The organism is Magnetospirillum aberrantis SpK (assembly GCF_011022235.1).
Classification (GTDB): Bacteria; Pseudomonadota; Alphaproteobacteria; order Rhodospirillales; family Magnetospirillaceae; genus Magnetospirillum; species Magnetospirillum aberrantis.
In genome coordinates, this window is record NZ_JAAIYP010000027.1 from 1 (window position 1) to 106079 (window position 106079).

The 106079-nt window shown below is 64.1% G+C and carries 95 protein-coding genes, 2 tRNA genes and 2 riboswitches; of the genes, 27 read left to right on the plus strand and 70 right to left on the minus strand.

Annotation, left to right across the window (positions count from 1 at the left end; genetic code table 11):
* The 5 genes from G4223_RS04430 to G4223_RS04450 all read right to left on the minus strand — a co-directional run.
* Window positions 1-1097, minus strand: a 1097-nt coding sequence (locus tag G4223_RS04430) for an MCP four helix bundle domain-containing protein (RefSeq protein ID WP_163675595.1), incomplete at its 3' end; no start/stop codon positions are given.
* A 24-nt stretch (window positions 1098-1121) separates the two neighbouring features.
* Window positions 1122-1625 (minus strand): chemotaxis protein CheW, encoded by a 504-nt coding sequence (locus tag G4223_RS04435; RefSeq protein ID WP_163675598.1) that lies wholly within the window; start codon window positions 1623-1625, stop codon window positions 1122-1124.
* An 11-nt stretch (window positions 1626-1636) separates the two neighbouring features.
* Entirely contained in the window at window positions 1637-3742 is a 2106-nt protein-coding gene (locus tag G4223_RS04440; RefSeq protein WP_241003949.1) for a chemotaxis protein CheA, read from the minus strand.
* Entirely contained in the window at window positions 3742-4107 is a 366-nt protein-coding gene (locus G4223_RS04445) for a response regulator (protein WP_163675600.1), read from the minus strand. The genes G4223_RS04440 and G4223_RS04445 overlap by 1 nt, the downstream gene beginning before the upstream one ends.
* Window positions 4104-4586 (minus strand): STAS domain-containing protein, encoded by a 483-nt coding sequence (locus tag G4223_RS04450; RefSeq protein ID WP_338086812.1) that lies wholly within the window; start codon window positions 4584-4586, stop codon window positions 4104-4106. Before G4223_RS04450 ends, G4223_RS04445 begins: the two co-directional genes overlap by 4 nt.
* A gap of 96 nt (window positions 4587-4682) precedes the next feature.
* Between G4223_RS04450 and G4223_RS04455 the strand changes: the two genes are divergently transcribed.
* From G4223_RS04455 to G4223_RS04465, 3 genes are all read left to right on the plus strand, one after another.
* The gene (locus tag G4223_RS04455) at window positions 4683-5789 is read left to right on the plus strand and encodes an HD domain-containing phosphohydrolase (protein ID WP_163675606.1); all 1107 of its coding nucleotides are present in this window, start codon (window positions 4683-4685) and stop codon (window positions 5787-5789) included.
* Window positions 5790-5987: 198 nt separating this feature from the next.
* Window positions 5988-6047, plus strand: a riboswitch (Fluoride riboswitch).
* Between the two features lie 92 nt (window positions 6048-6139).
* Window positions 6140-6523 carry a fluoride efflux transporter CrcB gene (crcB, locus tag G4223_RS04460; protein WP_163675609.1) on the plus strand — a complete coding sequence of 128 codons (384 nt, stop codon included), beginning with the start codon at window positions 6140-6142 and terminating at the stop codon, window positions 6521-6523.
* Between the two features lie 10 nt (window positions 6524-6533).
* A complete protein-coding gene (locus tag G4223_RS04465; protein ID WP_163675612.1) occupies window positions 6534-6884 on the plus strand; it encodes a DUF190 domain-containing protein in 351 nt (116 codons plus the stop codon).
* Window positions 6885-6935: 51 nt separating this feature from the next.
* Here the strand turns inward: G4223_RS04465 and G4223_RS04470 are convergent, their stop codons facing one another.
* Both G4223_RS04470 and G4223_RS04475 read right to left on the minus strand, forming a co-directional pair.
* The gene (locus G4223_RS04470; protein WP_163675615.1) at window positions 6936-8555 is read right to left on the minus strand and encodes an ABC-F family ATP-binding cassette domain-containing protein; all 1620 of its coding nucleotides are present in this window, start codon (window positions 8553-8555) and stop codon (window positions 6936-6938) included.
* Between the two features lie 119 nt (window positions 8556-8674).
* Window positions 8675-9391: a cysteine hydrolase family protein gene (locus G4223_RS04475; RefSeq protein ID WP_163675618.1), complete on the minus strand. Its 717-nt coding sequence runs from the start codon at window positions 9389-9391 to the stop codon at window positions 8675-8677.
* Window positions 9392-9566: 175 nt separating this feature from the next.
* Here G4223_RS04475 and G4223_RS04480 point away from each other — a divergent pair, with 175 nt between their 5' ends.
* Window positions 9567-10886: a cytochrome-c peroxidase gene (locus G4223_RS04480; RefSeq protein WP_163675620.1), complete on the plus strand. Its 1320-nt coding sequence runs from the start codon at window positions 9567-9569 to the stop codon at window positions 10884-10886.
* Window positions 10883-11545, plus strand: coding sequence for a Crp/Fnr family transcriptional regulator (locus G4223_RS04485; RefSeq protein ID WP_163675623.1), 663 nt, complete (start codon window positions 10883-10885; stop codon window positions 11543-11545). The genes G4223_RS04480 and G4223_RS04485 overlap by 4 nt, the downstream gene beginning before the upstream one ends.
* Window positions 11546-11549: 4 nt before the next feature.
* Here the strand turns inward: G4223_RS04485 and G4223_RS04490 are convergent, their stop codons facing one another.
* The 22 genes from G4223_RS04490 to G4223_RS04595 form a co-directional block, all read right to left on the minus strand.
* The gene (locus G4223_RS04490) at window positions 11550-15368 is read right to left on the minus strand and encodes a CHAT domain-containing tetratricopeptide repeat protein (protein ID WP_241003951.1); all 3819 of its coding nucleotides are present in this window, start codon (window positions 15366-15368) and stop codon (window positions 11550-11552) included.
* 10 nt (window positions 15369-15378) lie between these two features.
* Entirely contained in the window at window positions 15379-17436 is a 2058-nt protein-coding gene (locus G4223_RS04495; RefSeq protein WP_163675628.1) for an adenylate/guanylate cyclase domain-containing protein, read from the minus strand.
* 75 nt (window positions 17437-17511) lie between these two features.
* Window positions 17512-18444, minus strand: coding sequence for a DUF7354 domain-containing protein (locus G4223_RS04500; RefSeq protein WP_205762385.1), 933 nt, complete (start codon window positions 18442-18444; stop codon window positions 17512-17514).
* Window positions 18445-18556: 112 nt separating this feature from the next.
* Complete coding sequence (locus G4223_RS04505) at window positions 18557-23557, minus strand: cadherin-like domain-containing protein (protein ID WP_163675631.1); 5001 nt, start codon at window positions 23555-23557, stop codon at window positions 18557-18559.
* A gap of 25 nt (window positions 23558-23582) precedes the next feature.
* The gene (locus G4223_RS04510; RefSeq protein WP_163675633.1) at window positions 23583-24941 is read right to left on the minus strand and encodes an HlyD family type I secretion periplasmic adaptor subunit; all 1359 of its coding nucleotides are present in this window, start codon (window positions 24939-24941) and stop codon (window positions 23583-23585) included.
* 2 nt (window positions 24942-24943) lie between these two features.
* Window positions 24944-26962 (minus strand): peptidase domain-containing ABC transporter, encoded by a 2019-nt coding sequence (locus G4223_RS04515; RefSeq protein WP_163675636.1) that lies wholly within the window; start codon window positions 26960-26962, stop codon window positions 24944-24946.
* Complete coding sequence (locus G4223_RS04520; protein ID WP_338086813.1) at window positions 26940-28373, minus strand: TolC family protein; 1434 nt, start codon at window positions 28371-28373, stop codon at window positions 26940-26942. The genes G4223_RS04515 and G4223_RS04520 overlap by 23 nt, the downstream gene beginning before the upstream one ends.
* A 96-nt stretch (window positions 28374-28469) precedes the next feature.
* The gene (locus tag G4223_RS04525) at window positions 28470-29624 is read right to left on the minus strand and encodes an ATP-grasp domain-containing protein (RefSeq protein ID WP_163675638.1); all 1155 of its coding nucleotides are present in this window, start codon (window positions 29622-29624) and stop codon (window positions 28470-28472) included.
* Window positions 29621-30112, minus strand: coding sequence for a nitrous oxide reductase accessory protein NosL (locus G4223_RS04530; RefSeq protein WP_163675640.1), 492 nt, complete (start codon window positions 30110-30112; stop codon window positions 29621-29623). The genes G4223_RS04525 and G4223_RS04530 overlap by 4 nt, the downstream gene beginning before the upstream one ends.
* Before the next feature lie 17 nt (window positions 30113-30129).
* Window positions 30130-30819, minus strand: coding sequence for an urease accessory protein UreH domain-containing protein (locus G4223_RS04535; protein ID WP_163675642.1), 690 nt, complete (start codon window positions 30817-30819; stop codon window positions 30130-30132).
* A 4-nt stretch (window positions 30820-30823) separates the two neighbouring features.
* Window positions 30824-33250 carry a heavy metal translocating P-type ATPase gene (locus G4223_RS04540; protein ID WP_163675644.1) on the minus strand — a complete coding sequence of 809 codons (2427 nt, stop codon included), beginning with the start codon at window positions 33248-33250 and terminating at the stop codon, window positions 30824-30826.
* Window positions 33247-33924, minus strand: a complete 678-nt coding sequence (locus G4223_RS04545; RefSeq protein ID WP_205762386.1) for a hypothetical protein — start codon at window positions 33922-33924, stop codon at window positions 33247-33249. Before G4223_RS04545 ends, G4223_RS04540 begins: the two co-directional genes overlap by 4 nt.
* 21 nt (window positions 33925-33945) lie before the next feature.
* Entirely contained in the window at window positions 33946-34191 is a 246-nt protein-coding gene (locus tag G4223_RS04550; protein ID WP_241003952.1) for a hypothetical protein, read from the minus strand.
* A 256-nt stretch (window positions 34192-34447) separates the two neighbouring features.
* Entirely contained in the window at window positions 34448-34945 is a 498-nt protein-coding gene (locus tag G4223_RS04555; RefSeq protein ID WP_163675646.1) for a TlpA disulfide reductase family protein, read from the minus strand.
* Entirely contained in the window at window positions 34942-35952 is a 1011-nt protein-coding gene (locus G4223_RS04560) for a hypothetical protein (RefSeq protein WP_163675649.1), read from the minus strand. Before G4223_RS04560 ends, G4223_RS04555 begins: the two co-directional genes overlap by 4 nt.
* Window positions 35952-36629, minus strand: a complete 678-nt coding sequence (locus G4223_RS04565; RefSeq protein WP_163675651.1) for an ABC transporter ATP-binding protein — start codon at window positions 36627-36629, stop codon at window positions 35952-35954. Before G4223_RS04565 ends, G4223_RS04560 begins: the two co-directional genes overlap by 1 nt.
* Complete coding sequence (locus G4223_RS04570) at window positions 36626-37759, minus strand: ABC transporter permease (protein ID WP_163675653.1); 1134 nt, start codon at window positions 37757-37759, stop codon at window positions 36626-36628. Before G4223_RS04570 ends, G4223_RS04565 begins: the two co-directional genes overlap by 4 nt.
* On the minus strand, window positions 37760-38056 hold the full coding sequence (locus tag G4223_RS04575; RefSeq protein ID WP_163675656.1) for a hypothetical protein: 297 nt from the start codon (window positions 38054-38056) through the stop codon (window positions 37760-37762).
* Window positions 38057-38061: 5 nt separating this feature from the next.
* The gene (locus G4223_RS04580) at window positions 38062-38244 is read right to left on the minus strand and encodes a hypothetical protein (protein WP_163675659.1); all 183 of its coding nucleotides are present in this window, start codon (window positions 38242-38244) and stop codon (window positions 38062-38064) included.
* Window positions 38245-38297: 53 nt separating this feature from the next.
* Window positions 38298-38702 (minus strand): hypothetical protein, encoded by a 405-nt coding sequence (locus G4223_RS04585; protein WP_163675662.1) that lies wholly within the window; start codon window positions 38700-38702, stop codon window positions 38298-38300.
* 85 nt (window positions 38703-38787) lie between these two features.
* Window positions 38788-39015, minus strand: a complete 228-nt coding sequence (locus G4223_RS04590; RefSeq protein WP_163675665.1) for a hypothetical protein — start codon at window positions 39013-39015, stop codon at window positions 38788-38790.
* Between the two features lie 68 nt (window positions 39016-39083).
* On the minus strand, window positions 39084-41147 hold the full coding sequence (locus G4223_RS04595) for a CHASE domain-containing protein (RefSeq protein WP_163675668.1): 2064 nt from the start codon (window positions 41145-41147) through the stop codon (window positions 39084-39086).
* A 306-nt stretch (window positions 41148-41453) separates the two neighbouring features.
* Between G4223_RS04595 and G4223_RS04600 the strand changes: the two genes are divergently transcribed.
* From G4223_RS04600 to G4223_RS04615, 4 genes are all read left to right on the plus strand, one after another.
* Window positions 41454-41762 (plus strand): PepSY domain-containing protein, encoded by a 309-nt coding sequence (locus G4223_RS04600; protein ID WP_163675671.1) that lies wholly within the window; start codon window positions 41454-41456, stop codon window positions 41760-41762.
* Window positions 41759-42427 carry a response regulator transcription factor gene (locus tag G4223_RS04605; protein ID WP_163675674.1) on the plus strand — a complete coding sequence of 223 codons (669 nt, stop codon included), beginning with the start codon at window positions 41759-41761 and terminating at the stop codon, window positions 42425-42427. Before G4223_RS04600 ends, G4223_RS04605 begins: the two co-directional genes overlap by 4 nt.
* A complete protein-coding gene (locus G4223_RS04610) occupies window positions 42420-43811 on the plus strand; it encodes a sensor histidine kinase (RefSeq protein ID WP_163675677.1) in 1392 nt (463 codons plus the stop codon). The genes G4223_RS04605 and G4223_RS04610 overlap by 8 nt, the downstream gene beginning before the upstream one ends.
* Window positions 43812-43903: 92 nt before the next feature.
* The gene (locus G4223_RS04615) at window positions 43904-45913 is read left to right on the plus strand and encodes a methyl-accepting chemotaxis protein (RefSeq protein ID WP_163675682.1); all 2010 of its coding nucleotides are present in this window, start codon (window positions 43904-43906) and stop codon (window positions 45911-45913) included.
* Between the two features lie 39 nt (window positions 45914-45952).
* Here G4223_RS04615 and G4223_RS04620 read toward each other — a convergent pair whose 3' ends face one another.
* From G4223_RS04620 to G4223_RS04630, 3 genes are all read right to left on the minus strand, one after another.
* Window positions 45953-46453, minus strand: coding sequence for a hypothetical protein (locus tag G4223_RS04620; protein ID WP_163675685.1), 501 nt, complete (start codon window positions 46451-46453; stop codon window positions 45953-45955).
* Window positions 46450-46932: a cytochrome c gene (locus tag G4223_RS04625; protein WP_163675688.1), complete on the minus strand. Its 483-nt coding sequence runs from the start codon at window positions 46930-46932 to the stop codon at window positions 46450-46452. Before G4223_RS04625 ends, G4223_RS04620 begins: the two co-directional genes overlap by 4 nt.
* Window positions 46933-47061: 129 nt before the next feature.
* Entirely contained in the window at window positions 47062-48201 is a 1140-nt protein-coding gene (locus G4223_RS04630) for a GGDEF domain-containing protein (protein ID WP_163675856.1), read from the minus strand.
* Window positions 48202-48429: 228 nt separating this feature from the next.
* On the opposite strand from G4223_RS04630, the gene paaI reads away from it, so the two are divergent.
* Both paaI and paaK read left to right on the plus strand, forming a co-directional pair.
* Window positions 48430-48870: a hydroxyphenylacetyl-CoA thioesterase PaaI gene (gene paaI / locus G4223_RS04635; RefSeq protein ID WP_163675691.1), complete on the plus strand. Its 441-nt coding sequence runs from the start codon at window positions 48430-48432 to the stop codon at window positions 48868-48870.
* Between the two features lie 83 nt (window positions 48871-48953).
* Complete coding sequence (paaK, locus tag G4223_RS04640; RefSeq protein ID WP_163675694.1) at window positions 48954-50282, plus strand: phenylacetate--CoA ligase PaaK; 1329 nt, start codon at window positions 48954-48956, stop codon at window positions 50280-50282.
* A 74-nt stretch (window positions 50283-50356) separates the two neighbouring features.
* Here paaK and G4223_RS04645 read toward each other — a convergent pair whose 3' ends face one another.
* The 11 genes from G4223_RS04645 to rpoZ form a co-directional block, all read right to left on the minus strand.
* A complete protein-coding gene (locus G4223_RS04645) occupies window positions 50357-51445 on the minus strand; it encodes a TRAP transporter substrate-binding protein (protein ID WP_163675859.1) in 1089 nt (362 codons plus the stop codon).
* Between the two features lie 104 nt (window positions 51446-51549).
* Window positions 51550-52635 carry a TRAP transporter substrate-binding protein gene (locus G4223_RS04650; RefSeq protein ID WP_163675696.1) on the minus strand — a complete coding sequence of 362 codons (1086 nt, stop codon included), beginning with the start codon at window positions 52633-52635 and terminating at the stop codon, window positions 51550-51552.
* A gap of 117 nt (window positions 52636-52752) precedes the next feature.
* Window positions 52753-54975 carry a DNA topoisomerase IV subunit A gene (gene parC, locus G4223_RS04655; protein ID WP_163675701.1) on the minus strand — a complete coding sequence of 741 codons (2223 nt, stop codon included), beginning with the start codon at window positions 54973-54975 and terminating at the stop codon, window positions 52753-52755.
* A 43-nt stretch (window positions 54976-55018) separates the two neighbouring features.
* Window positions 55019-55735 (minus strand): DNA repair protein RecO, encoded by a 717-nt coding sequence (gene recO / locus G4223_RS04660; RefSeq protein WP_163675704.1) that lies wholly within the window; start codon window positions 55733-55735, stop codon window positions 55019-55021.
* Window positions 55732-55941 (minus strand): hypothetical protein, encoded by a 210-nt coding sequence (locus tag G4223_RS04665; RefSeq protein WP_163675707.1) that lies wholly within the window; start codon window positions 55939-55941, stop codon window positions 55732-55734. The genes recO and G4223_RS04665 overlap by 4 nt, the downstream gene beginning before the upstream one ends.
* 9 nt (window positions 55942-55950) lie before the next feature.
* A complete protein-coding gene (gene era / locus G4223_RS04670; protein ID WP_163675710.1) occupies window positions 55951-56862 on the minus strand; it encodes a GTPase Era in 912 nt (303 codons plus the stop codon).
* Entirely contained in the window at window positions 56859-57545 is a 687-nt protein-coding gene (rnc, locus tag G4223_RS04675) for a ribonuclease III (protein WP_163675714.1), read from the minus strand. Before rnc ends, era begins: the two co-directional genes overlap by 4 nt.
* 3 nt (window positions 57546-57548) lie before the next feature.
* Complete coding sequence (gene lepB / locus G4223_RS04680) at window positions 57549-58292, minus strand: signal peptidase I (RefSeq protein ID WP_163675716.1); 744 nt, start codon at window positions 58290-58292, stop codon at window positions 57549-57551.
* A gap of 109 nt (window positions 58293-58401) precedes the next feature.
* On the minus strand, window positions 58402-59151 hold the full coding sequence (locus G4223_RS04685) for a pyridoxine 5'-phosphate synthase (protein WP_163675719.1): 750 nt from the start codon (window positions 59149-59151) through the stop codon (window positions 58402-58404).
* 22 nt (window positions 59152-59173) lie between these two features.
* Entirely contained in the window at window positions 59174-61333 is a 2160-nt protein-coding gene (locus G4223_RS04690) for a RelA/SpoT family protein (protein ID WP_163675722.1), read from the minus strand.
* Window positions 61334-61423: 90 nt separating this feature from the next.
* Window positions 61424-61816, minus strand: coding sequence for a DNA-directed RNA polymerase subunit omega (rpoZ, locus tag G4223_RS04695; protein ID WP_163675725.1), 393 nt, complete (start codon window positions 61814-61816; stop codon window positions 61424-61426).
* Window positions 61817-62011: 195 nt separating this feature from the next.
* On the opposite strand from rpoZ, the gene G4223_RS04700 reads away from it, so the two are divergent.
* From G4223_RS04700 to G4223_RS04710, 3 genes are all read left to right on the plus strand, one after another.
* On the plus strand, window positions 62012-62596 hold the full coding sequence (locus G4223_RS04700; protein WP_163675861.1) for a LabA-like NYN domain-containing protein: 585 nt from the start codon (window positions 62012-62014) through the stop codon (window positions 62594-62596).
* The gene (locus G4223_RS04705) at window positions 62593-63243 is read left to right on the plus strand and encodes a uracil-DNA glycosylase (protein ID WP_420844429.1); all 651 of its coding nucleotides are present in this window, start codon (window positions 62593-62595) and stop codon (window positions 63241-63243) included. Before G4223_RS04700 ends, G4223_RS04705 begins: the two co-directional genes overlap by 4 nt.
* Before the next feature lie 74 nt (window positions 63244-63317).
* The gene (locus tag G4223_RS04710) at window positions 63318-63740 is read left to right on the plus strand and encodes a bacteriohemerythrin (protein WP_163675728.1); all 423 of its coding nucleotides are present in this window, start codon (window positions 63318-63320) and stop codon (window positions 63738-63740) included.
* A gap of 41 nt (window positions 63741-63781) precedes the next feature.
* Here G4223_RS04710 and G4223_RS04715 read toward each other — a convergent pair whose 3' ends face one another.
* Complete coding sequence (locus G4223_RS04715) at window positions 63782-65761, minus strand: diguanylate cyclase domain-containing protein (protein WP_163675731.1); 1980 nt, start codon at window positions 65759-65761, stop codon at window positions 63782-63784.
* Window positions 65762-65977: 216 nt separating this feature from the next.
* Window positions 65978-67270, minus strand: a complete 1293-nt coding sequence (locus tag G4223_RS04720) for an O-acetylhomoserine aminocarboxypropyltransferase/cysteine synthase family protein (RefSeq protein ID WP_163675734.1) — start codon at window positions 67268-67270, stop codon at window positions 65978-65980.
* A gap of 167 nt (window positions 67271-67437) precedes the next feature.
* On the opposite strand from G4223_RS04720, the gene G4223_RS04725 reads away from it, so the two are divergent.
* Together G4223_RS04725 and G4223_RS04730 are read left to right on the plus strand one after the other, a co-directional pair.
* A complete protein-coding gene (locus G4223_RS04725) occupies window positions 67438-67764 on the plus strand; it encodes an enoyl-CoA hydratase/isomerase family protein (RefSeq protein WP_163675737.1) in 327 nt (108 codons plus the stop codon).
* Between the two features lie 50 nt (window positions 67765-67814).
* On the plus strand, window positions 67815-68006 hold the full coding sequence (locus G4223_RS04730; RefSeq protein ID WP_163675740.1) for a DUF6898 family protein: 192 nt from the start codon (window positions 67815-67817) through the stop codon (window positions 68004-68006).
* Between the two features lie 92 nt (window positions 68007-68098).
* On the opposite strand, the gene G4223_RS04735 is transcribed toward G4223_RS04730, so the two are convergent.
* From G4223_RS04735 to petA, 5 genes are all read right to left on the minus strand, one after another.
* Window positions 68099-69106 (minus strand): inorganic phosphate transporter, encoded by a 1008-nt coding sequence (locus tag G4223_RS04735; protein ID WP_163675742.1) that lies wholly within the window; start codon window positions 69104-69106, stop codon window positions 68099-68101.
* 11 nt (window positions 69107-69117) lie between these two features.
* Window positions 69118-69762: a DUF47 domain-containing protein gene (locus G4223_RS04740; protein WP_163675744.1), complete on the minus strand. Its 645-nt coding sequence runs from the start codon at window positions 69760-69762 to the stop codon at window positions 69118-69120.
* Window positions 69763-69845: 83 nt separating this feature from the next.
* Window positions 69846-70283 (minus strand): NUDIX hydrolase, encoded by a 438-nt coding sequence (locus tag G4223_RS04745; RefSeq protein WP_163675746.1) that lies wholly within the window; start codon window positions 70281-70283, stop codon window positions 69846-69848.
* Between the two features lie 158 nt (window positions 70284-70441).
* Window positions 70442-70756 (minus strand): NifB/NifX family molybdenum-iron cluster-binding protein, encoded by a 315-nt coding sequence (locus G4223_RS04750; RefSeq protein WP_163675748.1) that lies wholly within the window; start codon window positions 70754-70756, stop codon window positions 70442-70444.
* Between the two features lie 8 nt (window positions 70757-70764).
* A complete protein-coding gene (petA, locus tag G4223_RS04755; RefSeq protein WP_163675750.1) occupies window positions 70765-71304 on the minus strand; it encodes a ubiquinol-cytochrome c reductase iron-sulfur subunit in 540 nt (179 codons plus the stop codon).
* 187 nt (window positions 71305-71491) lie between these two features.
* Here petA and G4223_RS04760 point away from each other — a divergent pair, with 187 nt between their 5' ends.
* On the plus strand, window positions 71492-71887 hold the full coding sequence (locus G4223_RS04760; RefSeq protein ID WP_163675752.1) for a hypothetical protein: 396 nt from the start codon (window positions 71492-71494) through the stop codon (window positions 71885-71887).
* A gap of 114 nt (window positions 71888-72001) precedes the next feature.
* Window positions 72002-72598, plus strand: a complete 597-nt coding sequence (locus G4223_RS04765) for a nitrous oxide reductase accessory protein NosL (protein WP_163675755.1) — start codon at window positions 72002-72004, stop codon at window positions 72596-72598.
* A 42-nt stretch (window positions 72599-72640) separates the two neighbouring features.
* On the opposite strand, the gene G4223_RS04770 is transcribed toward G4223_RS04765, so the two are convergent.
* The 15 genes from G4223_RS04770 to G4223_RS04840 form a co-directional block, all read right to left on the minus strand.
* Window positions 72641-73222, minus strand: a complete 582-nt coding sequence (locus G4223_RS04770; protein WP_163675758.1) for an SCO family protein — start codon at window positions 73220-73222, stop codon at window positions 72641-72643.
* Window positions 73219-73515, minus strand: coding sequence for a hypothetical protein (locus tag G4223_RS04775; RefSeq protein WP_163675761.1), 297 nt, complete (start codon window positions 73513-73515; stop codon window positions 73219-73221). Before G4223_RS04775 ends, G4223_RS04770 begins: the two co-directional genes overlap by 4 nt.
* Window positions 73516-73577: 62 nt before the next feature.
* A complete protein-coding gene (gene cydX, locus G4223_RS04780) occupies window positions 73578-73688 on the minus strand; it encodes a cytochrome bd-I oxidase subunit CydX (RefSeq protein WP_163675763.1) in 111 nt (36 codons plus the stop codon).
* A 13-nt stretch (window positions 73689-73701) separates the two neighbouring features.
* Complete coding sequence (gene cydB / locus G4223_RS04785) at window positions 73702-74853, minus strand: cytochrome d ubiquinol oxidase subunit II (protein WP_163675766.1); 1152 nt, start codon at window positions 74851-74853, stop codon at window positions 73702-73704.
* Between the two features lie 12 nt (window positions 74854-74865).
* Window positions 74866-76437, minus strand: a complete 1572-nt coding sequence (locus tag G4223_RS04790) for a cytochrome ubiquinol oxidase subunit I (protein ID WP_163675769.1) — start codon at window positions 76435-76437, stop codon at window positions 74866-74868.
* Window positions 76438-76441: 4 nt separating this feature from the next.
* Window positions 76442-76660: a hypothetical protein gene (locus G4223_RS04795; protein WP_163675772.1), complete on the minus strand. Its 219-nt coding sequence runs from the start codon at window positions 76658-76660 to the stop codon at window positions 76442-76444.
* An 86-nt stretch (window positions 76661-76746) separates the two neighbouring features.
* Complete coding sequence (locus G4223_RS04800) at window positions 76747-76995, minus strand: hypothetical protein (protein ID WP_163675775.1); 249 nt, start codon at window positions 76993-76995, stop codon at window positions 76747-76749.
* Between the two features lie 77 nt (window positions 76996-77072).
* Window positions 77073-77450, minus strand: coding sequence for a DUF2946 family protein (locus G4223_RS04805; RefSeq protein WP_163675778.1), 378 nt, complete (start codon window positions 77448-77450; stop codon window positions 77073-77075).
* A gap of 445 nt (window positions 77451-77895) precedes the next feature.
* A tRNA-Val gene (locus tag G4223_RS04810) sits at window positions 77896-77971 on the minus strand.
* Between the two features lie 106 nt (window positions 77972-78077).
* The gene (locus G4223_RS04815; RefSeq protein WP_163675780.1) at window positions 78078-78350 is read right to left on the minus strand and encodes an HU family DNA-binding protein; all 273 of its coding nucleotides are present in this window, start codon (window positions 78348-78350) and stop codon (window positions 78078-78080) included.
* A gap of 247 nt (window positions 78351-78597) precedes the next feature.
* A complete protein-coding gene (lon, locus tag G4223_RS04820) occupies window positions 78598-80997 on the minus strand; it encodes an endopeptidase La (protein WP_163675783.1) in 2400 nt (799 codons plus the stop codon).
* Between the two features lie 161 nt (window positions 80998-81158).
* Window positions 81159-82418 carry an ATP-dependent Clp protease ATP-binding subunit ClpX gene (gene clpX, locus G4223_RS04825; protein ID WP_163675787.1) on the minus strand — a complete coding sequence of 420 codons (1260 nt, stop codon included), beginning with the start codon at window positions 82416-82418 and terminating at the stop codon, window positions 81159-81161.
* Between the two features lie 133 nt (window positions 82419-82551).
* Window positions 82552-83196: an ATP-dependent Clp endopeptidase proteolytic subunit ClpP gene (clpP, locus tag G4223_RS04830; protein WP_163675789.1), complete on the minus strand. Its 645-nt coding sequence runs from the start codon at window positions 83194-83196 to the stop codon at window positions 82552-82554.
* 236 nt (window positions 83197-83432) lie between these two features.
* Window positions 83433-84821: a trigger factor gene (gene tig, locus G4223_RS04835; protein ID WP_163675792.1), complete on the minus strand. Its 1389-nt coding sequence runs from the start codon at window positions 84819-84821 to the stop codon at window positions 83433-83435.
* A 76-nt stretch (window positions 84822-84897) separates the two neighbouring features.
* Window positions 84898-84982: transfer RNA gene (locus G4223_RS04840), tRNA-Leu, on the minus strand.
* Window positions 84983-85243: 261 nt separating this feature from the next.
* On the opposite strand from G4223_RS04840, the gene G4223_RS04845 reads away from it, so the two are divergent.
* Window positions 85244-86575: a globin-coupled sensor protein gene (locus G4223_RS04845; protein WP_163675796.1), complete on the plus strand. Its 1332-nt coding sequence runs from the start codon at window positions 85244-85246 to the stop codon at window positions 86573-86575.
* Between the two features lie 116 nt (window positions 86576-86691).
* On the opposite strand, the gene G4223_RS04850 is transcribed toward G4223_RS04845, so the two are convergent.
* A complete protein-coding gene (locus G4223_RS04850) occupies window positions 86692-88113 on the minus strand; it encodes a malonyl-CoA decarboxylase (RefSeq protein WP_163675799.1) in 1422 nt (473 codons plus the stop codon).
* 89 nt (window positions 88114-88202) lie between these two features.
* The gene (locus G4223_RS04855; protein WP_163675802.1) at window positions 88203-89648 is read right to left on the minus strand and encodes an NAD(P)H-hydrate dehydratase; all 1446 of its coding nucleotides are present in this window, start codon (window positions 89646-89648) and stop codon (window positions 88203-88205) included.
* Window positions 89649-89826: 178 nt separating this feature from the next.
* On the opposite strand from G4223_RS04855, the gene G4223_RS04860 reads away from it, so the two are divergent.
* A complete protein-coding gene (locus tag G4223_RS04860; protein WP_163675805.1) occupies window positions 89827-91086 on the plus strand; it encodes a D-amino acid dehydrogenase in 1260 nt (419 codons plus the stop codon).
* Window positions 91087-91162: 76 nt separating this feature from the next.
* Here G4223_RS04860 and G4223_RS04865 read toward each other — a convergent pair whose 3' ends face one another.
* Together G4223_RS04865 and G4223_RS04870 are read right to left on the minus strand one after the other, a co-directional pair.
* The gene (locus G4223_RS04865; RefSeq protein ID WP_163675808.1) at window positions 91163-93352 is read right to left on the minus strand and encodes a methyl-accepting chemotaxis protein; all 2190 of its coding nucleotides are present in this window, start codon (window positions 93350-93352) and stop codon (window positions 91163-91165) included.
* A 207-nt stretch (window positions 93353-93559) separates the two neighbouring features.
* Complete coding sequence (locus G4223_RS04870) at window positions 93560-95650, minus strand: ComEC/Rec2 family competence protein (protein ID WP_241003953.1); 2091 nt, start codon at window positions 95648-95650, stop codon at window positions 93560-93562.
* A 177-nt stretch (window positions 95651-95827) separates the two neighbouring features.
* Here G4223_RS04870 and gltX point away from each other — a divergent pair, with 177 nt between their 5' ends.
* The 5 genes from gltX to G4223_RS04895 all read left to right on the plus strand — a co-directional run bounded on the left by gltX (window position 95828) and on the right by G4223_RS04895 (window position 102566).
* The gene (gltX, locus tag G4223_RS04875) at window positions 95828-97240 is read left to right on the plus strand and encodes a glutamate--tRNA ligase (protein WP_163675814.1); all 1413 of its coding nucleotides are present in this window, start codon (window positions 95828-95830) and stop codon (window positions 97238-97240) included.
* Between the two features lie 76 nt (window positions 97241-97316).
* The gene (gene gltA, locus G4223_RS04880; RefSeq protein WP_163675816.1) at window positions 97317-98615 is read left to right on the plus strand and encodes a citrate synthase; all 1299 of its coding nucleotides are present in this window, start codon (window positions 97317-97319) and stop codon (window positions 98613-98615) included.
* A 265-nt stretch (window positions 98616-98880) separates the two neighbouring features.
* A riboswitch (cobalamin riboswitch) is annotated at window positions 98881-99013 on the plus strand.
* A 112-nt stretch (window positions 99014-99125) separates the two neighbouring features.
* Window positions 99126-99275, plus strand: a complete 150-nt coding sequence (gene cbpA, locus G4223_RS04885; RefSeq protein ID WP_163675819.1) for a modified peptide precursor CbpA — start codon at window positions 99126-99128, stop codon at window positions 99273-99275.
* A complete protein-coding gene (gene cbpB / locus G4223_RS04890; protein WP_163675822.1) occupies window positions 99272-100645 on the plus strand; it encodes a peptide-modifying radical SAM enzyme CbpB in 1374 nt (457 codons plus the stop codon). The genes cbpA and cbpB overlap by 4 nt, the downstream gene beginning before the upstream one ends.
* 988 nt (window positions 100646-101633) lie before the next feature.
* Window positions 101634-102566 carry a hypothetical protein gene (locus G4223_RS04895; RefSeq protein ID WP_163675825.1) on the plus strand — a complete coding sequence of 311 codons (933 nt, stop codon included), beginning with the start codon at window positions 101634-101636 and terminating at the stop codon, window positions 102564-102566.
* A gap of 43 nt (window positions 102567-102609) precedes the next feature.
* Here the strand turns inward: G4223_RS04895 and rpoH are convergent, their stop codons facing one another.
* Window positions 102610-103497: an RNA polymerase sigma factor RpoH gene (gene rpoH / locus G4223_RS04900; protein ID WP_163675828.1), complete on the minus strand. Its 888-nt coding sequence runs from the start codon at window positions 103495-103497 to the stop codon at window positions 102610-102612.
* Window positions 103498-103739: 242 nt separating this feature from the next.
* Here rpoH and G4223_RS04905 point away from each other — a divergent pair, with 242 nt between their 5' ends.
* Window positions 103740-105047 (plus strand): hemolysin family protein, encoded by a 1308-nt coding sequence (locus tag G4223_RS04905; protein WP_163675831.1) that lies wholly within the window; start codon window positions 103740-103742, stop codon window positions 105045-105047.
* A 65-nt stretch (window positions 105048-105112) separates the two neighbouring features.
* Window positions 105113-106079, plus strand: a 967-nt coding sequence (locus G4223_RS04910; RefSeq protein ID WP_163675834.1) for a 2-hydroxyacid dehydrogenase, incomplete at its 3' end; no start/stop codon positions are given.

Sequence of the window (106079 nt, forward strand, 5' to 3'; positions counted from 1 at the left end):
GTGGCCCCCTGGCTCAGTTGTTCCGAACTGGCCGACAGTTCCTGGCTGCCGGCGGCCACGTTCTCCGCCGCCGCATTGGCGTCGGCCACCACCTCACGCAGCTTTTCGACCATGGTTTCGAGCGCCATGCCCAGCGTGTCCTTGTCCGACAGCCGCTTGGGCTGGACCGTCAGGTCGCCCTGAGCGATGCGGTCGGCGACACCGGCGGTGGCGCGCAGGTTGGTCAGCATGGCTGTCAGGGCGTGCCCCAGGGTGTCCTTGTCCGACAGCACCTTGGCCTGTACCGACAGATCGCCCAGGGAAATCTGTTCCGCCACTTGCACGGTGTCGCGCAGGTTGAGAACCATGCGATCAAGGGCGGCGACCACATCACCGATCTCGTCGTTGGCCGCTCCGGCCACGCGATGGTCCAGGTCGCCTTGCGCCACCGCCTGGGCCAAGCCCAGCGCCTTGCCCAGGCCGCGACTGACACTCAGGGCGATCCAGATGGAAATACCCAGGGCAATGGCGACCGACACCGCCAACAGCGACAGCAACACCGTCCGCGCCCGAAGATAGTCCTGGTTCGTGCCGTCAACCGCCGTGTCCATCAACTGTTCATTGATCCGCACCAGATCGTCGAGTTGATTGTTGGCGGAATCCACCAGCGAACGTCCCTGCCTCGACAGTTCCGCCGCCTGTCCATCGTTGACGCCGGCCCGCACCGCGTCGCGTACCCGATCCTGGCTGGCGATGAACCGGCTGAGGTCGGCTGCGAACTGGTCGATACGGCGGCGGCCGTCCTCGGTCGCCAGATTGCGATAATCCGACATCAAACGTTGCAGCCGGTCGCGTCCGCCCAGAATCTCGCCGTCATAGCGACGGATGGTTTCAGCGTCGGTGGCCAGGATCATGCTTTTTTCAGCACGAACCATGGTGACGAAGGCCACTTGCATTTGCAGGATCTGCTTTTGCCGCTCGGCTGGACCGTCGACCACGCCGGCCATGGCATCGTGCAGTTGTCCAAGATTGCTGACGCCCAGTCCCGACGACACCGCCGCCAGGGCGATCACCAGGCCGAAGCCGAGCACGAGTTTTAGCTTGATGGTCAGGCGCATGGCAGGGTCCCTTTCGGGGATGGATCAGGCCGACAACAGTTGCGGCGCCGCCGTTTCGGGAGCGCCGAACAGATCGGCATTGTCGAACAGCCGGCCGATCTCGAGGACAATGATGAAATCGTCGCCGCGCTTGCCGACACAGCGGATCAGGTGTGGCGGCCAGCGCATGCCCAGACGCGGCGTCTCCTCGAGGGCGGCGGCGGCCACCTCGGTGACTTCGAAAACCTTGTCGGCGAGCAGGCCGACGATGGTCGGCTCGCCTTCCAGTTCGACCTCGATCACCAGAATGCGGCTGTCGATGGTCGGAGGACGGCATTCCATGCCCAGACGCACCCGAGGATCGGCCAGGGGCACCACCTTGCCGCGAACGTTGAGCAGGCTGCCGACGAACGAGCGCGCCCCAGGGACCCGGGTGATCGGGACCATCTCCAGGATTTCGTGCACCAAAATGGCGTCGATGGCGAAGACCTCGCCGTCCAGGCCCAGCGTTACCACTTCCAGGGTGCGGTTTCCCATCCACTGGCTCATCTCGGCCCCCTTCACGATACCTTGCGGATTTCGTCGCGCACCTGACCGATCTCGATCAGGTGGGAAACGTCGAGGATCAACGCCACGCCGCCATCGCCAAGGATGGTGGCGCCGGAAAAGCTTTCGACGTCGGCATGCAGACGCGACAGCGACTTGATGACGGTCTGGTGGTCGCCGATGACTTCGTCCACCACCAAGCCGACCCGCAAATCGCCATCCGAGACGATGACCACTTTCTGGAACGGCGCCGCCGGCAAAGGCGACGCGAAAAACTCGCGCAGGCGCAGAAACGGCACCAGATCGCCGCGAATGTTGAGGAAGTTGCGCCCGCGCGAGCGGGCGTCCGCCTCGGAGGTCAGCTCGACGCATTCCTCGACCGCCGACAGCGGCAACACATAGCGGCCGTCGCCGACCCGCACCAGAAGGCCGTCAATGATCGCCAAGGTCAGCGGCAGCTTGAGCGTAACCACGGTCTGGTGACCGGCGACGCTGTCCACCTCGACGGTACCGCGCAGCGATTCGATGGTGCGCTTGACCACATCCATGCCGACACCACGCCCCGACACCGACGTCACCTCGTGCGCCGTCGAGAACCCGGGAGCAAAGATCATCTGGAACAATTCGGCGTCCGGCACCGAGGAATCGGCGGCGATCAGCCCATGTTCGACGGCGCGGGCACGGATACGCTCGGCATCCAGACCGCGGCCGTCGTCCTGGATCGAGATCAGCACCTGGGCGCCGGAATGGCTGGCGGACAAATGAACCTTTCCCTGACGTGGCTTGCCCGCGGCCAGACGGACATCGGGAGCCTCGAGGCCATGATCGATGGCGTTGCGCACCATGTGGACCAAAGGATCGTTGAGCCGTTCGATCACCGTCTTGTCCAGTTCGGTGTCCTCGCCCGAGGTGGTCAGTTCGACCTCTTTGCCCAAATCCTTGGACAGATCGTGCACCAGACGGCGGAAACGGCTGAACAGCGAGGCGATGGGCACCATGCGGATGCCCATGGTGGTGTCGCGCAACTCGGCGATCAGCCGCTCGATCTCTTCCGTCACCGCCTTGAGCGGGATGTCTTCGTGCCCGGCGACCAATTGCTTGAGCCGCGCCTGACTGATCACCAGTTCGCCCACCCGATCCATCAGCGCATCCAGTCGGTCAGCCGAAACACGGATGCTTTCCTGGCCGGTTGGACGACGTTGGCCGGCAGGAGCCGGAGCCCGCGCATGCGCCTGTTCGGCCAGCGCCGCCTCGACCTGGGCCGGCGGAACCGCGCCGCCATCCACCAAAAGCTTGCCGATTCTGGGCCGCCGCGCCAAAGCGTCCTCGACACCGGCCTGGGTGACGGCGCCGCGCTCCACCAGAATCTCACCCAGGCGTTTGTCGGAGGCTGCCGCCACCGGCTCGATGGACAAATTCATGTCGTCACGGACAAAAATGAACACATCCTCGATGTCGCCGCGCGGCCGGGTGGTGGTCAGCACCACTTCCCACCACAGGTACAAGGTGGAAGGATCGAAGGCGTCGAGCACCGGCACCGCCTCGGTATGGGCAATCACCGTGCACGGCCCCAGATCGCGCAACTCATCGAGCAGCAGCAACGGATTGGTGCCGGTGGCCAGAGCGTCGGCCGGCAGACGCACCTTCAACCGCCAGATCGCCGCCTCGCCCCCCTCCTTCGCCGCCCCGCCGGGGCCGTCGTCGCCCAACCCGTCCGCCTTTGGGGCTTGTGGGGGGGAGCGGTGCCGGGTCGGCGCGACGACGTCCTGAAGACGGTCCAACAGGGCGCAGGCGGCGGGATCGTCGGCGCTGGCGCTGCCGTCCAACAGACCGCGCAGATGGTCCTTGGCTGCTAGGGCCAGGGCCACCAGATCGGGACTGGCCGCCAGGACGCCATGGCGCACCTGGTCGAACGCCGCCTCGAGGTGGTGGGCGAAAGCCGCCAGCGCGTCGAACCCGAACATGGCGCCCGACCCCTTCAGGGTGTGCAGGGCGCGGAAGGCCGTGCCGACCAGTTCGAGATCATCAGGGCGGTCTTCCATGTCCAGCAGGGCCTGTTCGAGTTGCTCGAACAAATCCTGGGCTTCCTGACGGAAGGTATCGGCGGGATCGATGGTCATCAGCCCAGCACCTTCTTCACGACCGCCAGCAGTTGTTCCTGCTTGAACGGTTTGGTCAGCCATCCGGTGGCACCGGCCTCTTTGGCCGCGCGCTTCTTGTCCTCGTCCGACTCGGTGGTCAGGAAGACGATGGGCACGCCCTTGAAGCTGTTGAGAGCCCGCAGGTTGCGGATCAGGGTCAACCCGTCCATCACCGGCATGTTGAGGTCGGTCACGACCATGCTGGGCACGGCGGCGCCGACCTTGTTCAACGCATCCTGGCCGTGCTCGGCCTCGACCACCTCATAGCCGGCACCGGCCAGGGTCAGGCGCACCATCTGGCGCATGGACGCGGAATCATCGACGGTCATGATGGTCTTGCTCATGCTGCGTCTCCGTTCCAGAACGGGTCGTCACCGATGGTGACGGACACTCCGGCCCGTTCCAGGACCGTCCGCAACGCCGCCGAAGGTGCCTGAAACGCGAGAACGGCGCCCAGCCGCTCGGCACTCGACCGCGCCGCCGTCAGCAATTGAACGATGGCGATGTCGGCATCCTCGACCAGGGAACCGTCAACGACGACACGGCGAGAAACGGCGAGCGCAGAGGAAATCGCATCCTTAGTCACGTCAATCGTCCTGAGTGTTTGAACAGGATCAAGAACGATTGTTTCAGTTTTTTCATCCGATATGACTTGAGACATATCACACCCCCGGCAAGCCCGATGCCATGACGGTACGTCCTCGTCTTGCCCATCGACAAGAATGAGACCACACCTTCTGATGGGGACACGCAATCTACTCTCAGAGATATTTGGAAGGACCCCTTCCCCCCGATCGGAGGGGGACGGAGGAGGTTCCTTCATCCATCCATCCTGCCCGTCTCCATCCCATGGATGAGGTGTGATAGAGGCGCCAGCGCGCCATAATTCCGTCGCACAACAACCGTTCGGGTCGCCAACATGCGCGTGGTCATCGTCGACGACAGTCCCAGTGCCATCCAGGCGCTTTCCTCCATGCTCTCTTCCCTGACGGGATGCGAGGTGGTGGGATTCCACGATTCGGCGGTGGCGCTGCACTGGTGCCTGGACAACGCTGTCGATCTGGTGCTGGTGGACTACAACATGCCGGCGCCCAACGGCCTTCAGTTCATCCAGCGGCTGCGGGCGCACCGCCAACGGGTGGACACGCTGGTGGTCATGGTCACAGCCTGCGACCAGCGTGAAATCCGCCACCAGGCGCTGCGGCTGGGAGCCACCGACTTCCTGAGCAAGCCGGTAGACGAAGCCGAGTTCCTGGCTCGGATACGCAACCTGCTCAAGCTGCACCAAAGCCATCTTGCGCTCAGCGACCGGGCGCAATGGCTGAGCCAGGAGGTTCAGAAAGCCACCAGCACCTTGCTTGAACGCGAGCGCGAGGCGATCTTGATCCTGTCGCGCGCCGCCGAATTCCGTGACCCGGAAACCGCCCACCATCTGGTGCGCATGGCGTCGTATTGCCGGATGATCGCCATCGGCTGCGGCCTGGGTCAGGACGAGGTCGACCTGATCCACACCGCCGCGCCCATGCACGACATCGGCAAGATCGGCATTCCCGACCATATCCTGCTCAAGCCCGGCCGCTTGACTCCGCACGAAGAAGAATTGATGCGTCGCCATCCCACCTTCGGCGCCGACATCCTGGCCGGCAGTTCGGCGCCGTTGATCCGCATGGCGGCAAGCATCGCCCGTTCGCATCACGAACGCTATGACGGCAGTGGTTATCCCGACGGGCTGGCCGGCACGGCCATCCCGCTGGCCGGCCGCATCGCCGCCCTTGCCGACGTGTTCGACGCATTGACCAGCGAGCGGCCTTACAAGAAAGCGTGGCCGCTGGAACAGGCCCGAGACTACATCGTCGCCGAGCGCGGTCGTCATTTCGACCCCGACTGCGTCGATGCCTTCCTGGCCCGCTGGCCCGAGGTCGAAAGAACCGCCGCCCGTTACCGCAACGACAACGAAGAACGCGACGTCCCCACCATCATGTTGGCCGAAACGCGCACTTTCCTGTTCGGCGGCGCCACCCCCTGAGAAGAGGCTCCTCCGGGATGGCTACGCGCCCATATAAGTCATTTCAGCTCCCGACAGCGGACCGTCCCCCAATTCAAGCTATTGGCCTGTGTGTCTGCCTCTTCCTGTGGATGACGCTCGATGTGCGCCCTGGTGGAATGAAAATCGGCATTCACCGATAACGTTGACCAATTCCAGGCCACGGTCTACTCTCAGGGTACATTCGATGGGAATGGGGTCTCCCGAAACCGCCGCAAGGCTGATGACTCCTACTGCGTAGCAATGCGCGGTGGGGAGTCGTGCCAACCCGCCGCCGTCTTTCAACGATGGGGCGGGTTTTCATGCCTGCCTCCGGCACGGAGAGGACGGGCATGACTTACCTTTTCGTGGCTATTGGCAGCGCACTTGGCGGAACACTGCGCTATTGGCTGTCTGGTCTGATCGCCGGCGCGGTCGGCCAAACCTTTCCCTGGGGCACGTTGGTGATCAACATCACCGGCTCCTTTGCTATTGGCCTGTTCGGCACCTTGACCGCCCCGGACGGCCGGATGTTCGTTCCCGGTGAATGGCGTCAGTTCTTCATGGTCGGCGTGTGCGGCGGCTACACCACTTTCTCGTCGTTCAGCCTGCAAACGCTCAACCTCGCCCAGAACGGCGAATGGTTGTGGACTGGCCTGAACATCGGCCTTTCCGTCGTACTCTGCCTTTTCGGCGTCTGGCTCGGTCATTCCGGTGCCATGCTGCTCAACAAGTAGGAGGATCGCCATGCAGCTACCCAAAGAATGCGTCCTGCTCCGCATCTTCCTCGGCGAAAAGGAGCGCTCCGGCCACGCACCCCTCTATGAAGCCATCGTCCTGAAGGCCCGGGAGACCGGCATGGCTGGAGCCACGGTGTTGCGCGGCCCCATGGGCTTCGGCCTGTCCAGCCGCATCCACACCAGCAAGATACTCGACCTGTCGGAAGACCTGCCCATGGTCATCGAGATCGTGGACACCCAGGAGAAGATCGACACGTTCCTGGCGGTCATCGACCCGATGATGACCGGTGGGCTGGTCACGCTGGAGAAGGCCACCGTCATCCAGTACGGCCCGCAGCGGAACGGAGCGGCCCACTGATGGTCGGTGGCGCCACCACCGAGGCCGGGGCCGTCCTCGGGAGTTTTTTTCTCAGCTGTGGATGCCGGGAGCTTCCTGGCCGGTGCTTTCCACATATTCGGTGTAGCCGCCGGTGTATTGGTGCACCCCTTCGGGGGTCAGTTCCAGGACGCGATTGGACAGCTCGGCCAGGAAATGGCGGTCGTGCGACACGAACAGCATGGTGCCCTCGTATCCCGCCAGGGCCTTGATCAGCATTTCCTTGGTGTCCATGTCCAGGTGATTGGTGGGTTCGTCCAGCACCAGGAAGTTGGGCGGGTTGAACAACATGATCGCCATAACCAGCCGCGCCTTCTCGCCCCCCGACAGTACCCGGCATTTCTTTTCCACGTCGTCGCCGGAAAAGCCGAAACATCCGGCCAATGCCCGCAGCGAGCCCTGGTTGGCCTGGGGGAAATAGCCGTCCAGGGTTTCGAAGATGGTCTTTTCGCCGTCCAGCAGATCCATGGCGTGCTGGGAGAAGTACCCCATCTTGACGCTGGCGCCGACGGTGACTGTACCCTGGTCAGGATCGGTGGCACCGGCGATCAGCTTGAGCAAGGTGGACTTGCCGGCACCGTTGACGCCCATGACGCACCAGCGTTCCTTGCGCCGGATGGTCAGGTCGAAACCGTCATAGATGGTGCGGCTGCCATAGCTTTTGCGCACGTTCCTGAGCACCGCCACGTCCTCGCCCGAGCGCGGCGCGGGGGGGAAATCGAACACCACGGTCTGGCGGCGTTTGGGCGGTTCGAAGCGTTCGATCTTGTCCAGTTTCTTGACCCGGCTTTGCACCTGGGCGGCGTGCGACGCACGCGCCTTGAACCGTTCGATGAACTTGATTTCCTTGGCCAACATGGCCTGTTGGCGGTCGAACTGGGCCTGTTGCTGCTTTTCGTTCTGCGCCCGCTGGCGCTCGTAAAAGGCGTAATCGCCGGAATAGGTGTTCAGCGTGCCGCCATCGATCTCGATGATCTTGTTGACGATGCGGTTCATGAATTCGCGGTCGTGCGAGGTCATCAACAGCGCGCCATCGTAATTCTTGAGGAAGCTTTCCAGCCAGATCAGGCTTTCGATATCCAAATGGTTGCTGGGTTCGTCCAGCAGCATGGCGTCGGGCCGCATCAACAGGATGCGGGCCAGGGCCACGCGCATCTTCCAACCGCCCGACAGCTTGCCTACGTCGCCGTCCATCATTTCCTGACTGAAGCTGAGACCGGCCAACACCTCGCGGGCGCGGCCCTCGAGCTCGTAGCCGCCCAGTTCCTCGAACCGCGCCTGCACCTCGCCATAGCGTTCGATGACCGCGTCCATGTCGTCGCGGTCGGGGTCGCACATGGCCGCTTCCAGTTCGGCCAGTTCCGCCGCGACGCTGCTGACCGGGCCGGCGCCGTCCATGACCTCGGCCACCGCGCTGCGGCCCGACATTTCGCCAACGTCTTGGTTGAAATAGCCGATGGTGACCAGTTTCTCGATGGACACTTGGCCGTCGTCGGGCGCCTCGTCACCGACGATCATGCGGAAAAGCGTGGTCTTGCCGGCACCGTTGGGACCGACAAGGCCGATCTTCTCGCCCCGGTTCAGCGCGGCGGACGCCTCGCAGAAAAGAATACGATGACTGTTTTGCTTGCTGACGTTTTCAAAGCGAATCATGTGCGTTTGGGTTCCCGTGGCGTGGTCGGCCCTCTTATGCCACAGGATGGCCGGCATGCCAGAGTCTTCCTTCGAGCGGGAACCGGCTCCGGGGGATGGAGCCGGTCCCAACCGTCAACTCAACGCTCCAACGCCGCCACCGCCTCGGCGGTGGACACCACGCCGTTGGCGATCATGCCGGCGTTGACCATGGCCGCGCCATAGGCGTCGGCGCCTGGAGCCGCCACCGCATCCTTGACCACGTAGACGGCGAAGCCGTTTTCCATCAGCGCCCGCATGTGCGAATCCACACACAGGTTGGCCACCATGCCGCCCAGGATGACGGTGTCGACGCCACGGCTGCGCAATTGATAGATCAGGTCGTTGCTTTCCGGGCCATACATCTTGTGCGGTGCGGTGACGATGGTCTTGCCGTCCTCGATCAGCGGTTTGTAACGCTGAAAGAAATCGGCGCCGGAACCGGCGAACCCCTTGGGATCGTTGACGGCGGCACGGTGCAGCGCCTGCATGTCCAGCAACTGGCGCTGCAACGCCCCGGCATGGGTCCAATTGCCGTCCAACGCGGTGTAGACCAGCGGGTCGACCGCCAGATGGGTGCCGCCGCGCTTGGCTGCCTCCATCAGCCGGGCGATGTTGTCCACCGTTCCCAGTTCCTTGAGGTTCTCCTTCAACAAGGGGTACAGCTTGCCATCCTCGCGCAGGAAATCGTTCTGCGGATCGGTGATCAGCACCGCGGTACGCTGTTTGTCCAGCACCGGCAAACCGGCGGCCCAGGCAGGCAGCGCGGCGACGGCCAGCGGCAACAGGGCGGCAAGGGTCTTGATCGACAGTTTCATGGTTCCCCTCGTGGGTTTTGGGTCAATGACCCGTGGACACTAAGGGGCTGTCCCGGCCGGGGTCTGTAGCCGGAGCTACAAAACACCGGAACGATCCATGTGTAGCTTTGGCTACAGATTCCGGCGGCATCCCGGATCACCTTGAAACGGTTCATCACATGGGGGCCATGTCATCATGAACGCCGACTTGTCTTCCTTGCTCGCCGTCGGGGCTTTCGCCATAACGGTGGCCGTCACCGCCCTGGTGCTTCTGGTCCGCGGCGACCTGGCACCCGCCGGGCTGCGCCCGATGGCGCTCAGCGTCGGCGGGCGTTTCCTGTTGGGTGGAGCGCTGGGACTGGGGGTCATCGCCTTTTCCATCAAGGTGGCGATCATCCTGACGTTGTCGTCGTTTCCCGGAAAAACCATCGAGCCGCTGATCGCGGGGGTCGGCAGCCAGGACGGCCGCGACCAGCCCCCCCTGCCCCGCCCGGACCCAAAACCCTATGAATGGCAAAGCCTGCCGACGGTGGTGCCGGCCCCGGCCGACAACCCGACGACTCCGGCCAAGGTGGCGTTGGGTGAACGGTTGTTCCACGATCCGCTTTTGTCGCGCGACCGTACGGTGTCCTGCGCCAGTTGCCATGACATGGCTGGCGGATCGGGAACCGATGGACGGGCCACCGCCATCGGCATCGACGGCATTGTCGGCAAGCGCAATTCGCCGACCGTGTGGAACGCCGCCTTCCAGGCCCGGCTGTTCTGGGACGGCCGCGCCGGATCGTTGGAGGAACAGGCCAAGGGACCGCCCCTCAACCCCGACGAAATGGGCATGCCGTCCTTTGCCGCCATCGAGGAACGCATTGCCCAAGAGGCTGATTACGCGCCGTTGTTCCACGCGGCCTTCGGGGCGGATGCGGCCATCACCATGGACCGCATCGCCCAAGCCATCGCCGCTTATGAACGAACCCTGGTCGCCGCGGATTCCGCCTACGACCGCTTTGTTTCAGGTGACAGCCAGGCTCTTTCGCCGCGCCAACAGCGGGGCATGTGGCTGTTCCAGTCGAGCGGCTGCATCATGTGCCACGCGGGACCGAATTTCAGCGGCGCCTCGCTGGTGGGGCCGCGCAACCCTTACGCACCGCTGTTCGCCAAGCGCTCGGCCGTCGCCATCAGCCATGGTCTGGACCGCGAAACCGCCCCGCGCGGCGTGTGGCGCATCCCGTCGTTGCGCAACGTGGCCCTGACCGCCCCTTATTTCCACAACGGCTCGGTCTCCGACCTGCGTGAGGCGGTGCGGGTGATGGCCACCGCGCAATTGAACGCCACCCTTGTCAGCACCACGCAACAGCCCGCACAACCGCGATGGGACGCCGAAGCCAAACGTTTCCTGCCTCCCGAACAAAGGCTGGTGCTCGGCGAGGACGACGTCGAGGACATTGCCCGCTTCCTTGAATCGCTCAGCAGTGACACTCTGTCCGCCAGGATCAAGATGGCGGCAGGGGAGCGCCGATGACCGACATCACCGCGTTGGAACCATTCCGCCGATTATCCGAGACCAGCCACCGGCTGTTGGCCGGGGGCACCGTCACCCATCGCTTCGACGCCGGCCGAACCATCATCGAAAAGGGACAGGACGTCTCGGGCGCCTATTTCGTTCTTGAAGGAAGGCTTCGGGTGTTCTCGCTGCTGCCGGGCGGCAAGGAAGCGACCCTCTATTTTATCGAACCCGGCGAAACCTGCGTGCTGGCGCTCAACAGCCTGTTCAACGACCTGTTGTATCCCGCCTGGGTCCAAACCGACAGCGACACCCGGGTCGCGGTGATCCCCGGCCGGGTTTACCGGGCCTTGTTCGCCACCGAACCCGACATTCAGGACCTGACGGTACAGACCCTGTCCACCTTGGTCTTCCGGCTGATGGCCGAATTGGATCAAGTCCACGGCCAGACCCTGGAACAGCGGTTGGCCGGGTTGCTGTTGGTCCGCGCCTCGGGGCGCGGTGTGGTGCGGTTGACGCAACAAGAGATGGCCAGCCATATCGGCACCACCCGCGAGGTGGTGGCCCGGTTGATTGGCCGTTTGAGCGCACGCGGCCTGATCCAAAGTGGCCGGGGCGCGGTCACCTTGCACGACCGCCATGCCTTGTCCGTCCTGGCCGGAGGCCAGGACGGCTGAAACCTCAGCCGTCCACCATGAAGAACGCCGACCAGATGTAAGGCGAGCTCCATTCGCCGATGCGCAGCATTTCAAGCTGGGCATCGCGCAAGGCGGCATGAGGCTTCTTACCCTGCAACAGCCGCGAATAAAGCGCGGTCATCAGCTTTTGCGTACCGGCGTCGCTGACTTCCCACAACGACGACACCACGGTATTGGCTCCCGCCTCCTGGAAGGCGCGGCGCAGGCCATAGACGCCCTCGCCTTCGTGAATCTCGCCAAGGCCGGTTTCGCAAGCCGACAGGATCGCCAGCTTGGTCCCCGACAGATTGAGCCCCAACACCTCGAGCGCGGTCAACACGCCGTCGTTGTCGGTGTCGATCTCGCCCAACACCTGGGCGTTGGCGTTGATGCCGGCAAACGCCAGACCGGAACGCAGCAACGGATTGTCGCCCGGCGGCGGCAATTGCACGTCCGAGCCGCGCTGCAATTTGAGCAGACGCTTGCGCAGGGTGTCGTCGGCCTTGAGGAAGAAGCCGTGGGTGGCGATGTGCAGGATTTCCGGCGGCTCGGCCAGTTCGCGCAGCACCTTCTCCTGGGCGTCGCGGCGGGTGTAGATGGCGTTTTCCGCCCCTTTGTCCGCCACCGACTGACTGATCAGCCGGCCTTCCTTTTCCGCGCCCGGCAAGGGATCGAACTTGAGCCCGCGCATGCCCGAGGCCATGCCGCGCATGGCGTCGCGCACCGAATTGCTTCCGGCGGAACGCGACCGCGCGTTGTCCAACGTCTCCTTGCCCGTCACCTCGTCGGTGTTGTAGTCGGGACCGGCGTTGATGATATAGCCGCCCTTGGCCGGAGACACCGCCGACGGCAACAGGTTGCGCGCCGAGGTGTAGACATGCAGGTCCACCCCTTCGATCAAGTAGCGGCCGTTGTTCACCAAGGCGGCGAACGGCAAGATATTGAGGGTCCCGTCCGGCACCACATAGGCGCTGGCCCGCTTGGCCAGCGCCGGTTCCAGCGGCTTCCAGATCAGGTCGTAGGCGGCGGAACCGGAATCCAGCACCTCGTCCAGGTCCAAATCCTCGTCCTGGATATCCTTGCGGTATTTGAGGATGGCGGCGTCCAGCGGCGCCACCTCGCCATAGGACACCATGCCGAACACCGGCTTGCCGTCATCCTTGCGCAAGGTGGCGGCGACCATGCGACTTTGGCCGTCGACCGAGAATTGCAGGAAGTCCACCAAGGCACCGTCGGCCGGCAATCCGGCCACCAATTCGTCGGCGGTGATGGGACGCACCGTCTTGCGGAAACGGGCACTCGCCCGGCCCAACTCGCCTTGCAGGCGGTTGATGCGGTCCTCGAGCTGGGCCATGACCTCGACGTGGTGGTCCCTGGTTTCCTCGGTCGGACCGGACAGGGTCAACGCCGCCAGCCGCTTGCGTGTCTCGGTCAATTCCTGAGACAGCTTGGCCATGGCGGGATCACGCGACAAACGCCCGATCTGCGCCAGCTCCGAAGCCACCTTGAACAGCAATCCCTTGCGGTTCAGGCTGATTTCCAGCAGGCCGCGCCCGGCGACGTCAGGCGACATGCGGGTCAGCAGGTCGGCATAAGCCGCCAGTTCCGGCTGATGCAGGCGCACATAGCCTTCGCGCGCGTTGTCGCCGGTGACATACAGCATGCGGTTCAGGAATTCGTTGCGCCGTTCGAAGGTCAGGCGCCGTACCTTGAGCGCACCATCCAGCTCGCCAACGCTCTCGCGCACGGCGGCCAGACCGTTCATGGCCTCGAAAGTGTAGGGATGCAGGGGGCCCAGCACCTTTTCCGCCGTCGCCAGCGCACTTTCCAACAACGCCTTGGCCTCGGTCTCGCGCTTTTGCGTGTGGTAGAGCGCGGCCAAGTCGATCTGGCTGCGCAGCACGTCGAGGTGCTTTTCTCCCAACACCCGCTTGCGCGCCGCCAGGACCTCGACGAAGGCCTTTTCCGCCTCGTCCAACTGGCCGGAACGGTGCAGGACGCGGGCCAGGCTGTTGCGGGCCTTGAGCGTGTTCTGGTGGTCGGCGCCGTAAAGCGCGGTCCAGCCGGCGATCACCCGCTCGAACAGCGGTTTCGCCGCCGCCCAATCCTGTTTCAGCAGGTTCAGATAGGCCAGATTGTTGACCACCGCCAAGGTGTCGGGATGGTTTTCACCCAAGGCGCGGGTGGCGGCGGCGATGGCGCCGGTATAAAGGCTTTCCGCCTTTTCGAAATCGCCCTGGCCTTCGTACAGCAGCGCCAGGTTGTTGGTGCTGACCATGGTCGCGGGATGGGAATCGCCCAACAGTTTGCGGGTTCCGTCCGACGCCTGAAGCAGATAGGGCTCGGCCTGATCGTAAAGCCCTTCCTTCTCCAATATCTCGCCCAGATTGTTGGCGGCGACGATGGTCGAGCGGTGGTCGAGGCCAAGGATCTTAAGGAAGCGGTCATAGGCCTCGCGATAGACCTGTTCGGCGTCGGCCAACCGGCCCTGCTTGCGATACAGGCTGGCCAGGGTGGTCAACGTCGCCACTGTGTTGGGATGGGCATCGCCCAAGGTCTTGGTCTGCCAGTCCAGCAACTCGGTGGTCATGGCCTCGGCCTTGGCATAGTCGCCACGCGCGTCGAGCACGTCGACCAGAACCCCCTTGGCACGGTTGCGCATGCCCAGATCGCGGGATTTTTCCGCCACACCCTCGGCCAAGCCCTGAGCCTCGGCCAGCTTGCCTTGGGCCAGACGCAGTTCGGCGCCTTCGATGAAAAGGCCGCCGGCATCGGGATCGGCCACGTCAAGCACACGCTCTCCCTGGGACAATGCCTTGTCCATGGGCCGGGCGGCGGCGGTCAGATCGCCGGCCAGACGGGCGGCACGAGCTTCCAGCGACAGGCAATTGAGCGCCTGGGGATGAACCTCTCCCCACCCGACCTGAAGGCTGTTGCAGGTGGGCGCCAGCACGGCCCGCGCCTCGGCGTTGTGGCTGTTGTCGATCATCACCGAGGCAAGGCGCAGCCGCGTCGCCAGGGTCAGGCCATGATCCTCGCCCAAGGCACCGGCGGCGGCCGTCGCAGCCTGGGTCAGGATTTCCTCGGCCTTGGCCGCTTCGGCACGGGCATAGAAATGCTCGGCCAGCGCGCGGCGAATCTTCAGGGTTTCCGGGTGCCCTTCGCCCAGAACCTTGTCGGCGGCCTTCAACGCCTCGGCCCAACTGGCCTCGGCCTCGACCGGTTGACCGGCGTTGCCCTGAATCTGAGCCAGATCGGCCAAGCTGATGATGGTGGCCATATGTTCGGGGCCGAAATTGTCCCGCGCCACGGAGACCGCCTGGGCCCCGGCACGCAACGCCTTGACCAGATCGCCCGCGGCGGCGGCGCGCACCGCGCCCTGGTGCATGCGGTCCCACAATCCGACCGCGCCCTGTTGCGCCTGGGTCAGGGCCGAGACTTGTTGCTGGCGCTCCAGCGCCCAGGCCGGCGGTGCCTCGCGCAGTTTGACGATCTCGCCGGCATAAAGCGCCACGTCGGCCTTGGCCCCGGCCTTGGCCGCCAGTTGCATCGCCGTCTGGAACAGCGCCAAAGCCTCGTCGCCCTTGCCCAGGGCCAGAGCCAGGGAAGCGGCGTTGTGCACGTAATCGCGGTTGGCGGGCGCCGCCTTGTGGGCCTTGAGATAATGGCCGTAGGCGGTGACGGAATCGCCGCTGGCCAGGGCTTGCTTGCCGCGCGCCGCCTGGGGGGTGCCGGCATCGTCGGCCAGGGCGGGCGCGCCAAAGGCTACGCACAGAGCCAAGGTGGCGGCGGTGGCGAGGGCTCGGGGTCGGATGACTGCCATGGCGCGCCTCTTACTTTTCCTTGTGGGTGTAAACGCCGTCCCACTCCGCCCCAGGCGGTTCTTCGACGAAGTGGTGAACGCGGGACAGGTAAACCTGATGGATCAGGAAATTGGGTTCGTCGGCGGCAAGCGCGGTGAAGGCGGCCTCGGCCTCGGCCCATTTCTGCCCCCGGTAAAGCGCCAACGCGGCGTGATAGCGTTCAAGGTTGGCCAGGGTCGCCGCGTCCACCTCGCCTTCGAAACCGATGGGTTCGAAGATGCGGACCGGCGTCTCCTTACCCTTGACGCGGACCTGATCCAGTTCGCGGGTCACCAGATCGGGCACGGCGGCCTTGGTGAACTCGCTGATCATGATGTTGACGCCGTATTGCTTGGTCAGGCTTTCCAGGCGCGAGCCCAGATTGACCGCGTCGCCCAGCACCGTATAGGCCAGACGGAAGTCGGAACCCATGTTTCCGACGTTCATGGTGCCGGTGTTGAGGCCAATGCCGATCTTCAACGGCTTCCAGCCCTTGGCGATGAAGGCCGCCGACAATTCCTCCATGCCCTGGTGCATGGCCAGCGCGGCCTGGATGCCGTGGCGGGCATGGTCGGCGTCATGCAGCGGCGCCCCCCAGAACGCCATGATGGCGTCGCCCATGTATTTGTCGATGGTGCCACGGTTCTGGTGGATGATACGGGTCATCGGGCTGAGGAACGAATTCATCAGCACCGTCAGTTCCTGTGGCGACAGTCCCTCGGAAATGCTGGTGAAGCCGCGCACGTCCGAGAACAGCACCGTCATCTCGCGGCTTTCGCCGCCCACCGACACCTGTTGGCCGGTGCGGTTCATCTCTTCCACCAGTTCGCTCGGGATGTACTGGCCGAAGGTCTTGGCGATGTTCTTCTTTTGCCGGCGTTCCAGCATGTAGAAGCGATATTCGATCAGCGCATAGCTCAACACCACGGCGAACAGCCCATAGGACATGGGCAGCACCACCCCCTGGCGCACGTAAAGCAGGCTGGCCAGACCGGCGAACCCCAGGATGATCGCCAGCACCGTCAGACCGCGCCGCACCGGATGGGAGCTGACCATCGGATAGACCATCAGCAACAGCAGCACCAGAACGACGGCCGAAGCGAGTTCCGGGCTGGCTGGCCGCAACGGCGCACCCTTGAGCAGGGAATGGATGGTGTCGGCGATGATCTCGACCCCGTAAACCATGCCGACCGGGGTGTCGAACCAGTCGTGCGACACTTCCGAGGTGTCGCCGATGACCACCAGCTTGTCGCGCACCCAATAGGACAGTTCCTCGCGCTCGTTCTCGTCGAGCCCGGAGATGTCGAGGAACTCAAGCGCGCTGATGCCTGCCGACTGGCTGAGGAAACGGGTGCCGCTCGGCAACGGCGGAAAGTCGATGTTGATGTTCCAGTCGTGGTCCAGCGGCACCGCGAGGTCGCCCAGCCACAGCGTGGTTCCGTCCATGTGGGGTTCGACCCCCAGATACATGGCCGCCGCCTTGACCGCGAACGGCCATCCCTCGGGCTGGGCGGCGACTTCGGGATGGACGCGCAGCCGCGACAGCGTGGTGACCAGAGAGGAATTGGACTTGATGTTGGTGTAGGCGCTGGGAGAGGCGCGGTCCAGTTCGTCGGTCGGCCGGTTGAGTTGAACGAAGCGGTCGTGGTCGAACTGCGCCTGCGCCACCAAAAGCGTGTTGCCCGCGTCGGTGAGCGCCTTGGCCAGCACAGGGTCTTCGCCATAGGAACTGGGAAAGTCCATCAGCATGTCGATGGCGATGACCTTGGCGCCCAGATCCTTGAGGTTGGTGACGATGGCGCCGATGTCGCTGCGCCTGAGCGGAAAGCTCTTGTAGGCGCGGAAGAACGCCTCGTCGGTGTTGACCAGGACGATGTCCTTGGAAAACGCCTGTTCGCGCTGGTCGCCATAGGCCATGCGCAACTGATGGCGCAGGGACAGCGTCTGGTCCTCAAGCAACGCGAACCATTCGAAATGCTGGGCCGGGACGGCAATCAGGAAAAGGAAGATGGCGACGATGACGTCGTAGCGCTTGAGGATGCGCAGCATGGCTGTTCCCCGGCCCCCGGCCATGGCGGCCCCGCGCGTTCGGCGCGCGGGGCCGGTTGAATGGATTTCTTCGGCTTAGTTGTTCTGAAGCTGTTCGTTGTAGACCAGCGCTTCCTTCTGACGCAGGCCCTTGAGCTTGAGGTCGTTGTAAGCCTTGATCAACAGCGGACGCATGTCGTTGTCGTCCTTGTTGGCGTCGAAGTGCTTGCGATAGAGGTCCATGGCGGCGACGGTCATGCCCTTGGAATCCAGCAGGCTGGCAAGGGAGAAATCGTCGCCCGGGTTGATGGCGCGCACCTTGGCCACTGCGTCGGCCAAGGCCTTGTCCTCGCTGGCCGACAGCCAGACGATGCCGCCTTCCTTGTCGGATTCCGCGACCTTGTTGCCGCCATCCATCACCGCGACGCTGAAGCTGTGCTTGCCGGCAGCGAGTTCAGGCACCTTGAAGCGCACCACCTCGGATTCGGTGGCGGCCACCGGATAGGCCTTGCCGTCGATGGTCAGCACATAGGAATACTGCTTGCCCTGGCCTTCCCAGGCCAGTTCGGGATAGCTGGCGCTCAGCGTCAGGTCGCTGGCGACGCGCAGCTTGATCTCGCCCGCGTCCTTGTTCACCGAACGGCGCACCGTGGTATAGCGCTGCGCCTCGGCGAAGCGGTTGCCAAGGCCGGCGGCCAGATCACCGCTGGCCTGGGTCGGAGCGGACAGCGAACCGGTCACCGCCTTGATGCCGCTGGGCTCGACCTTGGCCACGCTGTTGGCGCCCAGGGTCTGGGCCATGTTGGTGGTCTGGTCGATCAGGGTGCCGGCACCATCGGCACCGGTTCGCACGATGTCACCGGCGAACAGATACTTGTTGCGGGTGATCGGACGCCAGGTGGCGCCGTCCTTGCTGACTTCGACCGTTCCTCCCGGCTGCATGAGCATGGACACCGGCGGTTCCGCCGCCATCACGGCCGACGATCCGAACAAGAGCAGGCCAAAGGCCAGGATGATGCGAGAGTTCATAGGCGTCCCCTACTGCATGAGCTGTCCGACGTCGGCGGTCATGCGGCCACCGACAAGCGAGAAAGAAACCACGCCCAACCCGCCCGCCCCGCTACGGGGCGGCGCTTCCGCGCTACACCGCGAGATGGAAGCTGGTGTTGTCCAGCGAGCTGGTGTCCACTCCGGTCAATGTCGCCACCAAGGTGGAATTGTCGGCGGTTGCCGATTCCATGGCGGTTGTGCTCCACAATTGTACACCGCTCCCGGTATCGATGGCGATAAGGCCTGTACCCGAGAGACCGTAATCGACGCCGGTTCCGCCGGTTCCCGGCATGGCCGTCGCGCTTTCGCAATATTGGCTGGCGTCCAGGAAACCGTCGCTGTTGCCGTCGGTCAGACCGAATTCCGTCGTCGACAAGGCGATGTTGTCCATGGCGCCATCGAAATCGGTGATGGTCGCCTGTCCGCCAAGGTGCACGACGAACGTGTCGGCCCCCGAACCGCCGGTCAGGTTGTCGTTGCCCGCGCCGCCGTCCAACGTGTCGCCCCCGGTTCCGCCGGTCAGGTTGTCATCGAAACCCGATCCCTGAACGGTGTTGAAATTGCTGATCGTGTCGGTGCCGCCCCAACCGTCGGTGGCGGTACCGGTGCCCAGGTTGACGGTCACCCCCGCCGTGTCGGCGCTGTAATCCAGGACGTTGTTGCCGGCACCGCCGTCGAACACGTCGTTGCCGGCACTGCTGACCACCACGTCGTCACCGGCCCCGCCATAGACGCTGTCGTTCGCCGTCCCGGTCAGGACAAGCACTCCGGTCGTACGGTCGGTGGCGTCGATCGTCACCGCTCCGGTCGCGGCCGAGGCGTCGACGGCGGTAATGTCGCCGGTCTGGGCGTCGGTTCCCAAATCCACCGATTGCGCGGCGGCGGTGGTCGTCCCCAACGTCAAGGTCTCGACCCCGCTGACCGAAGACAGATGCGAACCGGTCAGGTTGGCGAGGTCGGTCACGATCAGACGGTCGTCGCCGGTGCCGCCGATGACGGACAGGCTGCCGACCAAGGCGGCGGCCGTCGCCTTCAGGATGTCGTCGCCCGCCCCCAGGTCCACCACGTCGACGCCCAATCCCACGGACAGGCTGTCGGCGACGGCGGTGGCGGTCAGGGTCAGGGACGAATAGGCGGTCCCGTCGGCGGCGAAGCGCTGGCTGTAGATCCCCGTGCTCGACCCGTCGTCCTGGTTCTGCGATTGCCAGGCGACAAGGAAACCGCCGTCGCCCAAGGCGGTAACCGTCGGGTTGGCCTGGTTGCCGGCAACGGTGGTGTTGACCACGAATTCGGCGGTGACCGGGTTTCCGGCGGCATCGTAGACGCGGGCGGCGATGCCGGTACCGGCGCCGTCATTGCCCGACGATTGCCAGGTGACGACGAACCCACCGTTCAACAACGTCGTCACCTGCGGTACGGTCTGGTCGCCGGAAGTAAAGGTGTTGATGGAGAACTGGGCGGTGGTCGCCGTGCCGGAATTGTCGAACAGCCGGCCGACGATGGCAGTACCGCTGCCATCCACCTGTTCGGAGCTCCACACCGCCACGAACCCGCCGTCAAGCGCCGCCACCGACACGGAATCCTGGACACCCGCCGTGGTGGTGTGCAGGGCGAACTCGTTGCCGACAAAGGTTCCCGACGTTGTCATGACCCGTCCATAGACGCCGCGGCTGGTGTCACCGCTGTCTTGCATGTCCGACTGCCAGACGATGATGATGTTGCCGTCGCTCAACTGGACGGCGTCGGAAAAATTCTGGTGCTGGGTGGTGTACTGGTTGACCTGGATTTCGTTGGGGCTGACCTTGTTGTTGGCCGCGTCGAACAATTGGGCGTAGACGCCGGAATAATCGGCGTCGTCCACCTTGAAGGTCACCAGATAGCCCCCCCCCGCCAGGGCGATGACGTTGGCGGCGTTCTGATCCATGGCGGTGGTGGTGTTGACCTGGATTTCCGCGGTGGTTCCGGTGCCATCGGCCGAGAAGCGGCGGGCGAACACCCCAGAATACTGGCCGTCCAGGCCATAATCGGCCCAGGTGGCGACGAAGCCGCCATCGGGCAGCGCCGCCAGTGAGACATCGGTCTCTTCGTTCGCGGTATGGATGTTGACCAGGAACTCGGACGTGCGCACGCTGCCGTCGGCATTATAGACCTGGGCATAAATCCCCCAGGAACCGCCGTCCTGAAGGTTGGACTGCCACGCCACCACATAGCCGCCATCGGCCAGGGTGATGGTCTGGCAATAGGTCTGGTCGTTGGCGATGGTGACGTTGACCAAGGTCTCGGTCGAAACGGCCCCCCGGCTGACCGTCAGGTCTCGGTCGGCGAAATGCAGGGTGTCGATCCCCTTCAGGGCGTCGATACCGTCGGTGCCCACCCCGTCCGCTACGGCAAGATAGGCTCCGGTCGAGGAAATGCTGTAATTCTCGGCCGCTCCCGAGAACACCGCCACGTCGGCCCCCGCCCCGCCGGTCATGGTGTCGTCGCCGGTTCCACCGACAAAGGTCGTCCCCTGGGCATGGCCGGTCATGTTGGCATTGAAACCGCTGCCCTGGACCTCCATGCGGATGGTCTCGATCCCGGAAAAGCTTTTGCCGCTGATGTCCAGCGTGCCGGCCCCGGTCTGGCGGAACAGCGCCACATCGGCGTCGCTGCCGCTGGCGTCGCCGTCCACAACGGCGGACAGCCCCGCCGTGCCGGTTTCGTCGAAGATCACGGTGTCGCTGCCGGCGCCGGTGGAGACGCTTTCCACCCCGCTCAAGGCGACGCCGCTCAGGTCCAGCGTGCTGTCGGCGTCAGCCAACCGCACGGTATCGGTGCCGACGCCACCGACGATCGAGGCCAATTGTTGCGGGTCCGTCCCCCCGCCGATGATCGCCGTTCCGCCGCCGGCGGCGAAACTCAAGACCTCGATTCCCGACACCGACATCTGCGACAGATCGGTGGTGCCGGTCGATTGCAGGATCAGCGTGTCCACGTCGCCACCGCCGGTGCCACTGTCGGCAATGACGTCGCCGGCCGCCAGATTGGCGCTGCTCACCAGATAATTGTTGCTGCCGGCACCGCCGTCCAGGGAATCGGTCCCGGTGGTCAAGGTCCACGTCAGGCTGTCGATAGACACGACTTGAGTGACCGTGGTGGCGCTGTCGATACCGTCGCTGACCGTGACGGAAAGAGTCCGGGAACCGTGGGGCGTCAGGCCATTGGCGGTCGAGAAGGTGATGGAACGCAATGCCGTCTGGTAATCGGCGACCGAGGCCGTTCCAGAAAGCGTCAAGGTGCCGGTCGCCGCGTCGTACGTGCCGGTGATGCCCGCCTGATCGGTGAAGTTCAGGCTGTCGCCATCCATCACCCCGGAAATGGTGACCACCGCTCCGGTCAGGTCGGTGTTGTCCACGTCGATTGCTGTCAGGGCCGAGAACACCGCGATCCCGCTGCTCCCCGCCGTATAGTTGAGGCTGCCGCCGCTATTGGACAGAACCGGCACATCGTTGACCGCCGCCACCGTCAATGTCGCCGAGGTGGAAACGATGTTGCCGGTGCCGTCGCTGATGTCATAGGTCAACACCACCGGCCCCGAGAGATTGCTGGCCGGAGTGAAGGTGTAGGTGCCGTCCATATTGTCGGTCAACGTGCCGTCTGGAACATTGGCCAACGACAGGTTGACCACCGACAGGCTGTCGCCGTCCGGGTCGCTGGCGTCACCCAGCAATTGTTCGCGGGTCAGGATGACCGAGGTGTCTTCGGTCGCCGCCGGCAACGCCGCCGTGCCGGCCACCGGGGCGTCGGGAACGGCCGTCACCTCCAGGGACGCGATGCCGGTAACGGTGGTCGTGCCGTCGCTCACCTGGAAACTGATCTGAAGCGGACCGTAAAGGTCGCTGTTGTAATCGGCGTTCGGGGTGACGGTGTAGGTGCCGTCCAGATTGTCGACCACCGTGGCGTCGGCGACGGTGACTGAAACCAGGGTCAGGCTGCCGCCGGTGGTGCTATTGGCGGCAGCCAGCAAGGTTGCGCCGTTAACGACGAAGGAACTGTCCTCGGCCGAGCTTCCCAAGTCCACCGCCGACACCGACAAGGTGACGGTCGTCCCGCCATTGTTGTCGGTGCCCCCCGTGCCGGTCTCGACGTTGCTGCCGGTGCCGCCGCTTGCCGTGCCGCCACTCGAGCCACTTCCAGCGGAAACGGTTCCCCCAGTCTCTCCCGTACCCGTGCCGGCGGACACGATCGGTTGCGACGGCAAGGGCGGCACCGAAATACCGACATCTCCCCCACCAATATCCGAACCACCGCCATCGGTGCCGCCATCGGTGCCGCCGTCACCCGAGCCGCCGTTCCCGGTGCCTGTCCCGCCGTCGGTGCCGGTGCCGGTGCTGCCGCCGCCGCCGACACCGTCTCCGCCGCTCCCCGAAGGAGCCGAAGGCAAGCTTGGCGCCGTGGCTGGCGGTGTCGTCGGCGTAGGTGCGAAGGAAGAGACGATGCTGCCGGCGGAGCCGGTGACCGTCCAGGAACCACCCAGCGTGGCGCCCAGGATGCCGCTGCCGGCGGTGTTGAGCACGAACGCCTCGCCGCCGCCCAAAGGAGACAGCACCAGTTCACCGACGAAGCTGGAACCGGGATCGGCCTGCAACGCGACCGAGGTGACGCCGTCGCCGCCCACTTGGCCGGCGACGGTGGTGCCGCGCACGCCGATGCTCATGGCGGGGGTGGCAAGGCGGGCCGCCTCGGGATGGGCCTTGGCGATGTCGCCGCTGACGAAAGCGAAAGCACCCTTGGCGATCAGGATGGATTCATGCCCGCTCTTGGCATCGGCGTCGAAAGCGAAATCGTCCAGCGCGATCATGCCGCGATCCTTCAGGACGAAGGTCGAACGGTCGGCGAAGACGATGGAAATCTGGGATTGGTCGGCGGTTTCGACCTGATCGCCCTCAAGCAACGGGGCATCCTTGACCGCTTCGGCCTTGACGCCGTCACGGACGATCCAGGCAGCGCCTTGCACGGCGTCCACCTTGCCGATCACCACCGCCCCCTTTTGACTGCCCCCCGAAGGAGCCGCAGGGGTCGGCTGTACTCCGGGCATGATGTTCTCGGGCATCGCATTCACCTTTCTGGGAATGGCGTCAGAGCAGTTTAATCGAATCGAGCGTGAAAATCACGTCATTGCGCAACAATGGATCAAGAACCATCCGCAGCACGGATTTGCTGCCGATGACGATGGAGGCAGTCCCGGCCATGCCGGACCGCACGGGATACTCGACGCCCTTCTGGTCGGTCAGGACAGACCGGTCGCATTGGATGGCGACCTTGTAATAGGTGCTTTCGGCCCCGTTCCCGTTCTTCTGGTCCTCGATGGCGTCGGCGCCGACCGCCATCACCCGGCCGTGCAATTGGCCATACCGGAACGGGTCGAACGCCGACAGCCGTACCGAAACCTTCAACCCCTGGCGCAGATGGGCGATGTCCTGGGGCGGCACGCGGGCCTCGACCACCAATGCGTCGTCCAGCGGCACGATATCCATCAACGTGTCGCCGGGCCGCGCCACCTGGCCGACGCTGGTGATCGACGACATCTTGACCACGCCGCGCACCGGCGAGCGCACGTCGGAGCGGGATTCGCGGTCGGAGGCCACCTCCATGGTCGCCCTGAGCGAGGATATCTCGGCCTCGACCTTACTGATGTCCTCGAGGACCTCGGTCCGCCAGCCCTTCTCGAATTCCGACAGACGCGCCTCGGCTTCCTGAAGCTGAGCCTGAAGGCGGGAAATGGTGTCACGGGCGGTTGAGACGTCGGTGTCGAGCATCAGTTGCTCGCGCTCCAAGCGCACGATTTCCTGACTGCCGACCACACCGGCGTCGAACGCCTTTTTCTTGATGCGCAATTCCTCGGCGCCCTTGTCCTGGGCGCGGCTCAGTCCGGCGTAGCGGGTCTCGGTCTCGGTGACCTCGCGGCGGCGGCGCTCCATCTCGCGCTGGATGACCGTCGCCTGTTGCGCGCGATAGGACAGGCGTTCGGTGTGGATGGTGCTTTCCCGGCGCTTGGTTTCCCCGTCGATTTCAATGTCGGCGGGCCAATCGATGGACTTGTCCAGGGCTAGGTCGGCGCGCAGCCGGGCGGTGCGGGCCTGGAACGCCACCCAACGCGCCCGCTTGTCGGCCAGGTCCTGGGCTCCTTGTGAATTGACCAGACGCACCAGCACCTCGCCCTCGGCGACGAAGCTGCCTTCGCGCACCAGCACTTCCTGGATGGTGCCACCCTCGAAATGCTGGACATGGCGTACCTGCCCGGACGGTTCGATCCGGGCCGGGGCGGTAACCACCTCGTCCAGTTCCAGAACCGCCGCCGCCCCGATCAGAACCACAAAGGCCAGCGCACACCACAGCAAAAGCCATGTGGCCGATGGCGGCGTCAAACGCGGCGCCACCCCGTGAAGGGGGCTGCGGAAAGCATCGATGCTGTCGGGGACGCGCTTGCCGGCCATGTTCAGCCCCCCTTGGCCGGCGAGGCGGTCTCGCGCTGGGTCAACCGCGCCACCCGCCCCTTTTCCATGATCGCGGTGGTCGGCGCCAGTGCCGCCACCACCGGACGATGCGAGATCACCAACAGCGTGCGGTGGCCGATGGCGCGATGAATTCCGGCGATGGCCCGGCGTTCGGTGGCTTCGTCAAGACCCGAGGTGGGTTCGTCCAGGATGGTGACCGGCGCCGATTGCAACAACGTACGGGCCAGGGCCACCAATTGCCGCTGCCCCCCCGACAGGTTGCGCCCCCCTTCCAGCACCTCGAAATCCAGGCCCATCCCCATGGGCATCACGCCTGCCGCCCCCAGGCCGTTCAACATGCCCAGCATGTCGTCGTCGGACACCAGGCCCAAAAGCGACAGGTTGGAACGCAAGGTCCCGGAATAGAGCATGGGGTTTTGCGGGCACACCGCCATATGGCGGCGCAGGTCGGCCGGATCGATGGCGGCGATGTCCACGCCGTCCAGAAGCACCCGTCCGGTTTCAGGACGGATGACCCCGCTCAGCACCTTTTCCAAGGTGGTCTTGCCCGATCCAGACGGCCCCACCACCGCCAGCCGGCGTCCGGCCCCGATGACAAGGTCGATGCCGTCCAGCACCGGATGGGCGGCGCCGGGATAACGCGCCACCACGCCTTCGACCCGAATCTCGCCCGCCGCCACCGGGCGGTGGATCAGGCTGGTGCCCGCCGGCCGTTCGGTGGCACGATTGGTCACCGTCCGCAACGCCTCGAGCGAAGCCAGGGCGGCCAGGGCCTGCGGCACCACCGACAGCAATTGCATGGAAGCGCCGGTGAAACGGGTCGCCAGCATGGTGGCGGCCAAGATGACGCCCGCGCTCATCTGTCCGTCGACCGCGCGCCAGCCCCCCAGACCGATGGCCGCCAGCAACGACAGGTTCTGCGCCAGCATGGACAGGTTGCCCCGCGCCGCCGACAGCGTCCGCACCGCCCGCGCGGCCGTGGCGTACAGCACGGTTCCCTGACGAAAGCGGCCCTGAAGATAGGTTTGCGCGCCGACCCGGCGCGCACCTTCGGGATCGACAAAGGCTTCCTGGGCGGCCTGGGCGCGGAAGCTGGCGGCACGCGACAATTCGCGGTGCAAAAGCTTCTGACGGTGAATGGCGAAAAGCGTCGAAAGCGCCATCACCATGTTGAGCCCCAGAACCGCCAGCGCAATCAGCGGATCGCACAGGAACAGGCCGAACAGAAACAACGCCATGAAGGGCAGATCGGCCAACAACGACACCGCCGCCGCGCCGAACCCGTCGCGGATGGCGTCGAAATCCTGAAGCATGCGCATCAGATGCCCCGAAGGCGCCGCCGCGCCGTCGAAACGGGTTTCCAGAATACGCCGGTGCATGTCGAGCGCCAGCCGGACATTGCCTTCGTGCAGCGCGTCCTCGACGAACAGCGCCCGCAGCCGGCGGAACACCTGTTCGAACAGCGCGGCCCCCAGGAACAGCGCCACCATCACCGCCAGAGCGTCCAACAGGCCGTGCGGCAACACCCGGTCATAGACCTGGGCCGAGAACAACGGCGCGGCCAAGGCCAGCAAATTTGCCAGGCCGCCGGCCATGGCCGCCCGCCACAGCATGGGCTTCCATGATGCCAGCAACGCCGTCCATGACGTCGGCGTCGCCGACGCCGCCTTATCCAGACGGGGGCGCACGAACAACACCACCGCGGTTTCCGACAGCCCGGCGCCGGACGTCAGCAGCCGGGCCGATCCCGGCCCTAATTGCACACAAGGAAACAAATCCGGCGCCAGGGCCGAAGGCATGATCGCGCGCACCACATGGGCGGCGAAACCATGGCGGGCCAGGGCAACCTCCCACGGCTGTTCGGCGCCATCCGCTTGCGCCATGCGATAGCTGTCGGCCAGGGCCGAGGCGGCGACAGGCTGAGCCAAGGCCCGCAGACAGGCCGACACCGCCCCCGCCTGCCCCTCCAGCACCGGGTCAACGGGGGGCTTGGGCGACATCGTTCGCGACTTCGGCGGGGCGGTGGGGTTCGACGCCCATGGCGGCGTTCAGGCGCGCCCGCGCGGCCTGGACGTCGGAATACAGGATGAAACGGCGCAAGGTCGACAGCATGGCCGACGCCTCGGCCTTCATCTCTTCCATGGCGCTGCCGCTGCCGGCGTTTCGGGATTTCTGCGCCAAAGAGGTTATACGGCGGTCGATGGCCGCCATCTGTTCGGTCAGGCGGTATTCCTTGAGCGCCTGATGATACTGGATGTCCGCCACCCGGACCTGGGTAACCACCGCCATACCCAGCGCAAGACGGCGGGCACGGGTGATCTCGGCCACATTCTTGGCCTGTTCGATACGCTTGGGCGCGCTCAGCACGTCCACCAGATTCCACGCCACCTGGACGCCGGCATCGGCCCAGGCGTTGTTTTTCAGATAGGCGTTGGAATCATAGTGCCGGCCGATGAATGGACCGATACCGGGCAAGGTTTTCAGCAACTCGGTATAGATGTCCTGAACGTCGATGCGGAACTGGGCTTCCTCGCCCCGCAGTTCGGGGCGGTTATCGAGCGCCACCTGTTGCAGGCTCTCGACGTCGTCGGTCGCGGCGTCAACCTTCAACTCGGCCCCGTCCTCCAATTCCGCCAATTGGAACGACGCCACCGATTCCACCCCCATCAAACCGGCAAGGTCGGCCCGCGCGGTAGCTGTCTGGCGCTGCATCTCGGCGATCTGGCGCATGGTGTCGACGATGGCCCGCTGATGGGCCAGCATCTGCATGGGGTCGCCAACCCTGCTGCGTTCGGCGTTCTCGGCGTCGGCGACGGAACGCATCAACTTGAGTTCCAGCGCGTTGTATTTCTTTTCCGCGTATTCGTTCACCACCGCCTTCCAATAGGCGGCCTGAACATCCTGAACCAAAAGATGCAAGGCACGTCGGCGTTTTTCCACCGCCAACGCGACCCGGTCCTCCTCCTGGTCGGCACGCAGCATGGCGATGCCGAAATCCACCAGATTCCAGGTGGCGGTCAGGTCGTAGGTGCGGGTGGTCTGGGAATCGCTGGTGGAGTAATTGCCGGTCGAACCGGTGGTGAGATCGCGTGAGCGTGTGGCCTTTTCCGGGCCGCGATGGGCGACGCCGCCCTTGGCCGCCATCTGCGGCAACAGGGCGAAGATGGACAGGTCGGCCTTGCCCTGGGCCAGCACCTCTTCCAACAGCTTGACGCGGGAATCCAGGTTGTGGGCGACAGCCAAGGCAATGGCGTCGTCCACATTCAAGGGACGGCTCAGCACATTCTGTGGCAAGGCTTCGGCATGGCGTTGCAGGTCCTGCCGAATGCCCCCCAACTGTTCTGGTTCGAGGGCGCATGCCGAAAGCCCGAGAACGAGCACCGGCACCGCAGCCAAGGATCGAATTTTCACGATTTTCCCACGCTGCCCTTGGGAAAGAATTATTCGATCATCGGTGCTGTGCGTTAAAGAAGAGTTATAAACTCCAGTCTTGGACCGTGATTTTTCTTAAACTCGGATTGCGGCGAATCCCCCACCTTCGGTACGGAAATTGGTGGTTTGTCCGCGATACAGGCGCGCCGTCATCAAAACCACCCGCCCATCCAGGGAAAAAGCCCGCAGATCGGCCTTGAACATCTGACCATCAGGGGTGGCGACGCAAGACGGTGCCACCGTTTCCTGGGCGACGTAATCGCGGCAGCGCACGCCCTCCCAGGTGGCGCGGCTGATCTTGTCGCCGCGATAGGCCGCCTTGCCGGCATGGCCGGTGGCGGGTTTGAAGAACAGATGGCGGCGCCGTTCCCACAAAATCTCGGCCAAGCCGTCCTCGACGATGGTCGTCGGCGGCACCAGCGCCGCCACCGCCTCGGCCTCGGCCGGCGGCACGCCGCAACGGGCCAAGGCGTCGGCACGGGACAGCAGCACCAGCAGGCGCTTGTCGGAAAAAGCGGCGTGAGCCGCGGGATCGGGGGTAAAACGCACCATGTCCGTGTGCCAGGCCCGGGCCAGGGCGGCATGTTCGGGCATGGTGAAATGGAAATCGGTCAACCGGTTGTAGATCGCGTCGAACGCATCGTCGTCAAACCGCATGTGCGCGGCGTCGATGATTTCCGCCACCTTGCCGTTTTCCCGGAACAGACGGCGATACAACAGGAATTCCGGCCACAGGAATTGCCGGGATGGCGAGGTGTCGATGATGGCGACACGCTCGCCGCCGGCAAACGCCAAGGCGGCGTCGCCAACGTCACCCCCCACCCCCGCCGCCCGCGCCACGGCGGCGGCGATCAACATGCCGCCGGGATTGGTGTTGATTTCGATCAGACGCGGCCCGTGGGCGGTCAGATGGAAATCAAAGCACAGCGGCCCCGACAGCGGCGAGCGGGACAGCAATTCAGGATGGCCGGCCAGCAACAACGCCGACCGCCGCACCCCGTCGCGGCGAATGGTACGGTCCAAGAGCGCCACCGCCGCCACCACGCTGTCGGCCACCCGCGCCGGAACATCCACCACCAGATCGGACACCAGCCCCATGCGCCCGTCGGTCAGGGCGGCGAAAGCCATCTCGTCACCCATGGCCTGTTCCAGGCCGTGCCACAACCGGTCATGGTCAAGCCGCGCCGCGCCAAAGCACGGCGTCGTGCCGGATGGCACGGCGATGGTCACTTCACTTTGCCTTTGTCGAGGTTGGACAGGATTTCCGAGGTGACCTCGTCGAAGCGCAGGATCTTCTTGCCCTGGTGGTCACGCAGGAATTCCTTGGCCTCGGCCTCGGTGGACAGCGGCACCAATTCGTGCCCCATGGGACCCAGGACGTCCGATCCGATCACGTACCACGCCCCATCGGCCGGAATGGGCTCGACCGCGTAATAATCGGTGACCGCCACCGTCGCCACGTCCTCGGGCCGATGGCCCTTGTCATAGCTTTTCGGCGAGTGGATGAACTTGAACAGGTCCTTGGCGCCGTCGAAATAATGGGCATGGCCGTCCTTGTAGACCACGTAGCCGATCCATTCCGGGTATTTCGCCACGAACATGCCGCAGACCGGACACACCGAATCCGCCTTGGGCGGCGGCACCACCAGCTCGCCCGCCCGCGCCAGCGACGGAACGGCGAACAACAAGGTCACGACCACCAACAGCCGAGCAAGCATGGACAACCTCCCTTTCCTTACCAATTGGGCAGATGACGCATGACGTCGAAGAAGCGCACGCCCTGCATCAAGGTAGCAACGCCAAGCACGATCACCACCAGCGCCGCCCCCTTGAGCAGCAAACCGCGAACCCGCGCCCCCAGGCGGCCGAACACCAACGACACGAACACCATGGACGGCAAGGTTCCGGCGCCGAAAGACGCCATCAGCAACCCACCCTCAAGCGGATTGGCGGCCGAGGTCGCCTTGACCGCCATGGCCAATGTCAGCGCACACGGCATCAATCCGTTCATCACCCCACCGACAGCCGCCCCCCACACCGGCCCGCGCCGGCCGGCACTGGCGAAGATGTGGCGCGCGGCGCTGGCCGGCAGCCCCAGGGCCGGCACCCGCACCGGCAGCAACCCCAGGATGTCGAGGCCCAGCACGATGACCACCAACCCGGCCAGGATCTGCAAGATCGCCTGGGCCTTGCCGATGATGCCGGTGGACACCAGGGCCAGTCCGACCGCCGCCGCCAGCACGCCAACCAGGGTGTACATGCCGATGCGGCTGCCGTGATAGCTGACGACGGGAACGACGCCCTTGCCGGCGTCCCCCATGCGGACGAAAAACGCCGAGACCAGGGAACCGCACATGCCGACGCAATGGCCGCTGCCCAACAGACCTGCGGTGAAGGCAAGGCCGTAATCGATGGTGCTGTCCACCCGGTCAGCCTCCCTTTTGCAGGCGCAGCGAATTGGCCACCACAGACACCGACGACAACGCCATGGCGGTGGAGGCCACCATGGGATTGAGCCGTCCCAGGGCCGCGCCGGGAATGGCGAAGGTGTTGTAGCCCAAGGCCCACACCAGATTCTGGCCGATGATTCGCATGGTGCGGCGCGACAGCCCCACCATCTCGGCCACCTTGGCGATGTCGCCGCCGACCACGGTCACCTGGGCCGAATCCATGGCGATGTCGGTGCCGCTGCCCACCGCGAAACCGACCTCGGCGGCGGCCAGTGCCGGTGCGTCGTTGATGCCGTCGCCGATCATCCCCACCCGTTCGCCCAAGGCGCGCAATTCCTCGACGATCTCCAGCTTGCGGGCCGGCGAGGCGCCGGCCACCACCGATTCGATCCCCACCAGGGCGGCGACATGGCGGGCCGCCGCCTCGACGTCGCCGGTCACCATCATGGTCTTGACGCCCAGATCATGCAGGGCGCGGATCGCCGCCGCCGCCCCCTCGCGCGGCCGGTCGGCCACCGCGAACAAAGCAGCCATGCGGCCGTCCACCGCCACCGCCACCGGGGTCGCACCCTCGGCGGCCATCTGTTCCATGGCCGTCTCGACCGCCGCCGTCTCGACACCACAAGCGCCCAGCAGCCGGGCGTTGCCCACCACCACGTCGCGGCCGCCGATCGTGGCGCGCACCCCCTGCCCCGGCACCGCCTGAAAGGAATCGGCCTTGAGCGGAAGCAGATTGCGGCTGCGGACGTAATCGGCCAAAGCCCGGCCGAGATGATGTTCCGACCCGGCCTCGGCCGCCGCCACCAGCGCCAGGACCTCGTCGGCCGCCCAGCCGGGCGAGAGCTCGAACCGGGTCACCGTCGGCCGCCCCTCGGTGATGGTGCCGGTCTTGTCGAAAATCAGCACCGACAGGCGCGCGGCACTTTCCAGGGCGGCGCCGTCACGAATATACAGACCACGCCGCGCCGCCTGACCGGTCGCGGCCATGATGGCCGTGGGCGTCGCCAGCCCCAGGGCGCACGGACAGGCGATCAACAGCACCGATACGGCGCTGTCCAGCGCCGCGCCCAATCCGCGCCCGCCCAACAGCCAGGACACGAAGGTCGCCCCGGCCACCGCCACCACACCCGGCACGAACACCGCCGACACCCGGTCGGCCATGCGCTGCACCGGCAATTTGGCGGCCTGGGCATGGTCGACCATGCGTACGATGCCGGCCAGCACGGTGTCGGCGCCGACCGCCGTCACTTCCACCCGCAACAGGCCGGTGCCGTTGATGCAGCCCCCCACCAGCCGCGCGCCCACATCCTTGACCACCGGCATGCTTTCGCCGGTCACCAGAGATTCGTCGACGGTGGACAACCCGCCGGACACCACCCCGTCCACCGGAATCCGTTCCCCCGGCCGCACGATCACGGTGTCGCCGACCACCACCTCGTCCACCGGCACCACCGTTTCGACGCCGTCGCGCAAAAGGGTGGCGGTGGGCGGTTGCAGGTCGATCAGCTTGCGGATGGCGTCGCCGGCCTTGCCCTTGGCCCGTTCCTCGAGCCAGCGGCCCAACAGCACGAAGGCGACGATACCGGCGGCGGCCTCGAAATACAGATGATGGCGGCGCGCCACCAGCGACACCACGCTGTGGCCATAGGCGGCGCCGGCCCCCAGGGCGATCAGCGTGTCCATGTTGGCGGTGCGCCGCCGCGCCAGCTTCAGCGCACGGTCAAAAAATCCCCGCCCCGCCCCCAGCACGATGGGGGTGGTGAGCGCCAGTTCGGCCAGTTTCCACGACCACGACCGAGGCATGGCCATGCCGATGGCCATCACCGGCAGGAACAACGCGCCGGCCCACAAGGCGCGGCGTCGCGCTTCGGCCAGACGCACATGCTCGCGCTCGATCACCTGGCGGCGCTGGGCCAGGGTGTCCATGGGACGTGCCACATACCCCAGGCTCTCCACCAGGCGCTCGACCTCGGCGCGATCCAGGGCGCCGACGATGTTCGCGGTTTCCGAGGCGAAGTTGACCGACGCCGACCGGACACGGGAATCGCGCCCCAGGGCCAGTTGGATCAAGGCGGCGCAGGAGGCGCAGGTCATGCCCTCGACGGCAACGTTGACCTCGGTCACCGCGCCGCACTCCTGAAGCGCGGCGACCTTCCGGCGTGGGGCCCGGCCGATATTGCCGATCACCGTTTCCAGCAATCGCAACAGGTTTTGCGCCGGCATGCGGCGCGGATCGAAATGCACCGCCACCGATCCCAGTTCGGCCACCACCCGGACCTTGCGCACGGCGTCGTGCTTGCGCAGCAGGATTTCCACCAGCAACGCCTTTTCCGGGTCACGTTTCAGTACCGGCGCGACGATTCGTACCCGGCGGGACAATTGGTGGACAAGCTGGATTTCGGTCATTTCTTGGCCTTGCGGAAACGCACCAGCAAAAACACCAGATAGACCACCGTGGCCCATTGGTAGCGATAGGTCCATGGGCTGGGCAGCCATTGCCGCATGATGCGGTCCCAATGCACCCGGATCAGGTAATAGACCACCAGATCGTTGGCGAAATGGATCGCCCAATCCTTGGCGTCGAACGGCAGGTTCACCTTGCCGCCGGTCTTGATCGCCATGATCTGGTTCAACACCTGGGCCTTGGCCTTGAGATCGTCGTAGCGCGCCCTGAGCCGCGCCACCGGCGCCCAGTTGCGGACGCGCGCGGCCAGCCCCGTCCCAGCCACCCTCGTCCCGGCCGGCATCTTGGCCGGAACGGCAACTGAAGCCGGAGGCACCGCGCCGTCGGCGATTGCCGCCACCACGGACGACAGCGTCCGCACCACCTCGGCCAGGCTACAGACCTCTTCGGCCCAGCGGATCGACAGCTTGCCGGCCCCGACAAAGACGACGACGCGGTAGACGCCATCCACCTGACGCAAGGCATGCTCCACCATTCCGGCGGCGGCCGGGGCGCACAATTCGGACGGCAGGTCGAAACGGACATGGCCGGGCGCGCGATGGCGCACGCGCACGGCACGCATCAAATCCTGGCGGGCGCTGTCGCGCGCCGCCTTGCCTTTCAAACGGACGATCATGATCGCCCTCCCCTTTTGGGGTTATTCCTTGGCCTTACCGGCGGCTTCCTCGGCCTCGCGGGTTTCCTCGACCAGATCGGCCAGGTTCTCGCGGGCGTTGAGCACCAGATCCTTGCCAAGGTCGGTGCCCTTGGCCACCGCCGCGGCGATTTCCTTACGGTACTTGTAGCCGTAATAGCCGACGGCAGCACCGGCGGCGAAGATCACCAGCGGATTGCCGAACAGACGGCCCAGAATGCTACGCCCCGCCACATATCCCACGCTCATGGCCATCGCTCCCTTGGCTAGTTGAGTGCCCGCGCCGGCGGCGGGGGCCATCATGGTTTCACACACGTCTTTCATGGTGTCGGTCATTTGGATGTCGCCTTCCTCTCCGGTGGCGGCTCGGGCTCGCCGTTCAGCATCAGCCAGATCCCCTTGCAGCCCTCGCAACAGAACGTAAGCGTCCGTTCCGCCGTCTCCACAGAATATCCTTTCGGCGGAACCGGCAGCCCGCAAAGATCGCAATCCTGCTTGGTGTCGCTCACAGCAGCCCCTCGACCATCTTGACGAATCCTTCCATGTCGGACTCGCCCAGGATGCGGTGACGCACCTTGCCCTCGCGGTCGACGACGAAGGTCATGGGCAGACCGGTGACGCCGTAGGCCCGCGCGACCTTGGCGCCGGGGTCCAACAGAACCGGATAGGTGATACCCAGATCGGCGACGAATTTCTCGATGTCCTCGGCCTTTTGTCCGGCATTGACCGCCAGCACCACAAGTCCGCGCTCGCGTTCCTTCTGCCACAGAGGCTCGATGCTCTTCATCTCGTCCTTGCAGAAGGCGCACCATGTGGCCCAGAAGCGCAACACCACCACCTTGCCCGCCACCGCCTCGGGCAAGCGGATTTCCTCGCCCCCCGCCAGAGTGCGGGCGACGAACGGACGCACCGGGTCGCCGGTGACCGGGGCCTTGGCTCCGTCCTCGCCACAGGCGGCAAGCAGCATCAGCGCCAGGGCTGCGGCAACGGGGGCGAATTTCATGGAACGACCTCGAAGAGAATCAGGTGAGAGCGTTCAATCAACCACAGAGCAACAAGACCGAACAAGGCGTAACCGCCGACCGACCACGCGGCAAGGCTGCGCGCCACCAGAGGCGCCATCGTGCTCAGGCTGGGCCGCCGTCCCGCCCAGCCGGCGATGCCGGCACCCAGGCCGCACACCGTGCCGACGAACAGCGGCACATAGAGTGCATAGCCGATATGGCCGTATTCCCGCTTCAGGATGCAGAACGGGCAATGGTGGTGCGGCATCTCGTAGACATAGACCGAGATGGTGGAAATGATCGCCGACATGCCGATCACGAACGCCGCCACCGACAACAGGGCGTGCAACCAGCCGCAGCGCCGCCAGCGCAACACCACCGCCCCCGAGGCCAGCACCGCCGCCAGCGAACCGGCCAACAGCGACAACGCCAGCCCATGCGGCAAAGACGCCACCGAGTTGCTGGTCACGGTGACGCCACCGCCGCTGAACAAGGTGGAACAGCACGAGGTGATGACGTCGGCGCGCAACCCCATGAAATAGGCGCCCTGAACCACGGCCGATCCCACCAGCACCGGTGCCAGAAGGATCAGCGCGGCGTACTTGACGCGGATCAGCGGGTAATCCCAGCCACGGTTGTCCACATGGTCCAGAACCAGCCAGCACCCGGCCAGGAAGAACACCGCAAGCTTGAGGTAAAGCGTGGGAAAGCCCCAGGGGTCGACCTTGAGCGTGCCCACCGCGCACATGGCCCCGGTGAACAGCGTCGCCATGCGGTCGGCGTTGAACACGAACAGCACCAGGGCGGCCAGTTCGGCGGCCATCACGATCTTCAACAGCGTCGCCACCAGATAGGTGCGCCGCTCCATGCGCAACTGCGCCTCGGAACCGTCGGCCAGATTCCAGCGGCGCACCACCGTCCAGGCGAACGGCACCGAGGCCAGCACCAAAAGCGCCGCCAGCCCGGATGCCAGCATCAGGGCGATGATCGCCGGCTGGAACAGCATCAGCGCGCCTCCACCACCACGCCGTCACGCATGGTGACCACGTGGTCGACCACCCCGGCCTCGGCCACCAACGGGTCGTGGCTGGTCATCAGGATGGTGCGGCCGTCGCGCTTCATCTCGGCGACGATGTCCAGGAACTGCGCCGAGCGCGCGCTGTCCAGATTGGCGGTCGGCTCGTCGGCGATCACCACCTGGGGATCGTTGATCAGGGCCCGCGCTATGGCCACGCGCTGGGCCTCGCCCCCCGACAGCCATTCGGCCATGGACTTGGCCTTGGGCCCCATTTCCAGCCGGTCGAGAAGTTCGTGGGCCCGGTGACGCAAGGCACCATGGTCACCACCCAACGGATAGGCCGGCACCATGACGTTCTCGACCGCGGTGATCCCCTTGAGCAGGTTGAAGTTCTGGAACACGAAGCCGAAGGTCGAGCGGCGGATGTCGGTGAGGAACCGTTCCGGCAGCGACGAAATGTCGCGCTCCTTGAGCTTGACCCGGCCCGAGGTGGGGCGGGCCAGACAGCCGACCATGGTCAGAAGCGTGGTCTTGCCCGATCCCGATGGCCCACGGAACACCGTCACCTTGCCCTGGGCCACATGCAGGTCGATGCCCTTGAGCGCCCAGAATTCGTTGGCCCGGCCCTGGTTGAAGGCCTTTTTCACGCCGGTCAGATGGATCATCGCATCACCTGGTCTGGATCGACGGTAGCCGCGCGCCAGATCGGCACCACGGTCGCCAGGGTGTAGGGGAAGACGGTAAAGAAGAACAAGGTGGCGACCTGAAGCTCGTCCACGAAGGGCGTGAGCTGGAATTCCGGGTACATCACCGCCCAGCCCTTGAGCACCGGCGCGAACAGCGCCGCCCCCCAATGGAAGACGTGCAGATAGGCCAACAGATATCCCGCCAGGAAGGCGCCCAGCGAGACCACGGTCCCCTCCATGGCCTTGAGCCGGATGACGTCCGAGGTTTCCCAGCCCACCGCCTTCAAGATGCCGATCTCGCGTTTTTCCTCGGCCGACAGGCCCGAGGCCTTGTCCCAGGCGAAAATGGCGAAGGCCAGGATGGCCCCCACCAACAACACCAGAAGAATCCCCTCGCGCCAATCGAACACCGATTCGTAGGTCCGCAGGATCTCGTCACGCAGGATGATGCGGGTGTCGGGCAAGGCCGCGTCGATCTTTTCCGCCACCGTGCGCACCTCGCGCGGGTTGCGCACCGCCACCACGATATCGGTGAAACGGTCGGCAGGAACCCCGAACAACCGGCGAAAATCGGTTTCCGACACCAGGAACAGATCGGCCGACACCAGGGCGGAATCGTTGTCGATCACGTCCTTGATGCGGAATTGCACCAGATTGCCGTCATGGGCGCGAAAGCTCATCAAATCGCCCACCGCGACACCGCGCACGTCGGCGACGCCGCTGCCGACCACCGCGCTTCCCGCCTCGACCACCCGGTCGGCCGGCACCATCAAGGTGTAATTGGCCGCCGCCGCAGGGTCGAACAGATAGCCCCACAAACGGCCCTCGGCCGACTTGACCCCGCGCACCGCGCGGATGGCGTCCAGCCGTTCGGCGGGGATCATGTCGTGGCGGCCGGCGACCAGCCTTTGCACCAGAAGTTCCGGCGTACCGGCCAGGACCTGTGCCGCCTCGCGCCGGATGGCGTGGGAAAACAGCATGACCGAGGCCAAAACGGCGACAATCAGGGTATAGACCACCGCCAGCCCCAAGGTCTTGCCCAAGCGCCGCCCCAGCGACGACAAGGCGAAGTCCAGCAAGGCCCGCTGGCGGTTCAGCCAGACCGGCATTCAATGCCCTCCTTGATGGCGGGGCGGCGTAACCAGCGACCCCGACGGGAAATGTTCGATGGCGAAGGGATGGTCCTGGAACGGCGCATGCGCGTCCGCCTGGCTGAGATGGCGGGTGTAACGCGCTTCGGTGAACAAGGACAGATCGGTAAGCCCCAGCCGCTCGACCAAGGCGGCGCGTTCCGCCAGACGGGGCGTCGCGTCGGAAACGCCGATCGCCGCGTCCACGAAGGTCGCGGCCACCGCACAGGCGGCGACGGTGAACAAGGCGACGGCGATGTCGGCGGGGCGAGGCATTGTACTCAAACCCTTGCCGCCGCTTTCATCAGCACCACGCGCACCGCGGCCGTCAGGCTGGGCCCCAGGCCCACGGCCTGCGACAACGCCGGGACCAGGATCAGCGACGCCAGCGTCAAACCGGTGCCCAGCGCCAGCGAACCGACGTCGGCGCCTTCCGGCTTGGCGGATGAAACAGTCTTGTGCATGGAAAACCTCCGGTCACACGAGAAACGGATCGCGCCGCAAGGCGCGGACGATTTCACGCGGCGGAGGGCGGCCCCCGTGACGGCAGGGGCGGGCGGGCGACGGCACGGGGCGGCGCCGTCGGGCCATAATCATGGAACACCACCGGTTGGAACGAGGCGAAGGCCGCCTCCACCGAACGGTCGACAACCGGCACCACACTGTCGGCCACATGCATCTGGCACAACGGACATTGGGCGCAATCCCAATTTCCCGGAACCCCGGTCGAACCGTCGTCGTCCCCCAGATGGATGGAACAGGTGGGAGGGAACAACCCCTCTTCGGCCCAGGCGGCCTGGGGCTGCGACAAGGGAAGAAGAAGCTGGGCCACCAGCGCCAGGACGCCCAGCCACGCCCCCAGGCGGGCAAGCCCCGCACCGGCAACGGATTGGATCATCTCAAGGACGCCCGCACGCTTCATCCGTGAATTCCCCCTGGCGCATCGTCACCATCCATGATGCGCCCGAGCACAGTTAACACATTGACCGGCGTCAAGCCAGGGGGCGTCAATCCTTGGGCCGGGGATCGTTGACATAAAGCGTGTGGTGCCAATAAGACAGCCCCAGCAGCGCCACCCCGGCCACCGCGTGCAGTGTCCGGGCCTGTCGGGTTCTCTTGAGGTAACCGGTCAGCGCCAGCACCCCCATCGCCCCCACCATGCCCCATTTGGCCATCGAACGCTTGCGCCGCAGTTGGCGCCGCCGATCGGCCGCCAGTGCCGTCTCGCCATGCATCGGGTTCTCTCCGCGATTATATGCGTGTTCCATCATGCGCCCCGGCACGGACATCGCAAGAGGTTTGCTCAGGCCACCGGCAAGGTGAACAGGAAGCGGCTTCCCTTGCCTTCCTGGGACTCCACCCAGATGCGCCCGCCATGGGAATGAACCACCTTGCGGCAAATGGCCAAACCGATGCCGGTGCCGGGATAACGCTCTGCGCCATGCAGACGCTGGAACGGTTCGAACACTCTGTGATGATAGGGCGCGGCGATGCCGATACCGTTGTCGGCCACACAAAATTCCCACATGGCGCCGTCACGACGCGCCGACAGGGCGACATGGACGATCCGCGCCGGATCACGGAATTTGAGGGCGTTGGAAATCAGGTTGTAGAACAACTGGGCGATCTGCGTCCGGTCGCCCAGTACCCTTGGCAATGGCGCAATGTCCAGATGGGCGCCGGCCTCGGCGATGGAATACTGAAGTTCGGACAGGGTCACCTCGACCAGATCCGCGGAAGCCACCGAAGAAAAGGGCGCAGATTGATCCTTGATCCGGGCATACACCAAAAGATCGGCCACAAGATCGCGCATGCGGTGGGCGCCTCCCACCAGGAAATCCAGGAAGTCGCTGCTGTCACGGTCCAGGTGCCCCTCGAGGCGCCGTTCCAGCAACTGGGCGTAACTGATGACCGTCCGGCACGGTTCTTGTAGATCATGGGCGGCCACATGGGCGAACCGCTCCAATTCCTGATTGGAACGGGTCAATTCGTCCACCGCCCGGTTCAAGGCATCCTCGCGCCGGCGGCGTTCGGTCTGATCCCGCCCTTCCGCCACCACCCAAGCCACACGGCCGTTCTCTGCCAGGACCGGACGGAAGGACAAGTCCACCCACATTTCCTGACCGTCCGCGGTATGGCGCAGGATTTCCAGGGACATCGGCAGCCCCGCCAAGGTCTCGGCCAGAGCCACACGGCATCGCTCGCGCTCGGCGGCGACGTCGAACCACTCGGCCTCCCAGAACGGAGACCCGGCCACCCGCTCCCAATCGTTGCCAGCCAAAGCCAAGGCGCTGGGATTGCTCGCCACCAATCGCCCCTCGCCATCCAGCAAGGACTGGAACTGCACCGAATTGTCGAAGACCGCCCGGAATCGAGCCTCGCTCTCACGCAAAGCCCGCGTCATGTCGTCGGCCAGTGCCTGCGCCTTGCCCTGCCCACGGGACAAACCGGCGACCAGAGCCGCCAGCAACAGACTGGCAACCGCCCCCAGGCCGACCACCATCCACGGCAGTACGTGCGCCATGGTTTCGCGTTCGCGGGGAAAAGCGTAGAACACCGCCAAAGTGCGATTGGAAAAAACGACGTCGCGCCGCCACCACTGCGCCTCGGAAGCGGCACCGCCGGATACATGCAGTTCCTTGGCCTGGGCAGGATCGGAACCATCGTAGATGCGGACCAAGGCGTCGGGCGCGGCGGTCTGAAGCACGAACGACATCAAGGTGGGAACCCGAACCGGCGCCAGGGTGAACCCCAGCAGGGAGGCGCGCCGTTGTTCAAGCGAAGATGGCGACGTGCCCGACGCATAGACCGGGGTATAGGCGATGAAGGCGGGCTCCGCCTCGGAATCAATATCGACCTTCAGAATCACGCGGCCGGTGATCGCGGTCTTGCCGCTGTCCCGCGCCTGATCCATGGCGGCACGGCGATGCGCGTCCTGATACATGTCGAAGCCAAGCGCCCGCATGTTGGCCGGGGTGACCGGCGCCGAGAAACGATTGGGCACCATGATGTCCTGCTCCACGGACGGCCACAGCCTGAACCATGGCAACCCCTGGCGATGGGCATCAGCGACAAAGGCATCGGCCTGAGCCCGGCGCACCACCGGCGCATAAGCCACCGCCGGAATACCCGGATAGTTCTCGGCCAACCCAAGGTCATCCACGAAGGCCGCCCATTCCCGCAGATTGGTCGGGCGGGCGGTGCGGACAAAGGCGGCGGCGGCCCGCAGGGATTGTTCGTAAAGCGAAAGCCGCTGAACCAGGGCGCCGTGCAATCCTTCCACCCGCCGCTCCACGGCGGCCCGCTCCTCGGCGACGATCCATGACCGGGTCAGGGTCGCCACAACCGCCGACAAAAGCAGTCCCACCGCCAATATCGCGGCGGGCAGAATAGTACGAAACAACTTAAGATTGCACATGCGCGCAACAGAAACCGGGACCATCACCCTACCCTTACTTCCCGCAGCCAGAGTGTACGCGCTGACAGAGAAAGGGCAAGACGGCATTACACGAATTCGCCGCCATTCTTTCAGGTTCGCGGCAGGAATTAACTATAGGTTGTTATATAGAAACTCAAAAAAGATTATCCATATCCTTGCCCCAAGACGACGGGAAACCACGTGGCGGCGCGATGGTTCATGGGAAATTCATGTTGAATCGGCCATGATGGACACATGCAGACCGCCATCACCACCACCCTGATCGCTTGCCTGTTGTTCGTCACCCCGGCCGGGGCCGACGACAGCCATGACCACGACCGCGCCCGTCAGGCCGTCCAGGCCGGCGAGATCCTGCCGCTTCGAACCATTCTCGACCATGTTGCCCGCGACTTTCCCGGCGACGTGATCGAGGCGGAACTGGAAGACGAACACGGCAAGCCGACTTACGAGATCAAGTTGATCTCGCCCCAGGGGCAGGTCATGAAGATCGTCTACGACGCCCGCGACGGCAGCGTCATCAAGGTCAAGGGCAAGCACAGATGAGAGTTCTGGTGGTCGAGGACGAACCGCAATTGTCGCTTCGGGTGGAACAGGCGCTGGAAATGGCCGGTTTTGCCGTGGACGTCGCCTTCGACGGCGAGGAAGCGTGGTTCCTGGGCGACACCGAACCTTACGACGCTGTCGTCCTAGATCTTGGCCTTCCCCGGCTGGACGGGGTTTCGGTGCTGCGCCGCTGGCGCGAATCGGGGCGGATCATGCCGGTCCTGGTGCTGACCGCGCGGTCGCGCTGGACGGAAAAGGCCCAAGCCTTCGACGCCGGTGCCGACGACTACCTGACCAAGCCGTTCGAGATGGACGAAGTGGTCTACCGCATCCGCGCCTTGATCCGCCGCGCCGCAGGTCACGCCAGCCCGGAAATCGTCTGTGGGCCGTTGCGCATCGACACTGGCGCGGCGCGGGTGTGGGTGGACGGCCAACAGGTGGTCCTGACCGCCCAGGAATTCCGCATCCTGTCCTATCTGGCCCACCGCATGGGCCGTGCCGTGGGCCGCAGCGAGCTTGTCGAACACGTCTACGACCGCGACGACGACCGCGATTCCAACGTCATCGACGTTCTGATCGGCCGCATCCGCAAGAAACTCAAGGTCGAGGTGCTGCATACCCTGCGGGGCCAGGGCTGGCGGCTGGAGCCGCCAAGCGATGGCTGACCCCGTACCCGCGTCGCTGCGGCGACGGTTGATCCTGGCCGCGCTGCTCTGGCTGGTCCTGGCCCTTGCCGCCAGTGGCGCGGTGCTGCGCGTGGCGTTCGAAGACAGTATCGAACGGACGTTCCAACTGCGCCTGATGACCGCCGTACGCGCCTTGGCCGCCGTTCTCGAAGAAAATCCGGACGGTGGACTGAAACTGGCCCGGCCAGTCGGCGACCCCCGTTTCGAGCAGCCCCTGGCCGGCTGGTATTGGCAGGTCGCCGACCGAAACGGTGTTGTTTTACGGTCGCGCTCACTTTGGGACGCGACCTTGCCGGTCTCGGTCGATCCCGCCGCCGAGCCGGGAAGCGCGGTCTTCGGGCGCGTCACCGGCCCCCGTGGCGAAAGCCTGCTGACCGCCGAACGCGAGTTGTCGCTGCCGGAGCGAGAGCACCCGGTTCATGTGATGGTCGCCGCCGACCGCCACGACGTGGACCGTGAATTGCGCAGTTTCGACCGTCTGTTGGCCGTGTCGTTCGTGCTTTTAGGTGCCGGCCTGGTGGTCGCCATGACGGTCCAGGTCGGATACGGACTGAAACCGCTCAAACGCCTAACCCACGAGTTGGAAACCCTGCGCCGCCGTGCCGGAGGCCGGCTTTCGGGCGGATATCCGGCCGAGATCGCCCCCCTGGCCCAGGCCATGAACGCCGTTCTCGACCACGACGCGGAATTGGTGGAACGCGCCAGAACCCATGTGGGCAATCTGGCTCACGGTCTCAAAACGCCGCTTTCGGTGATGCGGGCCGAATTGTCGGCTCCCGGTGCCGACCATGCGGTATTGGCCGAACAGGTCGACCGCATGGCACGGATGGTCGAACACCATCTGACCCGTGCTCGCACCGAGGCGTCGTCGGCCCGCGCGTTGGGGGCCAAGGTGCCGGTGGCACCGGTGATCGATGAAATCAGTGGGGTGTTGAAACACCTGCACCGTCACCGTCCGCTGATCCTGGAAAACCACTGCGCCGCGGATGCGGTCTTTGCCGGCGACCGGGACGATCTGGCGGAAATGGTCGGCAATTTGATGGACAACGCCTGCAAATGGGCGAAAACCCGAGTGAGAGTGACCACCCTGGACAGTACTGGACTGGTGCTGTCAGTGGAAGACGACGGCCCTGGCCTGCCCGAAGCCGACTATGCCAAAGCCAAGCGACGCGGCACCCGTCTGGACGAGAATGCCCCCGGCCATGGTCTTGGCCTCGACATCGTGCGCGACCTGTCGGAACTGTATGGCGGGCATCTTGAACTGGATCGCTCACCGCTTGGCGGTTTGATGGCTCGATTGATTTTCCCGCCCAGCCCTAACGCCGTGGTTCAAATTCCGAAGAATCATCCCCAAATAAGGTAGAAAATTCTCACCTCTTCGTTTTGTCCTTTTGCCCACACCAGAAACAAGGTTTATCGTCACATCCTCTGGTCGGAGCAAACTAGGACTGCGTCATGGCGTCGATGATTGTGGAAATCCGCCGCGCTTTTGCCATCGTCATTATGGCGTCACTTGCAAGCGGCGGCATTGTTATCGCTGAGATCAACCAATTGTTGTCGATCTCAGGGATCGCCGTGGTCATTGCACTTGCCGTCATTATGATGACGCGGCTGTGTTCCGTCGCCCGCCAGAACGCAGAAACCCTGGCCAAGCCTTTCGTCGCCTTGGCCGAGGGACGAACCGACATCCGTTTTCCCACGGTGACGCCCAACCACGAGGCCTCCGCCATGATGGCAGCCGGCCAATCCCTATTGCCGCGCGTGGTCGAGGGATTGCGCACCACCGCCGCGTTCCAGAACGGCACCACACCCCGCATTGTGCTAGGCCCCCAGGGCGTCGAGTTGTGCAACCAGGCGGCCCACGACATTGTCGGCGATTCCCTGGCGGACCTTGTCGCGGGACTTGAACGGTGGCGAAGCGCCGGCGCCTCGGGCGTGGTGGAAATCGCCGACCACACCCTGTCGCCGCATTCCACGGCCATCGTCGGCCCGGACGGGGCCAAGCTGGGCCACGCGGTCGAACTGGTCGACCTGAGCGACCAGATCGCGCTCAATCACGAAGTCGAGACGGTCGTGCTGCGCGCGGCTCTCGGCGATTTGTCGCAGCGGGTCACCGTCGAAGGACGACGTGGCACCGCCCGCGCCCTGGCCGAGGACGTCAACCGTCTGCTCGTCACCATTTCCAAGGTCGTGGACGACCTGGCAACCCAGCTCGAGGGGTTGGCCACCGGCGACCTGACACGGCGCATCGACGGCATGTACGAAGGTGTCTTCGCCCGTCTTAAAGGGGACTTCAACGGTACCGCCATCAAACTGGCGGCGGTGGTCAAACAGATCGGCACCGCCGCCGACCACTTGAACCACATCGCCGGCGAGGTGACCGCGTCGTCCATGGAACTGAGCGAACGCGGAGAAAAGCACGCCGCCAGCATGGAAGAAGCCGCCGCCGCGTTGGAAGAGCTGACCGCCACCGTGCGCCAGAACTCCACCAACGCACAACAGGCCAACGTCTTCGCCGCCCAGGCCCGCGACACCGCCGGCTCCAGCGCCCAGGTGGTGACCAACGCCATCGCCGCCATGGGCCGCATCGAGGATTCGTCGATCCGCATCGGCGCCATCGTCGGCATGATCGAGGAAATCGCCTTCCAAACCAATCTGCTGGCCTTGAACGCGGCGGTCGAGGCAGCCCGTGCCGGCGACGCCGGCAAGGGCTTCGCCGTGGTCGCCCAGGAAGTGCGCAACCTGGCTCAGCGTTCGGCCGACGCCTCCAAGGAGATCAAGGGGCTGATCGCCGAGTCGGGGCGCGAGGTGACGTCGGGCGCGCAATTGGTGAAGAACGCCGGCAATGCCCTGGAACAGATCACCGGATCGATCCATCAGGTCGCCGCCATCGTCGAGGAAATCGCCCTGGCGACCCGTGAACAAAGCACCGGCATCGACCAAGTCACCCTCACCATCTCGGAACTGGACGAAGCCACCCAGAAGAACGCCGCCCTGGTCGAGGAAAGCGCCGCCACCGCCCAGTCGTTGGAGCATCAGGCCGCCGCGCTCAACGACCAGATGGCGTTCTTCCTGTTGGACGCGGCCCAGGCCCAAGGCCCGGCCCGCCACGCCGCGCTGGTGCTGGGCACCAAGATCGACCACCAGGTGTTCCGCCAGAACGTGATCGACAGCATCGTCGGCAAGAACAACCTGACGGCGGACAAGCTGCCCGACCACCATTGCTGCCGCCTGGGCAAATGGTACGACAGCGTCGAGGAACCGCTGGTCAAGGGCAGTCCGTGGTTTACGGCACTGCTGGAACCGCATAAGCGGGTGCACGCCTCGGGCAAGGCCGCCCTGTCCTGCCACGCTTCGGGCAACGGTTCGGGGCGCCAACAGGCGCTGGACGTCCTGGGCGACGCCTCGGAACAGGTGTTGGAAATCCTGGATTCCCTGGCCCGCGACATCCGCGAAGGGCACTGATGAAGCTTAGGGCGTGATGCACATTTCGGGGATCACGGCCTAACGGTGATGGACCTCGCGTTCGACGCGGGTCAGGGTCTCCAGCAAGGGGCCTTGCTGGTCCTCCTCGACGTCGCCATGACGGCGCAGAACCTCCGCCAATGGCCGATGGGACTGGCGGCCGACCAGAACGCCATCCTCGACCGACAACAAGGTCCGCGCCACCACGGCCGCGGTTTCATGGCATTGGGCACACAGGCGCCGGAACAGGTCCGGGGTCTCCACCTGGGCCCGCAACATGCTGGCAATTCCCGCGACGACCTCTGGCGAATAACCGCCGTTATGGGACTTCAGGAAGGCCTCGACATCCCGCCCCTTGCGGTCGCCCAGGTGCCCGTCCACCAAAAGCAAGGTATTACGGGAAAAGGTTCCGGCATGCCCGTGGCAGCCGCCGCAACGCTGATCCCACAGCTTGTGCAGGTCGTCACCGTAGGCGGACCCGGCCGCCACGAACGACAGCAAGGCCAGCGCCGCCATCCGAAAGCGGCGCGGCGCGGTCATTGTGGCCGCCCCCGTCCCATGCCCCCGCCCATTCCACCACCCATACCCATTCCGCCACCCATGCCGGTTCCCATGCCAGGCGGAATCTGGATTTGCAGATGGGCGTCGAACATCCATTCCGCCACCGCCTTGAGATCGGCGTCGGTCAGTTCGGGATAGGTGTCGCCGATGGCCGGCATCAGGCCGAAGCGTTCGACCGCCATGGCGTCCACCGACTTGCCCGGTGCCGGCGCACGTACATAATCCATCACCCGGCGCACGAAAGCGTCACGATTGCCGCCCGTCGCCAGACGCACATGCACGGCCATCATGTCGATGGGCGGCGCCACCATGTCATCGCGCCGCGCCGGATCGCGGGTCAAGAAATGGCAATTGCCGCAGGTCGCCAGGAAAATCTCCTTGCCGTCCGCCTTGGCCGCCGTCGTCGCCACGGGCCAAAGCAACGTCGCCACCAACACCACGCCCAAAACCCGCTTCATGCTTGCCTCCCCTGTCGATCAAAGCATTGAAGCATTACCGGTCGCCATCGTCATTGATCTTCGACATGTGGCGAGAACGCAAAAGGGCGACCATTGGGCCGCCCTTTGCAAAATGTGGGGTTTCGGGGGTCAGGCCTTGAGGAGAACCTCGCCATGGGCGATCAACTTGTCGCCGATGCCGATCACCCGGTCCTTTCCGGTCTGCTTGGCCATGTACATGCGCTGGTCGGCCTTTTCCACCAGATCGGTCCACTGGCCGCAATCGTCTGCCCCCCGCTCGGCGATGCCCACCGAACCGGTCAGCGGCTTGCCGTCGGGACGCAGGCCCAGCCCCACCTCGCGCAGACGTTCGACGGCGCTGGCGGCGCCTTCGGCATCGGTGTTGGGCATCAACGCCAGGAACTCCTCGCCGCCCCAGCGGATCAGGATGTCGCCACGGCGAAGGACCCGGCGCAAAGCGGCGGCGGCGGAACGCAGCGCGTTGTCACCTTCCTCGTGGCCGTACTGGTCGTTGATGGACTTGAAATTGTCGAGATCGACGAAGGCCAGAGACAACGGCGCGTTGGACCGTTGGGCGGCCAGGAATTGCTGGATGACCATTTCCTCGCCGACACGGCGATTATAGGCGCGCGTCAACCCGTCATGCGACGACTGGTCCACCAACTGGCTCATGAAATGCAGTTGGCTCATGCCCGACAACGTCGCCACCGTCGCCAACAGCAGCAACAGCCACTGGGCGCCAAGGTGGGAAGCGAACGGCAACAATTGGTAGCCGAGCACGCCGGTCAGCAGATAGGCCAACAGCAACGGCGTGGACAAGGCCACGCCCTCGAAGAAGGTGATGGGGAACACCGACAGCCCCGCCACCATCACGAACGGCAGGAAAGCATAACCGGCGGCGATCACCTGTTGCGCCGGATCGGTGATGGCGAACTGAGCCAACAGCGGATGGCTGATCAGGAAAAATACCGTGGGAATGGCCAACAGCCACACCAACCCCCAACGGGCGACGCCGACGCTGTCGGCACCACGATAGCTGAGGCACAGCAGCACGAAGGCGATGGAGGCGAGAACGCGCAACGCCGCCAGATACATGCCCAGCGCAGCCTCGAAGATATAGAGGTCGACCGGAATCCACAGCGGAGTCAGCACCGCGAAGGTCGCCGCCACAAGCCGCACGCGCGACAAGATCAGCAATGAACGACGTCGCTGCACGAAAGCCGACTGACGAGTGGGCATCAGCAGGTCGAAAATCTCCGCCATCGTCATTCCAGAGAAGACGATCCCGAGAATTCTTTTAAGGAAGTTCTTGAGGAACTCCACGACCACCGTTCCTTTTGCCTCTGGCTCACGCGAGCAGACGGTAACCCCCCACTGCATACCTTGCAAGCGCTTTGAGGTCAGGTCCCACACGGTCAGCGTGCCCATGGTCACACGGCGGTTGAAAGGATTGGTTAACGCCGCCTAAAACAAGGACCAAACGTCACGGAGAGAAACATGCACCACCCCACCCCAGCCCAAATGCACGATTTGGCCGAACGCGTCGGCGCCGCCATGCTGGAACGCGATGAAAGCTTGAAGCTGCTTGGGGTTCAGCTGGAAGCCATCGGCCCAGGAACCGCCCGCATGTCCATGACGGTGACGCGCGCCATGCTGAACGCCCTGGGGCTGTGCCACGGCGGCTACACCTACAAACTGGCCGACGACGCCTTCGCCTATGCCTGCAACTCGCACAACCGCGCCGCGGTTGGATTGAACTGCACCATCAGTTACATGGCCCCGGCACGCGAGGGGGACGTGCTGACCGCATCGTGCGAGGAACGGTACCGCAAGGGCCGCAGCGGCACCTACGACGTCACCGTCACCAACCAAAATGGAGAAGTCATCGCGTTGTTTCGCGGACTGTGCCGGGTGGTTGACGGCAACATCGTAGAATAGTTCTAAAACACAATGTGTTTTACACTATTGCGAAAAGACACAAGACCGCAGTAGACACGGGCGAAACAGGGAGGCTTGGCCAAGTGACCGTCATCAACACCCGCCGCGTTCCGCCGTCGCGCGACATTCTTGACCCCATAGAGTTCGCCAGCCGCGACGAGATCGCTGCGCTGCAACTGGAGCGCCTGCGCTGGTCGTTGCGGCACGCCTACGACAACGTCGAGCACTTCCGCAAGAAATGCATGGTCAAGGGAGTTCATCCCGACGACCTCAAGACCCTGTCGGATTTGTCCAAGTTCCCCTTCACCACCAAGGACGACCTGCGGCAGACCTATCCCTTCGACAGTTTCGCCGTGCCCATGGATCAGGTGGTGCGCGTCCACGCCAGTTCGGGCACCACCGGCAAGCCGACCGTGGTCGGCTATACCCAGAACGACGTCGACATGTGGGCGACGGTGATGGCGCGCTCGATCCGCGCCGCCGGCGGACGGCGTGGCGACAAGTGCCATGTGGCCTACGGCTACGGCCTGTTCACCGGGGGCCTGGGCGCCCATTACGGTGCCGAGCGCCTGGGATGCACGGTCATTCCCATGTCCGGCGGCCAGACGGAAAAGCAGATCCAGTTGATCCAGGACTTCAAGCCCGAGATCATCATGGTCACCCCCAGCTACATGCTGGTCATCGCCGACGAGATGGAACGCCTTGGCCTGGATTCCAAGGCCTGCTCGCTGAAGATCGGCATCTTCGGCGCCGAACCGTGGACCCAGGCCATGCGCTCCGAGATCGAGGCCCGCATGGGAATCGACGCGGTGGACATCTACGGCCTGTCCGAGGTCATCGGCCCCGGCGTCGCCAACGAATGCATCGAGAGCAAGGACGGTCTGCACATCTGGGAAGACCATTTCTATCCCGAGATCATCGACCCCGAGACCGGCGAGGTTCTGCCCGACGGTGAACTGGGCGAACTGGTGTTCACCTCGCTGACCAAGGAGGCCATGCCGGTCATCCGCTACCGCACCCGTGACCTGACGCGGCTGATGCCGGGCACGGCGCGCAGCTTCCGCCGCATGGGCAAGATCACCGGCCGTTCCGACGACATGCTGATCATCCGCGGCGTCAACGTCTTCCCGACCCAGATCGAGGAACTGATCCTGAAAGACGCCCGCCTGGCCCCGCATTACCAGTTGGAAGTCACGCGCGAAGGCCATCTGGACAGCCTGACGGTCAACGTCGAGATGCGTCCCGACGCCTGGGAACAGGCCCCGGCCGGGGCTGTGGCCAAGGACCTCAAACACCACATCAAATCGTATATCGGCATTTCCACTGCGGTGAACGTGCTGGCCCCGGCCACCATCGAGCGTTCGCTGGGCAAGGCCAGGCGCGTGGTGGACAAGCGCCCCAAGGAAGTTTGAGGAAGAACAAGGGGCGGCCGTCTTTCCCGGCCGCCCCGTTCGTCGGGATCATTCCGTTCAAAAGGCGGACAGCATTATTTCTTGATCGGGTTGGTCAGCACGAACTGGTCATAGCCGAACTCGGCCACCCGCCACCACAATTGAACGTCCTCGCGGAAATGGTTCCACGATTGGAACACCTTGTTGAACTGGGGATTTTCCGCGGAAATCGAGGCATAAAGGTCGAAAGCCGATTTCTGCGCCGCGACCATGACGTCCTTGGGGAACGGGCGCAGTTTCACGCCGGCGGCGATCAGCTTTTTCAGGCCCATGATGTTCTGGACATCGTACTTGGTCTGCATCACCTGGTTGGCCTCGGCACAAGCCACCTCATAGGCGACCTGATAGGCCTTGGGCAACTTGTTCCACTGTTCCAGGTTCACATAGGACGAAACGGTCGAACCGCCCTCCCAGAAACCGGGATAGTAATAGTATTTCGCCACCTTATAGAAGGCCAGTTTCTCGTCGTCGTAAGGACCGACCCATTCGGCAGCGTCGATGGTGCCCTTTTCCAAGGCCGGATAGATGTCGCCGCCGCTCAATTGCTGCGGCACCACCCCCAACGGCTGCAACACTTTGCCGGCAAGGCCAGCGATGCGCATCTTGAGTCCCTTGAGATCGGCCAGAGACTTGATTTCCTTACGGAACCACCCACCCATCTGGGTGCCGGTGTTGCCCGCCGGGAAGTTGATCACGTTGTAGCCGACATAGAATTCGCGCAGCAATTCCATGCCGCCGCCCTGGGACAGCCAGGCATTGTTCTGGCGACTGTTGAAGCCGAACGGCAACTGGGTCTCGAAAGCGAAGGTGGGATCCTTGCCGATATAATAATAGCTGCACGAATGGCCGCATTCGACGGTGTTGGCCTGGACCGCGTCCAGCACCTGAAGGCCGGGCACCAATTCGCCAGCGGCGAAAACGCGAATTTGGAACTTGCCGTCCGTCAGTTCCGACACCCGTCGCGCGACCAGTTCACCCGAGCCGAAAAGAGTGTCCAGGCTCTTGGGAAAGCTAGACGCCATGCGCCAACGGATTTCCGGCAAGCCCTGGGCCAAGGCGGGAGTGGCCAAGGTGGCGCCGGCGGCCCCAACGGTCGCGGCTTTAAGGAAGGAACGTCGTTCCATCATGTGTCTCCGGCACGGATATCATGGGATCAGGCCAGAGAGCATACACAAACACGGAAGGCCCCGCCATGGCGGCGGGGCCCACACTGCGTCTTGATGAAAGGCTATTTCACCGGATTGGTCAAAACGAACTGGTCGAAGCTGAATTCGGCCACCCGCCACCACAATTGAATGTCACTGCGGAACGACTTCCACGGGCCGTAAATCTTGGCGAACTTGGGATTTTCCTTGGCGATCTCGTCATAAAGCTGGAACGCCGCTTTTTGCGCCGCAACCATGACGTCCTTGGGATAAGGACGCAATTGGGTGCCGCCCGCCGCCAGCTTCTTCAGCGCGGTGATGTTCTGGACGTCGTATTTGGCCTGCATGTCCAGCGTCGCCTCGGCACAGGCGGTGGCAAAGGCTTCCTTGTAGACCTTGGGCAGCTTGTCCCATTGCTCAAGGTTGACGTAGCACGAGAACGTCGGCCCGCCTTCCCAGAAACCGGGGTAGTAGTAGTATTTCGCCACCTTGTAGAAAGCCAGCTTCTCGTCGTCATAGGGGCCGACCCATTCGGCGGCGTCGATCGTGCCCTTTTCCAAGGCCGGATAGATGTCGCCGCCGGCCAATTGCTGCGGCACCACGCCCAGCTTGGTCAGCACCCGGCCGGCGATGCCGGCGATGCGCATCTTGAGCCCGTCCAGGTCCTTGACCGACTTGATTTCCTTGCGGAACCAGCCGCCCATCTGGGTGCCCGAATTACCGGCGGGAAAATTGATGACGTTGTAATCTTTATAGAATTCGCGCACCAGTTCCAGACCGCCGCCGTGATAAAGCCAGGCATTGTTCTGCCGGGCGTTCAGGCCGAACGGCATCGCCGCCTCGAAGGCGAAGGTCGGGTCCTTGCCCACGTAGTAATAGGCCACGGAATGACCGCATTCGACGGTGCCTTGCTGAACCGCATCCAGCACCTGAAGGCCGGGCACGATCTCGCCGCCGGCGAAAACGCGAATCTGGAACTTGCCGTCCGTCAACTCGGCCACCCGCTTGGCGACGAATTCACCGCCGCCATAGATGGTGTCCAGGCTTTTGGGAAAACTGGACGCCATGCGCCATTTGATTTCAGGCATGGTTTGCGCCAGAGCGGGCGCGGCGACGGTGCTGGCGGCGGCGCCGACGGTAGCCGCCTTCAGGAAATTACGTCGTTCCATCGTTTCCTCCAGGTTCTTCATTTTGCGCCGGGCTTTTGCGCCCGGTCGCGTTGATCCTGGCATGAAGATGGTGGTCCGACCAGTCCTAAACCAGTCCCCGAAACTCCTGTTATAAAATCAGGTGAACTTGTTGCTGCGCGGGAAACCGGTCGGCGGCAGACGGCCGACCGAGGCCCGCTTGCCCAGCCAGGGCGTCAGGTCGCTTTCGCTACGGGTGCGTTCGCCCATCTTCCACGACAGCCCTTCGGCCAGCGGGAAGACCTTGATGTCGGCGACGCCGCCATCCCGATATTTTTGCAGCATGACGCCACGGCCGCGGGTCATCACCGGGATTTCCTCGGCCATGAACACCAAGAGCTTGCGGTTGGTGCCGATGATGGCGACCGCGTCGCCCTCGGCCGGAAGACAGAACGCCGCCTTCTCGCCGTCGCCGAGGTTCAGGACCATCTTGCCGGCCTTGGTCTGGGCGACCACCTCGGCTTCCTCGACCACGAAACCACGGCCACCGTCGGACGCCACCAACAGCTTGCGCCCGGCCTTGTGCGGGAAAACATGGATGATGTCGGCGTCGTTGGCCAGGTCGATCATCAGCCGCAACGGCTCGCCGAAACCACGTCCCGACGGCAGCTTGTCGCCGCCCAGGGTGTAGAAACGGCCGTCATTGGCGAAAAACAGGATCTTGTCGGTGGTTTCCGCCTTGATCGCGAATTTGAGCTGGTCGCCTTCCTTGAACTTCACCGAATCAAGCTGGTCCACATGGCCCTTCATGGCGCGAATCCAGCCTTTTTCCGACAAGATGACGGTGATCGGCTCGCGCTCGATAAAGGCTTCGATCGGCACCACCACGGCGCTCGGCGCCTCGCCCAGCACGGTTCGCCGGTCGCCGATCAGGGTGCCGGGGCCGAATTTCTTACGGATGCCGCCGACCTGGGTGGCGATGGTCGACCACCGCCGCCCCTCGTCCGCCAACAGGTTCTCCAGATCGGCCTTTTCCACCGACAGGTTGCCGTGCTCGGTCCGAATCTCCAGTTCCTGAAGCTTGTTCAGCGAGCGCAGGCGCATGTTGAGGATGGCCTCGGCCTGCACTTCGGTCAGTTGGAAGGTTCGGATCAGCTCGGCCTTGGGCTCGTCGGCGGTGCGGATGATATGGATGACCTTGTCCAGGTCGGCATAGACCTTGAGAAAGCCCTCCAGCACCTCAAGCCGCCTGGCGATCTTCTCCAGACGATGGCGGGTGCGGCGTTCCAACACCTCCATGCGATGATCGAGGAAGGCGCGCAACACCTCCTTGAGGTTCATGACCCGCGGTACCGCGTCCTTGTCCAGGACGTTCATGTTCAGCCCGATACGGACTTCCAGGTCGGTCTGACGGAACAGTTGCTCCATCAGGTGCTCGGCCTCGATCGTCCGGTTACGCGGTTCCAGGACGATGCGCACGTCCTCGGCCGATTCGTCGCGGATATCGGCCAGAAGCGGCAGCTTCTTCTCTGTCAGCAGTTCGGCGACCTTTTCGATCACCTTGGATTTCTGCACCTGATAGGGAATCTCGCTGACCACGATCTGATAAAGACCGTGCGACAGCTTTTCCACCTCCCATTTGGCGCGCAGCCGGAAGGCGCCGCGACCGGTACGGTAGGCCTCGGCCACCGCTTCCGGGCTTTCCACCAGCACGCCGCCGGTGGGGAAATCTGGACCGGGCATCAGCGCGATCAGCGCGTCCACCGAACATTCCGGTTCCTTGATCAACAGCCCCAGCGCGTCGCAGATTTCGCCCACGTTGTGCGGCGGAATGCTGGTGGCCATGCCGACCGCGATGCCGGTGGCGCCGTTGGCCAACAGATTAGGGAACGCCGCCGGCATGACCATCGGCTCGCTTTCGGTGCCGTCATAGGTCGGGCGGAAATCGACCGCGTCCTCGTCCAGCCCCTCCATCAGCGCGGCGGCGATGGCGGTCAGCTTGGCCTCGGTGTATCGCATGGCGGCGGCGTTGTCGCCGTCGATGTTGCCGAAATTGCCCTGTCCTTCGACCAGCGGATAACGCACCGCGAAATCCTGGGCCAGACGGACCATGGCGTCATAGACCGCCACGTCGCCATGTGGATGATACTTACCGATGACGTCGCCAACCACACGGGCGCACTTCTTGAAACCGCCTTCCGGGTCCAGCTTGAGCTGGCGCATGGCGAACAACAGACGGCGGTGCACCGGCTTGAGGCCATCGCGCACGTCGGGCAACGACCGCGAAACGATGGTGGACATGGCATAGGCGAGATAACGCTCTCCGAGCGCTTCGGTCAGCGACGTCTCGCGGATTTCCGCCGCAGCGGCAGATTCGGTCATGCAACTCCCCAGTTCTCAAGGCCGGACCCGGCGCATGGTATTTTCAGGGCCGGAAACGGTCAACCAATCGCGCACGCGCCGCCGGCAACGCCTGATGGTGCGGCGCCAGCACGTGACGGTCGAGAAAAAAGCCGGTCAAGGCCAAGCCATCCCACACCTCGCGCGCCGTCCCCTCGCCGCCCGCCGCCAGGAAACGCGGCAGGGACAACAGCTTGTCGCGATACGGCTCGCCCGCCGAAGCCGACACAGCGCGGCCGCTTTTCGGACTGACGAAGGCCAGATCATCGTTTGCGCCGGTGGCGGCACAGGCCGTCAGATCCAGCCCATAGCCCAAATCGCGCAACAGCGCCAATTCCCAATGCACATAGACGCTGGGCCACACCTCTCCGGCGAGCGCATCCAGGAAAACCACCAGCGCGGCGTGGGCGGCGGCATGCGGCTGGCGTTCGGGCAACGCCACCTCGGCTACGGCACAGGCCGCCGCCAGGGCCGACAGGCGGGCCGGATCGTCGAACACCAAGGCCGCGTGGGCGCGCAGCAGTTCGACCCGGAAACTTCCCAACTGGTCGGCCAGACGAGCCCGCCACGTCACCCGCACCCGGTTGCCGGGTTGCAGCACACCGCGCTTTTCCTTGCCGGTCCCGCCATGGACCAGGGCGGAATGACGGCCATGGGCGGCGGTCAGCACCGACGCCACCACCCCGTTTTCCCCCAGGGGCCGGCAAGCCAGCACGATGCCGTCGTCGACCCAATCCATCACCACAGGCCCCAGACCACCAGCCCGCCCCCGACCGCGGCCAGGATCATGCCGCCAGCGGCGATGGCCACCGCCCAGCGCGCGATGGGCGGCGGATTGGCGAACGCCTCCTCGCTCCAGGCGCCCTTGCGCAAACGGTATTGCAGCACCGCCACCAGCAACAGCGTTCCCAACCACAACAGGATCACGCCGACGCCGTGCATGCTCATGCCGGTTGCCTAAACGTCGAAATCCAGGCCCATCTCGCTGTAATGCGAGCGCCGGTCCTGCCAGTCTTCCTTGACCTTGACGTGCAGGAACAGATGGACCCGACGCTCCAGAAGCGCCTCCAACTCCTCGCGCGCGGCGGCGCCGATGGCCTTGATCTGGTGGCCGCCCTTGCCCACCACGATAGCCTTTTGGCTTTCGCGCTGAATGAAGATGACCTGATCGATGCGGGCGGAACCGTCGGGGCGTTCCTCCCAATTCTCGGTTTCGACGGTCAACGCATAAGGCAGTTCCTCGTGCAGCTTGAGGAACGCCTTTTCGCGGGTGATCTCGGCCGCCAGCATGCGCTGCGGCAAATCCGAGACCTCGTCCTCGGGGAACATCCACGGCCCCAGCGGCGTGCGTTCGGTCAACACCTCCAGCAACGGAGCCAGCCCGTCCCCCTTGAGCGCGGAGATCATGAAGACGTCGGTGAACAATCCTTCCGCGTGCAAACGTGCCGCCAGTTCCAGAAGCTTTTCCTTCTTGACCGCGTCCACCTTGTTCAACACCAGCACCGCCTGGCGCTTGGCTTCCTTCAGTTTCTCGACGATGGCCCGCGTGTCGTCGTCATAGCCGCGATGGGCATCGACCAGCAGGCACACCAGATCGGCGTCCGAGGCGCCGTTCCAGGCGGCGGCCACCATGGCCCGGTCAAGCCGGCGGCGCGGCTGGAAGATGCCGGGGGTGTCGACCAGGATGACCTGGGCGGGACCTTGCATCAGGATGCCCAGCACGCGGAACCGCGTGGTCTGGACCTTGGGCGAGACGATGGAGACCTTGGTTCCCACCAGCGCGTTGACCAACGTGGACTTGCCGGCGTTGGGCGCGCCGACGATGGCCACGTAGCCACATCGCCTCTCGTTTTCGGGAACCTCGGTCATTTCTTCACGTTCTCCAGCATCTGGGCGGCGGCGGCCTGTTCCGCCGCGCGTTTGGACGGCCCTTGGGCGGTAACCGTCTCGACACCCTCCACCTCGACCGCGACACTGAACAGCGGTTCATGCGGCGGCCCCTCGGTGCCGACCGTAACATAAACCGGCAGCTTCTTGCCTCGCCCTTGCGCCCATTCCTGAAGCGCGGTCTTGGCGTCCTTGGGCGGCGCGTGCGCCTCGTCCATCAGGGGCGTCCACATGGAGCGCACGAAATCCTGGGCCACCGCGAAACCGGCATCGGCGAACAGGGCGCCGATCATCGCCTCGCAAGCGTCGGCCAACAGACCGGGATTGGCCCGCCCGCCAGCGTCTTCCTCGCCACGCGAAAGCACCAGATGGTCCGGCAATCCGATAATCAGGGCGACGCGGGCCAGGGCCTCGCGGCACACCAAGGCGGCGTGACGGCGAGCCAAGGCACCTTCGGCTTCACCGGGAAAGCGGTGAAACAGCATGTCGGCAACCACCAGCCCCAACACCCGGTCGCCCAGGAATTCCAGACGCTCGTAGGGGGTGGCGCGGCGCGGCGCGCGGCCATGCACCACCGACGGATGGGTCAGCGCCTGGGTCAAAAGGCCGGGGTCGGCGAAACGATGTCCCAGCCGCCGAGCCAGTTCTTGCAGCCGGGCCGCCATGGGTCAACCGACCCCCGACAACAGCCGCGAGAAGCGGATGGCCCAGGGCCAGCGCCAGAACTCCCACAACGCCGCCGAACCATCGGTCGAGAAGAAGATCACCTCGGCCCGGCCGACCAGATTGGCGGCGGGAACGTAACCCACTTCGTTCAGGAAACGGGAATCGGCCGAATTGTCGCGGTTGTCGCCCATCATGAAGTAATGACCAGCCGGCACAACGTATTCCGGGGTGTTGTCGGCCATGCCGTTGTCGCCGGCATATTCGATGACGCGGTGCTGGCGTCCGCCCGGCAGGGTCTCGATATATTGCGGCGCGCGCATGATGTTGCCTTCGCGCGTCATCTCGACGAAATCCTCGATACGCTCGCGCTGCACCGCCTCGCCGTTGATGTGCAGGACGCCGGCGACCACCTGGATGCGGTCGCCGGGCAAACCGACCACGCGCTTGATGTAGTCGATCTTGTTCTCGGGCGGCTTCTTGAACACCACCACGTCGCCACGCTCGGGCATCTTCTCCAGGATGCGGCCGCCGTTGGGGCCGACGCTGAAGGGCATGGAATGGCGAGAATAGCCGTAGGCGTATTTCGACACGAACAGATAGTCGCCAACCAGCAACGTCGGAATCATCGATCCCGAGGGAATGTTGAACGGTTCGAACGCCACGGTTCGTACCACGCCGGCGATCAGCATGGCGTAGAACACCGTCTTGATGGTTTCCCAAGCGCCGGTGGGTTTCCCTCTGGACATAAAAAGCGCGTCCTAACTTATTGATTCGGCGGAATCGGCCGGTACGGCCGCCGCTCGTTCGATCCGCGCGAGCAAACCAGCCCACACCGCCGCTGTCAAGCCACAGCCGTCAGACGGCACCCGCACCACGTCGTGCCTCGTCCATCAGCGCCCGCATGTGGCGGATCGACGCCTCGAAGCCGACGAAGATCGCCTCGCCCACCAGGAAGTGGCCGATGTTGAGCTCGCGGATCGAGGCGATGGCGGCGATGGGCTTGACCGTGTCGAAGGAAAGCCCGTGACCGGCATGGCATTCCAGGCCGATGGCGGCGGCATGGCCGGCGGCGGTGACGATGCGCGCCAGTTCGGCGTCGCGCGCCGCGCCTTCCTGGTCGCAATAGGCGCCGGTGTGCAGTTCCACCACCGGCGCGCCAATGGCCCTGGAAGCGTCCAACTGGCGCGGGTCGGGCTCGATGAACATGGAGACGCGGATGCCGGCCTCCGTCAGCCTGGCCACCATGGGGCGCAGCCGCTCGACCTGTCCTGCCACGTCCAGGCCGCCCTCGGTGGTGCGTTCCTCGCGCTTCTCAGGGACGATGCAGGCAGCGTGCGGACGATGGCGCAGGGCGATGGCCACCATTTCGTCGGTGGCCGCCATCTCTAGATTCAGCGGCAACTGGATCTCGTTGGACAGGCGGGCGATGTCGCTGTCGGAAATATGGCGCCGATCCTCGCGCAGATGGGCGGTGATGCCGTCGGCGCCGGCGGCGGCGGCCAGATGGGCGGCACGGACAGGATCGGGATGACGGCCGCCGCGGGCGTTGCGGATGGTCGCCACGTGATCGATGTTGATGCCGAGACGCAAGGTGCGCGCGGTCATGCTCTGGTCTCTCCTGAACAGGTCAGTTGCGGGCGCGTTCGACCGAATTGATCGCCGGCGTGGCGCGAAGCGCGGCGATGATGTTGGTCAGGTGCTTCACGTCCCGCACTTCGATGTCGAGGATCATCTCGAAGAATTCCGTGGTGCGGTTGGTGATCTTGAGATTGATGATGTTGCCCATGTTCTTGGCGATCAACGTGGTGATCGCCCCAAGCGCGCCGGGTTCGTTGTTCACCACCAGATCGACGCGGCCCACATGGACGCTGCTTTCCCCCGCTTCCCAGCTGATATCCAGCCAGCGTTCGGGGGTGTTGGCGTATTGTTCGAGGTTGTCGCAGTCGATGGTGTGGACGGTGACGCCCTTGCCAGTGGTGACGATGCCGACGATGCGGTCGCCGGGCAACGGATGGCAGCATCCGGCGAAATGCACCGCCATGCCGGGAATCAAACCCTTGATGGGAACGGCGTTGGCGCGGTCCTTGGCCGGCACCGGCGGCTTGCCCTTGGCCAGGGCGACGACGTTGGTGTCGGGGCGCTGCGCGGTCTTGAGCTCGGGATAGACCTGGGCGACCACGTCCTTGCCGGTCAGCGACCCCTCGCCCACCATGGCGACAAGGTCGTCGACCGTCGGCGCCTTGAAGAACTTGATGACGCCCTCGGCGCCCTTTTCGGTGAATTCGTATCCTTCCTGGCGGAAGGCGCGCACCAGAATGGCCCGCCCCAAATCGACGTATTGCGCACGCTGTTGGGTGCGGACGAAACGGCGGATGCGGGCGCGGGCCTTGCCGGTGACGACGAAACGTTCCCAGGTTGGGCTGGGCGTCTGCGCCTTCGAGGTGATGATCTCGACCTGGTCGCCGTTCTGAAGCCGCGAGCGGAGCGGCATGATGCGGCCATTGATCTTGGCGCCCACGCAGGTATCGCCGACATCCGAGTGCACCGCATAGGCGAAATCCACCGGCGTCGCCCCGGACGGCAACGCAATCAGGTCGCCCTTGGGGCTGAAACAGAACACCTGGTCCTGGAACATCTCGAGCTTGGTGTGCTCAAGGAATTCGTCGGGATTCGAGGCGTGTTCGAGGATGTCCAAAAGCTCGCGCAGCCAGCGGTACTGGCGGCCATCGGTGACCTTTTGGTTGGAATTGCCCGCAGACTTGTATTTCCAATGGGCGGCCACGCCCAGTTCGGACACCTCGTGCATCTCGTGGGTGCGGATCTGCACCTCGATGCGATGGCGTTCGGGGCCGAACACCCCGGTATGCAACGAACGATAGCCATTGGGTTTCGGCGTCGAGATGTAATCCTTGAAGCGGTTCGGCACCATCGGATACTTGGAATGGATCACGCCAAGCGCGCGATAACAATCCTCGATGGACGGAACGGCGACACGGAAAGCCATGATGTCGGACAATTGCTCGAACCCGACATTCTTGCGCTGCATCTTGAGCCAGATGGAATAAGGCGTCTTTTCACGCCCCGAGACGGTGGCCTCGACCCCCGCCTCTTCCAGGGTCTTGCGCAATTCCTCGAGGATGCGGCCGATCAGGTCGCCGCCTTGTTCGCGCAGGAAGTTCAGACGCGCGATGATCGAGGAACGGGCCTCACCGTGCAATTCGGTGAACGCCAGATCCTCAAGCTCCATCTTGATCTCCTGCATGCCGATTCGTTCGGCAAGCGGCGCGTAGATCTCCATGGTTTCAAGCGCGATGCGGCGGCGCTTTTCCGGCTTTTGGATGTAATGCAGCGTGCGCATGTTGTGCACGCGGTCGGCCAGCTTGACCAGCAGGACGCGAATGTCCTCGCTCATGGCGATGACCAGCTTGCGCAGGTTTTCGGCCTGCTTGGCGTGGTCGGACTGCATCTCGATGCGCGACAGCTTGGTGACGCCATCGACAAGACGGGCGATCTCCGAGCCGAACAACTTGTCGATGTCCTCCAGCGTCGCCGGAGTGTCCTCGATGGTGTCGTGCAACAGCGCGGTGATGATGGACGACGAATCCAACCGGTACTTGGTCAGGATTCCAGCCACTTCGATGGGATGCGAGAAATAAGGGTCGCCAGAAGCACGCTTCTGCGAGCCATGCATCTTCATGGCGAAGACGTAGGCGCGGTTGATGGCGTCTTCGTCCGCGTTGGGATCGTAGGACTTGACCCGCTCGACCAGTTCGAATTGGCGCATCATGGTCTGTTCATCCTGCCGGGCGCGCCGCTTTCCGGGCAAGGTCGGGGGCGGCACAAGGCGATCGCCTCACCACGACCGCCCCCTTGACACTTACTCTTCGATGTCGCCGCCGAAGCCGTCGGCATCGAAATCGGCGCCACCATCGGAAACGGTCAGGCCATCCTCGATGACCTCTTCCTCGGACGCGATGTTCTCGAAAGCCATGTCGCCGTCGGGCATGAAGGATTCCATCTCGTCCTCCTCCGGCTCGTCAACCTCGACATGCTTTTGCAGGCCCGAAACCAGACTGTTGCGCAGGCCGTCCAACGGAACGGTGTCGTCGGCGATTTCACGCAACGCCACCACCGGGTTCTTGTCGTTGTCGCGCTCGACGGTCAGCTTGCTGCCCGAGGAGACGTCGCGAGCCCGCTGGGCGGCGATCAGAACCAGTTCGAACCTGTTCGGAACCTTCAATACGCAGTCTTCTACCGTAACGCGCGCCATAGAACGTCCTTTGATGAATGCGTCCGCGAAAAGAGTCCTGCTTATATATTGCCGCCAGCGGCGAAAGCAAGCACTCACGACGAATGACAGCCCCTTGCCCCTTGCGGGTCAAAGACACAGGGCCTAGGTTAGCACCATTGTCGCCGCCAGGGTCACCCCGGCTTCATTGTTTCCAAAAACATGAGTACCGCCATCATGCATTTCTACGATTCCGAACGGATCGGCCTGTTCATCGACGGCTCGAACCTTTACGCCGCCGCCCGTGCCCTGGGCTTCGACATCGACTACAAGAAACTTTTGAACCTGTTCGCGTCGAAGGGCCGGCTGATCCGCGCCTTCTATTACACCGCGCTGATCGAGGATCAGGAATATTCGCCCATCCGGCCATTGGTCGACTGGCTCGACTACAACGGCTTCACCATGGTCACCAAGCCGACCAAGGAATTCACCGACGCCATGGGCCGGCGCAAGATCAAGGGCAACATGGATATCGAGTTGGCCATCGACGTCATGGAGATGGCCCAACATCTGGATCACGTGGTGCTGTTCTCGGGTGACGGCGACTTCCGCCGGCTGGTCGAGGCGGTGCAGCGCAAGGGCGTGCGCGTCACCGTGGTCTCGACCGTACGCTCGCAGCCGCCCATGGTCGCCGACGAATTGCGCCGCCAGGCCGACACCTTCCTGGAGCTTCTGGAACTGGAGGCGCAGATCGCACGCGCCTATCCCGCCCGCGACGACCGTCCCCAGAACGATTACCCCGAGGACGAGGACCTGATGTGACCCCGCTGCCCGCCACCCCGGCCGTCCCCGGCCGCGACTGCGCCCTGTGCCCCCGTCTGGTGGAGTTTCGCACCAACAACCGTGCCGCTTGGCCCGATTGGCACAACGCTCCGGTTTCCTCCTTCGGCGAGTTGTCGGCGCGTTATCTGTTCATCGGTCTGGCGCCCGGCCTCAAGGGTGCCAACCGCACCGGACGCCCGTTCACCGGCGACTATGCCGGCGACTTGCTTTACCCCACCCTGGCCGCCTTCGGGTTGGCTCAGGGCAGCTATGGCGCACGACCCGACGACGGTTTCGTGCTGAACGGCGCCCGCATCAGCAACGCCGTGCGCTGCGTCCCGCCGCAGAACAAGCCGGAGCGCGCCGAGTTTTCCGCCTGTCGCCCGTTCCTGGTGTCGGAAATGGAGGCCATGCCCAATTTGCGTGGATTGTTCGCCATCGGCCGCGACGCTCACGAGGCGGTGATGACGGTGCTGGGGTTGCGCAAGGTACTCTATCCCTTCGCCCACGGCACCGTCCACCAGCTTCCCAACGGTTTGGTGCTGGCCGACAGCTACCATTGCTCGCGCTACAACACCAATACCGGCCGGTTGACCGAAGCCATGTTCCATCAGGCGATACGCAACCTTCTGGACGCCACCGCATAGATCGTTTGCTATAAGGGTTTAACCGAATCTTGACCGGATGGTGCCAGCATGGACGTCTTCAGGAAGGAGGCGCCATGACTGTTTCCCGCATTGAATGGAGCGACGAGTTCAAGCTGGGCCTGCCGGCCATCGACGCCGAGCACAAGGATCTGCTCGACGTGTGCAACCTCTTCCTGGAGGCGGTGGAAGCCGGCCAATCCGTCGCCGCCCTGGCGCAGGTTCTGGACAACATGATCTTGCGCACCCGCGCCCACTTCCTGGCCGAGGAGCGACTGTTGGACCGGCACGGCTATCCCGGTCTGGTTGCCCACAGGACCGAGCACGAACGTCTGCTGTTGCAGGCGGAAGCGTTGAAAGCGCGCTACACCGACGCCGCCCAGGCCGAGGAAATCGCCAACCTGACCTCCGAAACGGCGCATTTCCTGCAAACTTGGCTGTTGGACCACATCCGCACCAACGATCGCCCCTATCGGCCGTTCCTGATGAGCCTGTCCTGACACTGGAGCCGATGTCCCGGTGAGTGCCGGGACAATCGGAATCACAGCTCGGGCGCGGCCACTCCGACCATGGAGACCGGACACGATCCGGTGTCGACGAACTCGAAATTGTTCTTGCCGCTCTTCTTCACGCTGTACATGGCGGCGTCGGCCAATTGCAACAGAACCGCGCCGTCGGTGGCATGTTCGGGGAACAGCGCGATGCCAATCGAGGCGCACACGCTGGCCTCTCGGCCATCCAGGTCGAAAGGCGTGCCCAGGCGTTCAAGGATTTTCGCCGCCACCACCGCCACGTCGTCGTGGTTGCGCACCCCCCACAGGATACAGGTGAACTCGTCACCGGCCAGTCGCGCCACGGTGTCGGACGCGCGCATGCATTCCGTCAACCGTGCCGCCGTCTGCTGAAGCAGGATGTCGCCGGCCGCGTGCCCCAACGTGTCGTTGACCGCCTTGAAGCCGTCAAGGTCAAGGAACATCAGGGCGAATTTCTTGTTCTCGCGCCGGCTCTGGCGCACGGTCTGGTTCAGGCGGTCCAGGAACAATGCCCGGTTGGGAAGGCCGGTCAGGGCATCGTAATTGGCCTGCCGCCACACCCGTTCCTCGTCTTCCTTGCGGTGGGTGATGTCCGAGAAAATCGCGATGTGATGGGTGGGGTTGCCATCGTCATCCTTGATGGCGACGATGCTCAGCCACTCGGCATAGAACTCGCCCGACTTGCGGCGGTTCCAGATTTCGCCGCGCCACCGCCCCGTGGCACGAATTTCCGTCCACATGTCGCGATAGAAGTCGGCGTCGTGCCGCCCAGATTGCAGCATCCGGGGATTGGCGCCGATCACGTCCTCGGGGCGATATTCGGTGATGGCGGTGAAGGCCGGGTTGACGTATTCGATCTGGTTGCGGATGTTGGTGATGACCACCGCCTCGGACGCGCTTTCCACCACCTTGGCGGTCAGGCGCAGCCGCTCCTGCGCCGCCTTCATGGCCGAAATGTCGTAGACCCAGGCCAGGTTGACCCCCTCGCCCTCGACACGGGTGGCGCGCAGGGTCAAAAGGCTCCAGAACGCCGTGCCGTCGCGACGGCGGAACTCCACCTCGCGGTCGTCGATGTGACCTTGCACCTTCAGGATGTCGATGATGCGGCGACGTTGATCGTCGTCGACGAAATGGTTGCGGGCCGGTTCGCCCACCACGTCCTCGCGCCGGGCACCGATGATCTCGCAAAAGCGGCGGTTGGCGAACAGCACCCGCCCGTCGGCGCGGCGGGATGCCGACACGCCGATGGGGCTTTCCTCAAGGATCTTCCACAAGCGTTCCTCGGACTCGCGCAATCCCCGTTCGGCGGCGGCGCGTTCCTCGATGTCGGCCTTGATGCGGGCCACCATGGGCTGGAACACCCCGGCCGCCGAAACCACCAGAAGCGCCAGGATCACCACCAGCGCCGCGCCATGCAAGGCGGACAACCGCACCAGCCGCTCGTCGTTCTCGGCCAGATAAAGCGCGGTCAGCCGTTCCAACGCATCAAGCAAAGGCCCGGAAGCCGCGGCGTTGACCGCGACAAGGTCGAGGTCGCGGGCATTGGGCGCGGCGGGAAAACGCGCGACGATGGCTCGCGCCGCGCCGGCAAAAGCCCGCACCTGGGCGTCCACGTTGCCGTCAGGACCGAAATAAAGCGCGTTCAGCCGTTCCGATGGCGGTTTGGGAGCACGTAGTTCCGGCAGACCGGCCAGCAAACCGGTATGGGCGGATTCCAACTGGTTGACGGCGTCCACCAACGCCCGCTCGGCCGCCTGCCGTTCCTCGCCGGCCGACAAGGCCGACAGGCGCGTCGCCAGATAGGCGATGCGCTGAACCAGGACGCGCTGACCACCGGCCACGCTGACCAACGTGGTACCGCTTTCCGCATCCATGACGATGCGGGCCAGCCCAAGAAAAGACGCGATCGCCAGCCCACCCAACACCGCCAGGACGGCGACGTAGCGGATGGTCAAATCCCTGGTGATCTTCTCTCCGCTATCTGCCATGGCGTTTCCGAAAGATCCGCGTCCGCTGGTTGCGGCTTCTCCCATTCGGTTTAGCACGCCGCCGCCATCCTGGCGACAACGCAAATATCACCCCTCCCAATTGGGAAAGGGAGCAGGTTGTGCGGGACGTTGTCAGCAATCTGAGCCCCGCCGTTTCGGCGGGGCTTTTGATTTTGATCGGGGCGGCTTTGACGGTTTTCCGCCCCGATTATGTTCTTAGGCCTTGTCCAATGCCTGGGACAGGTCGGCGATGATGTCGTCGATGTGTTCGATACCGATGGACAGACGGACATAGCCGGGGGTGACGCCGGTCGCCAGTTGATCTTCGGTGGACAATTGCGAATGGGTGGTGCTGGCCGGGTGGATGGCCAGGGAACGGGCGTCGCCGATGTTGGCGACATGGTAGAACAGCTCCAGGGCGTCGATGAAACGCTTGCCAGCCTCGACCCCGCCCTTGAGCTCGAAACCGAGCAGGGCGCCGTAACCGCCCTTGAGAGTGGCGTCGGCGCGGCGGCGGTCCTCGCCGCTTTGTTGGCTGGGATGGATGACCGACACCACCTTGGGATGGGTCGCCAGGAATTCGGCGACCTTGATGGCGTTCTCGTTATGGGCACGAATGCGCAGCGGCAAGGTTTCCAGGCCTTGAATGGTCTGGAAGGCGTTGAACGGGCTGGTGGCGGCACCGACGTCGCGCAGCAACGTGACGCGGGCGCGCAGGATGTAGGCGATCGGTCCCAGCGGCTTGACGGCCTGGGTCCACACCGCGCCGTGATAGCTGGGATCGGGTTCGTTCAACAGCGGGAAGCGCTTGGCGTTCTTCTCCCAATCGAAACGGCCGGAATCGATGATGGCGCCGCCAATCGAAGTGCCATGGCCGCCGATATACTTGGTGGTCGAGTAAACGACGATGTGGGCGCCCAGTTCCAACGGCTTGGCGATGATCGGGGCGGCGGTGTTGTCGATGATCAGGGGCACGCCCACCTGGTCGGCCAGCTTGGCGACCTCGGCGATGGGGAAGACCCGCAATTTGGGATTGGGCAAGGTTTCGGCGTACCAGGCGCGGGTACGTTCGTCGGTGGCCCGTACGAAGGCTTCGGGGTCGGCCGGATCGACGAAGCGGGCTTCGATGCCGAATTGTTTGAACACGTTGGCGAACAGGTTCCAGGTGCCGCCGTAAAGGTCGGTCGAGGTGACGAAGTTGTCACCGCTTTGCGCCACGTTCAAAATGGCGAAGGTGCTGGCCGCCTGACCGGACGACACCGCCAGCGCCGCGACGCCGCCTTCCAGGGCGGCCAGACGCTGTTCCAGCACGTCGGTAGTCGGGTTCATGATGCGGGTGTAGATGTTACCCAGTTCCTTGAGGGCGAACAAATTTCCGGCGTGTTCTGCGTCGCGGAACTGATACGAAGTGGTCTGATAAATCGGCACGGCGACGGCGTTAGTGGTCGGGTCGCTGCGGTAACCGGCGTGGAGCACCAGGGTTTCGGGATGGACACTCTTCACGGACATGCTTGGTCTCCTGTTATTAGAGCGCGCTAATCTTCGTCGGGCGCGACCACGAGAGGGGGACAGAGTTATTCCGAACGATTATGTTGGCAAATTGAAAAATTTCACACAGAAAATTTGATGTCAATAATCATATTCCATGAAAATAGTGGATTATAGCGGGAAGCGAGATGGAGACCGTGTTTTTACGTTCAGGCGGATTGGGGATCGTCCGATTGAACCGTCCACAAGTGCTTAACGCGTTGGGACCTTCGCAGTTTCCGGCCATTCATGCCCAATTGCGCGCCTGGGGTTCGGATTCGTCTGTCGGGGCGGTGATCATCGAGGGAAGTGGCCAGGCGTTCTGTGCCGGTGGTGACATCAAGGCGGTTTGGCAGGCGCGGAACCAAGGAAATCATGACGCCAATCGGGCATTGTTCGCTGCCAGAATATCGTCTGGATCGCGCGCCGCGCTGGGATCCATCGACATTGGCGAAGGTGACGTCCGAAGACGTTGACCGTTTTTTTCATCCGGTGGAGGATGAACTGAGTTTCGAGGAGTGTCCTGATGGCCGCGCGTGAGGTTTTGTTCGAATTCCGCCAGATTGGCGCGTACGTCAAGGTTTCGGCCATCGACGCGGCCACCGCGACCGAGGTGTCCATTGTCGGCGACGCCAGCGCTGGAACGGCGCGTCTCAAGCAGACAGCTCTGCGCAAGCTGGAATACGTGTTGGCGAAACAGCAACCGCCCGGACGGTGAACATAAAAGAAAGCCCCCACCAAGGGCGAGGGCTTTCCGCAATCTGAGCCGCGTCGGAAACGACGCGCCCTTTGGTTTTGCCGCGCGGAGGTTCAGCGCAGAACGGTGATGAGCCAATAGGACCCGGCACCGATGATGCCGGCGGCGGGAATGGTGAAAATCCATGCCCACACGATGTTGGCAGCCAGTCCCCAGCGCACCGCCGATGCCCGCCGCGCCGACCCCACGCCGACGATGGCGCCGGTGATGGTATGGGTGGTGGAGACCGGAATGCCCAGGTAGGTGGCGCCGAACAGGGTCATGGCGCCGGCGGTTTCGGCACAGAAACCTTGGAACGGCTTGAGATCGGTGATCTTGGACCCCATGGTCCTGACGATGCGCCAGCCCCCCATCAGCGTGCCCAGACCCATGGCCACCTGAGAGGCGATGATGACCCAGAAGGGGACGTGGAATTCGCCGCCCAGATGGCCCTGGCTGTACAGCAGCACGGCGATGATGCCCATGGTCTTCTGGGCGTCGTTGCCGCCGTGTCCCAGGGAGTAGAGCGCCGCCGAGATCAGTTGCAGGTGGCGGAACCCACGGTCCACCAGGAACGGTGTCGCCCGGCGCAACGCCCACGACAGCACCGCCATCAGGATGATGGCCAAGACGAAGCCGGTGACCGGCGAGCCGACGATGGCCACCGAGGTCTTGACGAAGCCGGCGGTGGCCAATCCGTCCAATCCCGCCTTGGAGATGCCGGCCCCGGCCAGGCCGCCGATCAGGGCGTGCGAGGACGACGACGGAAAGCCCAGCCACCAGGTGAACAGGTTCCAGCCGATGGCCCCCATCAACGCCGCCAGGATGACGTATGGGTCGATGACCGATGGTTCAACGATGCCGGTGCCGACGGTCTTGGCCACATGCAATCCGAAGAACAGGAAGGCGATGAAGTTGAAGAAGGCCGCCCACGCCACAGCGTAGGCCGGTGGCAGCACGCGCGTGGAAACCACCGTGGCGATGGAGTTGGCCGCGTCGTGCAGGCCGTTGATGAAGTCGAAGGCCAAGGCCACCAGGATGATGGCGATCAGCGCGGGAATGGAAAGGGTTACGGCGTCCATGGACGGGCGGCCTATACGTGGTCGAGAACGATGCCTTCGATCAGGTCGGCGACGTCGTCGCACCGGTCGGTGACCGCTTCCAGCATCTCGTACACCTCCTTGGCACCCAAGAAGGCGATGGTGGTCGGCTGTTCGGCGATCAGGGCGGACAAACCCTGGTGAAGGGCGGTGTCCGCCTCGCTTTCGATGCGGCCGATGCGCTCACACAATTGGGTGATGCGGACCACGTTCTTGTCGACGTTGGACAACAGCGGAATCGCCTCGGCCAGCATCTTGGCGCCTTCTTGGATCTGGCGTGCCAGTTCCAGCATGTGCGGCGTGAAGCGCTCGATGCGATAGAGCAGGGCGTGGCGGCCGACATCCTCGATCAGGTCGACGGTATCGTCCTGGGCGGTGATCAGGGCGTGGATGTCGGAGCGGTCGAACGGCGTGATGAACGCCCGATGCAGCGCCATCAGGGTTTCGCGGGCGATGGTGTCTGCTTGCTTTTCGATGACGCGGATGTCCTCGAACCGCGCTTCGCGCTCTTCGGGCGGTGCCTGTATCATGGCGATCAGCGCGCCCGAGGCGGCGACCAGACGTTCGGCGTGGGCTGCGAAATTTTCAACGAACCGTTCTTCCCTGGGCATCAGGGCACGGATGAACTTCAAGGCCATGGGAACCCCATCCTCTGTAACGCGGCTGTCATATATCACAGGGAATGGCTGCGCGTCTTCTTTTCAGGCGCGACGCAGGCATGTCAATTGAAGCGGCCGCCGAAATCCAGCAGAACGCGGACCAATCCGGGTTCCGTGACCATCATCGCCGCTTCGCCCGGCGTCATCCAGCGGCGTTCGCGCTGGTCCTTTTCCGGCCACGCCGTCAGCTCGTGCGTTACCTCAAGCAGGTAGACACGGACCGTGCACGGCACCTCGCGCCCGTCCTTCAGGCGCTTGAAGCTGTCGAATTGGGCAAAGGCGGTCTTGAACACGGTGCCGACCAGCCCGGCTTCTTCATAGGCTTCGGTTTCCGCCACCTGATGCGGGGACAGTTTCCGTTCCGGCTGCCCCTTGGGCAGAATCCACCTCTTGGTCTCGCGGCTGGTGACCAGGAGAACCAGGGGATGGCCGTCCTCGATCCGGTAAGGCAGGGCCGCGTACTGGATCAGGGGCTTTTTCTTGCGTTCCGCCTTAGGCATACGTCCACTTCATACCCGTCGCGATGGCGACCAAGGGGCGTGTTTGTGACAGTTTTGTTACGGCGGTGCAAGCATAAGCGCGCGCATCCCCTCTCCGTCGCGCACTATAGCGGCAACGGCGGCGAAGCGCTCGTGTCCTTTGGTCGGAGGGGGAACGATCAACTTCTGGAGAGGAAAGCCTCCACGGCGCGTTCGGGGGATCGTTCGCAGGTGGTGACCAGACGCACGCCGTGCTGGCTCAGACGCTGGGCCAGTCCACCTTTTGCGCTGGCGGCGATGACCACGTCCACGCTGTAAAGGGGGTGGTCGGCGTCGGGATAGGCGCAGTTCAGGATCATTTCCCGCGGCAGGGTCAGGGCCGCCATCTGTCGCGGCGGGCTTTTGTCCGTGACCTCGAACATCAGGAAACGGTTGGTCTTGCCGGGATGGGCGGTGACGGTCTGCCCGTTCAGGCTGCTGACGGCGATTTTCATTGAAATGTTCAACCCAGGCGGATGACGGCTTCGGACAGGAACTGATAGGGCGGCACCGGCAGGTTCAGTGGCGCGGGCCCCTTGCGGATGCGGCCCGAGGTGTCGTAGTGCGATCCGTGGCACGGACAGAACCAGCCGGCGTAATCGCCCCTGGGATCACCGGGCTTTTGCCCCAGCGGCACACAGCCGAGATGGGTGCACACGCCCTCGACCACCAGCCATTGCGGTTGCTGAACCCGGCTGGCATCGGCTTCCCGGTGGCGCAGGTCGGCGCTGTCCTCGGATTGGGCCCGTTCGATTTCCGCCACGCTGCGGTGGCGGATGAAGACCGGTTTGCCCCGCCAGGAGACGGTGATCGCCATGCCCTCGGCGACGGTGGAAATATCCACTTCGATGCTTCCCACCGCCAAAGTGTCGGCGGCCGGGTTCAGACTGCCGAGGAAGGGAATCAGGGCGGCGGCGGTGCCCACGGCGGCGGTCGCGGTGGTGGTCCACACCAGGAAGTCGCGGCGGGTGGAATCGACGGGATAGGTGACGGTGTCGCTCATCGGATGTCCTCGTGCGGGACGAATAATACCCGAGCAGTAAGCGCGGATATTTCCGCCTCGGCAACGACAATTCGCAAGGGCGCGCGATGGGGATGGCGGCTTTCACCCCCTGGTTTGACAGCGGTCAATGTGTTAATGCTGATCCGCGCGCATCTTGTGACCGGATGCGTGTCAGGGGGAACACCGCATGTCGCGTTCCAAGGGCCAAAGCCGTTTCCGACCTCTCCGGGCGTTGCGTCGTCTGGCGGTGGTTCTGGGCGTGCTGTCCCTGGTCGCCCAACTGTTGTTGCCGCTGTCGCAGTCCCAGGCTGCCTGGGTGGAAGAAGGCTTGTTCCCGCCCACCTGTTCGGTGCATGGCGGCGATCTGGCCGGCGACTTGGCCGATTTGGGCCAGTGCCAGCAATGCCCGCTGTGTCAGGCTCAATTCGGCGACCGCCTCGCGACGCTTCCAGACCGTGTTGCCATGGTGCTGTTCGTCGCGTTGCCCGTTGCCGCGCCGTCCCCGCCGCTTTCTACCGATGGTCCGGCGACCGTTCTGGCCTTGCCGCCCTTGCCGTCGCGTGGGCCGCCGTCCGCGGTCTGACCGCGGTTCCGTTTTTTCCGACATTCCGTAATCCGCCCGGCAGGCGTCCTTTGGATCAGGCATCCTTTGGATGTCGCATACCGCGCGCCGGGCATTTTCCCGAGAGGAAGCACCATGAAGCGTCGTCAGTTCCTGATGGCCGGCACCACCATTGCCGCCGCCGCCACCCTGGTTCATTCCGCCCCGGCCTTCGCGGCCGAAGGCGACGGCACGCCCATGCAGTTCATGCCCAAGGCGCCCAAGGACCCCAATCCGCTGGAGGGCGAATTGGACAAGTACAAGAAGTGCCCCTATTGCGGCATGGACCGTAAGCAGTTCCATTTCTCGCGCCATCTGATCCATTACAGCGACGATCTGGTGGACGGCACCTGTTCGATCCATTGCGCGGCGATTTCGCTGTCGCTCAACCTGGACCGCGTGCCGAAGGCGATCTATGCCCCGGACAACGGTTCGGGCGCGGAAATCAAGCCGCTAACCAACGCCGAGGCCGCTTTCTATGTCATCGGCGGCGACCACAAGCCGGTGATGAGCAAGGTGGCCAAGACCTCGTTCGCGTCCAAGGTGGCGGCCGAGGCGGCCAAGGGCTCGGGCGAGGTGGCGGATTTCGACCGCGCCTTGATGCTCAGCTACATGAGCATGGCCGACGACACCAAGATGATCCGCATGCGTCGCGAGGAAAAGCGCAAGGCGGCTGGCGCCATGAAGCACTGACGGATTGTGCGCTCCCCCGCCGTGTCGGCGGGGGAGCATCCGTCACGGGACCTGTTCGGCCAACAAGCGGGCCAACGCTTCGGCCGGGGTTCCGTGCGGAATGGTGAGCGCAAGACGGCCGTCCGGCGCCATCAGATACAAGAAGGCGGAATGGTCCATGGTGTAGTCGTCGCCATCGCCATTACGGGTATAGACGACGGCGAATTGCCGAGCCGCCTCGGCCACCTGTTCTGGCGACCCGCCCAGACCCACCATGCCCGGCCAGAAAGAAACGACGTATTCCCCCAGGACGGATGGCGGGTCGCGGTCGGGATCGACGGTGATCATGGCCGTCTGGATGGCGTCGGCCCGTGTTCCCAGGCGGTACAACGCTCCGGCCATGGTGGACAGGCTGGTGGGACACACGTCCGGGCAATAGGTGTAGCCGAAATAGACAAGCAAGAAGCGGCCGCGAAAATCGGCCTCGGTCACCGTGTGGCCCCGTTGATCGACCAGGGTGAAGCGGGGATATTCGGCGGCTTGCGGCCCGTTGTTTCCCAACAGATGGGACAATTGGATTCCCGCCAGCGCGGCGACGACCACGATGGCGGGAATCACCTTGATCCAGGGACGGATCCCCCTCATGACGCGCTGACGGAAACGGATGGAAGCGTCAGCCCGCCGATGGCGGTGAAGAAGATGCCCCCGGCCACATAGGCGAGAAAGCCGCTGCGCAACCCCAGCGCCCGTGCCTTGGACAGGGTGCGTCGGGCCTGTCGGGCCGGACAGGGGTCGAGTTCGGCGGAGGCCGCGCTTTGCGGCAGGTCGCCGTGATCGATCAGCGCTTCGACGATGGTTCGGGCCAGTTCCGGCCGGTCGGCGGCGATGATGGCCAACGGCTGTTGGTCGCTGCGCACGCTCCAGAACGATTGCTTCATGGTGGAACTCCGCGATGGGAGGGGAAAAGGGGGCGGACGCTTCGCGTCCGCCCAAGAGTGCGTCAGCGGTCGGCGCCGCCCGGATCGGGCAATTGCGTCTCGTGCCACAGCGCGTTCAGGATGGCGGCCCCAGAGGCCAGACCGATGCCGAGAATCCAGGTGAAGTACCACATGTTCCGGGCCTCCTTAGTAATGGCCGGTGGGGTTGGTTTCGATGTCCTGGGCGGTGACGCGCCCGCGCAGGACGCGGAACACGAAGCCGGTGTAGGACAACACGATGGGCAGGAAGATCAGCGTGCAGATCAGCATGATGAACAGCGTGCGCTGGCTGGACGACGCGTCCCACACCGTCAGGCTGGACACCGGGTCGATGCTGGACGGCATCAGGAAGGGGAACATGCTGACCCCGGCGGTGGAGATGATGCCCAGGACGCCGGTGCCGCTGGCGACGAAGCCCAGGCCGGGGCGGCCCAGACGCACCAGCATCAGCGCCAGCAACGGTCCGGCGATCCCCAGAACCGGTGCCGCGATCATCCATGGATAGGCGGCGTAATTGGTCAGCCATGCGCCGTCGGTCACCGTCACCGCCTTGAACAGCGGGTTGGACGGGCCGTTGGTCAGGAATTCGCCGGTGATGACATAGCCGGGAATCCCCAGGGACAACCACACCCCGGCCAGCACGAACAGCAAGACGCAAAGCGGCGCGGTGACGGTCAGCACCTTGGCCGCCCGCTCGCGGACCGGGCCGTCGGCCTTGACCGACAGGTAGACCGCGCCATGGGCCAACAGCATGGTCAACGACACCAGCCCGGCCAAAAGGCCGAACGGATTCAACAGCTCGAACAGGCCGGTGCCTTCGTAAAAGATACGCATTTCGGGATCGATGCGGAACGGAACGCCCTGCAACAGATTGCCGAAGGCGACGCCGAACACCAGGGACGGCACCAGACCGCCGATGGTCAACGCCCAATCCCAGAACGCCCGCCAGGTGGGGTGGGCGATCTTGTTGCGGAACTCGAAACCGACGGGGCGGATGATCAGCGCCGCCAGCACCAGGAACAACGCGATGTAGAAGCCCGAGAAGGCGGCGGCGTAGATGGCTGGCCAGGCGGCGAAGATGGCGCCGCCGCCCAGGATCAGCCACACCTGATTGCCGTCCCACACCGGGCCGATGGTGTTGATGGCGACGCGGCGTTCCACGTCGGTCCGGGCGACGAAGGGCAATTGCGCCGCGACGCCCAGGTCGAAGCCGTCCATGATGGCGAAGCCGATCAGCAAGACGCCGAGGAACAGCCACCAGATCAGGCGAAGGATTGTGTAATCCGTCAGGATTTCCATGATGCGTGTTCCTTATTCGGCGGGTTGCGGAGCGGCACCGGCGAGCGGCGCCGGGGCCTTGAGACCCAGGGCCTCGACCGGACCCAGGCGCACGGTCTTGCGCATGAGCACGATGTCCACCACCAACAGCGACGAGTAGAACAAGACGAAGCCGCCAAGGGTGAACAGAACCTTGGGCAGCGACAGCGACGACGACGCCAGGAAGGTCGGCAACATGCCGTCCACCGCCCAGGGCTGGCGTCCGAATTCGGCCACGAACCAGCCCAACTCGGCGGCAATCCACGGCAGGGGCAGCGACCACAGGCACAACTTCAGGAAACGGGTGCTGGTGAAGTCGCGCTTGCAGGCCTTCCAGAACGCCACGGCGAAGAAGGCGATGAAGAAGAAGCCCAGCGCCACCATCAGACGGAAGCTCCAGAACAGCGGCCCGACACCGGGCAAGGTGTCGCGGGCCGCCCTGGCGATGGTGGCGTCGTCGGCTTGGCGCGGGTCGGCCACGTACTTCTTCAGCAGCAGGGCGTGGCCCAGGTCCTTGTCGGTGGCGGCCAGGGTCTGGCGGGCCTCGACGTCGGAGCGGTCGGCGCGCAGACGCTCCAGCGCGTCATAGGCCACCAAACCGTTGCGGACCCGCTGTTCGGCTTGGATCAACAACTCGTTGATGCCGGGCACGGGCTGGTCGACCGAGCGGGTGGCGATCAGGCCAAGAACCCAAGGAACCTTGATCTCGTAGTGGTTCTCGCCGGTCTTGCTGTCGGGAATGGCGAAGACGGTGAAACCGGCGGGCGCGGCTTCGGTCTCCCACATGCCCTCCATGGCCGCCAGCTTCATCTTCTGGCTTTCGCTGACGGTGTAGCCGCTCTCGTCGCCCAGCACCACCACCGACAGGCTGGACAACAGACCGAAGGCCGAGGCCACGATCATGGACCGCCGCGCGAATTGAACGTGACGGTTCTTCAGCAGATACCAGGCGCTGATGGCCATGACGAAGATGGACCCGGTGACGTAGCCGGCGCTGATGGTGTGGACGAACTTGGACTGGGCCGCCGGGTTGAACAGCAATTCCCAGAACGAGCTCATCTCCATGCGCATGGTGTCGGGGTTGAAGGTGGCGCCGACCGGATTTTGCATCCAACCGTTGGCGATCAGGATCCACAGCGCCGACATGTTGGAGCCGATGGCCACCAGCCAGGTGGCGCTCAGGTGCCCCACCTTGCTCATGCGGTTCCAGCCGAAGAAAAACAGGCCGACGAAGGTGGATTCCAGGAAAAAGGCCATCAGCCCCTCGATGGCCAAGGGCGCGCCGAAGATGTCGCCGACGTAGTGTGAGTAATAGGCCCAGTTGGTGCCGAACTGGAATTCCATGGTGATGCCGGTGGCGACCCCCATGGCGAAGTTGATGCCGAACAGCTTGCCCCAGAATTTGGTCATGTCGCGCCAGATGGTGCGTCCCGACATGACGTAGACGCTTTCCATGATGGCCAGCAGGAACGACAGCCCCAGGGTCAGGGGCACGAACAGGAAGTGGTAAAGGGCGGTGGCGGCGAATTGCAGCCGCCCCACCTGGGTTGGATCGATGTCGAACATGGGCTCAGTTGTCCCCCTCTCGGGCGGCGACGGCCGTCAGGCGGCCATCCATGACGGACGGGTTCACCGCGACGCGGTCGTCGCCGCCGAACAAGAACAGACGCATGGCCACCACCACGCACACCTTGACGCACAAGGTGGCGACGATGCCGCGCGCCAGCGGCGTACGGGGTCGGAATCCGGCTGAAACGAAAGCGCAAACAGCCATCAGGACAGCGTGCATGGCACACTCCTTGGGAAACGAGTGGTTTTCCTGCGTCGGTTGGAATACGGGTTTCGCCGGGAAATTCCGGGAACGGCGTCGGCGGTTCAGCCGTCGGTGCCGCCCCAGCTCAGGGCCACCGCCAGCCCGATCATGGCGAAGGCACCGGGGACCGTCAGCCATTCCAGCGGCGATGGCGGCAAGGCCGCGGTCGACAGCAGGGAACGCAGACGGGCGATGTCCAACACCAGGACAAGGCCGACCAGGACCACCCCGCCAAAGGCCCCGGCGATCATGCCGGACAGGGCCAGACGCAGGGCGGCGGGCGTGGATTGCCAGGACCGTTTGAGGTGCATGGCCGGACTCCGCACGGGACCGCAAGGAACGGGCGCCCCTGTTCAGGGACGGGCCGCGCCGGCGAAACGAACGAGGGTCAGGCCAGAGGCGGGGCGCGGGGCTGGGCGGTGCCCGAGGGACGCGAAAGACGCGGCGCGGGCTGTTCGGCGGGGAGGAACGCCTGCGTCTCCACCGCCTCGACCAGGATGGCGAGCGCGATCACGGCCGGGGCCTGGACCCCGCCATGCATCAACGGCAGACAGTAGACGCAGAAACTGGTGTGGGCCGAAGGCCCTTGGGTATCAAGGATGTTGCCGTCGCGATCCATCACCACCATGCCGGCGGCGGTACAGATCACGATGCGGTCGCCCAGCAATTCCTGGGCGAAAAGGGGCGTCGTTCCCTCGGCCTGGGCCGGCATGGAGCCGGCGCCCAGAACGTTGAAGGCCAACAGGATCAAGCCGATCCAAGACACGACATGACGGCGGAGAAGTCCTTGCGAACTATCCGTTTCCGTCATGTAAGCCTTTTGGCGAGAACCCCTTCTCATAGTGTGGAGACTATCGGCGAAGGACACGGGGAAGTCAAGGAACGCACTCCCATTTTCCCCGTGTCTTAGTTCTAGGCATGGAGGTCAACTCCTTCGTTTCGCTGTTCTCCGGGGCAGACCCTTGAAGAGGCTGGAGGGCAGTGGGGCGTCTCGGAGCGCCCTGGCCGAATTGGCGACGGAATGGCTTTGCCCGTTCCATGCCCCGGAAAACGGCCCTGGCGGGTATGGCCTGGGGATGGCAGGAGTATGCCTCGTCCTGCGGGGCGTGGTTGATTTCGGTCGGGAGGCGGGTTCTCAAGTGTGACGTGAAGGTGTGCTAACGAAGCACCCACACACTTGAAACCACGGTGAAATCAATGCCTTATAGGCTTGGTGGGCGGTGACGGGCTCGAACCGCCGACCCTATCGGTGTAAACGATATGCTCTACCAACTGAGCTAACCGCCCGCGCCCCCTTTCATAAGGGGGGCTGAGGAAAAACACAACACCGTGACCAAAAGAAAACGCCGGCTCAGCGAAACCGGCGTTTTCACAAATCTTGCGGCGACAGACCTTACTGGACGGCGTCCTTGAGGCCCTTGCCGGCCTTGAACTTCGGCTGCTTCGAGGCGGCGATGGTGATCTTTTCGCCGGTGCGCGGGTTGCGCCCCTCGGACGCGGCACGGGCGGCGACGGCGAAAGTGCCGAACCCAACCAGGCGAACTTCGTCACCGGCCTTCAGCGCGTCGGTGACCGCCTCAAAAACACCATCGACGGCCTTGGCGGCGTCGGACTTGGACAGGCCGGAGCTGTTAGCAACGGCGGTCACGAGATCGTTCTTGTTCACCTGATGGCCCCCTCTTTTGTCGCCGGCAGCAAATCAATCCGGCCTGAAACCCTTCAATGCCGCGCAGTCTAAATCCCAGGTCATGCGAGCGTCAATTGCCATTCGCCGCAAACCCCCGGAAAACCGCCACTTTCCTATCATCTCACGACGCAATTTCCGGTTAATTATCGGCAATTGGTCCCGCCAATAGAAAACGGCCGCCGGTTGTATCCGGCGGCCGTTTCCATACCTTAGACTTAAGTCGGATTTAGTGGGTGGTGACCGTCACTTCGGCATCCTTGGCCACCGCCGGAGCCGTTTCGGCCGGTTCTTCCCACTCGATGGCCACCGGCTGCGACGTCAGGGCACGGGCCAGCACCTCGTCCACCGTGGACACCGGCACGATCTCCAGTCCTTTCTTGACGTTATCGGGGATCTCGGCCAAGTCCTTCTCGTTCTCCTTGGGAATGAGAACGGTCTTGAGACCGCCGCGCAACGCCGCCAACAGCTTTTCCTTGAGGCCGCCGATGGGCAGCACCCGGCCGCGCAACGTCACCTCGCCGGTCATGGCCACTTCCTTGCGCACCGGAATGCCGGTCAGTGCCGAAACGATGGCCGTGCACATGGCGATGCCGGCGCTGGGGCCATCCTTGGGCGTGGCCCCTTCGGGCACGTGCACATGGATGTCACGCTTTTCGAACACCGTCGGCTTGATGCCAAGAGTGACCGAACGCGAGCGGACGTAAGAACGCGCCGCCTGCACCGATTCCTGCATCACATCGCCCAGCTTGCCGGTGATGCTGAAATTGCCCTTGCCGGGCATGGTCACCGCCTCGATGGTCAGCAATTCGCCGCCCACTTCGGTCCAGGCCAAGCCGGTCACCGCGCCGACCATGTCCTCCAGTTCCACTTCGCCATAACGGAACTTGCGGATTCCGGCGTACTTCTCCAGCGTCTTGGCGCTGATGGTGACCTTTTTCTTACCCTTCGAGACGATCTCGGTTGTCGCCTTGCGGGCAAGGTTGGCCAATTCGCGTTCCAGGTTACGCACGCCCGCCTCGCGGGTGTAGTAACGGCACAGATCGCGGATGGCGTCGTCGGTGATGTTGATCTCTTCCTTGGCCAGCCCCGCCGCCTTGACCACCTTGCTGAGCAGGTGGCGCTTGGCGATTTCCACCTTTTCGTCCTCGGTGTAGCCGGACAGGCGGATCACCTCCATGCGGTCCAGCAGCGGCTGGGGCATGCGTAGGGAGTTGGCGGTGGTGACGAACATCACGTCCGACAGGTCGTAATCGACCTCGAGGTAATGGTCGTTGAAGGTCGAGTTCTGCTCGGGGTCCAGAACCTCGAGCAACGCCGAGGACGGATCGCCACGCCAATCGGCGCCCAGCTTGTCGATTTCGTCAAGCAGGAAGAGCGGGTTGGACGACTTGGCCTTCTTCATGCCCTGGATGATCTTGCCCGGCATGGAACCAATATAAGTCCGGCGGTGACCGCGCACCTCGGCCTCGTCGCGCACGCCGCCAAGGCTGATGCGCACGAAGTTGCGGCCCGTGGCGGTGGCCATGGACTTGCCGAGCGACGTCTTGCCGACGCCGGGCGGACCGACCAGGCACAGGATCGGACCCTTGACCTTGTCGGTACGGGTCTGTACCGCCAAATACTCGATAATGCGTTCCTTGACCTTTTCCAGGCCATAATGCTCGGCGTCGAGGATCGTCTCCGCCAGCTTGATGTCTTTCTTGACCTTGGTCCGCTTCTTCCACGGAATGGTCAGCATCCAGTCGAGGTAGTTGCGCACCACCGTCGCCTCGGCCGACATCGGACTCATGGACTTGAGCTTCTTCAACTCGGCCACGGCCTTCTCGCGCGCTTCCTTGGACAGGCGGGTCTTGGCGATACGCTCTTCCAGTTCGGCGACTTCGTCCTTGCCGTCCTCGGTCTCACCCAATTCCTTTTGGATGGCCTTGAGCTGCTCGTTCAGATAGTACTCGCGCTGGGTTTTCTCCATCTGCCGCTTGACGCGGTTGCGGATCTTCTTTTCCACCTGAAGAACGCCGATTTCGCCTTCCATGTGGGAATAAACCCGCTCCAGCCGTTCGGTGACGGTGTCGCACTCCAGCAATTCCTGCTTTTCGGCGATCTTGAGCGACAGATGCGACGCCACCGTGTCGGCCAGCTTGCCCGGGTCCTCGATCTGGTTGACCGACACCAGAACCTCGGGCGGAATCTTCTTGTTCAGCTTGATGTATTGCTCGAACTGGCTGACCACCGACCGCGACAGCGCCTCCAGTTCCTGACCTTCGCTCTCGGGGTCGCCCATGACCTCGGCGACCGCCTGGAAGAAGTCGGGATTGTCGGTGAAACCGGTGATCCTGGCCCGGCGGCTGCCTTCGACCAGCACCTTGACGGTGCCGTCAGGCAGCTTGAGCAATTGCAGAACCGTCGAAACGGTCCCGACAGCATAGATGTCGTCGGTGGTGGGATCGTCCTGAGCGGCGTTCTTTTGCGCCACCAACAAAATCTGCTTGTCCTCGCGCATGACGTCTTCCAGCGCGCGCACCGATTTCTCACGGCCGACGAACAGCGGGACGATCATGTGGGGGAAGACGACGATATCGCGGAGGGGAAGAACCGGATAAACGTCGCCGCTTGCGATTTCGGCCATGCTGCCTCTTGAACGTATGCGGCCACCGCGCGGACGGCCGACTTTTCACCATTTCAAACGTGCCTGGTTCTATACCTAGGCTGTTCCCCTCTCCCGTCAAGGGAAGGCCCGGCGAACCGGCCCTCGCCCCCCGACGCTCTTATACCTTTGCGCCCAGATCCTCAGGCGCCCACATCCTCCCGGCGTTCGGAATGGATGTAGAGCGGCTGGGCGTGGCCCTCGACCGCCTCCTTGTTGACCATCACTTCCTCGACGCTGTCGAGCGTCGGCAGTTCGAACATGGTGTCCAGCAAGATGCCTTCCATGATGGAACGCAGGCCGCGGGCACCGGTCTTGCGCTGGATGGCCTTCTCGGCGATCGCCTTGAGCGCGTCGTCCTGGAAGCTCAGCTTGGTGTCTTCCATCTCGAACAAGCGCTGGTACTGCTTGACCAGGGCGTTCTTGGGTTTGGACAGAATTTCCACCAAGGCGTCCACGTCCAGGTCATCCAGCGTCGCCAGCACCGGCAGACGGCCGACGAATTCGGGAATCAAGCCGAACTTCAGCAAGTCCTCGGGCTCGACCTCACGCAGGATTTCGCCGGTCCGACGCTCGTCAGGTCCACGCACCTCGGCACCGAAACCGATCGAGGTCTGCTGTCCTCGCGATCCGATCACCTTTTCCAAGCCGGCGAAGGCGCCGCCGCAGATGAACAGGATGTTGGTGGTGTCCACCTGCAAGAACTCCTGTTGCGGATGCTTGCGGCCGCCCTGGGGCGGAACGGAGGCCACCGTGCCTTCCATGATCTTCAGCAGGGCCTGCTGCACACCCTCGCCCGACACGTCGCGGGTGATGGAGGGGTTGTCGGACTTGCGGCTGATCTTGTCGACCTCGTCGATGTAGACGATGCCGCGCTGGGCGCGTTCGACATTATACTCGGCCGCCTGCAACAGCTTGAGGATGATGTTCTCGACGTCCTCGCCCACATAGCCGGCTTCGGTCAAAGTGGTGGCGTCGGCCATGGTGAACGGCACGTCCAGGATGCGGGCCAGGGTCTGGGCCAGCAACGTCTTGCCGCAGCCGGTGGGGCCGATCAGCAGGATGTTGGACTTGGCGATCTCGATTTCGTTGGCTTTGCCGCCGTGCTGCAAGCGCTTGTAGTGATTGTGCACGGCAACCGACAGGACCTTCTTGGCGTGGTCCTGGCCGATGACATAGTCATCGAGCACGGCACGAATGTCCTTCGGGGTCGGCACACCGTCGCGCGAGCGAACCAGATGGGTCTTGTGCTCTTCGCGAATGATGTCCATGCACAGCTCGACGCATTCATCGCAAATGAACACGGTCGGCCCGGCGATCAGCTTGCGCACCTCGTGCTGACTCTTTCCGCAGAACGAGCAGTAGAGAGTGTTCTTGGAATCGCCGCTCGTGGACTTGGTCATCGGTACTCCATTGGTAAAGCGCGGCCAGACAAATTGGAATCAATGTTAGCCACACGAATCGGCGGCACACAATGAAAATAACCCATGGCGCGGCGCCTCCTTTTGGCGGAAGTCGGCGCCGGCCGGGGTCGAATCAGCCCTCCGACGGCTCCGCTTCGGGCGGCTGACGGCTGCTGACCACCTCGTCGATCAGTCCGAATTCCTTGGCTTCGGTGGCGCTCAGGAACTTGTCGCGTTCCATGGCCTGCTCGATCACCTCGAGCGGCTGCCCGGTGTGGCTCACGTACATGTTGTTGAGCCGGGCCCGGAGCGCCAGGATCTCGCGAGCGTGAATCTCGATGTCGGTGGCCTGGCCCTGGAAGCCGCCCGAAGGCTGGTGCACCATCACCCGCGCGTTGGGCAGGGCGAAGCGCTTGCCCTTTTCGCCGGCGGTCAGCAGCAACGACCCCATGGACGCCGCCTGGCCCAGACACACGGTCGACACCGACGGGCGGATGTATTGCATGGTGTCGTAGATGGACAGGCCCGACGTCACCACGCCACCCGGCGAGTTGATGTAGAAGGCGATATCCTTGCTCGGGTTCTCGGATTCGAGGAACAGAAGCTGGGCGCAGATCAGGCTGGCGACCTCGTCATAGACCTGACCGGTCAGGAAGATGATGCGCTCTTTCAACAGACGGGAATAGATGTCGTAAGACCGCTCGCCCCGGTTGGTCTGCTCGACCACCATCGGCACGAGGGTATTCATGTAGAGGTCGATGGGGTCTCTCTCGCGCATGGTCCGTCCTTCTCGTCAGTCCATCATGTGGCGGTTGCTGGAATCCGTCCTAGCCGACCTGGGCGGGTTGCGCCACTGAAATTCGCCGTGCGCACAGCAAGAAAATGCGGCGACGGCGCACAAGCCGCCCTAGATTTGGGGAACGAACTGATTTTCGCAATCACACACACCGTTATCAACGCATAAAAAACCGGCGGCCCCCTTCACGGAGGCCGCCGGCCGACACGAACCCAAGATCACTCGGCCGATTCGGCCTTCTTCTTGGTGGCCTTCTTCTTCGGCTTGGCTTCCTCGGCCTTCTCCTCGCCCGCCTCGTCGGGATCCTTGCGCAGATCCTCGACCGACACTTCCTTGTCGGTCACCTTGGCCAGTTCAAGGATGAAGTCGATGACCTTGTCCTCGAAAATGGGGGCACGCAGCGAATTCAGGGCTTCCTGGTTGTTCTTGTAGTACTGGAACACCAGGTGCTCCTGGCCGGGGAAGCGGCGGGCTTCCTCGATCAGCGCCTTGTTCAGGTCGTCCTGGGTGACGGTGACCTCGTTCTTCTGGCCGACGTCGGCCAGCAGCAGACCCAGACGGACGCGGCGTTCGGCCAGGGTCCGGTACTCGGTCTTGAGGGTCTCTTCGTCCTTGTCGGCGTCCGCCGGGTCCAGACGCCCGGCTTCCTTGTCCTGCTCGATCTGCTTCCAGATGGCCTCGAACTCCTGCTCGACCATGCCTTCCGGAACCTGGAAATCATGGTTGGCGGCCAACTGGTCCAACAGAACGCGCTTGAGCTTGGTCCGGGCGATGCCGTCCAGTTCGCGGGTCAACTCGTCCTTGATCGCCTGCTTCAGGGCGTCCAGGCTGTCCATGCCGACCTTCTTGGCCAGTTCGTCATCCATCTCGGCGGCCTTGGTGGCGCGCACTTCGTGGACGGTGACGTCGAAGGTGGCGGGCTTGCCGGCCAGATCTTCGTTGCCGTAGCCTTCGGGGAAGGTCACCTCGACCACCACCGCGTCGCCGGCCGACTTGCCGACCAGTTGGTCCTCGAAGCCGGGGATGAAGGTGTTGGAACCGAGCTTCAGCGAATAACCCTCGGCGGTACCGCCGGCGAACGCCTCGCCGTCCTTCTTGCCGACGAAGTCGATCACCACCACGTCACCGGCGGCGGCGGCGCGCTCGACGGTCTCGCTGCCTTCGTGACGCTCGGCGATGCGGGCCAGGGTGTCGTTGATCTCGCCCTCGGGAGCGGCGGCCTTCTCGCGCTCCAGCGACAGGGTCGCGAAATCCATGGCGGTGATTTCCGGCAGGACTTCCAAGGCGACGGTGAATTCCAGGTCCTTGCCCTCGGCGTACGAGGTGATCTCGACCTTGGGCTGCATGGCGGGCTTGAGGCCCTTGTCCTGGATGGCCGAGCCGGTGCCCTCGTTGACGGCGGCCTCCAGCACCTCACCCATGATGGACGCGCCATACTTCTGACGCACGATCTTCAGGGGCACCTTGCCGGGGCGGAAGCCGGGCAGCTTCACCTCACGGGCGATTTCCGCCAGCCGGGATTCGGTGCGCGCCTCAAGCTGCGCCGCGGGGACGACGACCTTGAACTCGCGCTTCAGGCCGTCAGCATTCGTCTCGGTTACCTGCATCAGTCTTTCGCCAATCGAATCAATTCGTTGCAAGAATACCGGCGGTCACGGACACCCCTGGGGCGCGGAGCGCGACTGGTGCGGGCGAAGGGACTTGAACCCCCATGGCCGAAGCCGCTGGAACCTAAATCCAGTGTGTCTACCAGTTCCACCACGCCCGCACGAGCAGGTGCGCGACCAAGGGTCGGCCCGCCGGAACCGGTGTCTATATCATAGTCGAGCGCGCGGATACAGCGCTTGTAAGCATGTTCTGTCATTCCCCGTTCGCCATGGCCAAAAGGCGGAATTCCATATTGATTTTAAGGATACTTCTAATACGATGGAACTAGAGGCCTGGGAGTTTCGTAGGACGCCAATCCGTTGAAATAGGTATATCAAGCACCCACCTCCTCTAAGACATAGACCTAAGTTTGGGGCACATCATGGATCTGGACCGCGCCGGACGTTTGGCTTTCTTGCGAATCGACGACGAAACCTGTCGAGCTTTGCGTGAGTTCCGCGAAATCCTGGCCCCCCGCATGGATTCCCTGCTCGAGGATTTCTACGGCTACGTGCGGGCCAATCCGGCGGTGGCTGACTTGTTCGCCTCGCCCGCCCGCATGGACCACGCCCGCGCCATGCAGAAGCGTCACTGGCTGGACAGCGTGTTCGCCGGCAATTTCGACGACCGCTACTTCGCCAACGTCACCGAAATCGGCAAGATTCACCAGCGCATCGGGTTGGAACCGCGTTGGTACACCGCCGGCTACTGCTTCGTCCTCAATCAGGTGTTCGCCATCGCCATCACCGCCTATCGCAAGAAGCCGGAAAAACTGGCGCAAGTTCTGGCAGCGGTGAACAAGGCGGCCTATCTCGACATGGACCTTGCCACCTCGGTCTACATCGAAACCAACACCGCGGCCATCATCGCCCGCGAACTGGGGACCAAGGCCGATTCCTTCGAACGCGACGTGCAAGGCGTGGTGTCCCAGGTCGCCGCCGCAGCCACCCAGATGGAGGCCAGCGCGCGGACCATGGCGGCCAACGCCGAGGAAACCTCGATGCAGTCCACCACGGTAGCCGCCGCCGCCGAGGAGGCCACCGTCAACATCCAGACCGTGGCCGCCGCCGCCGAGGAACTGTCCAGTTCCATCGCCGAAATCGGCCGCCAGGTATCGCATTCGGCTTCCATCGCCTCGTCGGCGATGGTCGAGGCCAACCGCAGCAACGACATGGTGCAAAGCCTGGCCGAGGCGGCGGGAAAGATCGGCCAGGTGGTCAAACTGATCAACGACATCGCCAGCCAGACCAACCTTCTGGCCCTGAACGCCACCATCGAGGCCGCCCGTGCCGGCGAGGCCGGCAAGGGTTTCGCCGTGGTGGCCAACGAGGTCAAGAGCCTGGCCAACCAGACCGCCAAGGCGACCGAGGAAATCGCCGCCCAAATCAACGCGGTTCAAAACGCCACCCATGACGCGGTCAGCGCCATCGGCGCCATCGCCACCACCATCGGCCAGATCAACGACATCGCGAGCGGCATCGCCGCCGCGGTCGAGGAACAGGGCGCCGCCACCCAGGAAATCGCCCGCAACGTACAGCAGGCGGCCCAAGGAACCCAGGAAGTGACCGGCACCATCGCCCGCGTCTCGGCCGCCGCGTTCGAAACCGGCAACGCCGCGCGCGAGGTTCTGATCTCGGCCGAGACGCTTACCGGCAATTCGGCGACGCTCAGCGCTCAGGTGGACCATTTCGTGAGGGAAATCCGTCAGGGCTGAGCCCTGATACCAAATCGCGTTGATCTGAACCGATCAACGCCGCCCTCAAGCGCCGAGCGGGTTTTTCCAAAAGACGAAGCCCCTTCCCGCGATGCGGAAAGGGGCTTGGCTTTTTCTTACACCTTCAACAGGCCGCGAATATCCGACGACACCGCCACCTTGCCGGTGCCGGAATAGGATTCGTGGTTGGTTTCTATCTCGTCCAGTTTGTAGAGGTAGTTGATCATCAGCCCCAGGGATTGCTTCATTCCCTTGGCGCTGGTGTCGGCCAGCCAATTCAGACGCTCGACACGGGCACCGTTGGACAAATGGAAATGGGCCACCGGATCAAGCGCCCGCCCCTGTCCCGTCCGCTTCTCCTGGGCGACGTAACGGGCCGCCAGCCGGGTCAACGGCGCCCGCAAGGTTTCGGCGATCATCGGATCATTGGCCCAGTCGCCATCGTCCACCAACGCCTTCAGGCTGCCCTTGGCGCCCTGGCCGTTGGACAATTGCGTCAGCGTCCGATGTTCGGCCGGCAACAGCAACCCGGCCTCGCCCTCGGCGAGTTTCTCCACCAGCCAAGGACGGAAACCGGGCAGCGGCGACAGCGTGGCGAAGTTCTTGAGCCTGGGGAACTCACGCGACAATTCCTCGACCACCTTCTTGATCAGGAAGTTGCCGAAGCTGATGCCGTCCAGCCCACGTTGGGCGTTGTTGATGGAATAGAAGATGGCGGTGTCGGCTTCGTCCGGGTTTCCCACCGGGGCGTGGGGGTCGAGCAGTTCGTGCACGTTGCCGGCGATGCCGCGCACCAAAGCCACCTCGACGAAGATCAACGGCTCCTCGGGCATGCGCGGATGGAAAAAGGCGTAAAGGCGACGGTCGGAATCCAGCCGGTTCTTCAGATCGCCCCACCCCTGAATGGCGTGCACCGCCTCGTAGGCCATGATCTTTTCCAAGACACAGGCCGGCGAGCGCCAAGTGATGCGTTGAAGTTCCAGAAAGCCGACGTCGAACCACGCCGCCAACAGATCCTTCAGTTCCTTGGCCAGCGCGGTCAGGCGGGCGTCGCCCTTGGCCATGCCCATCAACTCGGCCCGCAGGTCCACCAGGAACTTGACCCCCTCGGGCAAGGCGTTGAACTGGGTCAGCAGACGGGCATAGGGCGGTTCCAGCGCGGTGCGCAAGGCGGCCTCGGCCGACAGGCGGGCCTGATCATCGTCACCGGCCGCCAGCAACGCCTGGGTGGCGCCGCCGACGCGGGCGGTGTCTGGACCGAAACCGGCCATCAACCGCAGGAAACGCCTGCGCCCCTCGGCCGACAGGGACAGGTATTCGCGTCCCAGGGCGGCGGCGCGGGCACGGGCCGACACCTCGCCGCCCTTGCCTTCCAGACAGGCCAACATCTGCTTGCGCAGACGTTCCAGGTCGTCGTCGGGCAGGTCGGGGGCAAAGCTCAGGGTTTCACCACCCTTGGCCGAACCGGCGACGTCGAGCCACAATTTCGCCAAACCCTTGATACGGGCGATGAGGGAAGTTCCGACGGCTTGTGTCATGCGGGGCGCCTCTCGTCCTTCTGTCATTGGGAGGGTTTCTCCTTGATGTGGGTAAGGATCGCCGGTTGCGCAAACACCGGCAAGACGATCTAAGGAAAAAGGGCGGTCAAAATCCGGGGCAATGCCTCGGGCAAGTCCTCGGCGATCAGCCCCGGCCCCTGGCCGGCCGCCGCTCCATGCAGCCACGCACCGGCGGCGGCGGCGAAAAAGGCATCCATGCCCGCCGCCATCAAGCCACCGATCATGCCGGCCAGCACGTCCCCCGACCCGGCAGTGGCCAGCCAGGGCGGCGCGTTGGCGTTGATGACGGCACGGCCATCGGGATGGGCGACCACCGTGTCCGGCCCTTTCAGCAACACCACCGCCCCGGCCCGCTTGGCGGCGCGACGGGCGCGCTCCAGCCGGCTGCCGTCGCTTTTGCCGAACAGCCGGGCGAACTCGCCATCATGGGGTGTCAAAACCACGTTGTCGGAAAGAACCTTGAACAATTCGCCGGGGGATTCCGAGAAACTGGACAGCGCGTCGGCATCCAGCACCATGGCCTTTCCCGTCCGCGCCGCCGCCAGCACCCGTGCCCGCAGGGCGGCGCCGACGCCGCATCCCGGTCCCAGCACCAGCGCGTTCTTGCGGCTGTCGGCCAACAGCGTGTCGAATTCGGCAAGGTCGGCGACCATGGTCCCAGGATCGCCGGCCCGCAGGATCGCCAGCGCCTCGGCCGGGGCGGCGATGGTCGCCAACCCCGCCCCCACCCGCCGTGCCGCCCGCGCCACCAGACGTGCCGCCCCGGTCATGACGGGACCGCCCACCACCACCAGATGGCCGCGGGCATATTTGTGGCCATCAACCGCGGGCCACGGGAAACGGTCGCGCCAAACCGCCGGGCCGTTCTCGGCCAGGGGTGGCTCGACCTCAGCCAGCACCGAGGCCGGAATGCCGATGTCGGCCACCTCGACCTCGCCGCACAACAGACGCCCCGGCAGCAACAGGTGCCCTGGCTTCTTGCGGAAAAACGTCACCGTCGTTACCGCCTGCGGTGCGCAGCCCAACACCTGACCGGTATCGCCGTCCACCCCGGACGGCACGTCCACCGCCACCACCGGCAGGCCGCGCCGGGCAATCTCGGCCACCATGTCGGCGGCCACGCCCGACAACGGACGGGCCAGACCGGCGCCGAACAAGGCGTCGACCACCACGTCGGCGCGCTCAAGCACCGCGGACGACAACGGCTCGGTCGCCCCATGCCAGCGGGACGCCATGGCCGCCGCGTCGCCCTTGAGGTTGACGGCATCGCCCAACAGCGCCAGCCGAACCGCGTAACCGGCGTCACGCAACCGCCGCGCCACCACGAAACCATCGCCGCCATTGTTGCCCGGCCCGCACAGCACCGCCACCCGACAGGGACCGAAACGCCGTCTGAGCGCACGCGCCACGGCGAAGCCGGCAGCTTCCATCAAATGCTCACCGGACACGCCGCCCACCGTCGCCAGGGCGTCGGCACGATACATTTCGGCCACACTCAGCACTTCGGGACCCATCAACCGTTCTCCATGCTGCCGCCCATCCAGGGTATGCCCGGCGCCGCACATTTCAACTTGCATTCGCCACGCCCCACCCTTGCCCCTGGCGAAGGCCAGGAAATCCATCTGGGGGGATTGCCGGGCGGGCGCGGTTGCGCTAGGACCGTTGTCGCGTTTCTTCGCGATGGAGGTGAGCGTGAGGGTGCTGGTTCTCGGTGCCGGCGTGGTCGGCACCGCCGCCGCCTGGTATCTGGCCAAGGCCGGGCACGAGGTGACGGTGGTCGACCGTCAGCCAGCCCCCGGCATGGAAACCAGCTTCGCCAACGGCGGCCAGATCTCGCCCTGTCATGCCGAACCGTGGGCCAATCCCGGCGTGCTGCCCAAAATCGCCAAATGGCTGGGCCGCAAGGACGCGCCGCTGTTGTTCCGGCTGGGCCGCTGGGACCCCGAACTGTGGCGTTGGGGCTTACGCTTCCTGGCCAATTGTCCGGGGCCGCGCGCGGCGGCCAACATGGAACGCACGTTGCGGGTCGCCATCTATTCGCGGGCCTGTCTTCAGGAATTGCGGGCCGAAACCGGCATCGCCTACGACCAGCGCAGCCTGGGCATCCTGCACGTCTATCGCGACGGCGCCGAGTTCGCCGCCGCCCGCAAGGCGGCAGGGATGATGCAGGATTGGGGGTTGGACCGTCTGGCCAAGACGACGGCCGAATGCACCGCCATCGAGCCGGCGCTGATCCCGGTGGCCGACCAGTTGGCCGGCGGAATCTTCACCCCTGGCGACGAAAGCGGCGACGCCCACAAGTTCACCCTGGCGCTGGCCGCGCTGGCCGCCGCACGCGGCGTGACCTTCCGCCACGGCGTCACCGTGCGCGCCCTGATCCGCGACGCCGATCGCGTCGCCGTCGCCGACAGCGATCACGGACCGCTGACCGCCGACGCTTTCGTGCTGGCCGCCGGCAGCTACAGCCCGTTGCTGGCCCGGCCGCTGGGCCTGCGTCTTCCGGTCGTCCCGGCCAAGGGCTATTCCATCACCCTGCCCGCCGACGGCCCGGCGGCGCCCGTGGTGTCGGTCACCGACGACGAACACAAGATGGTCTATTCCCGTCTGGGCGACCGCCTGCGCTGCGCCGGCACCGCCGAAATGACCGGCTACGACACCACCCTGACCGAGGAGCGCTGGCATCTGATCCGCCGCCACGCCAGCGCGCTGTTCCCACAAGCCGGCGATTTCGACCGCGCCGAACCGTGGACCGGATTGCGCCCGGTCACCCCCGACAGCGTGCCGATCCTGGGGCGCACGCCCTATGCCAACCTCTATCTCGACACCGGGCACGGCACCTTGGGCTGGACCATGGCGTGTGGTTCGGGACGGGCGCTGGCCGACCTTGTGTCGGGCCGTCAGCCCGAGATTGACATGGCCGGCCTGGGGCTGGACAGATTCAGTAAAAGTTAGAGAGATCAAATAGCTAGAACCCGTCCATGAAAGCCAGCACCCCGTCAACGAACATTGACGGGGCGCCGAGCCTTCCTTACGAACGGATACGGGCGACGAAGCTGCCGACATCCCCCTTCAGGCGCTCGGATTGCTCCGACAATTGGCGGGCCGCCGACAGAACCTGCCCCGAGGCTTGCCCCGTCTTGGTCGATGCCTGCGTCACGGTCGAGATACGATGGGTAACATCTCCCACACCATCGGACGCCTGTTGAACATTGCGGGCGATTTCCTGGGTGGCGGCTCCCTGTTCCTCGACCGCGGACGAAATGGACGAAGAAATCTCGCTGATCCGCGAGATGGTCGAAGTGATGCCCTTGATGGCCCCCACCGCCTCTTGAGTCGCCTGCTGGACAGAGGAAATCTGGGAACCGATCTCATCGGTAGCCTTGGCGGTTTGATTGGCCAGGCTTTTCACTTCATTGGCGACCACCGCGAAGCCCTTGCCGGCATCGCCGGCACGAGCGGCCTCGATGGTGGCGTTCAACGCCAGCAGATTGGTTTGGCTGGCGATATCGTTGATCAATCCCACAACCTCGCCGATCCTCTGCGCCGCCTGGGCGAGGTCGGTGACGATCTGGTTGACGCGGTTGGCCTCGGCCACCGCCGACGCCGCGACATCGGCGGATTGCAGGACCTGTTGCCCGATTTCCTGAATGGCCGCCGACAATTCCGTGGTGGCGGAAGCAACTGTCTGGACGTTGGACGACGCCTGTTCGGAAGCCACCGCCACGGCCGCCGCTTCCTCCTCGGTCTGAGACGCAAGATCGGACAAGGATTGAGCCGCCGCCGCCATCTCGCCGGAACGCGCGGACACCGCCTCGACCACCCCCATGACGCTGGCCTCGAAATTGGAAGCCAACTCATTCATGCGGCGACGCTGCTCGGCCTCGGCCCGCTCTTTCTGCGCCACCTGCTCCGCTTGAAGTCGCTCGACCTCGATGGCGTTGTCCTTGAACACCTGAACGGCCTGGGCCATCTGCCCCAGTTCGTCCGCCTGATCGCGAGCCGGAACCTCGACCTGATGGTTGCCGCCGGCCAGGGCCTTCATGGCGGCGGTCATGGCCACCACCGGACGGGCAACCCCGCCGGCAACCACCCACATGACGCCAATGGCCAACAGAGCCACCACCAGCCCGGTCACCACCTGCCACAACCGCGAATCGGCGGCGCGCTGATTCAACGCGGCGGTCAGGGCGTTGGCTTCGGCCATCACCACGTCGCGCGGAACGCTGACCAGCACCGACCACGGTTTTCCGGTCTGGCCCAAGGCGATGGGGCTGAACACCTGCAACATGCCGGTTTCTTCCTGCCACGCCACCGAACCGCGGCCAGCCTTCACCGTCGCCAGATCGTCATTCCAGGTGCGGCTGAACGAAGAAAACGACTTGCCGATACGTTCGGGATGATCGCTGTTCGCCACGACCAGCCCCAGGTCGCTGAGGATCACCACCTCGCTTTTGCCACCGAAGATGGATTGACTGACCTTGTTGGCCAGCGTCTGCACGAAGTCCAGGTTGAAGTCCGTCCCGGTCACCCCCAGAAACTTGCCCCCGACCTTCACCGGTACTGAAATGGTCGCCAAATAGACATTCTTGCCCTGAACCACATAGGGCAACGGCCCCAACACGCTTTCGTGGCCGGTTTCCTGGGGACCGATGTACCAGCCTCCCTTCATCACACCGTTGGGATGCAGGTCGCGGCTGTCATATTCCACCAAAGGCTGGAGCGCGATCTTGCCGTCGCTGCCACGGGTCCAATAGGACAGGAATCGCCCCGTGTTGTCGGAACCACTGTCGCGATTCCCCCGATAAAGCTGGTCCTGACCATCCATGGCGTCGGGTTCCCACGCCGAATAGGTGCCGTTCAGCTTTTCATTGGCGAGCAACCCGAAATGCAGCATCTCATTGAAATAGGCCCGCCGCTCGCCAACCGTGATGCCATCGGCGCCCGAGCTTCCCACCACCTTGGCCGCACGCAACGCGAAGGTCCTGGCGATCTGCAACGCCTCGTCGAACTCGAATTGGATGCGGGCGGCCTGACGCGCGGCCACTTCCTGCATGTAGTCCTTGCTCTTGTCATCCATCAGTCTTGAAACGTTTTCGTCAACGAAACGGTTGCTGCCGTTGGTGAAAATGATGCCGAACGTAACCACGGCTGCGGCGGTCACCAACAGGCACAACCCCGCCAAGGCGGCGATCTTGATTTTGACAGACTTGATTTTCATTGGACGGACCACCTTCGCACGTTGGACACCCATGCCCCTTTTGTCGCAACACACGTGTCCACGAATCAAAAATCCTTCACGACGATACACCAAAAAACAGTCAATCCGAAGAGGACTTCAAATTCATAAAATCAACAAAAGTGAATAAGCACCTCATACAAAGGTATCAACCAGATCGCGACTTTAGGCGCACTACACAACCCTTCTCTATTCATCCTCATCCTTCATGATATCCCCCACCTCACTGCTCTCGGCCATTTTCCTCCGCCGATGCGGCCGGTGCGCCCAGGGTCGGTCCCCCTGCCACTCGGCAACGGTTTCAATTCGGGCACCCTTCTCCGTCAACCACAGGGCGTGGGCGCCACGGCGCCACAGGTCGAAACGGTCCACCACCGCCGCCGCGCCACGGCAGGCCTGCCGGATGGGGACGGCGGCAACCACCACCTGGGCGGAGCCGTCGCAGGCGGCGGCGATCCCTTCGTCCTGCTGCACCAGGGCAACCTGGATGCCGGCGCCACGATAGACGCACCCCAAGGCGTCACAGGCCAGCCGCCCGTCATTGGAGCGGCCACGCTTTGGCCAGCGTTCGACGGCGGCCGGGCCGGCACGGCGGGCCCAGGTCTCGCGCTGGATACGCCCACCACGGTTGACCAAAAGGGTGCCGTCGGCGGCACGCACCCCAAAGGCATAACCCCGCCCATCCACCAAAATGTCGGGAGGGTCATCCAGCGCCATGGCGGCCACCCCCAGAACCATGGACAAAGCCCCCCACAGCCGCCAGCGCCGCCGCCACAGAACCAGCCAGCAAAGGCCAAATGAGAACAACACCAATCCCCAAAGCGGCAACACCGGCAAGGAAATCGCCGCCGCCGGCCAGCCGGCGACCATGGCCGCCACATGGTTGATGGCAGCGACTCCCCAGCCCATGAACATCCAGGCCCAAGCGTCGAGCCCAAGCGGCATCAGCAGCAACCCTAAAGCGGCGAATGGCATGACCACACCGGACAACGGCACCGCCAGCGCGTTGGCCGCCACCGACCACACGGCGAAGCGGTTGAAATGGTAGATGCCGTAAACGGCGGTGGCACCGCCCGCCACCAAGGTAGACACCACCACCCCCGCCAGATAGAGCCCCGCCGCCGCCGCCCAGCCGCGATGTTCGGCCCGCCAGACGGCAAGCCGCGGCGACAAGACCTCGTATGCGGCGATCAGCGCGGCGACGGCGGCGAACGACATCTGAAAGCTGGGGCCGACCAGAACCTCGGGCGTCAACAACAACACCACGACCGCCGCCCACGCCACCAGCCGCATGGAAAGCGCGCTACGGTCCAGCAACACCGCCACCAGCACGATGCCGGTCATCAGGAACGAGCGTTGTGTCGGCACCGGCGCCCCAGCCAGCAACATATAAAAGAAGGTGGTGAACAACGCCGCCACCGCCGCCCATTTCTTGATCGGGCGGCGCAAGGCCACCGCCGGCACCAGCGCCAGCCCGCCGCGCACCACGAAGAACACCAGGCCGGCCGCCAACCCCATGTGCAACCCGGAAATGGACAGGATATGGGCCAGACCGGAATCGCGGTAATCGTCCAGCACCTTGCGCGGAATGGCACCGGTTTCACCGGTCACCAGGGCGGCCGCAACGGCACCGCTGCCATCCTTGGGCAACAGGTCGAGAATACGTCGGGCGATGACCCGGCGCAGTTCGTTAAGCGTCGCCCACGCCCCTTGCCCCTCTCCTTCGTCCAGGATTTGCGGGCGGCCTCGCATGGTGCCGATGGCCCCCAATTCCTGGAACCAGGCGTGGCGGGCGAAGTCAAAAGCGCCCGGTGCCGACGGTTGCGGCGGCGGAATCAATTGCGCGGTGACGGCGATCCGGCACCCCACCGCCAGGTCCATATCCTCGCGCAGGCGAAGGCGCACCCGGCGGGGAGACGGCCCTTCGACCTCGACCCGGACATCGTCCAACAGCACCCGCTGTCCGCCCTCGGCCAACAGCTCCACTTCCGCGACCATCCCTTGCAGCCGCACCAGACCGGTGGGGCGCTCCAGTACCGGATGGGCGACCATGGCCGTCCGCCACTGGGCGGTGAAAAAACCGGCCGCCAGCGCCAGCAACGGCAAGGCGACCAACAGATGGTGCGGACGCTTGCGCACCGCCCAGGCTAGAGATAGGGTACCGACCGCCCCTGCCCCGCCCAGCCATAGCGGCGGTTCGGCCGGGGCAAGGAAGTACAGCGAGATTCCCAGCCCCAGGAAAGTCGGCAACCACAAAGGCCAACGTTCGCGCTCGGCCATCACCGTCGCGACGATGTTTGCATTTGCAAAAGGCCCTAGCCTTTGGACCAGGAAGCCGCCTATCCTATCGGGCAGGAAAATCGCCATCCCCCCCACTCATCGGGCTGTCATCCGTCTCAAGATATGCTAGAGAGATGCGGCCTGCTACGTATGGCGCTAGGAGTTTCGATACCTATCATGTCGGTGGTCACCCGTTTCGCCCCTTCTCCGACTGGCTTCCTCCACATTGGCGGCGCGCGCACCGCGCTGTTCAACTGGCTGTTCGCCCGTCACCACGGCGGCCAGTTCCTGCTGCGCATCGAGGACACCGACCGGGCGCGCTCCACCCAACAGGCGGTGGACGCCATTTTCGACGGCATCAAGTGGCTGGGCCTCGATTGGGACGGCGAGGCGGTGTTCCAGTTCGCCCGCATGGACCGCCATGCCGAGGTCGCCCGCCAATTGGTGGCCGAGGGCAAGGCCTATTACTGCTATTGCACCCCCGAGGAACTGGAGAAGATTCGCGAGCAGCAGCGCGCCGAGGGCAAGCCCATGCGCTATCCCGGCATCTGGCGCGACCGCGACCCGTCCGAGGCTCCGGCCGGGGCCAAGGCGGTGGTGCGTCTCAAGGCGCCGCAGGACGGCGACACCGTGATCCACGATCTGGTGCAAGGCGAAGTCCGCGTCGTCAACTCGCAACTGGACGACATGGTGCTGTTGCGCGCCGATGGCACGCCCACCTACATGCTGTCGGTGGTGGTGGACGACCACGACATGGGCATCACCCACGTCATCCGCGGCGACGACCACCTGACCAACGCCTTCCGCCAATACCAGCTTTACAAGGCCTGCGGCTGGGACATCCCGCAATTCGCTCACATCCCGCTGATCCACGGCCCCGACGGCGCCAAGCTGTCCAAGCGTCATGGCGCGCTGGGGGCCGAGGCCTACCGCGACATGGGCTTCCTGCCCGAGGCCATGCGCAACTATCTTCTGCGCCTGGGCTGGGGCCATGGCGACGACGAGATCATCCCGACCGAACAGGCCGTCGAATGGTTCGACCTGGCCGGCGTCGGCCGTTCGCCGTCGCGTTTCGACATGACCAAGTTGACCAACCTCAACGGCCATTATCTGCGCCAGTCGGACGACAGCCGTCTGGTTGACTTGATCGCGCCAATGGTCGAGGCCAAGGTGGGGGCGCCGGTGGATGCCGAAGGGCGCCGCCGTCTGACCGCCGGCATGGCCGGTATGAAGGAACGGGCCAAGACTTTGGTGGAATTGGCCGATTCCGCGCTGTTCTACGTGCGTCCGCGCCCATTGGCGCTGGATGACAAGGCCGCCAAGGCGTTGGACGATTCCGACGCACGGGCCTTGTTGCGAGATTACGTCCAGTCGGTCGCCGAGTCCGAATGGACGAAACACGTTCTGGAGGAGGCCGCCCGCACTTTCGCGGAAAGCCGTGGCCAGAAGCTGGGCAAGGTGGCGCAGCCTTTGCGGGCGGCGTTGACCGGGTCTTCTGTGTCCCCACCCATCTTCGAAGTGATGGAAGTGCTGGGACGCGCCGAGGCCACCGCCCGCATCGAGGACATCACAGGGAAGGACACCCCCTGAGCATGAACGCCGCCGGGCCCCTCCCCGGCGGCACGCCGAAAACGTCAACCGAACAACGAAACACGGGGAAAGCAGCATGAGCAAAGAAACTGTCACCCTTATCAACAACAGCACCGGCAAGCAAACCGAGATGCCGCTGCTTTCCGGTTCCGTGGGCCCCAAGGTAGCGGACATCCGCAAGCTCTATGCCGAGCAGGACATCTTCACCTACGACCCCGGCTTCACCTCGACCGGTTCGTGCAAGTCGGCCATCACCTACATCGATGGCGACGAGGGTGTGCTCCTGCATCGCGGCTATGCCATCGCCGACCTGGCCGAGAACTGCGAGTTCCTGGAAGTCGCCTACCTGATCCTCAAGGGCGAGCTGCCGAACCCCGAGCAGAAGGCCAAGTTCGAGAAGGACATCATCCGCCATTCCATGCTGAATGAGCAGATCAACTTCTTCTATCGCGGCTTCCGTCGCGACGCCCACCCGATGGCCGTCATGTGCGGCGTGGTCGGCGCCATGGCCGCCTTCTACCACGATTCCACCGACATCAATGATCCGCATCAGCGCATGATCGCCAGCTACCGGCTGATCGCCAAGATGCCGACCGTCACCGGCTGGGCGTACAAGTACATGCAGGGCCAGCCCTTCATGTACCCGCAGAACGGCCTCAGCTACGCCGAGAACTTCCTGCACCTGATGTTCGCCACCCCGTGCGAGCAGTACAAGGTCAGCCCGGTCCTGGCCAAGGCCATGGATCGCATCCTGATCCTGCACGCCGACCACGAGCAGAACGCCTCGACCTCGACCGTGCGTCTGGCCGGTTCGTCGGGTGCCAACCCGTTCGCCTGCATCGCCGCCGGCATCGCCTCGCTGTGGGGTCCCGCCCATGGCGGCGCCAACGAGGCCGTGCTGAACATGCTGGGCGAGATCGGCTCGGTCGAGCGCATCCCCGAGTTCATCAAGAAGGCCAAGGACAAGGACGATCCGTTCCGTCTGATGGGCTTTGGCCACCGCGTCTACAAGAACTACGACCCGCGCGCCAAGATCATGCAGAAGACCTGTCACGAGGTTCTGGACGAACTGGGCGTGCAGGACGAGCCGCTGCTCAAGCTGGCCATGGAACTGGAGCGCATCGCGCTCGAGGACGATTACTTCGTCAGCCGCAAGCTGTTCCCGAACGTGGACTTCTATTCGGGTATCATCTTCCGCGCCATGGGCATCCCGACCCAGATGTTCACCTCGCTGTTCGCCCTGGCCCGTACCGTGGGCTGGATCGCCCAGTGGAACGAAATGCTGACCGACCCCGATCAGAAGATCGGCCGTCCGCGCCAGCTTTATGTGGGCGAGCCCCAGCGCGCGTTCATCCCGCTGGACAAGCGTGCCTAAGCGGACGACGCATAGACCTGAACCGGAAGGGCGGCGCGTTCCCGCGCCGCCCCGACGGCTTCCGCCCCCGGCCAACGACAACTCGACCCCCGGCCGGCGGCGTTTTTGGCGCGCCGCGACCATGGCGGCGCTGACGGTGGCGACAGCCGCCGCGCTTTATTTCCTTGTGGTTGCCTGAACACCCTTCCGGTTACCCAAGCGGCGCTTGACCACAGTCACAGCCACCCCCTTCCCCCTGCCTTATTCCATCCCTGTCCAGCATCCCGGAACACGGTGAAATTCCGTGGCGGTCCCGCCGCTGTAACCGGTGACGCCGGCCGCGTGCCCCGTGCGGGGCAGCCACTGGCCCTTGGGCCGGGAAGGTGCGGCTTTGGCGGTCGACCCGGAAGCCAGAAGACCTGTTGGATCATTTGACGACCCGTGGGGGCGAAATCCGATGGCAAAGGGTTTCGGCCGGCGCAGCGTTTCGTGCTGCCCGTCCGACGTCCCCACCCGATCGGAGAAGGCACGATGAAGCCGCAATCCCACGACACAACCAAAACCACCGAAAGCACCGAAAGCACCCACCGCCCGCCGGTCATCGCCACGCGCAAGACCTGCGACGCCACCGGCACCGGCCTGTCCCACTATGTCCTGATGGACAAGGACGCGGCACGATGAGCGCCGTTTTCCATTCCGAGGCCCCGCAAGGGGCCTCGGCCCTGGTGCCGTTCGACATCGGCCACGACGACTATGTCGCCATGATCGCCCCCGACGACGCCTTCTGGTCGCTGGTGCGCCGCGACAGCCTGGAAGTGGCGGCGGCGGACGGCGCCCTGGCCCGCGCCCATGCCACGCACTCGGCCGAGTTCCGTCGTGAGATGGACATGCTGCGCTTCCACCTCAAACCCTCGGCGGTCTATTTCAACGCCACCGAACGCTGCAACTTGAACTGCTCCTATTGCTACATCCCCACCGGTCTGCGCCAGGGCGGCAAACAGATGGACGCGGCCCAGGTGCGGGCGGCGCTGGAGCGTCTGGCCGAGTATTTCGCCACCACCGTTCCCCAAGGCCGCAAGCCGCAGGTCATCTTTCATGGTGCCGAGCCGCTGTTGGCCAAGGACGCGTTGTTCGTTGCCATGGACGACTTCGCCGACCGTTTCCGTTTTGGCATTCAGACCAACGCCACCTTGCTGGACCAGGACGCGGTAACGTTCCTGACCACACGCGGCATCGGTATCGGCCTGTCGCTGGATGGCGCCGAGGCGACGGTGGCCGACCGCACCCGCAAGCGCTGGAACGGCCAGGGCGTGCACGCTTCGACCCTGGACGCCATCGATCGGTTGCGCGGCTATAAGGGCTTCAACGTCATCTGTACCATGACACAGGACAACCTGCCGGCACTGACCGGCATGGTCGAGTTCCTGCACGAGCGCGAGGTTCCGGCCTGCATGCTGAACGTGGTCCGCTGCACCCTGCCCGGCGCACGCGCGGTCTGGGCCGAGGACGTGCCGCTGGCGGCGGCCTATGTGGCGGCGCTGGAACGCAGCCACCAACTCTATCGCGACACCGGCCGCAAGCTGGTGGTGGCCAATTTCGCCAACATCCTGATTTCCATCCTGGCCCCGACCGCCCGGCGCCTGATGTGCGACATCAGCCCATGCGGTGGCGGCCGTTCCTTTTTCGCCCTGGCGCCGGACGGCAAGCTGTTTCCGTGCAGCGAATTCATCGGCCTGCCCGAATTCGCCGGCGGCAACCTGTTTCACGACCGCGTCGAGGACGTTCTTGAAAGCCCGGCCTTTCGCAAGGTCACCGGCCGCAAGGTCGAGGACATCGCCGCCTGCGCCGACTGCCCCATCCGCCATTTCTGTGGTTCGCCCTGCCCGGCCGAAGCACACGAAATGCGCGGGGGCATGGACCAAGTCGGCGCTTACTGCGCCTTCTACCGCGAACAGGCGCGCTACGCCTTCCGCCTGATCGCCGAAGGCCGTGCCGACGATTTCCTGTGGGATGGCTGGGACGACGGAACCAAACTCGCCTTCACCTGCTGACACGGCTCCTCCCCCGGCATGCCGGGGGAGGACCTGACGGAGGTCACGCCGCCGCTAACAAGGAAATTCCCAGGATTTCCAAAAGCCGGTTTCCTACACCACATGATCGTCCATGTCGAAGTAGCCAACAAAAAGCTACTTGGAAATGCCAACCAAGTACGGCGGGAAATTACCGAAGAGGGAATTCCCCGCCTAACGTACCGGGGCGACCACCTTAGCTCGCCTTTCCACCTCCATTGTCTCTGGCGCGTTGACGCCGCTCCAGTCCCGCCGCTGTCAAGCCGGCGACGGACAAACTGGTAAAAGCTCCCATCGTAAGCTGCATGGCAGAATAACGATGCTCGTCACGCACCCCCCGCCATTTCGCCACACAAGCGGAAATCTCGTGACGACGAGAGGGCGAGACCCCTTCGGCACACCGCAGCCGAACCACCGCTTCCACCTCCTCAGTCATAGCGAAGAAGCACACGGTCAACGCAGGAACGGCCCAAGCCATGGCGATTGCCTTTTTTAGGATTTCACACATTGTCTACCCCCACTTCAAGGTTGAGACAGACAAAATGTGCCGCCATTTTTTATAAAAATCAACAATATATTTCCGCTTTCCGCCGCACATGAAAAATACAATCGATCAAATACAAGCAAGTAAATAGATTTGCAGCACATAGATAAAGAATTACAACAACCAAGTACTAGTCCATCACCACCATCTTTACTTTTAGCAACATCGAATCACTAAATTATACTAGAAAATACATATGGACAACTTGCCATCAAAACCAATTATAACCCACCACTCCACCATCGATGCCACACCATGTCACACCACTCAAGCCGCAATTAGGCGCAAATTATCAGCACAAAATCGCATTTCCCCCGCATTCTTGGGTTTTTATAAAAACAAATCCGCACCCCCGACATCAGAGCTTGCACAAGAAGACGACTTAAATAATATTTCATGCAATTTATTGCACGTAAGGGGATATAAATGCCTGGCGAGAGACTTGATAAATTGCATGCGGTTTCGCTCTACCTGTTCGGTCAATCCATAGAGCCGCTAAATCAATTGAAAAGTGCTCTCAAGGCACGGATGCCCAAGGGAGCTGCGGGCCGCAACGACCGTACGTTGAACTCGTTTTTCAGCAAGACCCCCACGTCCTCGTTCCACTTGGCGACAGTTCAGTCTTACGAACGGCAAATTTGCGCCCTGGCTGGGGACCAGGGGCTGTATCTGCCCGAAGATTTTCTGGGATGGCCGATCGCTAAGCTTCGCCCACTACTGACCAAGCGCCAACGCGTGGCGAAACGGCCAACGCCGATGCTGATATTGCGCTCGTTAGCGATTGAGAATTTCAATCAAGAAGCTGATAGCGAAGAGATTGTCGGAACCTACAACATGTTCCGGCTACACACCCGCCATCCGGTGGCGGAAAGCGGATTGCTGACCATCACGGCCGCCAACAATCACTTGAAGTGCACATTGGAATTCGAGCAACAGAGCTATGCCGGTTGTGTGATCGAGAACAACACCAAGGTCACACTTGTCATGGCACCCGAGCGCACGCGCCAGCGCGGCCTTAACATGCTGCTGATCAGTTTCCCCAACAACGAGGAACAGCAATTTCTGGCGGGAACATGGTTCGACACCACTCCGGCCGATCCCGGCGCCGGCCGTTTCTTCATGCGACGCCTGGATGACAGGGATCTCCCCGGTCTTCAGCTAATCCGCGATTTTTCTGAACGGGAGCATCCACAGGAATACGGCAAGCTGCTCGAAGTGCTGACCCCAGCCCGGCCAGCCATCAACGCACGCGATTTTTATCTTTATTGCCCGATCGGCTATGTCCTGGAGAGCCACCCCCTGGATGGCTGGTACAAAGCCCTATTAAACGCCCAACCGCCCATTTTTAAGGAAGCGTGAGGAATTTCCCCTGTCCGAGCTTGCCCACGGACAGGGGAATGCGTCACGCCGCCGGCAGCGCCTTGGGGGCGACGAACCCGGCCTGGACGATGGCACGGACCTTGTCGAAGGCCTTGGCCTCGATCTGGCGGATGCGTTCACGGCTGACGCCGTAGCGGCCGCCCAGTTCCTCCAGCGTCATCGGTTCGTCCTTCAGACGCCGTTCGACGAAGATCTCGCGCTCGCGTTCGCTCAGGGTATCCAGGGCGCGGGCGATCAGGCCACGGCCTTGGGCCATCTCCTCGCGATGGGCGTAGGCCGCTTCCTGGTTGTCGGACTGGTCGGGCAACAGGGCAACCGCCTCGGTGCCGCTTTCGCCCAAGGGAACGTTGAGCGAGGAATCGCGGCCCGCCATGCGGCGGTTCATGGACACCACGTCGTCTTCGCCGACATCAAGCTCGCGGGCGATCGCCGTCACGTGCTCGGGCGCCAGGTCGCCGGCCTCCAGCAGCTTCAGACGCGCCTTGATGCGGCGCAGGTTGAAGAACAGCTTCTTTTGCGCGGCCAGGGTGCCGATCTTGACCAAAGACCAGGAGTTCAGGACGAATTCGTTGAGCGACGCCTTGATCCACCACATGGCGTAGGTGGACAGGCGGAATCCCTTGTCCGGGTCGAATTTCTTGACGGCCCGCATCAGGCCGACATTGCCTTCGGAAATCAGGTCGGCCATGGGAAGGCCGTAATGGCGATAGCCCATGGCGATCTTGGCCACCAGACGCAGGTGACTGGTCACCAGCTTGTGGGCGGCGGCGGTATCCTCGTAATCCACCCAGCGCTTGGCCAGCATGAACTCTTCCTCGGCCTCGAGGACCGGGAAGGCACGGATGTCGCCGAGATATTTGGAAAGGCCACCATCTTCGCCGATGACGGGCATGGTCGCGGACAATCGCATCGTCAAATCCTCCTTCCGAGCGAATTGACTGAGGCCCACCACATTGGCCGGGCCGAGAACCCGGACAGCCCCAAACGGGCACCGTCCGACGTGGAAACATTATGCAAACGCAAACATGGCGAATCAAGAGGCATGTGGTCATGCCACATGCCGGCCACCGCGCAAACACGCATTGCCCCTGGCTCCTGGACATCATCCTCCCTACATTGGTCGCCTGACGTCATCCAAGGGGGAACGCGCCCATGTGGGTCGAGATCCTGATCGTTCTCGCCCTGATCCTGATCAACGGCTTTTTCGCCATGTCCGAACTGGCCCTGGTGTCGTCGCGCCCGGCCGAATTGCGCCGCCGCGCCGAAAAAGGCTCGAAAGGCGCCCGCGTGGCGCTTGAAATGCTGAAGGACCCGTCACGCCTGTTGTCGACGGTGCAGATCGGCATCACCCTGGTCGGCATCGTCGCCGGCGCCTATTCGGGAGCCACCCTGGGCGGCCATGTCGCGGAAGCACTGGCGGCCCTGGTTCCGGCCTTGGCGGAATGGTCGGAAGAAATGGCCATGACCGGCGTGGTCGGCGCCATCACCTACCTGTCGCTGGTGGTCGGCGAACTGGTGCCGAAACGGCTGGCCATGCATCATTCCGAGACCATCGCCATCCGCGTCGCCCCCTTCATGCGCCGCGTCGCCATGGCCGGCGGGCCGGCGGTGGCGTTATTGCGCGTTTCCACCAACCTGATCCTCAGGCTTTTGGGGCAGAAACCGGACGACACCAGACAACTCACCGAGGACGAATTACGGGCGGTGATCGCCGAAGGTGCCCTGGCTGGGGTGATCGAGCCGGCGGAAAAGGAAATGCTGGACCGTGTCATGCGTTTGGCCGACCGGCCGGTGGGATCGATCATGACACCCAGGCCCGACGTGGTATGGCTTGACGCCGACGATCCGTTGGATGTCTGGCGCCACCGCATGACCGAGGCACCGCATTCGCGTTTTCCGGTGGCCCGCGGGTCGCTGGACGACATGGTCGGCGTGCTCGATACCCGGCGCATCCTGGGCAAGCTGTTGGCCGGCGAACCCTTCGATCCGCTGTCGGCGGTGACGCCGGCCCCGGTGGTGCACGAAGGTATCCGGGCGCCGCGCGTGCTTGAGCTGTTCAAACAGACCAACGCCCCCATGCTGATGGTGCTGGACGAATACGGCGGCTTCGAAGGCATCGTCACCATGACCGATTTCCTGGAAGCGGTGGCCGGAGAAATGCCCGGCGGCATCGGCGACGAACCCTCGGCGGTCCGCCGCGAGGACGGGTCGTGGCTGTTGGACGGCATGATCGCCGTCGAGGAGGCCGAGGCCGTGCTGGGCCTGTCGGGCCTGGGCGAATTGGGCGACTATCACACCCTGGCCGGGTTCATGCTGTCGCATCTGGCCCATTTGCCGCTGACCGGCGAATATTTCGTCTGGTCGGGATGGCGGTTCGAGGTGGTGGACATGGACGGCCGGCGTATCGACCGCATTCTCGCCACTCCGCCACGGGAAGTCCCCGACGACAGCGGCTCTTGACGGCGCCGCTGGACAGCGCCGCCCCGACGCGGCAATCTGGTCCTACCACTTCACGGGATTTCACCATGCCGGCCAAACCACGAATCGTCGTCGCCCGTCGCCTGCCCCCTTCGGTCGAAGCCGAATTGCACCGGCGTTTCGATTGCCTGGGTAATCCCGAAGACGGTGTGTTGCCCCCCGAGGAACTGGTGGCCCGCGCCCAGACGCACCGCGCCGACGGCATGCTGGTGACCCTGACCGACCGTTTGCCGGCCACGGCCATCGCCGCCCTTCCCGACAGCGTGCGGGTCATCGCCACCTATTCGGTCGGGTTCAACCATATCGACATCGAAGCGGCCAAGGCGCGCGGCATCGTCGTCGCCTATTGCCCCGAGGCCACCACCACCGCCACCGCCGACGTGGCGATGATGTTGCTGTTGGCGGCATGTCGCCGTCTGTCGGCTTTCGAACGCGATCTGCGCCAGGGGCAATGGGGGGCGTGGACGGCATGGAAGGATCTGGGAACCGATCCCACCGGCAAGACCCTGGGCATCGTCGGCATGGGCCGCATCGGCCAGGCGGTGGCGGCCCGTGCCCGCGCCTTCGGCATGAAGATCGCCTATCATCAGCGCCGTCGCCTGCCGCCCGAGCAAGAGGGCGATGCAATTTTCCATCCCACATTGGAAAGCCTGTTCCGCTCATCACAGGTCGTCAGCCTGCATGCACCGGCCACCCCCGAAACCACCCGCATGGTCAACCGCGACAGCTTGGCATGGCTTCCACGCGGCGCCATCCTGGTCAACACCGCGCGCGGCGACCTGGTGGACGACGATGCGTTGATCGCCGCCTTGCAAGACGGCCATCTTGCCGCCGCCGGCCTCGACGTCTTCGCTGGCGAGCCCCATTTCGACAAACGTTACCTGGGCCTCGCCAACGTCACGCTTTTGCCCCACATCGGCACCTCGACCGCGGAAACCCGCGACCGCATGGGCGCCGACACCATCGCCAACCTGTCCGCAGTATTCGACGGAACCGAGCCCCCCTGGCGCGTCG

Coding starts and splice junctions, on each gene's coding strand:
- G4223_RS04545 (WP_205762386.1), bottom strand. CDS start 33,924: ATGATCGTCCGTTTGAAAGGCAAGGCGGCGCGCGACAGCGCCCGCCAG.
- G4223_RS04560 (WP_163675649.1), bottom strand. CDS start 35,952: ATGCTGTTCCAGCCGGCGATCATCGCCCTGATGCTGGCATCCGGGCTG.
- G4223_RS04480 (WP_163675620.1), top strand. CDS start 9,567: ATGAACGCCGACTTGTCTTCCTTGCTCGCCGTCGGGGCTTTCGCCATA.
- G4223_RS04585 (WP_163675662.1), bottom strand. CDS start 38,702: ATGAAGCGTGCGGGCGTCCTTGAGATGATCCAATCCGTTGCCGGTGCG.
- G4223_RS04500 (WP_205762385.1), bottom strand. CDS start 18,444: ATGAACTCTCGCATCATCCTGGCCTTTGGCCTGCTCTTGTTCGGATCG.
- G4223_RS04700 (WP_163675861.1), top strand. CDS start 62,012: ATGCATTTCTACGATTCCGAACGGATCGGCCTGTTCATCGACGGCTCG.
- G4223_RS04895 (WP_163675825.1), top strand. CDS start 101,634: ATGCCTGGCGAGAGACTTGATAAATTGCATGCGGTTTCGCTCTACCTG.
- G4223_RS04575 (WP_163675656.1), bottom strand. CDS start 38,056: ATGCCTCGCCCCGCCGACATCGCCGTCGCCTTGTTCACCGTCGCCGCC.
- G4223_RS04650 (WP_163675696.1), bottom strand. CDS start 52,635: ATGGAACGACGTAATTTCCTGAAGGCGGCTACCGTCGGCGCCGCCGCC.
- clpP (WP_163675789.1), bottom strand. CDS start 83,196: ATGCGCGAGAGAGACCCCATCGACCTCTACATGAATACCCTCGTGCCG.
- G4223_RS04485 (WP_163675623.1), top strand. CDS start 10,883: ATGACCGACATCACCGCGTTGGAACCATTCCGCCGATTATCCGAGACC.
- paaI (WP_163675691.1), top strand. CDS start 48,430: ATGCACCACCCCACCCCAGCCCAAATGCACGATTTGGCCGAACGCGTC.
- G4223_RS04455 (WP_163675606.1), top strand. CDS start 4,683: ATGCGCGTGGTCATCGTCGACGACAGTCCCAGTGCCATCCAGGCGCTT.
- petA (WP_163675750.1), bottom strand. CDS start 71,304: ATGAGCGACACCGTCACCTATCCCGTCGATTCCACCCGCCGCGACTTC.
- G4223_RS04870 (WP_241003953.1), bottom strand. CDS start 95,650: ATGGCCGAGCGCGAACGTTGGCCTTTGTGGTTGCCGACTTTCCTGGGG.
- G4223_RS04490 (WP_241003951.1), bottom strand. CDS start 15,368: ATGGCAGTCATCCGACCCCGAGCCCTCGCCACCGCCGCCACCTTGGCT.
- G4223_RS04465 (WP_163675612.1), top strand. CDS start 6,534: ATGCAGCTACCCAAAGAATGCGTCCTGCTCCGCATCTTCCTCGGCGAA.
- G4223_RS04735 (WP_163675742.1), bottom strand. CDS start 69,106: ATGGACGCCGTAACCCTTTCCATTCCCGCGCTGATCGCCATCATCCTG.
- G4223_RS04515 (WP_163675636.1), bottom strand. CDS start 26,962: ATGTCGCCCAAGCCCCCCGTTGACCCGGTGCTGGAGGGGCAGGCGGGG.
- gltA (WP_163675816.1), top strand. CDS start 97,317: ATGAGCAAAGAAACTGTCACCCTTATCAACAACAGCACCGGCAAGCAA.
- clpX (WP_163675787.1), bottom strand. CDS start 82,418: ATGACCAAGTCCACGAGCGGCGATTCCAAGAACACTCTCTACTGCTCG.
- G4223_RS04610 (WP_163675677.1), top strand. CDS start 42,420: ATGGCTGACCCCGTACCCGCGTCGCTGCGGCGACGGTTGATCCTGGCC.
- cydX (WP_163675763.1), bottom strand. CDS start 73,688: ATGTGGTACTTCACCTGGATTCTCGGCATCGGTCTGGCCTCTGGGGCC.
- G4223_RS04665 (WP_163675707.1), bottom strand. CDS start 55,941: ATGAGCATGCACGGCGTCGGCGTGATCCTGTTGTGGTTGGGAACGCTG.
- G4223_RS04845 (WP_163675796.1), top strand. CDS start 85,244: ATGGATCTGGACCGCGCCGGACGTTTGGCTTTCTTGCGAATCGACGAC.
- G4223_RS04570 (WP_163675653.1), bottom strand. CDS start 37,759: ATGCCGGTCTGGCTGAACCGCCAGCGGGCCTTGCTGGACTTCGCCTTG.
- G4223_RS04580 (WP_163675659.1), bottom strand. CDS start 38,244: ATGCACAAGACTGTTTCATCCGCCAAGCCGGAAGGCGCCGACGTCGGT.
- G4223_RS04625 (WP_163675688.1), bottom strand. CDS start 46,932: ATGAAGCGGGTTTTGGGCGTGGTGTTGGTGGCGACGTTGCTTTGGCCC.
- G4223_RS04800 (WP_163675775.1), bottom strand. CDS start 76,995: ATGCACCTCAAACGGTCCTGGCAATCCACGCCCGCCGCCCTGCGTCTG.
- G4223_RS04745 (WP_163675746.1), bottom strand. CDS start 70,283: ATGCCTAAGGCGGAACGCAAGAAAAAGCCCCTGATCCAGTACGCGGCC.
- G4223_RS04565 (WP_163675651.1), bottom strand. CDS start 36,629: ATGATCCATCTGACCGGCGTGAAAAAGGCCTTCAACCAGGGCCGGGCC.
- era (WP_163675710.1), bottom strand. CDS start 56,862: ATGACCGAGGTTCCCGAAAACGAGAGGCGATGTGGCTACGTGGCCATC.
- G4223_RS04865 (WP_163675808.1), bottom strand. CDS start 93,352: ATGAAAATCAAGTCTGTCAAAATCAAGATCGCCGCCTTGGCGGGGTTG.
- rpoH (WP_163675828.1), bottom strand. CDS start 103,497: ATGCGATTGTCCGCGACCATGCCCGTCATCGGCGAAGATGGTGGCCTT.
- tig (WP_163675792.1), bottom strand. CDS start 84,821: ATGCAGGTAACCGAGACGAATGCTGACGGCCTGAAGCGCGAGTTCAAG.
- G4223_RS04450 (WP_338086812.1), bottom strand. CDS start 4,586: ATGAAGGAACCTCCTCCGTCCCCCTCCGATCGGGGGGAAGGGGTCCTT.
- G4223_RS04435 (WP_163675598.1), bottom strand. CDS start 1,625: ATGAGCCAGTGGATGGGAAACCGCACCCTGGAAGTGGTAACGCTGGGC.
- G4223_RS04495 (WP_163675628.1), bottom strand. CDS start 17,436: ATGCTGCGCATCCTCAAGCGCTACGACGTCATCGTCGCCATCTTCCTT.
- G4223_RS04855 (WP_163675802.1), bottom strand. CDS start 89,648: ATGGGTCCCGAAGTGCTGAGTGTGGCCGAAATGTATCGTGCCGACGCC.
- cydB (WP_163675766.1), bottom strand. CDS start 74,853: ATGGAAATCCTGACGGATTACACAATCCTTCGCCTGATCTGGTGGCTG.
- G4223_RS04765 (WP_163675755.1), top strand. CDS start 72,002: ATGAAGCGTCGTCAGTTCCTGATGGCCGGCACCACCATTGCCGCCGCC.
- G4223_RS04505 (WP_163675631.1), bottom strand. CDS start 23,557: ATGCCCGAGAACATCATGCCCGGAGTACAGCCGACCCCTGCGGCTCCT.
- G4223_RS04730 (WP_163675740.1), top strand. CDS start 67,815: ATGGCCGCGCGTGAGGTTTTGTTCGAATTCCGCCAGATTGGCGCGTAC.
- G4223_RS04645 (WP_163675859.1), bottom strand. CDS start 51,445: ATGGAACGACGTTCCTTCCTTAAAGCCGCGACCGTTGGGGCCGCCGGC.
- G4223_RS04540 (WP_163675644.1), bottom strand. CDS start 33,250: ATGACCGAAATCCAGCTTGTCCACCAATTGTCCCGCCGGGTACGAATC.
- G4223_RS04510 (WP_163675633.1), bottom strand. CDS start 24,941: ATGGCCGGCAAGCGCGTCCCCGACAGCATCGATGCTTTCCGCAGCCCC.
- G4223_RS04715 (WP_163675731.1), bottom strand. CDS start 65,761: ATGGCAGATAGCGGAGAGAAGATCACCAGGGATTTGACCATCCGCTAC.
- G4223_RS04630 (WP_163675856.1), bottom strand. CDS start 48,201: ATGACGATGGCGGAGATTTTCGACCTGCTGATGCCCACTCGTCAGTCG.
- G4223_RS04750 (WP_163675748.1), bottom strand. CDS start 70,756: ATGAAAATCGCCGTCAGCAGCCTGAACGGGCAGACCGTCACCGCCCAT.
- G4223_RS04530 (WP_163675640.1), bottom strand. CDS start 30,112: ATGCTTGCTCGGCTGTTGGTGGTCGTGACCTTGTTGTTCGCCGTTCCG.
- G4223_RS04600 (WP_163675671.1), top strand. CDS start 41,454: ATGCAGACCGCCATCACCACCACCCTGATCGCTTGCCTGTTGTTCGTC.
- lepB (WP_163675716.1), bottom strand. CDS start 58,292: ATGTCCAGAGGGAAACCCACCGGCGCTTGGGAAACCATCAAGACGGTG.
- G4223_RS04760 (WP_163675752.1), top strand. CDS start 71,492: ATGTCGCGTTCCAAGGGCCAAAGCCGTTTCCGACCTCTCCGGGCGTTG.
- lon (WP_163675783.1), bottom strand. CDS start 80,997: ATGGCCGAAATCGCAAGCGGCGACGTTTATCCGGTTCTTCCCCTCCGC.
- G4223_RS04685 (WP_163675719.1), bottom strand. CDS start 59,151: ATGACCGCGCGCACCTTGCGTCTCGGCATCAACATCGATCACGTGGCG.
- G4223_RS04770 (WP_163675758.1), bottom strand. CDS start 73,222: ATGAGGGGGATCCGTCCCTGGATCAAGGTGATTCCCGCCATCGTGGTC.
- G4223_RS04615 (WP_163675682.1), top strand. CDS start 43,904: ATGGCGTCGATGATTGTGGAAATCCGCCGCGCTTTTGCCATCGTCATT.
- gltX (WP_163675814.1), top strand. CDS start 95,828: ATGTCGGTGGTCACCCGTTTCGCCCCTTCTCCGACTGGCTTCCTCCAC.
- G4223_RS04605 (WP_163675674.1), top strand. CDS start 41,759: ATGAGAGTTCTGGTGGTCGAGGACGAACCGCAATTGTCGCTTCGGGTG.
- G4223_RS04720 (WP_163675734.1), bottom strand. CDS start 67,270: ATGTCCGTGAAGAGTGTCCATCCCGAAACCCTGGTGCTCCACGCCGGT.
- G4223_RS04740 (WP_163675744.1), bottom strand. CDS start 69,762: ATGGCCTTGAAGTTCATCCGTGCCCTGATGCCCAGGGAAGAACGGTTC.
- G4223_RS04470 (WP_163675615.1), bottom strand. CDS start 8,555: ATGATTCGCTTTGAAAACGTCAGCAAGCAAAACAGTCATCGTATTCTT.
- G4223_RS04775 (WP_163675761.1), bottom strand. CDS start 73,515: ATGAAGCAATCGTTCTGGAGCGTGCGCAGCGACCAACAGCCGTTGGCC.
- G4223_RS04850 (WP_163675799.1), bottom strand. CDS start 88,113: ATGACACAAGCCGTCGGAACTTCCCTCATCGCCCGTATCAAGGGTTTG.
- G4223_RS04555 (WP_163675646.1), bottom strand. CDS start 34,945: ATGAAATTCGCCCCCGTTGCCGCAGCCCTGGCGCTGATGCTGCTTGCC.
- cbpB (WP_163675822.1), top strand. CDS start 99,272: ATGAGCGCCGTTTTCCATTCCGAGGCCCCGCAAGGGGCCTCGGCCCTG.
- G4223_RS04690 (WP_163675722.1), bottom strand. CDS start 61,333: ATGATGCGCCAATTCGAACTGGTCGAGCGGGTCAAGTCCTACGATCCC.
- G4223_RS04905 (WP_163675831.1), top strand. CDS start 103,740: ATGTGGGTCGAGATCCTGATCGTTCTCGCCCTGATCCTGATCAACGGC.
- cbpA (WP_163675819.1), top strand. CDS start 99,126: ATGAAGCCGCAATCCCACGACACAACCAAAACCACCGAAAGCACCGAA.
- G4223_RS04790 (WP_163675769.1), bottom strand. CDS start 76,437: ATGTTCGACATCGATCCAACCCAGGTGGGGCGGCTGCAATTCGCCGCC.
- parC (WP_163675701.1), bottom strand. CDS start 54,975: ATGACCGAATCTGCCGCTGCGGCGGAAATCCGCGAGACGTCGCTGACC.
- G4223_RS04710 (WP_163675728.1), top strand. CDS start 63,318: ATGACTGTTTCCCGCATTGAATGGAGCGACGAGTTCAAGCTGGGCCTG.
- rnc (WP_163675714.1), bottom strand. CDS start 57,545: ATGGCGGCCCGGCTGCAAGAACTGGCTCGGCGGCTGGGACATCGTTTC.
- G4223_RS04550 (WP_241003952.1), bottom strand. CDS start 34,191: ATGAGCGTGGGATATGTGGCGGGGCGTAGCATTCTGGGCCGTCTGTTC.
- G4223_RS04590 (WP_163675665.1), bottom strand. CDS start 39,015: ATGCATGGCGAGACGGCACTGGCGGCCGATCGGCGGCGCCAACTGCGG.
- G4223_RS04725 (WP_163675737.1), top strand. CDS start 67,438: ATGGAGACCGTGTTTTTACGTTCAGGCGGATTGGGGATCGTCCGATTG.
- G4223_RS04440 (WP_241003949.1), bottom strand. CDS start 3,742: ATGACCATCGATCCCGCCGATACCTTCCGTCAGGAAGCCCAGGATTTG.
- G4223_RS04445 (WP_163675600.1), bottom strand. CDS start 4,107: ATGAGCAAGACCATCATGACCGTCGATGATTCCGCGTCCATGCGCCAG.
- rpoZ (WP_163675725.1), bottom strand. CDS start 61,816: ATGGCGCGCGTTACGGTAGAAGACTGCGTATTGAAGGTTCCGAACAGG.
- crcB (WP_163675609.1), top strand. CDS start 6,140: ATGACTTACCTTTTCGTGGCTATTGGCAGCGCACTTGGCGGAACACTG.
- G4223_RS04620 (WP_163675685.1), bottom strand. CDS start 46,453: ATGACCGCGCCGCGCCGCTTTCGGATGGCGGCGCTGGCCTTGCTGTCG.
- G4223_RS04795 (WP_163675772.1), bottom strand. CDS start 76,660: ATGCACGCTGTCCTGATGGCTGTTTGCGCTTTCGTTTCAGCCGGATTC.
- G4223_RS04475 (WP_163675618.1), bottom strand. CDS start 9,391: ATGAAACTGTCGATCAAGACCCTTGCCGCCCTGTTGCCGCTGGCCGTC.